This is a genomic window from Aeromonas sp. 603607 (assembly GCF_049171595.1).
In the GTDB taxonomy this organism is placed as follows: Bacteria; Pseudomonadota; Gammaproteobacteria; order Enterobacterales; family Aeromonadaceae; genus Aeromonas; species Aeromonas veronii.
In genome coordinates this window covers 56,753-145,555 of the sequence record NZ_JAAKOV010000013.1, presented here as the reverse complement: position 1 = coordinate 145,555, position 88,803 = coordinate 56,753, and the positions used below count along the sequence as shown (strand labels likewise).

General features: G+C 58.7%; 89 protein-coding genes (1 of these 89 running past the window's edge). 41 read left to right on the top strand and 48 right to left on the bottom strand.

Annotated elements, in window-relative coordinates; genetic code table 11:
• Positions 1-365: 365 nt before the first annotated feature.
• A complete protein-coding gene (locus tag G5315_RS13865) occupies positions 366-1,436 on the bottom strand; it encodes an NAD(P)H-dependent flavin oxidoreductase (protein ID WP_421333225.1) in 1,071 nt (356 codons plus the stop codon).
• Between the two features lie 72 nt (positions 1,437-1,508).
• On the bottom strand, positions 1,509-2,150 hold the full coding sequence (locus G5315_RS13860) for a ribonuclease T2 family protein (protein WP_071912918.1): 642 nt from the start codon (positions 2,148-2,150) through the stop codon (positions 1,509-1,511).
• A gap of 203 nt (positions 2,151-2,353) precedes the next feature.
• On the opposite strand from G5315_RS13860, the gene G5315_RS13855 reads away from it, so the two are divergent.
• Positions 2,354-2,914 (top strand): carbonate dehydratase, encoded by a 561-nt coding sequence (locus tag G5315_RS13855; RefSeq protein ID WP_005343397.1) that lies wholly within the window; start codon positions 2,354-2,356, stop codon positions 2,912-2,914.
• A gap of 80 nt (positions 2,915-2,994) precedes the next feature.
• Here G5315_RS13855 and G5315_RS13850 read toward each other — a convergent pair whose 3' ends face one another.
• Entirely contained in the window at positions 2,995-3,903 is a 909-nt protein-coding gene (locus tag G5315_RS13850) for an SAM hydrolase/SAM-dependent halogenase family protein (RefSeq protein WP_421333224.1), read from the bottom strand.
• 215 nt (positions 3,904-4,118) lie between these two features.
• Here G5315_RS13850 and G5315_RS13845 point away from each other — a divergent pair, with 215 nt between their 5' ends.
• Positions 4,119-4,577: a hypothetical protein gene (locus G5315_RS13845; protein WP_421333223.1), complete on the top strand. Its 459-nt coding sequence runs from the start codon at positions 4,119-4,121 to the stop codon at positions 4,575-4,577.
• A gap of 217 nt (positions 4,578-4,794) precedes the next feature.
• The gene (locus G5315_RS13840; protein WP_421258273.1) at positions 4,795-6,045 is read left to right on the top strand and encodes a DEAD/DEAH box helicase; all 1,251 of its coding nucleotides are present in this window, start codon (positions 4,795-4,797) and stop codon (positions 6,043-6,045) included.
• Between the two features lie 84 nt (positions 6,046-6,129).
• Here G5315_RS13840 and G5315_RS13835 read toward each other — a convergent pair whose 3' ends face one another.
• Together G5315_RS13835 and G5315_RS13830 are read right to left on the bottom strand one after the other, a co-directional pair.
• Positions 6,130-7,401 carry a lipopolysaccharide biosynthesis protein gene (locus G5315_RS13835; RefSeq protein ID WP_421333222.1) on the bottom strand — a complete coding sequence of 424 codons (1,272 nt, stop codon included), beginning with the start codon at positions 7,399-7,401 and terminating at the stop codon, positions 6,130-6,132.
• Between the two features lie 214 nt (positions 7,402-7,615).
• Positions 7,616-8,380, bottom strand: coding sequence for a CphA family subclass B2 metallo-beta-lactamase (locus G5315_RS13830; RefSeq protein ID WP_421333221.1), 765 nt, complete (start codon positions 8,378-8,380; stop codon positions 7,616-7,618).
• 536 nt (positions 8,381-8,916) lie between these two features.
• On the opposite strand from G5315_RS13830, the gene G5315_RS13825 reads away from it, so the two are divergent.
• Entirely contained in the window at positions 8,917-9,687 is a 771-nt protein-coding gene (locus G5315_RS13825) for a DUF4238 domain-containing protein (RefSeq protein WP_421333220.1), read from the top strand.
• Positions 9,688-9,851: 164 nt separating this feature from the next.
• Here the strand turns inward: G5315_RS13825 and G5315_RS13820 are convergent, their stop codons facing one another.
• Complete coding sequence (locus G5315_RS13820) at positions 9,852-11,555, bottom strand: amidase (protein WP_421333219.1); 1,704 nt, start codon at positions 11,553-11,555, stop codon at positions 9,852-9,854.
• 125 nt (positions 11,556-11,680) lie between these two features.
• Positions 11,681-12,778, bottom strand: coding sequence for an agmatine deiminase (gene aguA / locus G5315_RS13815; RefSeq protein WP_421231330.1), 1,098 nt, complete (start codon positions 12,776-12,778; stop codon positions 11,681-11,683).
• A gap of 156 nt (positions 12,779-12,934) precedes the next feature.
• Here aguA and G5315_RS13810 point away from each other — a divergent pair, with 156 nt between their 5' ends.
• Positions 12,935-13,888 (top strand): LysR family transcriptional regulator, encoded by a 954-nt coding sequence (locus G5315_RS13810; protein ID WP_421333218.1) that lies wholly within the window; start codon positions 12,935-12,937, stop codon positions 13,886-13,888.
• Between the two features lie 486 nt (positions 13,889-14,374).
• Positions 14,375-14,719: an endonuclease domain-containing protein gene (locus G5315_RS13805; protein WP_376889090.1), complete on the top strand. Its 345-nt coding sequence runs from the start codon at positions 14,375-14,377 to the stop codon at positions 14,717-14,719.
• Positions 14,720-14,781: 62 nt separating this feature from the next.
• Here the strand turns inward: G5315_RS13805 and G5315_RS13800 are convergent, their stop codons facing one another.
• Positions 14,782-15,348 (bottom strand): TetR/AcrR family transcriptional regulator, encoded by a 567-nt coding sequence (locus G5315_RS13800; RefSeq protein ID WP_376889092.1) that lies wholly within the window; start codon positions 15,346-15,348, stop codon positions 14,782-14,784.
• 199 nt (positions 15,349-15,547) lie between these two features.
• On the opposite strand from G5315_RS13800, the gene G5315_RS13795 reads away from it, so the two are divergent.
• Positions 15,548-16,585, top strand: a complete 1,038-nt coding sequence (locus G5315_RS13795; RefSeq protein ID WP_376889094.1) for an alkene reductase — start codon at positions 15,548-15,550, stop codon at positions 16,583-16,585.
• A gap of 113 nt (positions 16,586-16,698) precedes the next feature.
• On the opposite strand, the gene rpoS is transcribed toward G5315_RS13795, so the two are convergent.
• From rpoS to putP, 10 genes are all read right to left on the bottom strand, one after another.
• Positions 16,699-17,682 carry an RNA polymerase sigma factor RpoS gene (gene rpoS, locus G5315_RS13790; protein WP_005335504.1) on the bottom strand — a complete coding sequence of 328 codons (984 nt, stop codon included), beginning with the start codon at positions 17,680-17,682 and terminating at the stop codon, positions 16,699-16,701.
• Positions 17,683-17,727: 45 nt separating this feature from the next.
• Positions 17,728-18,798 carry a LysM peptidoglycan-binding domain-containing protein gene (locus G5315_RS13785; RefSeq protein ID WP_421333217.1) on the bottom strand — a complete coding sequence of 357 codons (1,071 nt, stop codon included), beginning with the start codon at positions 18,796-18,798 and terminating at the stop codon, positions 17,728-17,730.
• A gap of 9 nt (positions 18,799-18,807) precedes the next feature.
• Positions 18,808-19,389, bottom strand: coding sequence for a YqaA family protein (locus G5315_RS13780; protein WP_005354505.1), 582 nt, complete (start codon positions 19,387-19,389; stop codon positions 18,808-18,810).
• Positions 19,386-20,003, bottom strand: a complete 618-nt coding sequence (locus G5315_RS13775) for a protein-L-isoaspartate(D-aspartate) O-methyltransferase (RefSeq protein ID WP_005335507.1) — start codon at positions 20,001-20,003, stop codon at positions 19,386-19,388. The genes G5315_RS13780 and G5315_RS13775 overlap by 4 nt, the downstream gene beginning before the upstream one ends.
• Positions 20,004-20,010: 7 nt before the next feature.
• Entirely contained in the window at positions 20,011-20,772 is a 762-nt protein-coding gene (gene surE / locus G5315_RS13770; protein WP_040068372.1) for a 5'/3'-nucleotidase SurE, read from the bottom strand.
• Positions 20,753-21,811 (bottom strand): tRNA pseudouridine(13) synthase TruD, encoded by a 1,059-nt coding sequence (gene truD / locus G5315_RS13765; protein ID WP_005354508.1) that lies wholly within the window; start codon positions 21,809-21,811, stop codon positions 20,753-20,755. The genes surE and truD overlap by 20 nt, the downstream gene beginning before the upstream one ends.
• Positions 21,811-22,287, bottom strand: a complete 477-nt coding sequence (ispF, locus tag G5315_RS13760) for a 2-C-methyl-D-erythritol 2,4-cyclodiphosphate synthase (RefSeq protein WP_005335518.1) — start codon at positions 22,285-22,287, stop codon at positions 21,811-21,813. The genes truD and ispF overlap by 1 nt, the downstream gene beginning before the upstream one ends.
• A gap of 146 nt (positions 22,288-22,433) precedes the next feature.
• Positions 22,434-23,126, bottom strand: coding sequence for a 2-C-methyl-D-erythritol 4-phosphate cytidylyltransferase (gene ispD / locus G5315_RS13755; RefSeq protein WP_110303496.1), 693 nt, complete (start codon positions 23,124-23,126; stop codon positions 22,434-22,436).
• On the bottom strand, positions 23,119-23,436 hold the full coding sequence (ftsB, locus tag G5315_RS13750; RefSeq protein WP_005335520.1) for a cell division protein FtsB: 318 nt from the start codon (positions 23,434-23,436) through the stop codon (positions 23,119-23,121). The genes ispD and ftsB overlap by 8 nt, the downstream gene beginning before the upstream one ends.
• Positions 23,437-23,644: 208 nt before the next feature.
• Entirely contained in the window at positions 23,645-25,162 is a 1,518-nt protein-coding gene (gene putP, locus G5315_RS13745) for a sodium/proline symporter PutP (RefSeq protein WP_005354514.1), read from the bottom strand.
• Positions 25,163-25,487: 325 nt separating this feature from the next.
• Between putP and G5315_RS13740 the strand changes: the two genes are divergently transcribed.
• Entirely contained in the window at positions 25,488-26,381 is an 894-nt protein-coding gene (locus G5315_RS13740) for a VirK/YbjX family protein (protein ID WP_421333216.1), read from the top strand.
• A 69-nt stretch (positions 26,382-26,450) separates the two neighbouring features.
• On the opposite strand, the gene G5315_RS13735 is transcribed toward G5315_RS13740, so the two are convergent.
• The 8 genes from G5315_RS13735 to G5315_RS13700 form a co-directional block, all read right to left on the bottom strand.
• Entirely contained in the window at positions 26,451-27,377 is a 927-nt protein-coding gene (locus G5315_RS13735; RefSeq protein WP_005354531.1) for a L,D-transpeptidase family protein, read from the bottom strand.
• 187 nt (positions 27,378-27,564) lie between these two features.
• A complete protein-coding gene (locus tag G5315_RS13730) occupies positions 27,565-28,806 on the bottom strand; it encodes a mechanosensitive ion channel family protein (RefSeq protein WP_005335524.1) in 1,242 nt (413 codons plus the stop codon).
• Positions 28,807-28,949: 143 nt separating this feature from the next.
• Positions 28,950-30,149 carry an acetate kinase gene (locus tag G5315_RS13725; protein ID WP_005354534.1) on the bottom strand — a complete coding sequence of 400 codons (1,200 nt, stop codon included), beginning with the start codon at positions 30,147-30,149 and terminating at the stop codon, positions 28,950-28,952.
• Positions 30,150-30,423: 274 nt separating this feature from the next.
• Positions 30,424-30,894, bottom strand: coding sequence for a YhcH/YjgK/YiaL family protein (locus tag G5315_RS13720; RefSeq protein ID WP_019445320.1), 471 nt, complete (start codon positions 30,892-30,894; stop codon positions 30,424-30,426).
• A gap of 314 nt (positions 30,895-31,208) precedes the next feature.
• A complete protein-coding gene (locus G5315_RS13715) occupies positions 31,209-32,315 on the bottom strand; it encodes a 1-acyl-sn-glycerol-3-phosphate acyltransferase (protein WP_421333215.1) in 1,107 nt (368 codons plus the stop codon).
• Positions 32,316-32,445: 130 nt separating this feature from the next.
• Positions 32,446-33,144: an aspartate/glutamate racemase family protein gene (locus G5315_RS13710; protein WP_421333214.1), complete on the bottom strand. Its 699-nt coding sequence runs from the start codon at positions 33,142-33,144 to the stop codon at positions 32,446-32,448.
• A 126-nt stretch (positions 33,145-33,270) separates the two neighbouring features.
• Positions 33,271-33,861 carry a LysE family translocator gene (locus G5315_RS13705; protein ID WP_005335534.1) on the bottom strand — a complete coding sequence of 197 codons (591 nt, stop codon included), beginning with the start codon at positions 33,859-33,861 and terminating at the stop codon, positions 33,271-33,273.
• Positions 33,862-33,986: 125 nt separating this feature from the next.
• Complete coding sequence (locus G5315_RS13700; protein ID WP_005362793.1) at positions 33,987-34,583, bottom strand: LysE family translocator; 597 nt, start codon at positions 34,581-34,583, stop codon at positions 33,987-33,989.
• Between the two features lie 116 nt (positions 34,584-34,699).
• Between G5315_RS13700 and G5315_RS13695 the strand changes: the two genes are divergently transcribed.
• From G5315_RS13695 to G5315_RS13685, 3 genes are all read left to right on the top strand, one after another.
• A complete protein-coding gene (locus G5315_RS13695) occupies positions 34,700-36,076 on the top strand; it encodes a PLP-dependent aminotransferase family protein (RefSeq protein WP_267518535.1) in 1,377 nt (458 codons plus the stop codon).
• 54 nt (positions 36,077-36,130) lie between these two features.
• Positions 36,131-36,598, top strand: coding sequence for a hypothetical protein (locus tag G5315_RS13690; RefSeq protein ID WP_335863861.1), 468 nt, complete (start codon positions 36,131-36,133; stop codon positions 36,596-36,598).
• A gap of 125 nt (positions 36,599-36,723) precedes the next feature.
• Positions 36,724-38,385 carry a hypothetical protein gene (locus tag G5315_RS13685; protein ID WP_335863859.1) on the top strand — a complete coding sequence of 554 codons (1,662 nt, stop codon included), beginning with the start codon at positions 36,724-36,726 and terminating at the stop codon, positions 38,383-38,385.
• 152 nt (positions 38,386-38,537) lie between these two features.
• On the opposite strand, the gene G5315_RS13680 is transcribed toward G5315_RS13685, so the two are convergent.
• A complete protein-coding gene (locus G5315_RS13680; RefSeq protein WP_227341361.1) occupies positions 38,538-38,951 on the bottom strand; it encodes a CBS domain-containing protein in 414 nt (137 codons plus the stop codon).
• A gap of 154 nt (positions 38,952-39,105) precedes the next feature.
• On the opposite strand from G5315_RS13680, the gene G5315_RS13675 reads away from it, so the two are divergent.
• The 8 genes from G5315_RS13675 (at position 39,106) to G5315_RS13640 (ending at position 46,135) form a co-directional block, all read left to right on the top strand.
• A complete protein-coding gene (locus G5315_RS13675; protein WP_124928589.1) occupies positions 39,106-41,016 on the top strand; it encodes an ABC transporter ATP-binding protein in 1,911 nt (636 codons plus the stop codon).
• The gene (locus G5315_RS13670; protein WP_005343337.1) at positions 41,009-41,470 is read left to right on the top strand and encodes a DUF2390 domain-containing protein; all 462 of its coding nucleotides are present in this window, start codon (positions 41,009-41,011) and stop codon (positions 41,468-41,470) included. Before G5315_RS13675 ends, G5315_RS13670 begins: the two co-directional genes overlap by 8 nt.
• On the top strand, positions 41,464-42,318 hold the full coding sequence (locus G5315_RS13665; protein ID WP_421333213.1) for a 23S rRNA (adenine(2030)-N(6))-methyltransferase RlmJ: 855 nt from the start codon (positions 41,464-41,466) through the stop codon (positions 42,316-42,318). The genes G5315_RS13670 and G5315_RS13665 overlap by 7 nt, the downstream gene beginning before the upstream one ends.
• A gap of 742 nt (positions 42,319-43,060) precedes the next feature.
• Entirely contained in the window at positions 43,061-43,621 is a 561-nt protein-coding gene (locus tag G5315_RS13660; RefSeq protein ID WP_279491631.1) for a hypothetical protein, read from the top strand.
• A 155-nt stretch (positions 43,622-43,776) separates the two neighbouring features.
• The gene (locus tag G5315_RS13655; protein WP_050665232.1) at positions 43,777-44,394 is read left to right on the top strand and encodes a hypothetical protein; all 618 of its coding nucleotides are present in this window, start codon (positions 43,777-43,779) and stop codon (positions 44,392-44,394) included.
• Positions 44,395-44,561: 167 nt separating this feature from the next.
• A complete protein-coding gene (locus tag G5315_RS13650) occupies positions 44,562-44,903 on the top strand; it encodes a hypothetical protein (protein WP_057568323.1) in 342 nt (113 codons plus the stop codon).
• Positions 44,904-44,960: 57 nt separating this feature from the next.
• Positions 44,961-45,215 (top strand): hypothetical protein, encoded by a 255-nt coding sequence (locus tag G5315_RS13645; RefSeq protein WP_421333212.1) that lies wholly within the window; start codon positions 44,961-44,963, stop codon positions 45,213-45,215.
• A gap of 149 nt (positions 45,216-45,364) precedes the next feature.
• Entirely contained in the window at positions 45,365-46,135 is a 771-nt protein-coding gene (locus G5315_RS13640) for an FRG domain-containing protein (RefSeq protein ID WP_139432280.1), read from the top strand.
• Between the two features lie 436 nt (positions 46,136-46,571).
• Here G5315_RS13640 and G5315_RS13635 read toward each other — a convergent pair whose 3' ends face one another.
• Positions 46,572-46,778, bottom strand: coding sequence for a hypothetical protein (locus G5315_RS13635; RefSeq protein ID WP_021229528.1), 207 nt, complete (start codon positions 46,776-46,778; stop codon positions 46,572-46,574).
• Between the two features lie 191 nt (positions 46,779-46,969).
• Between G5315_RS13635 and G5315_RS13630 the strand changes: the two genes are divergently transcribed.
• Both G5315_RS13630 and G5315_RS13625 read left to right on the top strand, forming a co-directional pair.
• Positions 46,970-47,335: a DUF2061 domain-containing protein gene (locus tag G5315_RS13630; RefSeq protein ID WP_042084552.1), complete on the top strand. Its 366-nt coding sequence runs from the start codon at positions 46,970-46,972 to the stop codon at positions 47,333-47,335.
• A gap of 185 nt (positions 47,336-47,520) precedes the next feature.
• A complete protein-coding gene (locus G5315_RS13625; RefSeq protein WP_421333211.1) occupies positions 47,521-48,117 on the top strand; it encodes an MliC family protein in 597 nt (198 codons plus the stop codon).
• A 39-nt stretch (positions 48,118-48,156) separates the two neighbouring features.
• Here the strand turns inward: G5315_RS13625 and G5315_RS13620 are convergent, their stop codons facing one another.
• Positions 48,157-49,332: an aspartyl protease family protein gene (locus G5315_RS13620; protein WP_421333210.1), complete on the bottom strand. Its 1,176-nt coding sequence runs from the start codon at positions 49,330-49,332 to the stop codon at positions 48,157-48,159.
• A gap of 729 nt (positions 49,333-50,061) precedes the next feature.
• Here G5315_RS13620 and G5315_RS13615 point away from each other — a divergent pair.
• The 5 genes from G5315_RS13615 (at position 50,062) to G5315_RS13595 (ending at position 52,792) form a co-directional block, all read left to right on the top strand.
• Positions 50,062-50,331: a hypothetical protein gene (locus G5315_RS13615; RefSeq protein WP_421333209.1), complete on the top strand. Its 270-nt coding sequence runs from the start codon at positions 50,062-50,064 to the stop codon at positions 50,329-50,331.
• A 79-nt stretch (positions 50,332-50,410) separates the two neighbouring features.
• Positions 50,411-51,226: a hypothetical protein gene (locus G5315_RS13610; protein WP_421333208.1), complete on the top strand. Its 816-nt coding sequence runs from the start codon at positions 50,411-50,413 to the stop codon at positions 51,224-51,226.
• 144 nt (positions 51,227-51,370) lie between these two features.
• Positions 51,371-51,619 carry a hypothetical protein gene (locus G5315_RS13605; RefSeq protein WP_421333207.1) on the top strand — a complete coding sequence of 83 codons (249 nt, stop codon included), beginning with the start codon at positions 51,371-51,373 and terminating at the stop codon, positions 51,617-51,619.
• Positions 51,619-51,954, top strand: coding sequence for a hypothetical protein (locus G5315_RS13600; RefSeq protein ID WP_421333206.1), 336 nt, complete (start codon positions 51,619-51,621; stop codon positions 51,952-51,954). The genes G5315_RS13605 and G5315_RS13600 overlap by 1 nt, the downstream gene beginning before the upstream one ends.
• A gap of 352 nt (positions 51,955-52,306) precedes the next feature.
• Positions 52,307-52,792 (top strand): GNAT family N-acetyltransferase, encoded by a 486-nt coding sequence (locus G5315_RS13595; protein WP_421333205.1) that lies wholly within the window; start codon positions 52,307-52,309, stop codon positions 52,790-52,792.
• A 124-nt stretch (positions 52,793-52,916) separates the two neighbouring features.
• On the opposite strand, the gene eno is transcribed toward G5315_RS13595, so the two are convergent.
• The 5 genes from eno to rlmD form a co-directional block, all read right to left on the bottom strand.
• A complete protein-coding gene (gene eno / locus G5315_RS13590) occupies positions 52,917-54,218 on the bottom strand; it encodes a phosphopyruvate hydratase (RefSeq protein WP_005335583.1) in 1,302 nt (433 codons plus the stop codon).
• A gap of 89 nt (positions 54,219-54,307) precedes the next feature.
• Entirely contained in the window at positions 54,308-55,945 is a 1,638-nt protein-coding gene (gene pyrG, locus G5315_RS13585) for a glutamine hydrolyzing CTP synthase (RefSeq protein WP_005335584.1), read from the bottom strand.
• A 141-nt stretch (positions 55,946-56,086) separates the two neighbouring features.
• Positions 56,087-56,884, bottom strand: coding sequence for a nucleoside triphosphate pyrophosphohydrolase (gene mazG / locus G5315_RS13580; RefSeq protein WP_421333204.1), 798 nt, complete (start codon positions 56,882-56,884; stop codon positions 56,087-56,089).
• 73 nt (positions 56,885-56,957) lie between these two features.
• Complete coding sequence (gene relA / locus G5315_RS13575; protein ID WP_335873810.1) at positions 56,958-59,171, bottom strand: GTP diphosphokinase; 2,214 nt, start codon at positions 59,169-59,171, stop codon at positions 56,958-56,960.
• A 231-nt stretch (positions 59,172-59,402) separates the two neighbouring features.
• Positions 59,403-60,725: a 23S rRNA (uracil(1939)-C(5))-methyltransferase RlmD gene (rlmD, locus tag G5315_RS13570; protein WP_069528883.1), complete on the bottom strand. Its 1,323-nt coding sequence runs from the start codon at positions 60,723-60,725 to the stop codon at positions 59,403-59,405.
• Between the two features lie 153 nt (positions 60,726-60,878).
• Between rlmD and barA the strand changes: the two genes are divergently transcribed.
• The 7 genes from barA to galE all read left to right on the top strand — a co-directional run bounded on the left by barA (position 60,879) and on the right by galE (position 69,879).
• Positions 60,879-63,596, top strand: a complete 2,718-nt coding sequence (gene barA / locus G5315_RS13565; protein ID WP_421333203.1) for a two-component sensor histidine kinase BarA — start codon at positions 60,879-60,881, stop codon at positions 63,594-63,596.
• Positions 63,597-63,684: 88 nt separating this feature from the next.
• The gene (locus G5315_RS13560; RefSeq protein WP_421333202.1) at positions 63,685-64,164 is read left to right on the top strand and encodes a DUF1456 family protein; all 480 of its coding nucleotides are present in this window, start codon (positions 63,685-63,687) and stop codon (positions 64,162-64,164) included.
• Positions 64,165-64,198: 34 nt separating this feature from the next.
• Positions 64,199-65,086, top strand: coding sequence for an N-acetylmuramoyl-L-alanine amidase (locus G5315_RS13555; protein WP_421333201.1), 888 nt, complete (start codon positions 64,199-64,201; stop codon positions 65,084-65,086).
• Between the two features lie 155 nt (positions 65,087-65,241).
• Positions 65,242-65,709, top strand: coding sequence for a Dps family protein (locus tag G5315_RS13550; protein ID WP_005362843.1), 468 nt, complete (start codon positions 65,242-65,244; stop codon positions 65,707-65,709).
• 288 nt (positions 65,710-65,997) lie between these two features.
• Positions 65,998-67,647, top strand: a complete 1,650-nt coding sequence (hcp, locus tag G5315_RS13545) for a hydroxylamine reductase (protein ID WP_421333227.1) — start codon at positions 65,998-66,000, stop codon at positions 67,645-67,647.
• Between the two features lie 111 nt (positions 67,648-67,758).
• Positions 67,759-68,748: a hybrid-cluster NAD(P)-dependent oxidoreductase gene (locus tag G5315_RS13540; RefSeq protein WP_266135261.1), complete on the top strand. Its 990-nt coding sequence runs from the start codon at positions 67,759-67,761 to the stop codon at positions 68,746-68,748.
• A gap of 117 nt (positions 68,749-68,865) precedes the next feature.
• Positions 68,866-69,879 (top strand): UDP-glucose 4-epimerase GalE, encoded by a 1,014-nt coding sequence (galE, locus tag G5315_RS13535; RefSeq protein ID WP_040097369.1) that lies wholly within the window; start codon positions 68,866-68,868, stop codon positions 69,877-69,879.
• A 69-nt stretch (positions 69,880-69,948) separates the two neighbouring features.
• Here galE and G5315_RS13530 read toward each other — a convergent pair whose 3' ends face one another.
• Entirely contained in the window at positions 69,949-70,650 is a 702-nt protein-coding gene (locus G5315_RS13530; protein WP_266135260.1) for a phosphatase PAP2 family protein, read from the bottom strand.
• A gap of 258 nt (positions 70,651-70,908) precedes the next feature.
• Between G5315_RS13530 and mpl the strand changes: the two genes are divergently transcribed.
• Both mpl and G5315_RS13520 read left to right on the top strand, forming a co-directional pair.
• Positions 70,909-72,279, top strand: coding sequence for a UDP-N-acetylmuramate:L-alanyl-gamma-D-glutamyl-meso-diaminopimelate ligase (gene mpl, locus G5315_RS13525; protein ID WP_421333200.1), 1,371 nt, complete (start codon positions 70,909-70,911; stop codon positions 72,277-72,279).
• Positions 72,276-72,887, top strand: a complete 612-nt coding sequence (locus G5315_RS13520) for a flavin prenyltransferase UbiX (protein ID WP_047437825.1) — start codon at positions 72,276-72,278, stop codon at positions 72,885-72,887. The genes mpl and G5315_RS13520 overlap by 4 nt, the downstream gene beginning before the upstream one ends.
• A gap of 72 nt (positions 72,888-72,959) precedes the next feature.
• Here G5315_RS13520 and G5315_RS13515 read toward each other — a convergent pair whose 3' ends face one another.
• Complete coding sequence (locus G5315_RS13515; protein ID WP_042079938.1) at positions 72,960-73,574, bottom strand: TetR/AcrR family transcriptional regulator; 615 nt, start codon at positions 73,572-73,574, stop codon at positions 72,960-72,962.
• Between the two features lie 201 nt (positions 73,575-73,775).
• On the opposite strand from G5315_RS13515, the gene hpt reads away from it, so the two are divergent.
• The 3 genes from hpt (at position 73,776) to G5315_RS13500 (ending at position 76,105) form a co-directional block, all read left to right on the top strand.
• The gene (gene hpt / locus G5315_RS13510) at positions 73,776-74,306 is read left to right on the top strand and encodes a hypoxanthine phosphoribosyltransferase (RefSeq protein ID WP_005335618.1); all 531 of its coding nucleotides are present in this window, start codon (positions 73,776-73,778) and stop codon (positions 74,304-74,306) included.
• A 111-nt stretch (positions 74,307-74,417) separates the two neighbouring features.
• Complete coding sequence (locus G5315_RS13505; RefSeq protein WP_005354634.1) at positions 74,418-75,335, top strand: ABC transporter ATP-binding protein; 918 nt, start codon at positions 74,418-74,420, stop codon at positions 75,333-75,335.
• Entirely contained in the window at positions 75,332-76,105 is a 774-nt protein-coding gene (locus G5315_RS13500) for an ABC transporter permease (protein ID WP_005362866.1), read from the top strand. Before G5315_RS13505 ends, G5315_RS13500 begins: the two co-directional genes overlap by 4 nt.
• A 59-nt stretch (positions 76,106-76,164) precedes the next feature.
• Here the strand turns inward: G5315_RS13500 and G5315_RS13495 are convergent, their stop codons facing one another.
• Complete coding sequence (locus G5315_RS13495; RefSeq protein WP_227341378.1) at positions 76,165-76,566, bottom strand: hypothetical protein; 402 nt, start codon at positions 76,564-76,566, stop codon at positions 76,165-76,167.
• Positions 76,511-78,265 carry a hypothetical protein gene (locus G5315_RS13490; protein ID WP_227341379.1) on the bottom strand — a complete coding sequence of 585 codons (1,755 nt, stop codon included), beginning with the start codon at positions 78,263-78,265 and terminating at the stop codon, positions 76,511-76,513. Before G5315_RS13490 ends, G5315_RS13495 begins: the two co-directional genes overlap by 56 nt.
• A 244-nt stretch (positions 78,266-78,509) precedes the next feature.
• On the opposite strand from G5315_RS13490, the gene G5315_RS13485 reads away from it, so the two are divergent.
• The 3 genes from G5315_RS13485 (at position 78,510) to G5315_RS13475 (ending at position 79,988) form a co-directional block, all read left to right on the top strand.
• Positions 78,510-78,917 carry a hypothetical protein gene (locus tag G5315_RS13485; RefSeq protein ID WP_421333199.1) on the top strand — a complete coding sequence of 136 codons (408 nt, stop codon included), beginning with the start codon at positions 78,510-78,512 and terminating at the stop codon, positions 78,915-78,917.
• 119 nt (positions 78,918-79,036) lie between these two features.
• Positions 79,037-79,456 carry a MauE/DoxX family redox-associated membrane protein gene (locus G5315_RS13480; RefSeq protein ID WP_227341381.1) on the top strand — a complete coding sequence of 140 codons (420 nt, stop codon included), beginning with the start codon at positions 79,037-79,039 and terminating at the stop codon, positions 79,454-79,456.
• A gap of 4 nt (positions 79,457-79,460) precedes the next feature.
• Positions 79,461-79,988, top strand: a complete 528-nt coding sequence (locus tag G5315_RS13475; RefSeq protein ID WP_227341382.1) for a rhodanese-like domain-containing protein — start codon at positions 79,461-79,463, stop codon at positions 79,986-79,988.
• Positions 79,989-80,071: 83 nt separating this feature from the next.
• Here G5315_RS13475 and G5315_RS13470 read toward each other — a convergent pair whose 3' ends face one another.
• The 10 genes from G5315_RS13470 to thpR form a co-directional block, all read right to left on the bottom strand.
• Complete coding sequence (locus G5315_RS13470; protein ID WP_421333198.1) at positions 80,072-81,436, bottom strand: cation:dicarboxylate symporter family transporter; 1,365 nt, start codon at positions 81,434-81,436, stop codon at positions 80,072-80,074.
• 152 nt (positions 81,437-81,588) lie between these two features.
• Positions 81,589-81,939, bottom strand: coding sequence for a putative quinol monooxygenase (locus G5315_RS13465; protein ID WP_005354654.1), 351 nt, complete (start codon positions 81,937-81,939; stop codon positions 81,589-81,591).
• A 24-nt stretch (positions 81,940-81,963) separates the two neighbouring features.
• Positions 81,964-82,821 carry a pantoate--beta-alanine ligase gene (gene panC / locus G5315_RS13460; protein ID WP_005335639.1) on the bottom strand — a complete coding sequence of 286 codons (858 nt, stop codon included), beginning with the start codon at positions 82,819-82,821 and terminating at the stop codon, positions 81,964-81,966.
• A 201-nt stretch (positions 82,822-83,022) separates the two neighbouring features.
• Positions 83,023-83,817: a 3-methyl-2-oxobutanoate hydroxymethyltransferase gene (panB, locus tag G5315_RS13455; RefSeq protein ID WP_199415730.1), complete on the bottom strand. Its 795-nt coding sequence runs from the start codon at positions 83,815-83,817 to the stop codon at positions 83,023-83,025.
• The gene (gene folK, locus G5315_RS13450) at positions 83,814-84,323 is read right to left on the bottom strand and encodes a 2-amino-4-hydroxy-6-hydroxymethyldihydropteridine diphosphokinase (RefSeq protein ID WP_421333226.1); all 510 of its coding nucleotides are present in this window, start codon (positions 84,321-84,323) and stop codon (positions 83,814-83,816) included. The genes panB and folK overlap by 4 nt, the downstream gene beginning before the upstream one ends.
• An 11-nt stretch (positions 84,324-84,334) precedes the next feature.
• On the bottom strand, positions 84,335-85,801 hold the full coding sequence (gene pcnB, locus G5315_RS13445) for a polynucleotide adenylyltransferase PcnB (RefSeq protein WP_139474094.1): 1,467 nt from the start codon (positions 85,799-85,801) through the stop codon (positions 84,335-84,337).
• Between the two features lie 255 nt (positions 85,802-86,056).
• On the bottom strand, positions 86,057-86,965 hold the full coding sequence (gene gluQRS / locus G5315_RS13440) for a tRNA glutamyl-Q(34) synthetase GluQRS (RefSeq protein ID WP_421333197.1): 909 nt from the start codon (positions 86,963-86,965) through the stop codon (positions 86,057-86,059).
• A 111-nt stretch (positions 86,966-87,076) separates the two neighbouring features.
• On the bottom strand, positions 87,077-87,526 hold the full coding sequence (dksA, locus tag G5315_RS13435; protein ID WP_005335644.1) for an RNA polymerase-binding protein DksA: 450 nt from the start codon (positions 87,524-87,526) through the stop codon (positions 87,077-87,079).
• A gap of 119 nt (positions 87,527-87,645) precedes the next feature.
• The gene (gene sfsA, locus G5315_RS13430) at positions 87,646-88,389 is read right to left on the bottom strand and encodes a DNA/RNA nuclease SfsA (protein WP_421333196.1); all 744 of its coding nucleotides are present in this window, start codon (positions 88,387-88,389) and stop codon (positions 87,646-87,648) included.
• Positions 88,386-88,803, bottom strand: the 3' portion of a protein-coding gene (gene thpR / locus G5315_RS13425) for an RNA 2',3'-cyclic phosphodiesterase (RefSeq protein ID WP_421333195.1). The gene runs 125 nt beyond the window's last position; only the last 418 of its 543 coding nucleotides appear in the window; its start codon lies off the right edge, out of view — the gene reads right to left on this strand; it ends in the stop codon at positions 88,386-88,388. Before thpR ends, sfsA begins: the two co-directional genes overlap by 4 nt.

The window sequence follows — 88,803 nt, the reverse complement described above, 5'->3', positions numbered from 1 at the left end:
GACGCAGCTTTTGCTGCTGCGGGAGTGGCATTCTACTCAACCGCCTTCTCGAGTCAAGCCTTATTTGCAAAGGCTTTCTCGAGGTTATCGACCCGGTCGTTTGCGTTGCCGCTTGCCGTGTCGATGGGGCGCATTATAGAGAGATTGATCACATTGGCAAGGGCCAAAATGCAATAAAATCGCAAAAAACTGCACTTTATTGGTTATTCATATCAACCAACAAGCTTTGCACAGACTTATCCACAGAAAGGCGTAAAATCCGGATTGTTTGCGGCCATAACACAGCGCTTATCAGGTGGTTGTGCACGCAGTTCGCCAGCCATCCCCTCACCAGTCAGCTATCTTTGCCTTTTATATAGAGGCAATCACGCCAGCCCGGCCTCCTTTATCCACTCCGCCACCAGCTCGCGGAGGGGCAGCTCACGACAACCGGAGAGATCCTGCCCCGCCCAGAGCGGAGAGAACCCGCTATCGCCCCGGGACTCCGCCACTGAGCGCAGCAAAGCCAGGGCGCCACTGGCATAAGGGAAGCAAGGCGCCAGATCCGAGAGCGGGCCCAGCTCCCGCATCAACCGGTTGCGGATGCCGCGGGCGGGGCGGCCGCTGAACAGATTGGTCAGCGCCGTATGCTCGCCTCGAGATGAGTGAAGCGCCGCACGATGCAGCGGCGAGGTAGTCGCCTCATGGCAACAGAGAAAGGCGGTACCCATCTGCACGGCGCTCGCCCCCAGCGCCAGCGCGTTGGCAATCCCCTTGCCATCGACGATGCCACCGGCGGCGATCACCGGCAGGTCGATCGCGGCAAGGATCTGTGGCAGCAAGGTAAAGGTGCTCTGCTGCAGCGCGAGATCATCAGAGAGGAAATGGCCGCGATGACCGCCCGCTTCCAACCCCTGCGCAATCACCGCATCTGCACCATGGTGAGCAAGCCACTGTGCCTCGGCCACCGTGGTGGCGCTGGCCAGCACATAGGCGCCGCTCGCCTTCACGCTGGCAAGCAGCTCGGGGGCTGGCAATCCAAAATGGAAGCTGACAACCGCCGACCTGAACCCGGTCAGCAGCTCGGCATGTTGTGCGTTGAACGGTGCTCGGGTGGGCGCCCTGGCTGCGGCAGCCGTTGCTGCCGCCATGCTGATGTCAAACTCGGCATAGTAGGGAGAGAGCGCCTGTTGCCAGCGCATCTGTTGATCAGGATCTGGCTCCTCCTGCCGATGGCAGAAGAAGTTGACGTTGAAGGGGCCATCGGTCGCAGCTCGCATCGCCTGCAGCTGGGTGGATAACTGCTCGCTGCCGAGCATGGCCGCCGGCAAGGAGCCCAGCAGGCCTGCCTGACAGGCGGCGATGGCCAGCCGGTGATCCTGCACACCTGCCATGGGGGCCTGGATCAGCGGGTAACGCAGGCCGAGACGACGAGCAAAACGGGAAGGGGCATCCATGATCCAGACTCCTTTCTGCAAATGGCGGGAACAGAGCGGGCCCATCATGGGCCCGCTCACGCTAGTGACACATCAACGCACGCTGCGCAGCAGGAAATCCGGCTGACCGCAGGAGCGGCGCTCGCGCTTTTGCATCTCGGCGGAACAGGTGACCGCATCCGTCCCCTCTTTATTGACGCAGATGTAGATCTCCCGCAGGAAGCGGCCACCATCGGCGCACGCTACCGTGATGTTGTCGGGAGCCAGCCACTCGTTGGCGCTCGCCAGATCAGCCTTGAGCTGGAAGGTGCTCTTGCGCAGCGGCTCTTCCGGGGATTGATAAGCCGCCGGGATCTTCACCTTCTGGCGCAGGTCGCTTGCCAGCTGATGGAATTGGGGCTGACTCAGGCCGGAGCAGGTGCCGTGCTTCTCCCACTCATGGCGATAGAGAAAACGGCTGGGGTAGAGGCCGGCAAACTCCTGCTCCATGTTGGCGTCGAGCCGTTCGCGGGTGCAGTTGCCGGGGTAACCGCGATCGTACTGGGGCCAGAGACCGTGCAACACAAAGCCCAGCTTGCGGGAACATTGATCCTTGTCCGCAGGTTTGACGGCGCAGTGCTCGGGCGACCAGGAGAGCGCCAGGGCATAGTAATCAAAGTCACCCGCCACCCCTTTCGCCTGCACCGCAGAGGAGAGCAGCAAACCACCAGCCAACAGGGCCATCATCTTCTTCATCTTTATATCCATCCAAACCGACTCTCGGGATGGCAGCCATGCTCCCATATTCCGGCGAGCGGAAACAGTGATCGCGGCACTGCTTGCGACAAGGGTCAGACCAGTCAGGGCTTTCACCGAGGAGCGACGAGGGGTAAGCTGACCGACCGGTGGACGCCTCGTCCACCACCCAAGCACTCCTCTTGGCAACCACAGGATGTAACATGATCCGCAAAAATCCCTCCGGCCACCTGCCGGTCATCGATGAATCCGCCTATATCGACAAAACTGCCATCATCTGCGGCAAGGTGATCATCAAAGAGAATGTCTTCGTCGGCCCCTACGCGGTGATCCGCGCCGACGAGGTGGATGCCAACGGCGAGATGGAGCCCATCGTCATCGGCGCCAACTCCAACATTCAGGACGGGGTGGTGATCCACTCCAAATCCGGCGCCGCCGTCACCATCGGCGAATACACCTCCATCGCCCACCGCTCCATCGTCCACGGGCCGTGCGAAGTGGGGAACCGGGTCTTTATCGGTTTCAACAGCGTGCTGTTCAACTGCCATATCGGCGATGGTGCCGTGGTGCGTCACAACTCGGTGATCGATGGCTGCGATCTGCCGCCGGAGTTCTACGTCCCCTCCACCACCCGCATCAACCAGCAGAGCGATCTGACCCATATCCCGCGGGTTTCAGTGGATGCCGCCGAGTTCTCCGAGGATGTGGCTCACACCAATATCGATCTGGTCAAAGGATACAAGGCGCTCTCCAACGAGTTCTGATCCCTTTCTTTATTACCAGAGAACGAAACGGGCGCCGAGGCGCCCGTTGCTGTTTCTATCGCGACTTATATATGTGCGGATCAGGAGCACTTCTTCAGGCTGATATGCCAGTTGGCACCGGATTGCACCTGATGCTTGGCAGCGAAGCTGTCCATGTTCAGCGCCACCGACACCTGCAGCAGGCTGTTGAGGTAGACCAGCGGCTGCCCTTCCGGCACATCGCCAAAGCTGCTGACATAGGGGGCCTTGCCGTCATATTTCAGTGCAGAGCCTTCGCTGATCTTGATGCAGGCGGTATCCCCCTTGTTGATCCCGGTCTTGGTCAGCAGGGTATCGTCGATGTTGGTCCAGACGTTGCCGTACTGCACATCGAGGATCGGGATGGTGCCTTTGAGGGTGCCATCCTTCTCGGCTACCGCAGCCTGATAGGGGATCTTCACCACCTCGGCAGGCAGTTTCGGGCCCACCTGCTCGTAGCTGATGGCACCGGACGCGAGCCGGGCGCCGGTGTAGGCATACACATCGCGACCATGGAAGGTGTAGGACTTTTCGGAGCCCATGAGGCGGTTGGTCTTCTCGTCGATCTGGCGCACGGTGTCGATGCCGAAGTGTTCGGCTACCAGAGTCAGGGTGCCGTTATCCGGGCTGACGATGTAGTGGCCGCTCTTGGTCTTGAGCACCACCGACTTGCGATCGGTGCCGACACCCGGATCCACCACGCTGACGAACACAGTGCCCTTGGGCCAGTACTGCAGGGTCTGATAGAGGCGGTAGGAGGCTTCCCAGATGTTGTAGGCCGGGATCTCGTGGGTCAGGTCATAGAGCGGCAGGGTGCGATCCACCCCGAAGGCGACCCCCTTCATGGCCGAGACGGCGCCATCTTTGAGGCCAAAGTCGGTCTGGATCACCAGCGCCTCGTTGGCGGTGGCAACACAGCTGGCCAGCAGCAGGGCGAGCGCAATGGCGCGGGGAGCGGTACGAATATCCATATCTGAACTCCTGAAACGGTGGCAATGAGTGGTCAAAAACCTTCATTTGGCCATCCAGACTGCCACAACGAGGATTTATTGCAAGGTGTTAACACCAAAGTGAGCCGCCACTCGCAAAACAGAGGGGCTATGGCAGAAATTGTGCTCGCCAAAGCCGGTTGATGGCATTATCAAAAGAGGGTTGTCACACTCGCCCCCGACAGGAGTCCCGCACCATGAATCCCGCCCCCGATAGCACACTGTTACTGGAGATTGGTGAGCAGCGCAGTCAGGTCTGGCTTGGCCATGCCGATGCTCCCCTCGCCAGCTGGACGCTCGCCTTCGGCACCCGCGCCATCCAGCCCGGGCCATTTCGCCACGCGCCGCCCACCCCGCTCGAACTGGAGCGCGCCATCATGGTGGTGGAAGATGAGTTGATGCGCATCGCTCCCGAAATACCGCCCGGTCTGCCCCTCACTCTGCACAGCGAACCCTCGCTGGCCGAAGCGCTGGGGGACAATGAACTCAGCCGGGATCTGGTGGAGCAAGCCTTTGGCCAGCTGGCCGCGATGGCGGAAGGGGATCCCCTCGCCGCCAGCTTGCTGCCACGCGACGAGCACTTTGCCGCCGTGCTGCTGATCGTCAGGGAGTGGCTGCACCATCTGGCCAGCGAGAGCGTGCTGATCGTGGAGTAGTGTCATGGCTGATGCCCCTTGCACTGCCGACTCGCGGTAAAACAGAAGCGCGGCGACGAGGTCCTGCGCCACCGCCATGCGCGACATGCAAAACCGGGAGCTATGCGCCCTTGCTCATCATCGCCTTCTGCCGCGCCCCCAGCTTCTGTTACCATCGCGGCCACGATCACTCATTGCATCGCGGCCGCTGGCCGCGATAACCCCGACTGGTGCCCCTATGTCCACAGCCTCCTTTGCCGAACTGGCCCTCTCCCCCCGTCTGCAGCAGACCCTGACCGAGCTCGGCTATGCCGCCCCCACCCCCATTCAGGCTCGTGCCATCCCCGTCATTCTGGCAGGGCGGGATCTGATGGCGGGGGCCCAGACCGGCACCGGCAAAACCGCCGCCTTTGTGCTGCCGCTGCTGGAGCAGTTGCTGGCGCAGCCGCAAGCAGAATCCCCGCGCCCAATCCGCGCGCTGGTGCTGGTGCCGACCCGCGAGCTGGCGGTGCAGGTTGCCGAGAGTGTGGCGCACTACGGTCAGGGCACCGGTCTCACCAGCACGCTGGTCTACGGCGGGGTGAGCATCGCGGCGCAGGTCGAGGCGCTTCAAGCCGGGGTGGATCTGCTGATCGCCACCCCGGGCCGTCTGCTCGACCATCTGCGGCAGGGGGCATTGAGCCTTGATAGCCTGCGCCATCTGGTGTTTGACGAGGCCGATCGCATGCTCGACATGGGCTTTATGGACGAGATCAAGGCGCTGCTCAAACAGATCCCGGTGGATCGCCAAACCCTGCTCTTCTCCGCCACCTGCGACGACAACCTGTTTGCCCTCTGCAAGGTGCTGCTGCGCGACCCCGAGCTGATTGAAGTAGCGCCGCGCAACACCACGGCGGCCGAGGTGGAACAGCGGGTCTACACGGTGGACAGCGATCGCAAGCTGGCGCTGGTCGAACACATGCTGAAAGTGAAAGGGTGGGCACCGGCGCTGATCTTCAGCCGCACCCGTCAGGGGGCCGACAAACTGGCCCAGCAGCTTGGCAAGGCGGGCATCAATGCGCTGGCCTTCCACGGCGATCTGTCGCAAAGCGCGCGAGAAAAAGTGCTGCTGGAGTTTCGCGCCGGCACCCTGCAGGCGCTGGTTGCCACCGATGTGGCAGCCCGCGGCCTCGATATCAGCGATCTCAACTATGTGATTAACCTCGAGTTCCCGTTTGTGGCGGAGGATTACGTCCACCGTATCGGTCGCACCGGTCGCGCCGGCAACAAGGGGCTCGCCATTACCCTGTTCAGCCCGGAAGATGCGCCCCTGCTGGAGAAGGTGGAAGCGGTACTCGACACCCGCTTGCCCCAGCAGTGGTTTCCGGGCTTTGAGCCGGATCTCACCCGCTTCGAGCCCGAGCCGCGCCGCAATAGCAAGGCGGCCCAGAAGCAGCGCGCCAGAAAGCAGGCCCTCGCTGGCAACAAGGGTGGCAAGGGCAAGCGTTAAACCGCTCCTGCGCCGCCAATAAAAAAACGCCCGCACGGGCGTTTTTTGTTATCTGACCAAAGCCAGCTCTTGGCGAGTCACACCCTAACGGGTCGCCAGCACCAGTGGCAGGGATCGCAAGATCTGTCGCTCCGCCAGGGTCGAGAGGATAAACATCACCATATAGCCGAGGCCCAGCGCCACGATAATCGCCACCACGTTGGCGGTAAACTCGGCCACCAGATAGTAGGCGGCGACCAGCGCCACTATGCCCGCCAGCCGGATCAGCAAACTCTGGGTAAAATAACCGTGGGCCTTGATGTAGGCGAGCTGATAGCCATTCAGCATCATAAAGATGAAGAAGATGGAGAAGTGGAACAGCACCGGCACCGCCCCCACGTAGTCGGCGGGGAAGAACAGCAGCACCAGCGGCTTGCCCGCCAGCAACATCAAGCCAAAGAAGGCCAGACTGACGATGGCGGAGAGACGGAAGATCCAGCGCCGGATCATCCTGATCTGGCGGTGATCGCCATTGCGCAGATTGACCGCCAGCTCAGGCAGCACAAAGCGGTAGATGGGGAAGACAAACAAGGTGGTCATATAGGTGAAGATGGGGCGCACCACCACCTGAAAATCCCCCAGCTCGTCGAGGCTGAAGTGGCGGATGGTGAGCAGCACTGTGATGTAAATCATCAGGATGCTGGCCCCCGCCTCCAGAGAGGCGGTAAAGCTCTTCTTCACATAGCTCACCATCTCGGGGCCGAGCGCCACCTTGGCGAGCGGCCTGGTGGCGATGGCCCGGCGCCGCGAAACATACATATAGCTGGCGATAGCGAGCGAGGAGAAGGTCAGCCCATAGAAGAGCGAAGCGAGCGCATCCATCCCGAGCCCAAAGTAGCAGGCCATAAACAGCAGGCCGTTGGCCAGCGGCTCCAGCCAGGTGACCCGATTGGAGAGCTCATACATCCGGTACATGGCCACCAGATTGGTGAAGTAGACCTTGAGCCCCAGCCCGAAGATAACCCCCACCAGTTGCAGATACTCCACCCGGATATGGAGCCCGTGCTTGATATAGGGGATCACCGCCCCCCAGGTGAGCAGCACAATGCCGATGAGGAAGTAGCGAAAGATATTGATGATGTCCCGATCATTTTTGGTCTGGGAGTAGCTCACCACCATGGAGGAGCGAAAACCTGTCATCAGGATAAAGGAGAGGGAGATCAAATCGACCACGCTGTTGAACAGCGCCAGCTCCCCCTTGGCGACCCACTGCGCCAGCCACACCTTGAAGGCGAAGCCGATAACGATGCTGACCAGCGAGGCCCACATCCCGGTGATAAAGGCCTGCTTGAGGCGCGCGAGAGAGGCGTATTGCATAACGAAAATGGATAACTTTCAGGGAAAAGAGAGAGGGCTATCTTATGAAAGCCCACCTCCCTTGAACAGCGTTAATACCACGCACTCACAGCCACCAAAAAAGCCGCAACAGCAAAACCCCCCTTATTTCCTGAAAGCGGGCGTTTTGTGGTGTGCCGTTATGGCTGCTGATTGCAGCGATGGCTCGGCTTGCTGCCAGTCTGTCGCGCAACCCTTATGACTGCGGCACCGCCTTGATCAGCGCCTCGTAGTGATCAATCAGCTCAGGGCCGTGCAGCGGCGAGTCGTGACCGCCAATCACCGTCTTGATCGGCAGCTTCATCGCCTTGAGCCGCTCGATGGTCTGCGGATAGGCCTTCACATTGGCAAAGCTCAGGTTGCCCAGCTTCTCCTTGAGGATACAGTTGCCATAGAGCACCTGCTCGTCGGGGAAGTAGACAAAGATGCCGTCCGGCGTATGGGCCGGGCCCGCGTAGAAGGCGCGCACCTTGCCATCTTGCAGGGTGAAGTCGCCATCGTGCACCACGTTGGGCAGTACCAGCGGCAGATCCGGATACTCCGGCAGCCCCTTGCGGGTAAAGGCGACAATCTCGGCCCAGTCGCTCTTCATCAGATCCCGGGTCTGGCGCGTCGCCACCACCTTGGCCCCGATGGACTTCCAGTAGGCATTACCACCCGCCCGGTCGGTGTGGTAGTTGGTGTTGATCACCTCCAGCACCGGCTTGCTGCTGACCCGTTTAATGAGCTTATGCAGCTCGCGAGCGGTATCCGGCGTCCAGGTCGCCCCCACTACCGTCACCCCCTTGGCCCCGAAATAGACCATGGAGTTCTCTTTGACGTAGTAGTTATCCTCCACCACATAGACAGGGCCGCTCACCTGCTTGAGCTCGATCCCCGCCGCCCGCACGCTGCCGCCCCAAAAACTCGCCATCAGCACCACGGCCCCGGCCAATCCACACTTCATCCAACCTTTCATCATCTTGCTCCCTCGAACCAACCGCCCCTCGCCACCCCTGTGGCAAGCCAGGCCTTTTAAGCAGTGGGCAGAAGATACGGGGGATTTGTGAGGGGAAAATGAGGCTGTGTGAAGAGAAGGTGAAGTCGGGGGGACGTCGTCGCCAATCCCGCAAGACACGACATAGCAGGCCACCCCAAACCACGTAGGGACGATTAGCGCAGCGTAATCGTCCGCATACCGCCGCGCACCGAGTTACGGCAAGACCGACAGGAAACTCTGGATACCAGCGGCTTCTCGGCCACCTTTCGCGATCGTCCGAATACGCTGCGCTATTCAGTTTCTACGGCTCTACGAGATGAGCATATGGCGCACAACATACGAAATGTACATGAGCCGAAATGCTGGGAATCCCTGAATATCCCAAGTTACAATGAGCAGGAAAATCACCTTCAACAGCTTCACTTGGAGATATAGATGGGAAGGCAAGCTGGGCACCATTATATTCCGGCTAGCTATTTAGCTGGATTTACCATGGACAATAATAAAAGTGCACAATTTTGTGTAGTTCCCGTCGATGGAAAAAAACTTATAAAACTAGCCCTACCAATGTTTGTAAATCAAGAGATTATTACTCCCTGCCTGGATTGGCAGACAGCTTATCAATTGAAAAATTCTATGCCACAGATATTGAACCAAAAATAAAACTTACTTTAGATTTTATGGAAAATAATAAAGCTATACCATCTAAAGAAGATTTGACTGGCCTATTTTTATTAGGTGCCACTTTGTGGTTAAGAAACCCAAAGAGAAGAAACTTACTAACTGAAAATTTACTTTATATAGAGAACTTCATTGATGATGGCTTAAGTGATGGAATCAAAGTAACTAACAGACATAAACTCATGGCAACAAAAGGTAATATCATATCAGCGGAGCTAACATCGTTAAAAATAGCTATTAACTCCTTTAGTAATAAACACTTTCAACTCTTCATATCTGAGCCTTCACAAAAGTTCATTACATCTGATAACCCATGTTATATCAGCCATCGATATATGATGAAAGGAATATATTTAGGTCTCGATACACCTGAAAATGAAATCTGTTTTCCTATTAATAAAAACATGGCAGTGATAGCGAGAAATGAACCTTGTAAACAGTCAACATTTAAAGCAGATGAAAAATTTGTTTCGCTATTAAACACAAAAATAGCGGGAACTGCTCAGAGGTATTTCTTCACAGCAGAAGACTCTGTACTTTTGTTAGATAAAGACATGAAAACATATGAACATTTATTTAAGCCATCAGAAGGTTGGCATCAAAAATAACACTTTCCACACATCCATCTAACTATGAAAATTAATTCCAATCACTTGCTTATATTTACTTATTGGGTTGAGAATGGAAAATAAAAAAACCACCCACATAGTGATGGGTGGTTATATTTTCATTATCCCCAGACGAACACGGGCTATTTAGCCCCAACTACCAATCACCCCAACGACGGCGTCCGCGGCGGCACCATCCGCTTGCTGCCGGTGGACTCGAAGGCCGAGGCAAAGCGCAGCAGGTTGTTGTCGTCATAGGCGCGACCGGCGAAGGTCAGGCCCACCGGCATACCGATATCAGCCATCACCCCCATGGGGACGGTGACGGTCGGCACGCCGAGGTGGCGAATGGCGAGGTTGCCGTTGGCAACCCAGATGCCGTTGCTCCAGGCGATATCGGCGGAGGCCGGATTCACATCCGCATCAGCCGGGGCGACGTCGGCGACGGTGGGGAACAGCACGGCGTCGAGCTTGAGCCCGTCCATCCACTCCTCGAGATCCAGCTTGCGGGTCTTCTCCAGAGCGCGCAGGCCGTCCGGCACTGTGGGGATCTCGTCAAAGCGCTTGATACCGCGCTTGGCCATATTGACGTACTCGTCCATGCCCGCCGCCAGATCGCCCTCGCGGTTCGGCAGGGTGCCCGGATCGTGGGGGAAGATCTTCGGCCCATCGACATCGGCCAGCTTGTTCAACTTGGGATCGCCGTTGGCGCGCAGGAAGTCGTCGAACGCCCAGCCGGAGAGCTCCCACAGCTCGTCGTTGAGAAACTCCGGGCTCACGATGCCGCGATTGAACACAGTCGGCGCGCCGGGTCGGTCCCCTTCGCAGTTGGATACCAGCGGGAAGTCCACTTCGATGACTTCGGCGCCAGCGGCTTCCAGCGTCTTGCGCGCATCTTCCCAGAGGGCGATCACGGTCTCACGGGTATGGATGCGCTGACCGGTCGGGCCGCCGATGCCGGGGTTTTCGCTGGTGCCGGCCAGTTCATCCTTGTTGATAAACATGCGCGGCACGCCGAGGCGCTTGCCCTTGAGGGCATCGGCCTTGGCAGCCAGATCCAGATAGGAAGCCGGACGCACTTCGGAGGCCTTGGGCAGTTGCACCCAGGGCTGCATGCGCCACAGATCGCCACGGGTGTCGGCATCGTCGGCGACCACTACGTCGAGCACTTCCAGCAGATCGTTCATGGTGCGGGCATAAGGCACCACCACATCCATGGTCGGAGTCAGCGGCCAGTTGCCGCGTACCGAGATGACCCCACGGGACGGGGTGTAGGCGCACAGGCCGTTATTGGAGGCCGGGCCACGGCCGCTCGACCAGGTCTCTTCGGCCAGACCAAAGGCGGAGAAGCTGGCAGCGGTGGCGGTACCGGCGCCGTTGGAGGAGCCGGAGGCAAACGGCGCAGTCAGGTAGTCGGCGTTGTAGGGGCTCTCGGCACGGCCATAGACGCCGCGCTGCATGCCACCATTGGCCATCGGCGGCATATTGGTTTTGCCAAGGCAGATGGCACCGGCGGCGCGCAGGCGCTCAACGGTAAAGGCATCGCGCTGGGCCACCAGATCCTTGAAGGCCGGGCTGCCGGAGGCGGCGGTCAGCCCCTTGACCAGATAGCTGTCTTTGGCGGTGTAGGGGATGCCGTCGAGCGGGCTCAGGGTCTCGCCACGGGCGCGGCGGGCATCAGAAGCCTCGGCCTCTTTCAGCGCATCGGGATTGGCGACCACCACGGCGTTGAGTTTGGTGGCAGTCTCGGGGCCGTTGTAGGCCTCGATCCGGGCCAGATAGGCCTTGACCAGTTCGACCGCTGTGGTGCGGCCTGATTCGAGCGCTGCACGCAGCTCGGCAATGGAAACCTCGGTCACTTCGATCATGGGGATCTCCTGTAAAAGGGTGACTGTTTGTCATGATGATCGCCGCATCAGCGCCTGCGACCATCACACCATCAAGAGATAAAACCCCACTGAGTGGGGTTTGGAATACTCACCGGAACCGGTTCTTATTTGCCGGAAGGGATCTGCTGGGTAATGCAGTGAATATTGCCACCGCCCAGCAGGATCTCGCGGGCCGGCACGCCGACCACGGTGTGCTCCGGGAAGATCTCTTCCAGAATGCGCTGGGCTTCACCATCGGTGGCGGCATCCAGCAGCGGATAGACGATGCGATCGTTGGTGATAAGGAAGTTCACATAGGAACCGGCCAGACGGCCTTCTGCCTCGCGCGGCACACCGGTACCGCTCTCGACACCGGCAGACTCCTCTTCAGTGCAGAACAGCGGGCCCGGCTGGGGCAGCTTCCACACTTTCAGCTTGCGACCCTTGGCATCGACCGCCGCTTCCAGCACCTTGAGGGCGGCCACGGAGCGGGCGTACTGGGGATCGTTCTGATCGTCAGTCCAGTGCAGGGCCACTTCACCCGGACGCACGAAGCAGCACATGTTGTCGATGTGGCCATCGGTTTCGTCCATGTAGACGCCTTCGTCCAGCCAGATAAAGCTGGTGACGCCCAGATAGTCGCGCAGGTGCGCTTCGATCTGCTCTTTGGTCAGGTGCGGGTTGCGGTTTTCGTTGAGCAGGCACTCGGCGGTGGTCAGGCAGGTGCCTTCGCCATCGACGTGGATGGAGCCCCCTTCCAGAATCAGCGGCGCGTCGTAACGAGCCATGCCGTGCTGGGCCAGCATCTGGGCAGCGACCTCTTCATCCTGATTCCACGGGTAGTAGAGACCGCCCTTGTGACCGCCCCAGGCGTTGAAGCCCCAATCCACGCCACGGCACTCGCCTGCGGCGTTGGTAACGATGGTCGGGCCGGTATCGCGGGCCCAGCAGTCATCGCTGTTCATTTCGACCAGGGTGACGTGGGCGGGCATGATGGCGCGAGCCTGCTCCATAAACTGGGCCGGAACTCCCATAAAGACCGGGGTGGCTTGCCCAATGGCATCGGCCACCTTGGCGAAGGTCTCTTGCGCGAAGCGACCGGCTACGCGCCAGTTGTCCGGGCGAAACGGCCAGATCATCCAGACGGCCTGCTGGTGCGCCCACTCGGCGGGCATGGTGAAGCCGTCGGCGGCCGGCGTGGAGTTAATGGTCTTGATGCTCATCGCAAGGCTCCTTGCATGGATTGAGGCCCCCGTTTACGCCCGATGCGGCGCGGGAACCCGGAAAAATAACAGTGGGTCGCAGATTAAGACGTTGCGCCCCCATCCATCAAATGAATAGGATGGATTGTCCCATAAACACGGCGAATAATCCCCCCCATGAAACTGCACCAGCTCGACCTCAATCTGCTGCTCGCGTTTGACGCCCTGATGACGCAGGGCAGCGTCACCCGCGCCGCCGAAGCGCTCTTTATCAGCCAGCCCGCCATGAGCCACTCCCTTAACCGGCTGCGCACCTTTCTCGGCGACCCGCTGCTGGTGCGCACCCCGCAGGGGATGCTGCCGACCCCGCGCGCCCAGCGGCTGCATCTCGGGGTGCAGCAGGCGCTGCGGCTGCTGGAGCAGCAGCTCACCGAGGAAGAAGAGTTCGAGCCGAGCCAGTCGAAGCGGCGCTTCGTGCTCTGCACCACAGATTACGTGGAGTGCGTGCTGATCCCGCCGCTTATTCAGCGGCTCAGACGGCTAGCGCCGGGGGTCACCATCGAGATCCGCATCCTGCGCGACACCCTGCCCGAAGCCGAGCTGGCGAGCGGCGAGATCGATCTGGTGCTGGGCTTTGACGAGTACATGCAGGTGCCGGGGTATCTCGGCAAAGAGACCTGGCTCACCGAACCGCTGGCCGGACTGGTGCGCGCCGATCTGCCGATTGCCAAATCGGCCCCCGCCGGCGCCGAGGATGATCCCTCCCAGTGGATGGAACGCATCACCCTGCAGCAGCTCATCGCCATGCCCCATGTGTTCCACTCGCCGCTGGGCACCTCGGAGGCGAGCCTCGACCGCTATCTGAAGAGTCAGGGCTTTAGCCGCACCATCTCGGTCAACAGCCAGAGTTATATGTCCGCCGCCGCCATCGTCAGCCAGAGCGATCACCTGCTGGTGCTGCCCAGCATGGTAGCCGAGCTGCTCGCCACCCACTGGCCGCTGAAAAGCCTGCCGCTGCCCGAGGACGTACCCGACTACCACCTCAACTGCGTCTGGCATCCTGTGCACGCGCAGCAACCGGCGCTGGTATGGCTAAAAGATTTGATGAAAGAGATAGTGGGGCCGAGGTAAGACCGCGGCGTCTGGCATACCCCATCGACGCATACGCAACAACCGGCGCAGGTGTGGCTCAAGGATTTGATGAAGGAGCTTGTTGGCCGACCACGATGCCCAAACCGAACCGCGATCAATTCCCTCTCCCTCCGGGAGAGGGTTAGGGTGAGGGCTGCTTCTGCTCCCTCCCCCTCATCCCCAACCCTTCTCCCGCAAGGGGAGAAGGGAGCAGTTACGCTACCACTTGCAGCATCGCAGACAACCAGTTAGCCATAACACTCTCAATAAATTCAAAAACTTAAATTTATCTTCCTATTACCCAATCCAGCTTCCCCTGCTCGAATCCGGCAATGAACACAGTGATGATCAGCCCAATCCCAACCACAACTCGATCTGTTCCCTCTCCCATTGGGAGAGGGCTAGGGTGGGGGGACGCAATACCCAACCGGTAAACAGATGGGAAGCTAGCTATATCTATAAGACGATACAGAGTGGGAGCAATTAATGGAGAGCAACCGTGTTGCCAAGCGACTGAGACGAGATGCCACACAGGCAGAGCAGAAACTGTGGCAACAGTTGCGCAATCGCCGTCTGGCGGGGCTGAAATTTCGCCGCCAAATGCCCATCGGCCCCTATGTGGTGGACTTCATCTGCCTTGAACAGGGATTGGTCATCGAAGTGGATGGTTCGCAACATGGAACACTAGCGAACCAGATGCATGATGAGGCTCGGACAGCCTATCTCAATCAGCAGGGATTTCGGGTGATACGAGTGTGGAATAACGATGTACTGGGCAGGCTCAACTCCGCGCTGGATTTTATCCTGCTCTCATTACACCAATCCGATTGACCCCTTCTCCTCAATTCAAAAAGCAAAAACGGAGAAGGGGACACCCTATCCACTGACTATTTTTACGCCCGCAGGGCCCGCATCAGCTGGGCGACTACGTCGTCGAGCAGGGGACGATCGGGGCGGCACTGGGCGAAGGTGACCAGCCCTTGCAGGTTGATCAGCAGCATGGCGGTGAGGGTGTGGATATTGCTATCCGGGGCCAGTTCACCCTTGGCCTGCGCCTGTGTCAGCAACTCGGCCAGATCCTGCTCCAGCTCGCCATAGATCCCCTTGACCCGCTGGGTCAGCTCCTCATCCTGCTCGCTCAGCTCCATCATGGCGCGGGTCACCAGACAGGAGCCGCAGAGCGCCTCCCCCACAATCCGGTCGAGATAGGCAGCAAGGCCCGCCAGCGGGCTCGGGTTGTCGAGCAGGGAGCGGCGCAGGGTGCGTTTGCCCTCGACATAATGATCCACCGCCGCCAGCAGCAGGCCTCGCTTGTTACCAAAGGCGCCGTAGATGCTGCCCGGGTGCAGGCCGGTGGCAGCCACCAGCTCCTGCATGGTGGTCTTGGCATATCCCTTGGCGCGAAACGCTTCCATGGCATTTCGCAGTACCTCGTCCCGATCAAACTCGGCTATGCGCATGGTTCCTCCCGTGGGAAATGGTTCACCGGCAAGGGGCAACAGAGCCCGCCGATAAAGAGTGGCTGGAAAGGGCGGCAAGTTTACCCCAGCCGCCCGCTCGGGCCAACCTTCTTGAATGCGCATTCAAAAAAAGCTTGCGCCCGACGCAAAAAACGTCTTGAATGCACGTTCAAGAATAACCCGTTCAGGACAACCTATCATGAATACCCTGTTTCAGCCGTATCGACTCAATGACACTCTGACCCTGGCCAACCGTTTCATGATGGCCCCGCTCACCCGCTGCATGGCAGGCCCAGGTCTGGTGCCGACCGAGCAGATGGCTGCCTATTACGGCCGCCGCGCCGACATCGGCCTGATTGTCTCCGAAGCCGTCATCATCCGCCCCGATGCGCAGGGCTACCCCAATACACCGGGCCTCTTCACCCAGGCGCAGATCGATGGCTGGAAGAAAGTGACCAGTGCCGTACACGCCAAGGGCGGCAAGATCTTCGCCCAGCTGTGGCACGTCGGCCGCCTCTCCCACCCCTTCTTCCATCAGGCTGAAGTGTTGGCCCCCTCTGCCGTGGCGCACGAGGGCACTGTGCCCCGCATGCGCGAGCTGACCTATCAGGTGCCGCGCGCCCTGACCGAGGCCGAAATCGCCCAACTGGTACAGGATTACGCCCAAGCCGCAGCCAACGCCATCGAGGCGGGCTTTGACGGGGTGGAAATTCACGGTGCCAACGGCTACCTGATCGACCAGTTCCTGCACCACTCCACCAACCTGCGCACCGACAACTATGGTGGCAGCCCGGAAAAGATGAGCCGCTTCGCGCTGGAAGTGGTCGATGCCATCAGCGCCCGCATCGGCGGTGATCGGGTTGGTATTCGCCTCTCCCCGGGTGCCTATGTCCATCTGGCGGGCAGCCCGGAAGATCGCGCCGTGTTCGACTATCTGCTGGGCAAGCTGAACGATCGCCCGCTGGCCTATATCCACCTCGGCATCTTCGATGACAACCTAACCTTCGATTATCTGGGTGGCCGTGCCTCCGACTATCTGCGTGCCCACTACAAGGGCAATCTGGTCGGGGTGGGTAACTACGACGCCGAGCGCGCCGCTGCGGCCATCGAGGCTAACCGCTTCGATCTGGTGGCCATCGGTCGTCCACTTATCGCCAACCCGGACTATCTCGCCAAGGTGAAGAAGGGTGAAGCGCTGGAGCCCTACGCCGACACCATGCTGGCTGAGCTGGTATAACCACAAGCCATCGCCAGACGACAGGCAATAAAAAACGAGGGGAGCTATTGCTCCCCTCGTGCTATCTGGCTGATGCGCTGATCAGCTGGTGCGGGCTTAATTGGTACGGATGCTTAATTGGTACGAAATAGCGCCTCGATGGAGAGCCCCTGGCTCAGCAGGATCTCCCGCAGACGGCGCAGCCCCTCCACCTGGATCTGGCGTACCCGCTCGCGGGTCAGGCCAATCTCGGCTCCCACATCCTCGAGGGTGGCCGGCTCGTAGCCCAGCAGACCAAAACGACGGGCCAGCACTTCCCGCTGCTTGGGATTGAGCTCCTCCAGCCAGTGGACAATGCTGCTGCGCATATCATCTTCCTGTGACTCCAGCTCAGGCCCCATGCCGCGCTCGTCGGAGAGCACATCCAGCAGCGCCTTGTCGCGATCGCCGCCTATGGGGGTGTCCACCGAGGTGATCTTCTCGTTGAGTTTGAGCATGCGGTTCACATCATCCACCGAACGATCCAGCGCGAAGGCGATATCCTCGGCGGTCGGCTCGTGATCGAGACGGTGAGAGAGTTCGCGCGCGGTGCGCAGGTAAACGTTTAACTCTTTGACCACATGAATGGGCAGACGGATAGTGCGGGTCTGGTTCATGATGGCCCGCTCTATGGTCTGGCGGATCCACCAGGTGGCATAGGTAGAGAAACGGAAGCCCCGCTCGGGGTCGAACTTCTCGACCGCGCGGATAAGACCGAGGTTGCCCTCTTCGATAAGATCCAGCAGCACCAGGCCGCGGTTGTTGTAACGACGGGCGATTTTCACCACCAGTCGCAGGTTGGACTCGATCATGCGCTTGCGGGCGGCTTTGTCACCCCGCAAGGCACGACGGGCGTAGTAGACTTCCTCTTCGGCAGTGAGCAGCGGGGAGAAACCTATCTCCCCCAGATAGAGTTGCGTGGCATCCATCACCTTGTTCAGCTCAGGTGCCAGCAACTCATCGGAGATAGTCTCGTCCGCCTCGGCGGCTACCTCCTGCAACTCTTCTACCTCGTGAGATTCGGGTTCAGCGTCAAACTCTAACTCTGCATCCTGCATTACCAGTTGTTCTTGGCTCATGGTGTGTCTCCCTGACGTTACCAGAGTAAGACGGTCTCTCTGGGGTTAACGCTTTGGCAAATAGCTCATCGGATTGATCGACTTGCCTCTGTACCGGATCTCGAAATGCAATCGCACATCCGGCGCGTCCGTGCTACCCATGTTGGCAATGACCGAGCCCCCCTTGACGCTGTCCCCTTCCTTCACCCGCAACTCGTCGTTGTGTGCGTAAGCGGAGAGATAGTCATCATCATGCTTGAGGATAATCAGCTTGCCGTACCCCCTTAAAGCACTGCCAGCGTATACCACTTTACCGCTGCTGGCGGCGTAGACGGGTTGCCCCTTCTGGCCGGCTATGTCGATCCCCTTGTTACCCTGTTCTGCAACAGAGAACCCCTCGACAATCCGGCCTTTTGCGGGCCAGTGCCAAGCAAGTCTCGACTGGGGGTTGTTTATTTTTTGTTCTTTGGACTGAGCGTATTCCTTCGGTGCTGCCGGAGCAACGGATTTCTGAGAGATGAACGGCGTGGTCTGACCAGATCCACTCGGCTCGGCCAACGGACGCGGACCGCTGCTCGGACGGCTCACGGCCACCGGGGTCACGGTTGCCGGACGAGTCGCAGCCACCATCTGGGTCGAACCGCCGCCTGCGGTCTGGACATTGAGCACCTGACCCGGTTGCAGCGCATAGGGGGCGCTCAGGTTGTTGCTCTGGGCCAGCGCCTGCGGTGTCATGCCGAACTGGCGGCCGATGCTGCTCAGGGTATCGCCGCGGCGCACCTCATAGGTACCGGCACTGCGGCGGCTGCCAACACTGGCGCTGGAACCATCGAGTCGCAGTCGCTGCCCCGGATAGATGTTGTAGGGCGGGCTGATGTTGTTGAGGCTGGCCAGCGACGGCACATCGTTGCCGGAGTTGAAGGCGATGGAGTAGAGGGTATCGCCCCGTTTCACCACATAGCTGCCGCCCTGAATGGGGGCGCTGACCTGGGCACCGCTTTGGCGAGCCGGAATGGTCGAGACAAACTGCCCCTCATCAACACCATCTACCGGAGCTGCATTTTTACTGGAGGAGCAGGCAAGCAGCAGCCATGACAACACCACGACACTGCTTCCTTGCCAAATACGCGAACGCATAATGGATCCTTAACGACTAAACCAGAAATAGGCCACCACGGCCAGACCAATACAGAGCCAACCGAGCACATCTACGTAGTGCATCAGTTTGCGTTCCATCTTCTCGCCACCCCAGCGCATCAGGCCCGCAACCAGGAAAAAGCGCATGCCACGACCGATGAGGGAGGTGATGATGAAGGGCAGCAGAGCCATTTGCAACAACCCTGCCGTCACGGTAAACACCTTGTAGGGGATAGGGGTGAAGCTGGCAATGAAAATGACCCAGATCCCCCACTGCTCAAACCAGTTGCGAGCAATCTCGATCTTGTCCTGATAGCCCACAGACTCCACCAGTGGCAGCACGACCGGATCCCACAGCGCATAGCCAAGGGCATAGCCAAACAGGGCGCCCAGCACAGAGAAGACGGTAGCCAGCGTGGCGTAGTGCCACGCCTTGTGGGGCTTGGCGAGCGCCATCGGCGCCAGCATCACGTCCACCGGGATCGGCCAGAATACCGACTCGATGAAAGCGGTGATGGAGAGATACCAGGGGGCATGCTTGTGGCGAGCCCACTGCATAACCAGTACGTACAAACGGGAAAACAACTTCACTCAACATCTCCGTCAATCAGGGGAACAAAACGTACCGGCTCCAGAATACGGCTGGTCAGCTGGGATCCGGATCGTTCGATCAGCTGCAGGGTCTGCTGGCTGTCACCCACGGGCAACACCAGTCGGCCCCCTTCGGCCAGCTGATCGGTGAGTGCCGTCGGGATCTCGCTCGCCGCGGCCGTCACCAGAATGGCGTCATAAGGCCCCTTGTTGGGCCACCCCAGCCAGCCGTTGCCGTGCTTGGCCGAGACATTGTGCAGATCGAGCTGGCGCAGTCGGCGCCGGGCCTGGAACTGCAGCGACTTGATCCGCTCAACGGTATACACATGCTCCACCAGATGGGCGAGGATCGCCGTCTGGTAGCCCGAGCCAGTGCCAATCTCCAGCACATGGGCCGGATTGTTTTGCATCAGCAACTCGGTCATTCGCGCCACCATATAGGGCTGCGAAATGGTCTGGCCGTGGCCGATGGGCAGGGCGGTGTTGTCCCACGCCTTGTGCGCCATGGCCTCGTCCACGAACAGCTGGCGCGGCACTTTCGCGATGGTCGCCAGCACGCGAAAATCGCGAATATCCTGCGCAATGAGCTGATTTAACAGGCGCTGTACTATCACACCACCCTCATCCCTGCAGATCTAACCAGGCCCCCAGACCGGCGAGACTGTCATAGGCAGTCATATCGATGGTCAGAGGGGTAATCGAGACATAGCCCTGCTCGATGGCAGCAAAATCGGTACCGTCACCGGCATCCTGCTGGCTACCGGGGGGGCCGATCCAGTAGATGGGCTGGCCACGGGGATCCTCGGTGCAGATCACCGACTCCGCCCGGTGGCGGTTGCCAAGGCGGGTGGTCTTGATCCCCTTGATCTGCTCGAGGGGCAAGTCCGGCACGTTGACGTTGAGGATCTGATCGGCAGGCAGGGGGTGTTTCATCAGCCCCTTCACCAGCAGGGCCGCATAGTGGGCCGCCGTGGCGAAGTGGGTCTTGCCTACCAGCGAGATGGCGATGGAGGGGTAGCCAAGATGGCGCCCCTCAGTGGCCGCGGCGACCGTGCCCGAGTAGATGACATCATCCCCCAGGTTGGCGCCGTGGTTGATGCCGGCCACCACCATGTCGGGTTCAGGGCGCACCAGCTCATTGACCGCCAGATGCACGCAGTCGGTAGGCGTCCCCTTCACCGCATAGCTCTCGCACCCATTAAAGCCGTTTTCTGCAATGCGGGTAACCCGCAGCGGTACTTCCAGCGTCAGGGAGTGACTCGCGCCGCTGCGGTTGCGATCCGGCGCCACCACAATGACCTCGCCGCAGGCACGCAGCGCCTCGCTGAGGGCACGAATGCCCTCGGCATGCACACCATCATCATTACTGACCAGAATTCGCATCGGTCTGATTCCTGAAACCGTGATCGGCCTCTTCGGCCTGCATTAACTCGCGCACCACGCTGGTGGCAAACGCGCCCGCCGGCAGGAAGAAGGAGAGGGTCAGCGCCTCGCCGTCCAGCTGCCAGCTCATCTGCTCCGGCTTGAGCAGCAGGGGGCGCCTGTCCTGATCCAGCCCGGCTTTCTCCAGCCCGTCACACCAATCGCTGTAAGGGGCCAGCACGCCCTGTTCGAACTCGGCAGCGGCGCCCTGACTGGCCAGACGGCCACGGCCCCACTGGGGGGCGGTGAGCTGCACGTCGCCGGAGGCAAGACGCGCTTCCAGCTCGGGGGTCACGCTCTCTTCGCTGAAGATGGAGTGGCTGCCCTTGAGCATCACGCAATCACCGGCCAGCAGCTGATGAGCCAGCCCCTGCTCGATACGGGCGCTGACAATGGCGTTGAACAGCATGCTGCGGGCGGCAGAGAGGTAGAGGGAACGTTTGTTGCGATCCTTGATCCGCTTGCCGGCAAACATCGCCTTGGCAGCTTCCAGGTTGTTGCCATCGCGGCCAAAACGCTGTTCACCATAGTAATTGGGTACGCCCTGAGTGGCGATGGCCTGCAGGCGCGCTTCCAGCCCGTCGGCCTGTTCCAGACCGGTGAGACGCAGGGTGAAGTGGTTGCCCTTGAGGTAGCCAACCCGCAATTTGCGGTTGTGACGCCTGGCTTGCAGGATCTGGATGCTGTCGCTCTCGATAACCGACAAGTCCGGTTCGGCCTTGCCTGGCAGGTGAATACCAAACCACTGCTCGGTCACCGCGTGACGATCTTTCAGGCCCGCCCAGGTCACCGCATTGCGGTTGACCCCGGCCGCATCGGCCAGCAGACCCGCCACCCAGGCGGTGTTCTCGCCGGTTTTGCGCACCCGGACGAAGATGTGTTCCCCTTCACCGCAAGGCTCAAACCCGAGATCTTCATTGACCACGAAGTCGGCGGCCTCGGCCTTGAGGATACCGCGGGCAGTGGGCGCCCCGTGCAGATAGGCAAGTTGTTCCAGCATTATTGTTTCACCAGTAGGACGACGGCTTCGGTGGCGATCCCTTCCTTGCGCCCCGTAAACCCAAGCTGTTCGGTGGTGGTCGCCTTGACGTTCACCCGGTTCAAATCACATTGCAGATCGGCGGCCAGCACGGCGCACATGGCGTCGATATGGGGCGCCATTTTGGGGGCCTGGGCGATGATGGTCACATCCAGGTTGCCGATGGCATAACCCGCCTTCTGTACCCGGGCAAAGACATCCCGCAGCAGGATGCGACTGTCGATCCCCTTGAACTCGGCAGCGGTATCGGGGAAGTGGCGACCGATGTCACCGGCACCGATGGCCCCCAGCAGGGCATCGCTCACCGCGTGCAGCACCACATCGCCGTCAGAGTGGGCAACCAGCCCCTGCTCGTAGGGAACCGGCACGCCACCCAGCATGCAGGGGCCAACACCACCAAATTTATGGACATCAAAACCATGACCAATGCGCATCATCAGCGGCAACCTCCCAACATGCTGAAACCAACCCCATCAATTTTGTGTACGTCCACACCATGTCCAATCCGGATCATGCTAACTCCTTGTTCGGGCCTGTTTGTTCGAGACACTCTGCTCTGAACGGTCTGTTCTGACTGAGGGGCTTATGCCTGCTGGCTTAAAAACAGCCCCGCCAGCGACAAATCTTCCGGCCGGGTCACTTTGATATTGTCGGCGCGCCCCTCCACCATCCGCACCGTGAATCCGGCCCGCTCCATGGCGGAGGCCTCGTCGGTGATGGTGGCGCCCAGCAGCAACCCCTCTTCGAGCGCCCGTTTCAGGGCACGGGTCGGGAACATCTGCGGCGTCAGGGCATGCCAGAGCTGCTCGCGCTCGACGGTAGCGATGATATTGCCCTCCCCATCGGAGCGTTTCATGGTATCGCGCACCCGACTGCCGAGAATGGCGCCGCCACAGCCCATGGCCGCGACAATCAGCGCATCGAGATCGCCGTGAGTCAGGCAGGGGCGGGCCGCATCGTGCACCAGCACCCACTCCCCTTGTGCCACATGGAGGCCATTGAGGACGGAGAAGGCGCGCTCGGCGCCTCCCTCGACCCGCACAATCCGCGGGTCGGCCGCCACGGGCAGGGCCTCGAACCAGCGGTCGTGGGGCGCCAGCGCCACGATCACCTGGGCGATGGCCGGGTGGGAGAGCAGCCGCTCCAGGGTATGTTCGAGAATGGTTTTACCCGCCAGTTGCAGGTACTGCTTGGGGCAATCAGCCCCCATTCGGCTGCCGATACCGGCGGCAGGGACGATCGCCGTCAGGCCGGATACCCGGCTGGCATCAGTCATCGTAGGGCTCATCGTCCGGCGCTGTCTCTTTGTCTTTCTCTTTGGGGATGATCCGGTAGAAGGTCTCCCCCTGCTTGATGTAACCCAGATCGTTGCGTGACAACTCCTCGATGGCCTCAAGGCCAGAGGTGAGATCATCTATCTCGCGGTAAATGAGGTCGTTACGATCCTTGAGAGTCTGGTTGTCCCGCTGTTGCTGCGAGATGGCCTCCGACAGGTTCTGATAATCGGATAGCCCGTTCTTCCCCAGCCAGAGGTCATATTGCAGTCCCCCCAGCAGGAGGATAAGGATCAGGGTGAATAGCCGCATGCACTAGGTCTCCTTCAGGCGGCCTAGTGTCCCATATTCGGTGCCAAGACAAAAGAAAGCGAGCACCCGGGAGCCACCGGCCGAACATAAAAAAGTGCCCAAGAGTGAATCAGATAGCACAAAGCCCCGCCAAACCGGTGCAAGGATGGCCAACCAGGGCGCTCCTTGTCCGGGGGCGGGGCTCTCAATCAGAAAGCGGTAAGGGGGATCAGTTCACCGCGACCGGCTCTCCCGCGCTCTCGGCCGGAGTGTTGTACTCCTCCTCGGCATCGCGGAAACGCTCCAGCATCGCTTTTGAGGGCGCTTCGCCCAGCAGACTGCCCACCACGATGGCCAGCAGTGCAAACAGGAAGCCCGGGATGATCTCATACAGCCCCAGCCAGCCGAACTGCTTCCAGACGATGACGGTGATGGCACCGACCAGCATGCCGGCCAGCGCGCCGTTGCGGGTCATCCGCGGCCACAGCACGGAGAGCAGCACCACGGGGCCAAAGGCGGCACCGAAACCGGCCCAGGCGTAGCTCACCAGCCCCAGCACCCGGTTTTCCGGATTCATGGCGACGGCGATGGCAATCACCGCGATCAGCAGCACCATCAGGCGACCCACCCACACCAGCTCACGCTGAGAGGCGTTCTTGCGCAGGAAGGGCTTGTAGAGATCCTCGGTGATGGCGCTGGAGCAGACCAGTAATTGACAACTTAGAGTGCTCATCACCGCCGCCAGAATGGCGGAGAGCAGTACACCGGCGATCCAGGGGTTGAACAGGATCTTGGAGAGCTCGATAAAGACCCGCTCCGGGTTGCCGGTCACCCCAGCCGCCACTTCTGGGAAGCGGGCGAAGTAGGCCAGCCCGAAGAAGCCGATGGCCACCGCGCCTGCGAGGCAGAACACCATCCAGGTCATGCTGATGCGACGGGCATTGGCCATGGAGTGGTGGGAATCCGCCGCCATGAAGCGGGCCAGAATGTGGGGCTGGCCGAAGTAACCAAGGCCCCAGGCCATCAGCGAGACAATGGCGATCACATCCAGATTCTTGAACATGTCGAGGTTGGTGGCGCTCTTGGCGGCCACCTCGATCATGGCGCTGTCCACCCCGCCGACGGCGATGATGACGAAGACCGGGGTCAGGATCAGGGCGAAGATCATCAGGGTCGCCTGCACCGTATCGGTCCAGCTCACCGCGAGGAAGCCGCCGAAGAAGGTGTAGGTGATGGTGGCGGCGGCACCGACCCAGAGGGCGGTGTTGTAATCCATGCCGAAGGTGCTCTCGAACAGACGAGCACCGGCCACCACGCCGGAGGCGCAATAGATGGTGAAGAACAGCAGGATCACCAGCGCCGAGAGAATGCGCAGCACCTTGCTGTGATCTTCAAAGCGATAAGTGAAGTAGTCCGGCAGGGTCAGTGCGTTGCGGTTCTTCTCGGTATGTACCCGCAGGCGGCCCGCTACCCAGCGCCAGTTGAGGTAGGCACCGATGACCAGACCGATGGCGATCCAGCTCTCGGAGATGCCGCTGACGAAGACGGCGCCGGGCAGCCCCATCAGTAACCAGCCGCTCATGTCGGAGGCGCCGGCAGAGAGAGCGGTAACCCAGCTCCCCATCCGGCGACCGCCCAGAATGTAGTCATCAAAGTTGCGGGTGGCGCGATAGGCGACGAAGCCGATCAACACCATTCCGAGGATATACACCAGGAAGGTGATTAACATGGGTGTGCTAGCTGTCATGCAAAACTCCGTTTTGTGTCATTTTCTGCCCGCTCTGGTGACGGGCTCATCCCTAAAAAACCGGCCTAGCTTAATCAGCCGTTCGCGCCAGCTCAACCACTTTTAACAAACACAAAACACAATAAAAACCTTTGCGCATCAAATCATCTGCCGCATCAAGAGGATGGCGCAAGATTTCCTGCCGTGGCCGTGGCAGCCATATCGCCGCAACGGCGGCTATTGAGCGTTATGTTTTCACATTTTGTTACTATCCATTTTTTACAAGCCGGCGCCCCGCTCCTACACTCCCCGCCCTGTCTCATCACACCAGTCAGAGGTCGGCACCATGTCATCTCATCTGTCACACCTGCGAACCCTCGCCCGCCGCCTTCATCCGGTGGAGGAGTCGGGTCATCTCATCCGACGGGCCAAGTATGTGGGGCGTCTCTGGCTCAATTCCGGCGCCCGCGCCCTCTATCGCCAGCAGCAGGAGCAACCGCTGCTGGCGCAGGCGATCAGCCGCTTCCCCGATATTCTGGAAAAGCCGATCCACCCCTATCGCCACAAGGGGCTCCGCAAGCGCCTGCGAGCCGGGCTTATCAGCGGCCACTACCAGCAGCTGGCACGTCAGCTGCCCAAGGCGCAACAGCTGGCAATCTACAGCGGGCGCGGCCTGCTGCTGGCCCAGTGGCAGAGCGACAAGCTGACGGCCCCCCTCACCCTGCAACTGGATTACCAAACCCACATGGGCAAAGAGGGGGAGATGAGCCTGACCCTCAAGCTGGGTGACGCGGCGCTCTATTACATGGCCCTCAATCTGCGCCCCGCGCCGAACCCGACCCTCGAGATCTGTTCGCTGCAGGGCGGCAAGGGGCAGAGCGAGGAGATCAAGCTGGTCACCAAGGCGTGCGGCGGGCTGCGCCCCATGTCCCTGCTGGTCTATATGGCCGCCGAGCTGGCCCGGGGGCTGGCGTGCAAGAGCCTGCTCGGGATCCGCACCCAAAGCCACGTCTATCAGAGCAGCAAGCGCACCGCCGATCGGGTCAAGTTCGATCTCGACGGCTTGTGGCAGGAGCATCAGGGCAGCGTGCAGGATGAACTCTGGATGAGCCTGCCGCTGGAGGTGCCCCGCAAGACGCTGGAGGAGATCCCCTCCCGCAAGCGGGCCAGCTACAAGGCGCGCTACCAGCTGCTCGATCAGCTCGGCAGCGAGCTGCAGGCAAATCTGCTACGAAGCTGAGTCAGCACAGCAGAAACAAAAAGGGCGAACAGCATGCTGTTCGCCCTTTGTCATGACGGGGATTTGTCCTTAGCGGTTGATCGCCATCGGCATGCCGTTGCGCTGCTCCAGCGCCTGCTTCACCAGTTGGGAGTCGCTGTCGGCGTGGGCAATGAAGCGGGTCACCGCCGGGGTCATCGGCAGCGGTGCCGGCAGCTTGGAGTTGAACTCCTCTTCGCTGCGCGACAGCGGCTGGTGCACTTCCAGATAGCGGACGCCGTTGGGCTCGAGAGAGGCCTTGATCGGCTGGTTGACGAACTGGACGCGGGTACCGACCGGTACCTGCTTGAACAGGTAGGCGATGTCGTCGTTGCGCAGACGCACGCAACCGTGGCTCACCCGCAGGCCGATGCCGAAGTTAGCGTTGGTGCCGTGGATGGCGTACATCTTGCCGATGTAGAGGGCAAACAGACCCATGGGGTTGTCTGGGCCGGCCGGCCATACCGCAGGCAGGCTCTCGCCACGGGCGGCGTATTCGGCATGCATCTTGGCGGTCGGGGTCCAGGTCGGGCCCGCTTTCTTGCGCTGCACGCTGGTCACCCAGTTTTCCGGAGTATCGGTGCCGAGCTGGCCGATGCCAATGGGCAGCACTTCCACCACTTTTTTACCCTTGGGGTAGTAGTAGAGGCGCATCTCGGCCACGTTCAGCACGATCCCTTCACGGGGTGCATCCGGCAGGATCAGTTGCTGGGGGATCACCAGCTTCTCGCCGGTCTGTACCAGCAGGGGATCCGCATCGGGGTTGGCTTCGGTCATGTTGGTGAGCCCCAGCTGGAATTTGGCCGCAATGGCCTCCAGCGGCTGGCCGTTCTCTTCGGCCGGAACCACATATTCCAGATTCTCCCCTACCAGACGGCTGTTGGCCGCAGGCAGAGCATATTCAACAGCGAAAACCGGCGCAGCGGTCAGCAGCAGGCTGTAGCAGAGTGTTGCCACACTATTGCGAAGGAGCTTCATAACTTTCCCATGATGATGACTTGAAGTGACGTCTCTGGGCTGGCAGCTGATCAAGAGGGGATCAGGGGCGCGAAGAGAAGGCCGCCATTTTTCTCCTCTGCACGGCAAATTTCAACTGACAAGTGGCGACGGGTCGATGATTAATATGCGGTTTTTTCCGCGTCCCCGACCCGCCCGGTTTCCCTGTTTATCCCCGTTGCCAGGCACGCATATCGTAACCTGTGGGAGATTGGTGCAACCGCAGATGAAATTGCTCAATGATGGCGAAGATATGGTCGAAAATATCGGCCTGGATCCCTTCGTAATCGGCCCATGCGGTGGTCGCGGTAAAGCAGTAAATTTCCAGCGGCAGACCGTCTGACGTGGGTGCCAGCTGGCGCACCATCAGGGTCATATCCTTGCGAATGCCGGGGTGGGCGCGCAGGTAGGCATCCAGATAGGCGCGCAGGGTGCCGAGGTTGGTGAGGTGACGACCGTTGATGGGGCAGCTCAGGGCATCGCTCAGCTGCTGGTTGTAAGCGCTCAGCTCCTGCTCCTTGCGGCTCAGATAGGGTGCCAGCAGCTGCGCCTGCTTGAGCTGCAACTGCTCCTCGGCCGTCAGAAAGCGCACACTGGTCATGTCGATATTGACGCTACGCTTGATGCGGCGGCCCCCCGACTCGGTCATCCCCTGCCAGTTCTTGAAAGAATCGGAGATCAGGGCATAGGTGGGAATGGTGGTGATGGTCTTGTCCCAGTTCGACACCTTGACCGTGGTGAGGCCGATGTCGGTCACCTCACCATCGGCGCCGTACTTGTCCATCTGCAGCCAGTCACCGACGCTCAGCATCCGGTTGGCGGAGAGCTGGATCCCCGCCACCAGCCCGAGGATAGGGTCCTTGAACACCAGCATCAGCACTGCGGTCATGGCACCCAGACCGCTGAACAGGAACAGCGGCGACTTGCCAAGCAGCAGGGCGATCATCAGGATCCCCACCAGAATGCTGCCTACCAGCTTGGCCCCCTGGAAGATGCCACGCAGGGGCAAATCCCGACCAAGGCGGGTGTAACGGCTCACCGACAACAGGCAGTCGAGCAGCGCGAAGAAGGCCAGCAGCAGGAACAGCAAGATCCAGAGCTGGGCCACCATCTCGATAAGTTTGAGGCTATCCGATTGACGGGGCAGCCAGATCTCCGCCTGACCGAGCAGCACGGCCCCCTGCAGCACGAAGGCGAGCCGGTTGAAGAGGCGCTGTTGCAGCTGGGGCGGCAGCCATACCTGCTTGGCCTTGCCGAGGATCCCCACCAGCCTGACCAGCAACACCCGGTGCAGCGCCATATGCAGCAGCAGCGAGGTGATGACGATAAAGCCCAGCGCGATCACCAGCGCCATCAGGCTGGTCACTTCCACCCCAAGGCCCGACAACCAGTTAAAAAACGCCTCTTTCATTGCTTTCTCCCGAACCGGGCAGCCCGCTGGCTGCAAAAACAGTGGTGGTCAGGGTACCGCTCCCCTCCCCCATGTCAAATCGGCGTACGCCAGAAATGACAACGCCCGGCACAGGCCGGGCGTTGTTTCAAGGCGAGGTTGACTTAGCAGACCAGGCTCAGGGCATCGCGAGCGATGACCAGCTCTTCGTTGGTCGGGATCACCATGGCGCAACGGCTGTCGGCGGTGGTGATGCGACCTTCGCCACCCAGTACCGCGGCGTTGTTGGCCTCTTTGTCCACCTTGAAGCCGAACAGGGCCAGACGGTTCAGCACCATCTCGCGCACCATGGCGGCGTTCTCACCGATACCGCCGGTGAAGACCACGGCGTCCAGACGACCGTCCATCGCAGCGGCGTAGGCACCGACATACTTGGCCACACGGTAGGTGAAGACATCCAGCGCGCGCTTGGCACCGGCGTCGGTGGCGTAGTTGGTGGTGACGTAGCGGCAATCGCTGCTCGCTTCGGTCATCCCCAACAGACCGGACTCACGGGTCAGGGTGTGGTTGATCTGCTCCACGCTGTAACCGAGCTGGTCGTGCATGAAGAAGACCACGGCCGGATCGATATCACCGGAGCGGGTACCCATCGCCAGACCTTCCAGCGGAGTCAGACCCATGGAGGTGTCTACGGATTCGCCGTTCTTGATGGCGCAGACAGAGGCACCGTTACCCAGGTGGCAGTTGATGATGTTCAGCTCGTTCAACGGCTTGCCCAGCTCTTTCGCGGCTTCTTCCGCGATGTAGCGGTGAGAAGTACCGTGGGCACCGTAACGACGGATGCCGTGTTCGCGGTAGAGCTTGTGCGGCAGCGCATAGAGGTAGGCCTCTTGCGGCAGGGTCTGGTGGAAGGCGGTGTCGAACACAGCCACGTTCTTCTCGGACAGCTGCGGGAACACTTTCAGCGCGGCGCGAATACCGATGAGGTGGGCCGGGTTGTGCAGCGGGGCGAACGGAATGGCGGCTTCGATACCGGCGATCACGCCGTCATCGATACGCACGGAGCGGGAGAACTGCTCGCCACCGTGTACGATTCGGTGACCGATGGCCACCAGTTGCTCGGCAAGAGTCGGATCCTGCGGCAGGATGTGACCCACGATATGGTCGAGGGCCTCCTGGTGAGCGGCACCCGCTCCCAGCATGGCTTCGCCCTTGACCCCGTGGAGTTTCCATTTGATACGTGCATCATCCAGATTGAAGCATTCGGCCAGGCCGGACAGCATGTCCTCACCTGTTTCGGCGTCCATTACGGCAAATTTCAGGGAAGAGCTACCGCAGTTAAGGATCAATACCAACTTGCTCATTTTCTACATCTTCCTGTGCTTCGGCTTTATGCCGACAGTGTCGTGTCATCCAAAAGAGGATGGGATTCCCCTGCCGGGGGCTTATGGTCGCAGGAGGGTGCGTCCAATTTTTCAATTCTTGCTCTTGAAAGAGTCATCGCAACCTGTGGTGCGTATCACTGGTTTCAATTCTTGCTCTTGAAAGAGTCATCGCAACTTGTAGTGCGTATCACTGGTTTCAATGCTTGCGAGTCTCAACGCATCAGCTGCGCAGGGCTCGCCTCAATGGGAGTGCTCAGGCGATAGCCAGCAGATCCTTGTGTACCTTGACCACCAGCTTCTTCACCTTGGCGGGCTGGTTGAAGGTACAGAGCGGGCGGTGCAGCTCGCCCGGCCAGAAGATGGCGAAATCACCCGGTTGCAGCGCCAGATAGCTGGTCTGCTCGTCATCGACAAACCAGAGGTCGGGATGGGGATGGTCGGCGCCGTCGCTCACGTAGTCGTGGGGGCCCACACCTATCCACTCTTCACCGCGCAGCAGCAACTGGATATCGAGATACTGCTGATGGAATTCGCCACGGCGATCCGCGGCTGGCTCGGTCAGATCCTCGCTCACCAGACAGAACAGGTTGAGGCCATCAATCTCGGTCTTGCCGAGCGGAGCGTCACCCCAGTGAGCCACGCTCTTCACCACCTCGGCCATAATGCGGGCCAGCGGGGCGGGCAGCGGCGTCCGCTGCAGGGTGTTCAGGCTACCGGTGATCATGGCGTCTGTTTCCTGTTAGGTATATCTGGGCGGCATCTTTGCCAGCCAATGAAAAAGGACCTGTGACAGGTCCTTCAATAATGCCGTCTGCAATCCGTGCAAACCGGTTTAGATCTTTTGCTCATGTTCAGCTATATGGGCACTGTTACACACTCGTCAGCACCTTGCCAAGAGACATAATCCCATTTTCATAGTGATCGTACCAGCTGAAACCATATTATTCACCACCCTTTCCCCCTCGACTTTGACCAGACGCAAAAACGGGCGCATCAGCGCCCGTTTTTTTCGCAAAACCGTTTAACAACCGGTTTCATTCAAGCCTTTTTGGCGTTTTCCACCGGTTTGGCGTACATGGCACGCCAGATCGCCTTGTGCTCTTCCGGCACCTCTGACTGACGAGTCAGGAAGGCCGCCTGTTCGATGGTATTGGCCTTGCCGGAGACATCGGCAGCCAGATAGTTGCTGGGGAAGAGGTGGTAGCTGCTCCAGATCGCCTTGTCGATCAGCGCGGCCAGTTCGTCCGGATCGCTGAAGCCCTCGGTAATCGGCGCGCCGAAGGAGACGTGTACCCGCCCCTTCATACCGACGATACCGGCGACGATACTCTCGATATCCTCGAACTCGCCCTTCTCGTAGCTGCCGTTGACCGACTTCTCGTAGAGCTCGCGCGCCTTCGCCTTGTCGGTCGGGTCCAGCTCGTAGCTGATGCTGACCGGTACGATATTGAGGCTACGCATGTAGTCGACGAAGTCGATCTTCTGCTTCTTGCCGTCGACGTAGAACATCTTGAGGATGGCGGGATCTGTCTTGTCATCGCCATTCTTGGCGCGCCCTTCCTTCTGGGCGATCCAGATGGAGTGGCCTTCGTGCACCGACTGGCCGATGTAGGCGGAGAGCTCGCCGAGCGCCTTCATCATCTCCCGCGGCCCCTTGGCGGAGCGCTTGACGATAAAGCTCTTGTTGAGCTTCATCAGCTCGGTGGCGCAGGGTTTGCGCAGCAGGTTGTCACCGATGGCGATGCGCACGGTATCGAAACCGTGGGTGTGCAGCCCCCAGTTGACGAACGCCGGGTCCATGGCGATGTCTCTGTGGTTGGAGACAAACAGATAGCCCTGCTCTTTCTTCAGATGCTCGATCCCGGAGAAGGTCACCCCCTTGGTGGAGGTGGCGATCATGCGGGACATGTACCGGGTGACCCCCATCTGGACCTGATGCACAGTGGTCACTTTTGACCATTTGCGGCGCAGGAACAGGCGGATCATCGGGCGGATGGCCCAACCCAGCCAGCTCATCAGGGAACCGAAACGATACTTGGCGATGGCGCCGATAAATTCATCATCCTGGATCAGCCGTTCGATGGCTGCCGGCACTTCTTCATCGCGGTAAGGGCGAATATCCGCGAATCTATCTACTTCAGTCACAATGTCAGCCTTGCATGCTAGGAAACCGCAGCCAACCCGCGTTGGCCGGGGAAAATTCAGGGCGCAATTTTACACGCTTTTATGGCAAGGGGTATGAGACAAGCATGAATAGTGAGATCTGACCAGTTTATTAATCGGATGCCAGTGCCAGCGCGACCGCCGCTTCGGCATGGATGGCGGTGGTGTCGTAGAGCGGCACTGCCGCCCGGGCATCCCCCAGCAGCAGGGCAATCTCGGTGCAGCCAAGGATCACCGCCTCGGCACCCGCGGCCGCCAGCGCCTCGATAATGGCCAGATACTCGGCCCTCGACGATGCACGGATCTCCCCCAGACAGAGCTCGTCATAGATGATCCTGTGTACCCGCTCCCGCCCGGCCTCATAGGGTACCAGCACCGCCAACCCGAAGCGCTCCTGCAAGCGCCCTTTGTAAAAATCCTGCTCCATGGTGAAGCGGGTGCCGAGCAGGCCGACCCGGGTTATCCCGTCCGCCCGCAATTTGGCCGCGGTGGCATCGGCGATATGGAGCAGCGGGATATCGATGGCCGCCTCAATCTCGGGGGCGACCTTGTGCATGGTGTTGGTGCCGATCAGCAAGAAATCGGCGCCGCCATCCTGCAACTTGCGCGCCTCCGCCGCCAGCAGGCGGGCGGTAGCGGGCCAGTCACCGGCATGCTGCAGCCGCTCGATACCGGCAAAGTCGACGCTATTGAGCAGCACCCGCGCCGAGTGCAAACCACCGAGCTGTGCCCGCACCCCGCGGTTGAGCGCCTGATAGTAACTGACGGTGGACTCCCAGCTCATGCCACCTAACAGACCGATACATTTCATAGGAACTCCTTTCATCCCAAGGGAGGGCAGAACCACGCCACCTTGCAGGCAAGGCCACGCGGACGAGATAAAAAAGGCCCCGCAGGGCCAACAAGACAGCCGGTAAAGGCCCGGGTCAACCCCGGGCTAAATCCAGATCATCCCGACACAGGCGGCCGTCGCCAGCCCCATGCCGAGATTGAAACGGCGCCAACCCCGGGCGGTGCGAATGATTTGCCGCACCTGGGCACCAAAAAGCACCCAGAACGCCCCGGTGTAGAGGCCGGTAATAAAGAAGATCACCAACACCCAGAGCGCAGAGGGCCAGTAAGCCTCCCCCGCTAGAGTGAAACCGCTGATGGCGGAGAGCGCCATCATCCACGCCTTGGGGTTGAGCAGTTGCAGCATGGCCCCCTGATGGGCGGGAATGAGCGGCCGGTTGCCCTCGGCCGGGCCACTGGCCGTAGCCACCTTCCACGCCAGCCAGAGCAGATAGGCCGAACCGATAAGCTTGAGGCCATCGTGCAGCAGCGGCACCTTCTCGAACACCACGCCAAGCCCCAGCGCGGTGGCGAGGATCATCAGATTGATCCCCCCGACCACCCCCACCAGCAGGGGAATCGTGCGGCGAAAACCCTGCGCCGCCCCGGCGCTGGTGAGCAACATATTGTTGGGCCCCGGCGTGCCGCAGGTAACCAGAGCAAACCCCGCCAGGGGCAGTAACCAGTTCAGATCCATCTCAACCTCTTGTCGATGCAACGCCCCCGTTATGGGGAAAGCCTTCTAATATGCAGAGCCAACCCCTTGGCGACAAGTCAGAAATGCCTCTTTCCAGGCCACCTCCCCCTCCAGCGCAACACGGCTCAATACCAGAGCATCACCACGCAGAGCGCCGTCAGCAGACCGAGGGAGCCGTTGAGTCGCCGCCAGCCCCGATCCGAGCTGATCCAGTTGCTCAGCTGATGGCCGAACAGTACCCAGACAAAGCAGACCGGCAGGGCCACCAGCACAAACATGACCATCACCGCCAGCTGACTCGACCAGTAACTGGCGCCGGGCAGGCTGAACAGACTGATGGCGGAGATCCCCATCATCCACGCCTTGGGGTTGAGAAACTGAAAGCCCAGCCCCTCCAGCATGGTTAGCGGACGGGCACGTCGGGCCGGATCACTGGGCGCACCGGCCACCGCGATACGCCACGCCAGCCACAGCAGATAGAGGCTGCCGAAGATCTGCAAACCGAGGCGCAGCAAGGGCCAACGCTCGAACAGGGGATAGAGCCCCAGCGCCAGCACCAGTTGTAGCACCGGCTGCCCCAGCCCCACCCCGAGCAGATGTGGCAGGGTGCGGCGCACCCCGAAGTTGGCGCCGGAGGCCGTCAGCATCAGGTTGTTGGGCCCCGGCGTACCGCAGGTGAGTACGGCAAAACCGAACAGGGTGACATACCACTCCATCGTCATATTGTGACTCCTTGCTCGCCACATTGTATCGATACAATGTGTGCTATTTGGTTGTTATCAGGTTGAAATTCACGCTATATTGACAACAAATTTTGATCAATGGATTTATTGTCACCATGACAATCTGGACGCCCGACCTTGCTGCCTTCGATGGCCCCCTCTACCTCAAGCTGGTCAAAGCGATCGAACAGGGGATCGCGAATGGCGAGCTGCCAACGCAGACCCGATTGCCTACCCACCGATCCCTGGCGGATCGTCTGGGTGTCACCGTCGGCACCGTCACCCGCGCCTACAGCGAGGCGGAGCGGCGCGGCCTGCTGGCCGCCCGGGTGGGCCACGGCACCTGGGTCAAGGGAGCGAACACGGATCCCGCCAATGAGTGGGTGATCCGCCAGGAGGAGGGGCACCGCATCGAGCTGTGGCAGAACCTGCCGGTGCAGCTGGATCGGGCGGCCATCATTCGCCCCATGCTGGGGGAAGTGGCGGACGGGGATCTCAACGCCCTGCTCGGCTACGACAAGGAGGCGGGACGGCCGGATCAGCGCCAGCAGTTCGTCAACTGGTTGGCGGAGCAAGGAGTGGCCTGCAGTGAGGATCGCCTGCTGTTCAGCCACGGCGCCCAGCACGGCATCATGCTGGCGCTGCTGGCGACCGGCTGCGTGGGGGAGACCATCCTGTGCGAGGGGCTGAGCTACCCCGGCATGCTGGGCAACGCTCGCCAACTGAAGAATCAGGTGGTGGGACTGGCGATGGACGAGGAGGGGCTGCTGCCCGAGGCGCTGGACGCCGCCTGCCGTACCCGCCGGGCCAAGCTGCTCTACCTCACCCCGACCCTGCAAAACCCCACCACCGCCATCATGAGTCTGGCGCGGCGGGAGGCCATCGTCGCCATCGCCCGTCGCCACGATCTGCTGATCATCGAGGATGACGTCAACGGTCTGCTGCCCCAGCAACCTGTGATCCCTCTGGTCAATCTGGCGCCGGAGCGGGTCATCTATCTGGGCAGTCTGGCCAAGATCGCCTGCGGCGGCCTGCGGGTGGGCTTCGTGCTGACGCCCCCCGCCCTGCGCAGCGCCTTCGCCCAGACCATGCGGCTGTCGAGCTGGATGGTGAGCCCGCTGCTGATCGAGCTCGCCTGCAAAATGGTCAGTCAGCGCCAGATCATGCCGCTGGTCGAGCAGCAGCGGGAGATCCTCAAGCGCCGTGGCGAACTGCTGCGCCACCTGCTGCCCGCCGCCCGCTGGCAGCCGGGCAGCATGCACGCCTGGCTGCCGCTGCCGGAGCCCTGGCGCAGCCAGCAGTTTGCCGCTGCCGCCGATGCCCTTGACGTTGGCGTGGCGAGTGGGGAACACTTCGCCGCCGGTCAGTTTGCCGCTCCGCAGGGGGTGCGCCTGAGCCTGAGCCAACCCGCCACCGACGCCCGGGTCGGCGAGGGGCTGGCCCGTCTGGCCCAACTGCTGCAGGGGACGCCCCCCAGCAATCCCCTGCTATAGTCAGGGCCAACCGACCTGACCTTCACGCTTCATCGTCATAGCCAAGGAGATGCCGTGCCCCCCATCAGAGCCGCCCTGCTGCTTGCCACCCTGTTGCTGGGTGGCTGTGCCTCGTCAACGACCCACCAGCAGCTGGGGGCCGCGCTCAATGGACTGGAAGGGGAGTTGCAACGGCTGGAAGAGGAGCTGGCGGCGATGAACGGCCTGCACTATCAAAAGGCGATCGATGCGCCGCTCAGTTTGCGCCGCGCACTCGGGGCGCCGCAGCCCACCCCAGAGGGGCTGGTGCCGGTGGCCAGCAAGCTGGAAGATGGGCCACTCCTGCGCTATCAATACCGACTGCCAGCGGGGATGGCGAGCCTGCCTCAGGACAACCTCTGCCAGCGCTACGAGTTCGAGCTGCGCCATCTGGGCCGCCTCGGCAAGCTCGAAGTCAGCTGGCAAGGGAAACTAGGGAGTGGTTCACTCCTGATCCGTCAAACAGAGTGTGTCTTTCTCACCGGGGTACATGGCTCCCGGTAACCACCTATAGTGCCCTCTCCCTTCCCGCGCTGACTACTGTCACTTTTCCTCCCTCCGCAGAGTTGTCGCTATGTTCCTCTTGGGTCTACTCTGATCTACTCGTGGAGTATTGAAAGGACGCGTGCATGACGATACTGCTGCTCGAAGAGGATCCCCTGCTCCGTAGCGCCATCACCAGAGAACTGACCGAACAGGGTATTCCTGCTGAACGGATCCACCACCACAGCCATCCGGGTCAGGAACGCAGCGGTCTGCTCACCCTGCTGCAACAACAGCCATTCGATGCCATTGTCTGCCAGCAAAATAGAAAACTGGGCCATGACGGCGCCCGCCTGCTGCATGAGGCACACTACCTCGGCCTGCTGCAACCCGCCTGCGTCCTGTTGTTGCTGGATGCGGACCAGAACGAGCAGGATTTTCTCCCCTCGGACCTCTACTTCTCCCTCCATCTGCCACTCCCCTTCATTGCAGGAGAGCTCACGACTGTGCTCAAGCAGTTGGCACAACTGAGCAAAATGACCCACACCCTCGCCCCTCCGGCCCTGCTGCGGGAGTGGAAACTGGCGACCGCACTCTGTGAAGACCTGCTCTATCAACGGGACAACCGCCCCCTTGCCCCCTGGCTGGATCGGTTCAAGGGCTACCTGCTGCTGCAATCCAGCGAACAGCTCACTGCCGCTCAGCATTATGCCCTCTGCGCCAACGAGTATCGGGCAAGCTGGCCAAGGGTCGGACTGTTTTACGCCATGTTGGGATTGGGCAAACTGCAGAGTGCCGAAACTGACTTGCAGCGTCATCAGGCCATATTGCCGACCGCCACCCGACTGGAGCTGCAACTCGCCAGCCAGCTGCACCAACATCAGTGGCAGGCAGCCTGGGAGACCATGGTGCAGCTGCAGCAAGTCCGCCCTCATCAACCACGCTGGCATCAGCTGGCCATGATTCTGGGACTGCTACAGCAAGACGAGAGGAAGGTACTGGAACAAGCCAGCACCCTGAATCTTCACTATTTCAGTGAGCTGCGCGTCCGGTTGGCCATCGACCACTTCATGATCAATGCCATGCTGGCGGTACTGTGGCATGCACCGTCCAGCAACCGGATCCGCTCCCTGAAACAGGAGTGGACCCACCTGCAGCGAACAGTGAACCTGCCTCCCCAGGAGTACGAGCTGCTGCAAGCACTGATGCAGGGACTGGATTACTGCTTCGACGAGGCGTTGATCCTGATCGCCCACCATCAACCCAACCAGGCGAGCGAGAACCATCTCACCCTGTTGTTGGGCTTTGCCGTCTGTCAGTTTTGTGGCCTGCCCCATCATGCCCAGCGTTATCTCGCCCAACTGGCACACTACCGTGACCGTGTCGCGCCCCACCCACTGACCCGTAAACTGTTTCACCATCTGCTAACGGAACTGGGCCAACGGTTGACGACGCGGGAGCAGCGCCTGACCAGCTTGCGCCAGACCCGCCATCAGGGGATACAAAAAGGTGATTATCAACTGGCTCTGCAGGCCGGCTTGCAGTTGCTGGAGGAGTTCCCTGCCCTGCCCGGCGATGCCTGGCAATTGCTGGAACTGCTGCAACACAGCTGGCCGACGGGCATGGCTGCCCCCAAGGTAGCGCTGCTGGTCGATACCCTGGAGCGGCGCCTCAAGCACAGCCCTGCGTTTCTGGATCAACATGCCCAGCAGTACCAGCGTACTCTGCAGGAGATCCGCACCCACTTGCAGCCGCACCTCTCCGGCAGTGGCCCATCCAGCCTGGCCAAGGGGCCCCCGGAGTCATGATGAAGCAGCAGGGGGTGCACTTACCTGCGCCACCAGCCACCACATAGAGAGAGGGGAGCCTTGGCTCCCCTCTATTCATTTCGTGTACCCTTATGGCCCTCAAGGACGGGCACAAGCAGCTACGGTGACAGATGACTGTTATGTACCCGGGCTCAGCCCAGTGCATCACTCTCCAGCGCCGCCTTGAGAAAATCCTTCCAGCTGATGATGCCGACCAGGGCGCCATTCTCCAGCACTGGCAGGCAGGAGACCCCCTTCTCCAGCATCAGCTTGACGCCGTCGCGCACGGTGAGATGGGGAGCGATGGTGACGAGCTGACGACTCATGATCTGGTGGGCCCGCTTGTTGAGGGTTTCGGTATCGCGGCTCATCTCGGCTTCGGAGTCGAGATAGGGGCTGATGGCGCGGAACAGATCCCGATCCGAGATGACCCCCACCAGCTCCTCCTCCTCCAGCACCAGCAGGTGGCGAAAGTGTGCCTGCTCGAAGATATCCCTGATGACTCGGAGTCGATCATCCATTGAAACGGTGGCGACCCGGGTCGTCATAATATCCCTGATATGCATGCTAACCTCCCGTAACCAAACTGGTTTCTCTGTTATGGCATGTTTTTGCAGCGCCAGCCAGTGGCCAGCCCTTCGCTACAGTGCAAATCAGCGTCATTTCACGTAAGATCCGCGCCAGTTTTTCTCCTCCATTTTGAGCAAGCAGATCCCACCCATGATAGTTGCCAGTCAAATCGAACTGATCCGCGGCGGCCGCAAGCTGCTGGACAACGCCTCCGCCACCATTCACCCCGGCCACAAAGTGGGTCTGGTGGGCAAAAATGGCTGTGGCAAGTCCACCTTTTTTGCACTGGTACGGGGCGAGCTGGCCATCGACAGCGGCACCTTCAGCCTGCCCGCTGGCTGGCAGATCGCAGGCGTCGCGCAGGAGACCCCGGCGCTCGACTGCTCGGCGCTCGAGTATGTGATCGACGGCGACAAGGAGTTCCGCTCGCTGGAAGCCCAGCTGGTACAAGCCGAGCAGGATGACAACGGTCTGCTGGTAGCCGAGCTGCACGGTCGCCTCGATACCATCGGCGCCTACAGCATTCGCGCCCGCGCAGCCGAGCTGCTGCACGGCCTCGGTTTCAGCGACGAGCAGCTGAGCTCGCCGGTACGCAGCTTCTCCGGTGGCTGGCGCATGCGCTTAAACCTCGCCCAGGCGCTGCTCTGCCGCTCCGATCTGCTGCTGCTCGATGAACCGACCAACCACCTGGATCTCGATGCGGTGATCTGGCTGGAGAAGTGGCTCAAGGGCTATCAGGGCACGCTGGTGCTCATCTCTCACGACCGCGATTTCCTTGATTCGGTCATCAGCCGCATCATCCATATCGAGAACGGCAAGCTCAACGAATACACCGGCGGCTACTCCGACTTCGAACTGCAGCGCGCCGAACATCTGGCCCAGCAGCAGTCGATGTACGAGAAGCAGCAGCGGGAAATGTCCCACATGCAGGCGTATGTGGACCGCTTCCGCTACAAGGCCTCCAAGGCCCGCCAGGCCCAGAGCCGCCTGAAAGCGATGGAGCGGATGGAGAAGATCCTGCCCGCCCACGCCGACTCGGAGTTCAGCTTCGAGTTTCGCGAGCCGTCGGCCCTGCCGACCCCGCTCATCGCCATGGAGAACCTCTCTGCCGGTTACGGCGACAAGGTGATCCTGGAGAAGATCAAACTCAATCTGGTACCGGGTTCGCGCATCGGTCTGCTCGGTCGTAACGGCGCCGGCAAGTCCACCTTTATCAAGATGCTGTCCGGCTCCAACCCGCCGCTCTCCGGCAAGCTCGAAGTGAGCGCCGGGGTGAGCATCGGTTACTTCGCCCAGCATCAGCTGGAGACCCTGCGTCTCGATGATTCCCCGCTCGATCATCTGGCCCGCCTCGCGCCGGACAAGACCGAGCAGGAGCTGCGCAACTATCTGGGCAGCTTCGGTTTTCACGGAGACAAGGCGCTCGACAAGGTGGCCCCCTTCTCTGGCGGCGAAAAAGCGCGGCTGGTGCTGGCGCTGATCACCTGGCAAAAGCCCAACCTGCTGCTGCTCGATGAACCGACCAACCACCTGGATCTGGAGATGCGCCACGCCCTGACCATGGCGCTGCAAGGCTTCGAAGGGGCCATGGTGGTGGTCTCCCACGACCGTCACCTGCTGCGTACCACCACAGATGACTTCTATCTGGTGCACGGTGGCCGGGTCGAACCGTTCGACGGCGATCTGGACGACTACCACAAGTGGCTCGGCGAGCAGGAGAAAGAGGCCAACGCCAAACCGGCCGATGGCCCTGTCTCCGCCAACTCGGCGGTGGCGCGCAAGGATCAGAAGCGGCGCGAGGCGGAGTTCCGCCAGCAAACCCGTCCGCTGCGCCAGAAGCTGGAAAAGCTCGAAGCGAGCATGGAGAAGCTGCAAGGTAAGCTCGGCGACATCGAGAGCCAGCTGGCCGACCCCGCCATCTACGAAGAGAGCGCTAAAACCAAGCTCTCCGAGCTGCTCAAATCCCAGGGCCCCCTCAAGGAGCAGCTGGAAGAGGTGGAGCTGGAGTGGATGAGCCTCTCAGAAGAGCTGGAAACCATGGAGCAAGCCTTCTTTGCGTGACGAACAGCTGATGGCCAGCGAGCGGGTCGCGGTCCACGAATTGCCGACGCCGATCGGCTTCTGGCACTGGAGCGGCAAGGTCTACGGTGAGCGCAGCCAGGATTGGCTCACCGTGCAGGAGCAGGGGGGCAACGTCAATCTGGCGCTGCTGCTGCACCGGCTCGATCAACTCGGCATCGTGGTCGATCTGACCGACCTGCAACCGGCGCTGGTGCAGACCGAGGCGGTGCTGACCCCGTGGCGCGCCCTGCGCCAGAGCGCCAAGACGCGACTCGACGAGCAGCAGTATCAGTCGATGCTGGCCCACGAGCTGGAGCTGGAGCGGCTGCAACAGGGCGTCCTGTTGCAGACCCTGCGCAGCCTCTCCCTGTTTCGCGGCAACAGCCGCAATTTGTTGAACTATCTATCGTTACTGGGTGCCCAGCAGGGCCCCCTCAGAGATCTAATATGCTGAGCTATCGCCACGCCTTTCACGCCGGCAACCATGCCGACGTGCTGAAACACGCCGTTCAGGCCCTGATCATCGAGTCCCTCAAGAAGAAGGAGAAACCCTTCATCGTGCTGGACACCCATGCCGGTGGCGGTCTCTACGACCTGCGCGGCGACTGGTCCCAGAAGAAGGCCGAGTATGCCGACGGCATCGGCCGCCTGTGGGACGAGCGGACCCAGTGGTCTGCCATGGCCACCTATCTGGGCGTTATCGAGGAGATAAATCAGAACGGCGAGCTGCACTACTACCCCGGCTCGCCGGAGCTCTCCCGCCGCCTCACCCGCGAGCAGGACAAGCTGGCGCTGATGGAGCTGCACAACAACGAGGTCGAAGATCTGCGCGCCAACATGGGCTATGACCCCCGCGTCGCCGTGCACCACCGTGACGGCTTCGAGGGGCTGATCGCCCTGCTGCCGCCGACTCCGCGCCGCGGGCTGGTGCTGATCGATCCGCCCTATGAGCTCAAAGAAGATTACTTCGCCGTGGTCGACACCCTGAAAAAGGCGCAAAAGCGCTGGGCGACCGGCATCTACGCCCTCTGGTATCCCATCCTCGGGCAGGAGGCGGACAAATCCCGCGACATGCTGCGCGCCATCAAGCGCGAGAACTTCGGTAACGTCCTGGTGGCCGAGCTGGAAGTGGCCGGTCAGACTGCCGACTGGGGCATGAACGGCTCAGGCATGCTGATCATCAGCCCCCCCTGGATGCTGGACGAGCAGATTGAAGCCTTCCTCAAACCGCTGTGCGCCAAGCTGGCACAGGGCACCGGTGCCCAGTACAAGGTGGAGTGGCTCAACAAGGCCGCAGAGTAGGCCCGCACCAGCCCGCTCTGGCGCCCGGTCAACGCGCCAGCAAGTCGCTCACCCAAGCCGTTCACAGTGGCTATGCCGCCAAAGAGAAGCCCCGTTCAGGGGCTTCTTGTTTTTTATACGCTACCGCTTTAGCCACTCACTCTTTCCCCACTAACTGTTTACCTTACCAATGGCAGCACCCGCCCCATCTGCATACCAGATCAGTCGTTATTGACTAATTAGTCGATCTAGCTCAGAAATCGGCCATCTGGTCCTTTCCCTCCGCCTGCCCGCCGCTAATATACCCGATTGGCAACAAAGCCTCGTAGGAGTCACCCCATGAGCCATGCCAACCCCATCCCGTTGGTTAAACGCAGCAGACTGGAGGCTGAAATTCAGGGGCGGTAGCCATGCCAGATGGAATGGATAAGCGAGAGTTGCCTACGACCCACTCCACATGGTGACGACCCCATTTTTATTTCTGACCTGCTAATGCTGGCGTGATCCGGCGGCGCTTTCCAAGACTGCGCTGAGCACTGTTTTTTTACATAGTAGTAACGGTGGCGCAGAAAGAGGAAGTCAAGCGAGTACGCCCAACACGAGAGGCAAACGGGTACATTATGATTTAATGATTGTTTTTACTTGGCGGCAGTGAAAATGTTACGGAGTTATATGGAATGCTCTGCTAACGGATTAATGCCGCCTTCCATCTAATCACTGTTATGAGCATTCTGTCTATTTTCAATATTAAAGGAACAATCATTTGAGTTATAAAAGTAGGTTTGAGGCAGCAGTAACAAAAACCAGAGAAATTGGTCTACGGCTGAAAGAAGAACCATATCCATTTAAGCAACCTTTGAGTTTTGAAGAAAAACGTCAAGCATTGCAGTTGTGTGTTGATGTTTTATTTGCTCATGGTTATAAAACATCATCAGATCTCGCCGGACATTGCACTCCGGTCCATCTAATGGCTCAGTATTTCTTGAAAGAAAATTTGGGTATAGAAAGTTATATCACTGTTGGAGATAGGTACTGGAATGACTATATTTATTGTGAGATGTCATACGACAGTATCCGATATGAACTGATGAATCCAGATATAACGAAGCCTATAAAAGCACATGTATGGCTAACTCTTTCTGATGGAACAATAATAGATTGTACAGCGGAAGCGCATGCGGACTTACTTTTTGAAAGAGGCGACTTCCCAGTACACCAGTGTTTGATGATAGTAGACCCTGAAAGGGTAGAGGATGATGTAACGGGTTACCATCGCCCATATTTAGTTGGCACTGACTTTTTGTCAAAAGCTGGAATGTGCTAGCGGGTGACATGCTCATAACAAAGCATTTAAGAGTGATTCCCAACGCATGGTATTTTTCACTCTATTATTGGGTTCAGTGTTTACGGTAGTATGGTCAAGTTTCGTGGTAGCGTTGGTCACACCTTAATGCGGCGTTATAAGGCAGGAATGAGGTCATGAATAAAGGTTCAGTAATAATAAATTTAGATGAACGTTGGAGTCTTGAGGATTTCTCGGTCTTTTCTAATCAATATATTCAGGTTTATGGTTTCTTCTTTGCTTTGAGAACGCTGTCGGAAACCGACTCAACAATGGAATTTGAGCGCATGCCTTGGCTAGGTGGAGCTAGTGTTGTCCATTTTTTCACTGGTATGAAAAATCATATTCACCCAGACTTATTGCCCAATGTTCAGAAAATACAATATGCGTCTCCGGGATTTATGGAGTTATCAGTACTTATTGAAGTTGCTGATGACATAAAAAATCTGGTTTTCGCTATTTGTTCTACTGTGGGTACGATTGCGACGACTTATCATGTGATTCATTCTCAGTATCGTTCGAGACAACTAGCGCAAAAGAAAATGCGAGAGTTAGAAAATCAGGAAGATAAGAACTTTGTAAGAAACTCTGTTCTTGAGTTACATGAGCAGTTAAATTTATCTCCCCAACAAGTAGTGAGCCTTTCCAAAATATCAAAAGGTGATCAATTAGTGGAACTAAAAATGCTGATGGCAATGTATCGGAGAGCTAAGCCAATTGCTGATTTGCAGACTCAGAATAAGGCGCAACTGTAAGCCTTATAACAAAGTGTTTAAGCGGGATTTGGCACGCGTGGCATTTTCAATTTGCGTTGGGTTCAGTGGTTACGGCACTGTGCGGTAGCTTTCGTATTGCGTGCCTGCCCCCCTTAACGCGGCGTTATAAAACTAATCGGCTATGTGGGCATAATAAGAGAAATAATATGACGATTGTAAAAGATAATGGTACGTGGGTCGCTGACCCGAGTGGCCTTACTTCCGGAGATCTTAAAGCTTGGCGCGAACGCATGTATTCAGAATGCCCAAACCCAGAAGTCGGCGATATCGTTGTTGTTGTCAATGAAAGTAATGGCAAAAAAATCGGATATAAAGCGCTAACTTCTGATGGTTATGATACTCGTTGGCAAAGGGTGTCTTCTGAGGAGGTTGAAAAGCATCTACGCTTACTGGACGTAAAGGATGGCGGAGACCAATTAACAAATCCTGATGACTATGTATATCTATCCGATGGTGTGTATGTGCATAAAGATGATTGTTGGTTTTAGTGTGTAAATGGAATTAAGGTAGAAGTTAATGAATACAAAAAAGTAACTCATCGTGTTATGGCTGGCGGTGTACCCGTCATGGCGGGTGGCGAGCAAGTGGTGGTGACTTTAGAGCAAGCTCTTACTACCGCTGACAAAATAGAGCAAATACCAGCCGATGCGAAAAGAGCAGTTAAGGATTTCTTCAAAGAGAATTGGGCTGGAATCCAAGATTTGTTAACTGATATTGATATTCCTCTAGACTTACTCCAAAAATTTGAGAATTTTGCGGATTACGTGGAGTTAGTCCTGCGAGCACTAGGGTTGGTATAAATAGTTTTATAACAAACAATTTAAGAGGGATTCCCCACGCTTGGCATTTTTGGTTTTGGTCACGTTCAGTGTTTACGGCCTCCAAATTTGGTGTCGTGGTAGCGTGGCTCACCCCTTAATTGGGCGTTAGCAATATAAATGGAGGTAATATGGCAAAAGGTCCATATGTAGAGCATAGATATGAAAGTTGGCAAGATTTCTTAAATGATAATTACTATTTTGCTGATCAGATGGACTTTGTTTTTAGAGGGCATGGATGCTCTAGTTGGAAGTTGGAAACTACATTAGATCGACTAATTCATAGGCTTAAACCTAATGTTGACTTAGATTCTACATATGATTTTGTTCTAAAGGAGTTTGTGAAGTCATTACGGGGTAGATCGAGTGTTGCTAAGGATGTTCAAACCAACAGCGAAGAGTTGTGGGCTTTAGGCCAGCATTACGGGCTAGCTACCCCTTTGTTGGACTGGACACATTCAATTTATGTAGCCTTGTTTTTTGCGTTTGAAGATCATACCCCTTCTAGCACTGGGTATAGGACAATATGGGCTTTAAGCTCTAGTCGATGGGTTGTTGACGCTATGGCTTCTCACAATGCGAAAAAAAATGAGAAACATTGGTTTAATTTTTTAGAGCCGCTGTCAGATAATAATCCTAGGCTTATTACACAAACAGGTCTATTTACAAAGCAACCTATCCAATTTGATATTATTTCTTGGGCTAAGGAAAATTTGCCAAATGATGCTCCTTATTTAATTAAGATCGACGTCCCAGACTCTGAACGTTTGAAAATTTTACGCCACTTGCGCTTAATGAATATCCATCCAGCTACGCTTTTCCCGGAGACAGATGGCGCTGCTAAGTATTGCAATCAAACACTAGAACTACTTAGTGATAAAAGTAGAGGCCCTCGACAGTAATATTGCTAACAAAGCATTTAAGAGTGATTCCCAACGCTTGGCATTTTTCATTCCCTCGTTGGGTTTCGTGATTACGGTGGTATGGTTAAGTTTCGTGGTAGCGTTGCTCACACCTTAATGCGGCGTTATGTACCCCGGTAAATTTGACAATCCAGAGTCCAAAAATGATAAGAAAATACAATTTAATCGACTTAGATTCAGTTCTTGAAATCTGGCTTGAAGCTTCCGTTAAAGCTCACGATTTCGTCTCTGCTGACTTCTGGGAATCTCAAACAAATCTGGGACACCCACCTTTTTGAGCAAGGCGTAGCAGAGCCCGAACCCAAAAGATGGGTGTCTAAGGTCTTCTGCTCACCGAGTTCAAACGCAAAAGCCCCATCACGGGGCTTTTTCTATTGGTGCGGCCGGTGTGTGCGGCAGCCTGAACCAGCGCGCCCTATGAACGGACGGGCAGATCCTGTTTCAGCGCAACCAGCAACAGGGCCAACAGGCCAAAGGGCGGAAACAGACAGAGCAAGGAGCAGATAAGGGTGATCAGCGCCGGATGCTCGCTCTTACGGCGCGCCAGTCGCCAGGCGATAACGCCGACGATGACCATCAACAACGCAATGAACTGGCCAAGCAGGGTGGCATTGATATTCATGAAAGATCCTTTTTCATGGGCAAGTGTGAAGAACCTGTACTTTATCGCCTTGGTTGCGATTGGCAACCGCTGAACCGCACCGGCAACTCGCCCGTTGATAGGTTCTCTCTATTCTGGCAATAGATGAGAATAGTTTTCATTTAATCTCGTTTCGGCGGATACTCTCATCATCAACAGAGGGAGCCGCCATCATGAAAAAGACCATCAGCTTTGCCATCCTGCACTTCGGTGTTGCCTTTACCGTGGCCTACCTGCTGACCGGTGAGCTGCTGACCGCCAGCCTGATCGCCCTGATCGAGCCCGCCGTCAACACGGTCGCTTTCTACTTTCATGACCTTGGCTGGCACAAGCTCAAACCAAATCACAGCCTGCAGGCCAAGACCAGCAGCTTCGCGGTGGTACACTTCTCGGTGGCCTTCGGGGTGGCCTTCCTGCTGAGCGGCGAGCTACTCACCGGCGGCGTGATGGCGATGATCGAACCGGCCATCAATACCGTGGTGTTCTTCTTCCACGAGCGGCTGTGGCGTGCCCGCAGTCAGCAACTGGCGCTGGCCTGATCAACCGGCAACCCGCCTCCCCCTCTATCGCGGCCACAAAAAACCCGACATTCCGGCCAGGAGTGTCGGGTTTTTCCGTTTGGCAGCCATTCAGCAGTGCAAGTGGGCTCGGCTCCCCTGCTGCATTGCCCTGTAGAGTGTGCTGTAGTAGGCAGATATACCCTCTTCATTGCTGGAATCTATCGATGAACAAGACCTTGCTTGCCACCCTGCTGTTTGCCCCTCTGCTGGCCAGTGCCGCAACCCCCTCCTTTGACTGCACCAAAGCCTCCGGGTCGGTCGAAACCCTGATCTGCAAGGATGCCGGACTGGCCACCCTTGATAACGAACTGGCGGCCCTCTACCCCAAGGCGATTGCTGCACTCTCTCCCGAACAGCTCAAGACTGAGCGCGCCATGCAGCGCGGCTGGATCAAGGGTCGCAACGACTGCTGGAAGGGGCAGGATCTGCGCCAGTGTGTGGAGGATAACTACCTGCTGCGGATCACCGAACTGCAGATCAGCGGCGGCCAGCTGATGGTGCCGGCACCGGTCAACTACAAGTGCGGCAAGAACGTAATGCTCTCTACCTACTTCTATAACGATGCCAAGCTGCCCGCAGCGGTAATCAACCTGAGCGAGGGTGACAAGCAGCAACAAGTGCTCGCCTATGAAGCCCCCAGCGCCAGCGGCGCCCGTTATGAAGGGCAAAACCTCACCTTCTTCACCAAGGGGGACGACGCCACGCTGGAGCGTTACGGCCAGCCAACCCTCACCTGTATGGAAAATCCAACCAAGGGCTGAGGCTCATAGGGGCGGCTCGTCTTGCCGCCCCCACCTTGACTAGATGGCGATATTCAGCGGTTTTCCTTCCCGCACAATTCGCAACTTGAGCGACCCCGGCTTGCTGGTGCTGAGCAACTCACGCACCTTGTCGATCTCGAGGGGACGATAAGCCACCCCGTTGATCTGTTCCAGAATGTCGCCGTTGGCCAGACCATAGGGGGCAAGATCCCGTTCGTCACTGTAGTAGACCTGCAGATGCTCGCCATCAAAACGCACCCCGATATTGCGCAGGATTGGGGGCACTTTGCGCGCCAGGCTGTCGGCGTCGTAGCAGATCATCATCCGCCCGGGGATGATCGCAAAGCGATTGAAGCGGTTAACAAAATCCAGCCCCAGACCATACTGCTCATTGCTGTTTTCCGACACGCGCAGCTCACCGAGCTGGCGCTCATCAAAGTGCAGGCCGGTGAGGATATGGTCACGCCCCTCCACCATACCGCTGGCGTCCACCCCTTTGCGTGGCGTGGCATCTTCGCCAGAGATCGCCTTCTGACTGGCCATAAAGTCGATAAAGGCATGGTCGGCATAGCTCTGATCGGCCCCGGTATCCAGATACATGCGCACGCTGCTCTCGCCGTGGGTCAGATACACGGCCGGGGAGCGGTTGTAGCTATCTTCATAGCCGATGCAACGCTCGAACGTGGCTGCCGACGGTGCCGTCAGCGAAGCCGTGAGCTGATGCCTGTCGCGATCAAACACCCAGTTGAAACGGCGGATGGTGTCGATCCCGAGGATGCCATCGATACGGCTGCCAAGAGACTGGGAGAAAAGATCGAAATCAACGGTAGCCCACAGGTCGCTGTCATCAATGGTGACCGACCCCACCGAGAAGGGCTGCGGCTCAACAAAACCAAGCTGCTCGCGGCCCAATTGGCTCGAAACGCTGTTCACAGTGGCAAAATCAGCCTGATAGGCCCTGGGCAATTCGCTTAAGGTCAGCGCCTTGAAGCGGCTGGCCAGACGACGATCGATAAAGGTGATACTGGCCCCGGTATCGAGCAAAAACTGGTACTGCTCACCGGCGATGGTGACGGGGATCAGGGGGGCACTTTCGTAATGCACTGTCAGCACAGGGCCGGGTGTATTGCGCTTGGTGGATGAATCCGGGGCTGTGCAGCCTTGGACGACGAACAGGGCCAACATGGCCAGCGCCACTTTGAACTGCGACTTCATAACTCTCCTTCCCGATAGCAGATGCCCCCGCGACGCCACCACATAATGCTATCTTGTTGATTTATAGATAAATAAGCTATTTCGGCGGGGGATGCGGACAATAACAAAGAGTTTTATGCTGGTTCAAGCCAGATATGACCATGAATATTCTATGGTGATAGCTCAAGAAGGGTTGTTCACGCTATCTCGGCGCGTCATCAATCGTGGGTGATATTTGATTAATTTATTGATCTTGCACAGAAAATCTCAATATTGAGCTTTCTCTCCACAGCGCCATGGTTAATATTGCCATTTGGCAACACTTGCCTCGTCGGAGTCTCCCATGAGCCATGCCAACCCCATCCCGTTGGTAAAACGCAGCAGACTGGAGGCTGAAATTCAGGGGCGGTAGCCTTACCTGATGGAATTGATAAGCGAGAGTTACCTTCGACCCACTCAAAATGGTGACGACCTCATTTTTATTTCTGACCTGCTCACACAGGCGTGCTTTGGCGGCGCTTTCCAAGACTGCGCTGAGCACTGATTTTTCACACAGTAGTAATGGTGGCGCAAAAAGAGGAAGTCAAGCGAATACGCCCAACATGAGAAGAAAGCTGATAGCGTTATGATTTAATGATAATCTTTACTTTTCGGCGGTAAAAATGTTACGGGGTTATATGGAATTCTCTGCTAACGGATTAATGCCGCCTTCCATCTAAGCACTGTTAGGCTACACAAATGGAGGTCACCATGAATGACAACGCGTTTTATCAGTGCAAATCTTTTCTCGAACAGAGAATGCAAGAGCTTCCAGAAAATACGGAACTTGTAAAAGCCTACGTTGCACTTATCGAACAGAAAACCAAATTTGATATTGCATATTTTTCGCAAACATCAGACGTCCAAAAGAACTGGAACGATAATCAAGCCAAGATGAATGCGGCCTGGCATGAAAGCCACGCCAAAGTTGCAACTAAGCAGATTGAGGTTGGCGGAAGAACAATCAATCACAGCATATAGCCTAACAAATCTATCAAGCGGACCAGCTAAAGCGGTCCGCTTATGTCCAACGTTAGGCATATCTAGTAAGGAGTAAAGCTTGTTTATTTTAAGTTTAGTAGTTTTGATTTTATCTTTTGGTTGGCTTTGCTTCCAACCTGATTGGGAGCCAGTAATTGTTTTCCTTGGTTCACTGGGAGCTGTTGTGAAGGTTGATAGCCCTATTAAACTGAAGGTCAAAGCAAAATATCTAGATTCACGCTCTAAGAAGTTAAGGATTGAGAATGGTAAGATCATTGATAGTGATATTGTGATATTAGATATTCTGAAAAAACTATGTACTGGGGAGGAGGTTTTATTCAAATGTATAAGCTTAGATGCTAAAGGGTATTATAAAAAATATAACAATGGCTCTGAACCCGAAGATGTAAAATTATATAACAAGGCAAAATCAGACGTCTTGGAAGCTAAAGCTCGCCAACTTGAAGAAGCAACAAAAATATTGGCATATCTGTACAAGGAACGTTATTTAACTGTAGAAATATCAAAGCTCCCAGAGATGCTGCGCAACTATGTATTAATTTCCCATCCAACACAAAGTGGTAAACCGAGTTACTGTGAAAGTATTGATAGTAAGGCATTTGATATTTACTCTGACAATATTAGTGGAAAATCAATGACATTTATAGCTGACTTACCGAGCGTAGCTGTGAGTGAATTGTTAGATAAATACAATGCGGAAGATATTCAGACTTTCGCAATTCCTTATCAATATTCCTTGCTTGAGCTTCCAAAAAGCACGTATTACAACTATGTGGTACCTGCTCAGTTACATGCTTCGTTAACTAAATATAGTGCTTTCCGTAAAAATGGAGAGTTCTGGGCTGCACATAATTGGGCGTTTGGACCACATTAAATATGCCTAACAAACTGTTTAAGAGTGATTCGCAACGCGTGGCATTTTTACTATGCGTTGTGTTTAGTGTTTAAGGTTGTATGCGGGAGCTTCAGTATTGCGTTGCTCACACTTTAACAGGGCATTAGCTTGCAAGGAGATAGAATGAAGTACAAATGTAAGCATTGTGGACAAGTGTCGGAAATTCCAGATGGCAGTTCTCCAGCGAGTTATCGTTGCGGAAATTGCAGTAATTCGTTTAAAGATACAGAAAAGGTGACTGGTGAAACATCCGCGGCAGTTGGCCTTATTGGTGGAGCTGCATTAGGAGCTTCCATTGGAGGGCCAGTTGGTGCAATTGTCGGCGGGATACTAGGAGCAATCCTAGGTAAAGAGTCAAAAGGGGTTGGCTAATGTCTTTTGATGGTACGGCTTTTGGTATATTGGTATCGGTGTGTTTTAGTTTTGCCTTTGCCTGTTTAGAATTCTATAAACGCAGAGATTTTAAGGTCAATAACGTGGCTTTAGTTTTCCTTGCTGTTTATGCAATTTCATCAGGCGGTGAACTCATATTGGCAGCTCTCCATGGTGATCCTAATAATTTGCCGTCGAGTTGGCGCGAGTATATTGGTGTTGCGGGTATGGTGGGTATTGGTTTATCTCTCAATTATGTAATTAATGCAGTTAAGGAAGTGCTGGCATCAAGGCCTGCTAGTAATTCAGATAATGCAACTAGAGATGAAGGCTAACAAACAGTTTAAGAGGGATTCAGCACGCGCGGCATCTTTGGTATGCGGTGGTTTTGGTGTTGAAGTGCTATGCGGTAGCTTAGTCATTGAGTACTTCCCCCCTTAGCTGGGCGTTAGGCGAAAGGAGCAGTTTTGATATCGCACAGAGAAACATACATAAAATACAGATGGGCTGGAGCGTCAATTGCTGAAGGCGCCCCCCCTGCAGTCCGTAGGTTCGATTAGCGAAGCGTAATCGGACGTTCGCGGTCACAATATTTCGTGATAGCACCAATTGCCTTTAGAGACCGACTTTCACGCAGTCTCGTTTTTCACCTTAGCTTTGCTGGCATAAACCCCACCAAGGAGATAAATGAAGCCTGACTTAACCGGCACACGGATTGTACTGCGCACCATTGGCCCGCAGGATGCTGCCGATCTGTTCGAGATTTATGGCAATCCACTGACCATGGAGTTTGCCTCTGATCCCTGCTTTACCTCCCCCACCATGGTGGCGCAGATGATGGCGAGCGTAGTGCGGCTGGAGCAAATGGGGGAGTCGCTGGAGTGGGCGATTGTCGAGCGGGAAGGCAACAAGGTAATCGGCACCTGCGGCCTGCACAGTTTCAGCGAGGCGGGTCGCTGCTGTGAGGTAGGTTGCCTGCTCAATGCGGCCTATTGGCGCAGAGGGTTTATGTCGGAGGCGCTGGGATTGCTGTTCGCCCACGCCAGCACACTGGGGGTCACCTGCCTCACCGCAGATATCGATACAGATAACGTCCGCTCTATCGCCCTGTTTGAAAAGCTGGGCTTCAAGGCGCATGCAGGGCGCTATCAGCGCATGCTGCCTTTTGTCTGACCCGACACCAGAGGTACAACCCCCTCACCTCTCAGGGCGTTACAGCAAGGAGCAGGCATAAAAAAAACCGGAACCCAAGGGTTCCGGTTTTTTTCATTCCAGTCGAAGCTGGCAAACCAGCAAATTAAGCCTGGTTTTTAACTTCTTTCAGACCGCGGAAAGGAGCTTTGGCACCCAGAGCTTCTTCGATACGGATCAGCTGGTTGTACTTGGCAACACGGTCAGAACGGCTCATGGAACCGGTCTTGATCTGGCCAGCAGCGGTACCAACAGCCAGGTCGGCGATGGTCGCGTCTTCGGTCTCACCGGAGCGGTGGGAGATGACGGCAGTGTAGCCAGCGTCTTTGGCCATCTTGATGGCAGCCAGAGTTTCGGTCAGGGAACCGATCTGGTTGAACTTGATCAGGATGGAGTTGGCGATGCCGTTGTCGATACCGCGCTTCAGGATCTTGGTGTTGGTTACGAACAGGTCGTCACCCACGATCTGGATTTTCTTGCCCAGTTCAGCAGTCTGGTAGGCGAAACCTTCCCAGTCAGATTCGTCCAGGCCATCTTCGATGGAGACGATCGGGAACTTGGTGGTCAGGTCAGCCAGGAAGTCGGAGAAACCGTTGGAGGTGAAGACACGACCTTCGCCTTTCAGGTTGTACTCTTTCTTCTCTGCGTCGTAGAACTCGGAAGCAGCGCAGTCCATAGCCAGGGTGATGTCGGTGCCCAGTTTGTAACCGGCAGCGGCAACGGCTTCAGCGATAACTTCCAGCGCTTCGGCGTTGGATTTCAGGTTCGGAGCGAAACCACCTTCGTCACCAACTGCAGTGTTGTAGCCCTTGGACTTCAGCACTTTGGCCAGGTTGTGGAACACTTCTGCGCCCATGCGAACGGCTTCTTTCAGGGTCTTGGCGCCAACCGGCTGGATCATGAACTCCTGGATGTCGACGTTGTTGTCGGCGTGCTCACCACCGTTGATGATGTTCATCATCGGCAGCGGCATGGAGTAAACACCCGGGGTGCCGTTCAGCTCGGCGATGTGGGCGTACAGCGGCATGCCTTTGGCAGCAGCGGCAGCTTTGGCGTTAGCCAGGGAAACAGCCAGGATGGCGTTGGCGCCGAACTTGGATTTGTTCTCGGTACCGTCGAGGTCGATCATGATCTGGTCAACGGTGGCCTGGTCCTTGGCATCTTTACCCAGCAGAGCTTGAGCGATCGGGCCGTTTACGGCTTCGATGGCTTTCAGCACGCCTTTACCCAGGAAACGGCTCTTGTCGCCGTCACGCAGTTCCAGCGCTTCGCGGGAACCGGTGGACGCGCCAGACGGAGCGGCTGCCATACCAACAAAACCACCTTCCAGGTGAACTTCGGCCTCAACGGTCGGGTTACCACGGGAGTCGATGATTTCACGACCGATCACTTTAACGATCTTGGACATGTGTATTTCCTCAGGTTTCGTAAAAAAACAACAAAAATATGCCAAAAAAAGCGGCTGTGGCACAGTGCCCCAACCGCATTTATTTTCAATTACTTCAAATTACGCTTCTGATACTCGCCTGCCGCCTTCACAAAACCGGCGAACAGAGCGTGGCCATCACGAGGAGTAGAGGTGAACTCCGGGTGGAACTGCGCAGCCACGAACCAGGGGTGATCCGGGATCTCGATGATTTCCACCAACTTCTTGTCGGCAGAGAGACCGGTCACTTTCAGACCTGCCGCTTCAATCTGCGGCAGCAGCTTGTTGTTGACTTCGTAACGGTGACGGTGACGCTCGTAAATGGTCGGGCTGCCGTACATCTGACGCACTTTGGAATCTTCGACCAGGTGGCAGAGCTGGGAACCCAGACGCATGGTACCGCCCAGATCGGACTTCTCGGTACGGGTCTCGACGTTGCCCTCTTCATCCACCCACTCGGTGATGAGGCCGACGACCGGATACGCGCAATCTTTCTTGAATTCGGAGGAGTGAGCCCCTTCCATGCCCGCCACGTTGCGAGCGAATTCGATCATGGCAACCTGCATGCCGAGGCAGATACCCAGGTAGGGGATCTTGTTCTCGCGGGCATACTGGGCAGCCAGAATTTTGCCTTCCACACCGCGCTCACCGAAGCCACCCGGCACCAGGATCGCGTCCAGACCTTCCAGCAGCTCGGCGCCACGGGTCTCGATATCCTGAGAGTCGATGTACTTGATGTTGACGGAGTGACGGGTCTTGAGACCACCGTGCTTGAGCGCCTCGTTGACGGACTTGTAAGCGTCCGGCAGGGAGACGTACTTGCCGACCATACCGATGGTCACTTCACCAGTCGGGTTGGCCTCTTCGTAAATAACCTGTTCCCACTCGGACAAATCAGCTTCTTTGCACTCCAGACCGAAACGCTCGGTGAAGTAGGAGTCCAGATTCTGAGATTTCAGCAGTGCCGGGATCTTGTAGATGGAGTCGACGTCTTTCATGGAGATGACGGCGCGCTCCGGCACGTTGCAGAACAGGGCAATTTTGGCGCGCTCGTTGGCCGGAATGGCACGGTCAGAGCGGCAGATCAGCACATCCGGCTGGATACCGATGGAGAGCAGCTCTTTAACGGAGTGCTGGGTCGGCTTGGTCTTCACTTCACCGGCAGCGGCCAGGTAAGGAACCAGCGTCAGGTGCATGAACATGGCGTTGTTGCGACCCACTTCGGCAGCCAGCTGACGAATGGCTTCGAGGAACGGCAGGGACTCGATGTCACCCACGGTACCGCCCACTTCGACGATGGCAACCTGATGGCCTTCGGCACCGGCAATCACCCGCTCCTTGATGGCGTTGGTGATGTGCGGGATAACCTGAATGGTGGCGCCCAGATAGTCACCACGACGCTCTTTACGCAGTACGTCGGCGTAGATACGGCCGGTGGTAAAGTTGTTGCGACGGGTCATCTTGGTGCGGATGAAACGCTCGTAGTGGCCCAAATCCAGATCGGTTTCGGCCCCGTCCTCGGTTACGAACACTTCACCATGCTGGGTCGGGCTCATGGTGCCCGGATCCACGTTGATGTACGGGTCCAGTTTCATGATGGTCACATCCAGACCACGGGCTTCCAGAATGGCTGCCAGAGAAGCTGCGGCAATGCCTTTGCCGAGGGATGAAACAACGCCACCAGTAACAAAAATATATTTGGTCGTCATGCTGAACCTGAAAGAAGTTTAGGGAATTTTAAGGGGTGCTTCGGGGATGAAGCAGGACGGGGAAACAGTATACCAAAAACCCCTCTCCCAAACAATGAGCAAAAATCTATCAGGCTCACCGCCCCCCCATCTTGCGCCAAATCAACTTTGCTCGGTTTCCTTCGCCTTATCCCAGGCAGCATCGAGCTTTTCGAGGGTGCAATCGGTCATTTTCAAGCCTTCTGCGGCGATTATCTGCTCAACCTGACGAAAACGACGTTCGAACTTGGCGTTGGCGCCTCGCAGCACCTGCTCCGGATCCTTGCCCAGATGACGCACCAGATTGACGGTGGCAAACAGCAGGTCACCGAGCTCATCGCTCACCCGCGCCTCGTCCACATCGGCCATCAGCGCCTCTTCCATCACCTCGTCGATCTCTTCGTGGATCTTGTCCACCACAGGCCCCAGCGTCTTCCAGTCAAAACCGACGGTGGCGCAGCGTTTCTGAATTTTGGCGGCGCGAGTCAAGGCAGGCAGCAAGAGCGGGATGTCGTCCAGCACGCTCTCTTTGTCGAGGGCCGCCCGCTCTTTGGCCTTTTCCGCTTCCCAGTTCGCTTTTACCGCTTTCTCGTCGCCAAGGTCTGCATCGGAAAAAACGTGGGGGTGACGGCGAATGAGCTTTTCACTCACCGTATCGACGATATCGGCGAAGTCGAACAAGCCCCGCTCTTTACCCAGCTGGGCGTAAAACACCACCTGAAACAGCAGGTCACCCAGCTCCCCTTTCAGCCCCTGCCAATCTTCGGTCTCGATGGCATCGGCCACTTCGTAGGCCTCTTCCAGGGTGTGCGGCACTATGCTCTGGAAGTCCTGTTTCAGATCCCAGGGGCAGCCGTTTTGCGGATCGCGCAGGCGAGCCATGAAGTCGAGCAGTTGGGAGAGGTCATAACGTTGGGACATGGGATATTCGCTTTCAATTCGTTCAAAAAGGGTCGGAAATGCAGACCGGCCACTGGGGCCGGTCGGTTCGATATCAAAGCCGCTTGGCGCTGATCACGTCGTTAAGCTGACTGAGCTTGGCCAACGCCCGGTTGAAGGCGTTGATGTTGTAAATCTCCAGCTCCATATCGATCTCGGCGGTCTGCTCGCGCACGTTGGAACGTGAGCGCACCCCCATCACATTGATCTTCTCGTTGGCCAGCACTGTGGTGATATCGCGCAGCAGGCCGGAGCGATCGTTGGAGATGATCCGGATGGTGAGGCCGTAGCCGCCGGAGTAGTTCTCCCCCCACACCGCATCGATCAGCCGCTCAGGGTTGCGCCGTGACAACTCTTTCAACTGCTCGCAATCTTCCCGGTGGATCGAAACGCCACGCCCCATGGTGATGAAGCCCTGAATGGAGTCCCCCGGAATGGGTTGGCAGCAGCGGGCAATATGGGTCATCAGGTTGCCGACCCCTTCCACCACTATGTGATCCTTGGGCTTGTGGCGCATCGGCGCATTGGCCTTCTGCTCCAGCTTCTCCAGCAGGCGGCGATCTTCCTCTTCCGCCGTCGGCTTGTTGTAACAGGTGTCGAGATAGTTGAGCACCTGGTTGATGCGGATATCGCCGCTGCCGATACCGGCCAGCAGATCGTCGGAGCTCTCCAGATTGAAGCGGCGCAGCATGTTGCCCTTGTCGATCTTGGACATGCTGAGGTTGTGGCGATCCAGCTCCTTCTCAAACAGCTCGCGACCGGCCACGATATTCTTGTCCCGATCCAGTTTTCTGAACCAGGTCGCCACCTTGGCCCGCGCCCGGCTGGAGCGCAGGAAGCCGGCGTTGGGGTTCATCCAGTCGCGGCTCGGGTTGGGCTCTTTCTGGGTGATCACCTCCACCTGATCGCCGGTCTGCAGCGCGTAGGTGAACGGCACGATGCGGCCATCAATCTTGGCGCCGATGCAGCGGTGGCCGATCATGCTGTGGACGTGATAGGCAAAATCGAGCGGGGTGGCGCCTGCCGGCAGGTCGATGACATCCCCTTTCGGGGTGAAGACGTAGACCCGGTCCTCGAACACCTGACTGCGCAGATCTTCCAGCAGGGAGCCGCTCTCGGAGAGATCTTCCTGCCAGGCGAGCAGCTTGCGCAGCCACTCGATCTTGTCTTCGAAGGTGTTGGCCTTGCCGCCAGCTTGCGCCCCTTCCTTGTAGCGCCAGTGCGCCGCGACGCCGAGCTCGGCGTCCTGATGCATCTGGTCGGTACGGATCTGGATCTCCACCGTCTTGCCTTCAGGCCCCACCACTACGGTGTGAATTGACTGGTAGCCGTTGGGTTTGGGGTTGGCGACATAGTCGTCAAACTCGCGGGGAATGTGGTGGAACTGGGTATGGACGATACCGAGCGCCGCATAGCAATCCTGCAACCGCTTGGTCACTACCCGCACCGCGCGCACGTCGAATAACTCGTTGAATTCGAGGTGCTTCTTCTGCATCTTGCGCCAGATGCTGTAGATGTGTTTCGGCCGACCGTACACCTCGGCGTCAACTCCCGCCTCTTTCAACCCATTACGCAGGGATTGCACAAACTCGCGGATGTAGCGCTCGCGATCGAGCCGCTTCTCGTCGAGCTGCTTGGCGATCTGTTTGTAGGTATCCGGGTGCAGGTAACGGAAGGCGAGATCTTCCAGCTCCCACTTGAGCTGGCCGATGCCCAGACGGTTGGCGAGCGGCGCATAGATGTTGGTGATCTCCTGGGCCATCAGCACCCGGGTCTCTTCATCTGCCGTCTTCGCTTCCCGCAGGCAGGCGATCCGCTCTGCCAGCTTGATCACCACGGCGCGCACATCCTCGACCATGGCAAGCAACATGCGACGCACGTTGTCGACCTGCTCCGGCGAGGTTTCGCTGCGATGGAGGGTTTGCAGGGAGCGGATGGCCTCCATCTCCAGCACCCCTTCCACCAGCTTGGCGATCTTGGAGCCAAAGTCCTCGTCCATCCGCTCCTGGCTGATGAGACCGGCTTCGACGAAGGGGTAGATGATGGCCGCTTTGAGAGTGCCGATATCCATGCTGAGCATCTGCAGGATGCCCACCATTTCGATGCCGCGCACCAGCAGCTTGCTGGTCAGCGCCTCGTCACCGAGCGTCAGACAATACTGATAGACGGTTCGCAGCTGATCCTTTTCACTGTCACTCAAGGAGAGCGAGCTGACCCACTCTTCCAGGGTGAAGTTGTCTTTCAAATGAATATCGCGAACCGCAACCATGGTATCAATCCTTTAAATTATCGGGCCGAAAGCTGTCACTTTCCCCCCTCATGAGATTGCCTCAAATGGGGATATCCAGCGCACTTTTCAAGGCATATTGTCCAGAAAGACAATAGAGCGCACCAACAGGCCCTGCCGAACAACGAGGGTCTAGATTACCCCAATCACATCAGCTCAAACAGCCGCAGACATGCCAGATTACATATCCGCATCGCCGTACTGATGAGTCATTTACTCCCGTTCAAACAGCGCCATGGACTCCAGATGACCAGTGTGAGGGAACATGTCGAGCATGCCGAGGCGCACCAGACGGTAACCCCCTTTCACCAGCACCTGACTGTCCCGCGCCAGGGTGACCGGGTTACAGGAGACGTAGACCACCCGCTTGGGTGAAAGTTTCACGACGTGTCCCATCACTTCCAGCGCGCCGGGGCGAGCCGGATCCAGCAGCACCAGATCGAACCCTTCCCGCGCCCAGGACATGCCGACGATGTCATCGCTCAGGTCGGCCTTGTAGAAACGGGCATTGGTGATGCCGTTGCGACGGGCGTTCTCTTCGGCCCGCTGCACCATGGCCAGTTCACCTTCGACACCCACCACTTCGCGAGCCTGACGGGCCAGCGGCAGGGTGAAGTTGCCGATGCCGCAGAAGAGATCGAGCACCTTGTCATCCTTGCTCGCCCCGAGCCATGTCAGCGCCTGCTCAACCATGCTCTGGTTGATGGGGCCGTTGACCTGAATGAAATCACCGGGTGCAAATGCAAGAGACAGGCCATCCAGCGAGTAGGATGGGGAAAATTGTTGCTGCAGCGCTTCGATGCGATCATCGGCCGCCTGCAGATAGAGGTCGATCCCCTGTGCTTTTGCAAACTCCACCAGCAGGGCGCGATCCGCCTCATTGGGGCGGCCGGTGTGACGCAGCAGCATCATGATCCCCTGCTCGGCCTGGATAAGCTCCGCATGGCCCAGCTCGCGCTGGCTCTTGAGGCGATTGAGGCACTCACGCAGCGGGGCAATCAGCGCAGAGAGCGGCTCGGCCAGCACAGGGCACCCTTCGATTTCCACCAGATCGTTGCTGTTGCGACGGCGGAAACCGACCCGGGTGCAGCGACCGTTCTTGTCAAATTTGATGGCCAGACGACAGACCCGGCGATAGGCACGATCTTCACCGGTCAGTACCGGCTCCAGCGCAGGCGCCTTGATGTTGCCCAACCGCTCGAACAGGCTGACCAGTCCGGCCGCCTTGGCGGCTTGCTGATCGGCAACCGACATGTGCTGGGCACTGCAACCGCCGCACTCGCGATAGTGGCTGCAGAAGGGGGCGATACGATTGGCCGCCGGGGTCACAACCTGTTGCAAGGCGGCGTGACCATACTGCTTTTTTTCTTCGGTGATGCGTGCCTTGACGGTCTCGCCGGGCAGCGCCCCTTCGACGAAGATCGCCTTGCCCTGATGGCGACCGATACCGACGCAGTGGTGATCGAGGGTGTCTATCGTAAATTCAATGCGTTGGAGCTGGGTGGACTTCTTTTGGGGCTTGAAAAACTGGGCCATAAAACTTGGTGCCTATAGGTGGCTATGTCATGATTGTGGAATCTGCTGCCGGGTATTGTCCCACAAGAATAATAGTATGACCAAATACGGCCACAGAGCCCGTGTATTGCCATCAACCCTATCGCCAACCCTGTTCACTGGTGGCCTGTTCGTATGACCAAATATGGCCTGAGAGCACGCGTTCTCGCCTTCACCATCCTGCCAACCCTGATCATCGGTGGCCTGATGGCCGGTTACTTCACCTTCCACCGCTACCAGCAGCTGGAAAACAACCTTATTGATCAGGGGATCAACATTATCGAACCGCTGGCGATCGCCAGTGAATACGGGATGACCCAGCACAGCCGAGAGTCCCTCAAGCGGCTGATTGGTCTGACCCATCGCAAGAACTCCCCCTTCATCAAGTCCATCGCGGTCTTCACCCAGGACAACCAGCTGTTCGTTACCTCGAACTATCACAGGGATTTCACCCGACTCAGACTGCCCGATGGCGAGCCTATTCCGGATCTGACCAGCGTGACGTTTCAGGGGGATGACATCATTTTGCGCACCCCGATCCAGGCTGAAACCAGTCTGGATGGCTTCCCGCTACCCAGCGATGTAGAGCCGCCGATGATCGGCTACATCTCGATGCAGATGGCGACCGACAGGGCCATGTTGCTGCAATACCGTGACACCTTCTTTGCGGTGATCATGGTGCTCATCGGGGTCGCCTTCAGTACCCTGTTTGGTTTCCGCTTGGTCAAGAGCGTGACCCAGCCCATCACCAACATGGTGCAGGCGGTGCACAAGATCAGGGAGGGGCGGCTCGATACCCGGGTCAGCGGGCAACTCACCGGCGAGCTGGATATGCTGAAAAACGGCATCAACGCCATGGCAAAGGCGCTCTCCGAATATCACGAAGAGATGCAGCAGAATATCGATCAGGCCACCTCTGACCTGCGCGAAACCCTGGAGCAGATCGAGATCCAGAACGTCGAGCTCGACATGGCCAAGAAACGGGCGCAGGAGGCGGCGCGGGTCAAGTCGGAGTTTTTGGCCAACATGTCCCACGAATTGCGTACCCCGCTCAACGGGGTCATCGGTTTTACCCGCCAGTTGCTGAAAACCAGCCTGACCCCGAGCCAGACCGACTACATGCAGACCATCGAGAAATCGGCGCGCAACCTGCTTGGCATCATCAACGACATCCTCGACTTCTCTAAGCTGGAAGCGGGCAAGCTGCAGCTGGAGCATATCCCGTTCAGCCTGCGCGACACCCTCAACGAGACCATGCACCTGCTCGGCCCCAGCGCCCACGACAAACAACTGGAGCTCTCCCTGCGGGTGGATGCCGATGTGCCGGACTACCTCACCGGCGACCCCATGCGTCTGCAACAGGTGCTGACCAACCTCACCGGCAACGCCATCAAATTCACCGAACAGGGCAACGTGGATGTCCATATCGAGCAGACCGGCAGTGGCAACCACAAGGTGAGGCTCAACGTCCAGATCCGCGATACCGGCATCGGTATCTCCCAAGAGCAGCAACATCAGCTGTTCCAGGCCTTCAATCAGGCCGACTCCTCCATCTCCCGCCGTTATGGCGGCACGGGTTTAGGCCTTGTCATTACCCAGAAGCTGGTGCAGCAGATGGGCGGCCAGATCCGCTTTGAATCGGAGCTCGGCAAGGGCTCCATCTTCTCGTTCAGTCTGGATGTAGAGGTCTCCCCCCTGCCCCAGACCGATCAATTGCCGCTGGATCGGATCCGTGGCAAACGGCTCTGGCTGCTGGAACCGGATCCCTTCGCGCAAGCCTCTCTGCTCGCCCTGCTGGCGGAGTGGCGCCTCGATGTGCACCCACTGACCAGCGATGACCCCTGGCCCGAGATGAGCGAGCAGGAGATGGTGATCATCGGCAGCAGCACCCTGCATACGCCGCAGCAGGTGCTCGGCCGTCTCGACAAACTGAACGGCCAGCAGCAGAACACCATAGTGCTGCTCAGCAGCCACGAGCCGGCGCTCTATGAAGCGATGCTGGCCCATGGCGCCCAGCACTGTCTCTCCAAACCGGTCAACCACCGCAAGCTGCTGCACGCCCTGCTCTCGCCGGAATCGAGCCGCCAGAAGCTGCCAGCGCAACCTGCGCCGCGCCAGTTGCAGCCAATCAAGGTGCTGGCGGTGGATGACAACGCCGCCAACCTCAAGCTGATCGCCGCCATGCTCAAGGAGATGGTGAGTCAGGTGGTGGTGTGCAAAAACGGCAAGGAAGCGGTCAAGCAGGCCCAGAGCCAGCCGTTCGACATCATCTTCATGGATATCCAGATGCCGATCATGGATGGCATCAGCGCCACCCAGGCGATCCGCAACCAGTCCCTCAACACCACCACCCCGATCGTGGCGGTGACCGCCCACGCCATCCCCGGCGAACGGGAGCGGCTGATCCGGCAGGGGATGGACGACTACCTGGCCAAGCCCATCGACGAGAGCATGCTGGCCCAGCTCATCACCGACTTTGCCCATCGCCGTCACCAGAATAATGGTGCCCAACAGATCGACTGGGCACTGGCGGTGCGGCAGGCGGCGGGGAAAGAGCATCTCGCCAGAGAGATGCTGACCATGCTGCTGGCCAGTTTCGACGAGGTGGAACCTGTGCTGGATAGCGCGCTGGCTGGCGAAATTGAAGATAGCGAGGTGCTGGCACAGCTCCATCGCCTCAACGGCGGCTGTGCCTATTCCGGGGTGCCGGGACTGCAACGGCTGCTCTCCCAGCTGGAGCAACAGCTGCGTGACGGCGTGCCGGTCAGCGAGCTGGAACCCGAGCTGCTGGAGCTGCAAGATGCGCTGGAACTGGTGCGCCAGGAGGCGCCCCGCTATCTCGGCAAAGCTTGATGAGCTTGATCTGAACTGTAGCGGCCCCGCTTTTTCTGACGCGAGGGCCGCCAGATGGTAAAGTTGCGCCGTTTACACAGGAGTCAGCATGACCAACAACGATATTCTGCGCCGTCTGCGCTACGCCCTCACCATCAGCAACGACCAGATGGTCGAGATGTTTGCCAAGGGCAACCTGACGGTCACTCACGCCCAGCTGCACAGCTGGTTGATGAAAGAGGCTGCGGAAGGTGAAGAGCAAGAGGCAGGCTATGTCGCCTGTCCCGACTCGGCCCTGAGCCAGTTCCTCGACGGCTTCATTATCGCCCGCCGCGGCGTGCGGGAAGATGCACCGGCCCAGGTGATCCCGAACCGGATCAACAACAACATGATCCTGCGCAAGCTGCGTATCGGTCTCAACTTCCAGGAAGAGGACATGCTCGGCACCCTCAAGCTCGCCGACTTCAACCTCTCCAAGTCCGAGCTCAGTGCCCTGTTCCGCTCCAAGGATCACAAGCACTATCAGGATTGCGGGGATCAGATCCTGCGCAACTTCCTGATCGGTCTCACGGCCAAATACCGCGGCTAACCAGCCGCGCGACTGACCAGACAGAGCCTTCGACATGTGCCAGCGACTCACTCCTCCCACGTTCAGCAGACTGGCTGTGGCAGGGGGATGGCGCTGGCGCTGTCTTCTTCCCCTCTTCTTTCTGCCACTGGTTCTGCTGCTGGGCGCCTGCACACCATCCGAGTACCAGCTATCTACCCGCTATCAGAGCGCCAACCAGAACGAGCGGATCGCCTTTCTGATCCTCCACTACACCGATGAAGACGATGCCAACTCCTTGCGCCTGCTGACCGAGCCGGAGCACAAGGTGAGCGCCCACTACCTGATCCCCCGCGACAGCCACGAGACCCCGCTACCGGTCCATCAGCTGGTGCCGGACAGCGCGCGCGCCTGGCATGCCGGACGCAGCCGTTGGCACCAATATGCCGGGCTCAATGCCAGCTCCCTTGGCATCGAGATCGTCAACCTCGGCTATCCAGCAGAAGATGAGCCGCTGGCCCCCGATGCCCGCCGCTGGCAACCCTATACCCCGCAGCAGATTGCCGCCGTCGGCGCCCTCAGCAGGGAGCTGGCCGCCCGCTACCAGATTCCACCGACCCAGGTGCTGGGCCACAGCGATGTCGCCCCCGAGCGCAAGCAGGATCCCGGCCCTCACTTCCCCTGGCGCCAGCTCTATCTGACGTACGGAGTCGGCGCCTGGCCAGATGAAGGTCGGGTGGCCGAGTTACTGGCCAGCCCCTTGCCCGACTGGGATGCAGCCATGTGGCAACAGCAACTGGCCCGCTATGGCTATGGCCTGCCCCGGAGCGGCCAGTGGGATGAGCAGAGCCGCGCCGTCATGGGCGCCTTTCAGCTCCACTTTCGCGCCAGCAGGGTCGATAGCAAACCGGACCGCGAGTGTCAGGCCATCCTGATGGCGCTGCTCGAAAAATACTTCCCCTAATACTCATCCATTGCCCCTGTTGCTGCGTACTGTTTGATAGCCTTTAGCTATCAAACAGTTAGGCACAAGCAATTGTCCCTGCATTTTGCAAGGCGTTACTCTGACTGCGTTCCGAAAGAGAATTTAAAACCGATTTCCAAATCTGGAGGTGAATGATGAAAAGCCCGATTGGTCTTGATACTGCTCAATCACAAGCCCTGGCAGCCGAGTTGAACAAATTGCTGGCCAGCTACCAGATCCTCTACATGAACGTACGCGGCTTCCACTGGAATATCCGTGGCAACCAGTTCTTCGAACTGCACCTGAAATTTGAAGAGATTTACAACGACCTGCTGCTGAAAGTCGATGCACTGGCCGAGCGGATCCTGACCCTGGATGGCGTGCCAATGCACAGCTTCAGTGACTACCTGAAAGTCTCTGCCATCCCGGAGCAAAAAGGGCTGCACGATGGCCGCGCCTGTGTCGAATCCTTGCTGGATAGCTTCCGCGAACTGTTGGTCGCCCAGCGCCGTATTCTGGGTCAGGCCGCCGAAGCCGGTGATGAGGGCACTGCCTCCATCCTCTCCGACTATGTGCAGCAACAAGAAAAACTGGTCTGGATGCTGCGCGCTTATCTGGCCTGATAGTGAACCAAGCTGACTGCAGCGTACGTATGATTGCTTGAGTAAGTACCGGGCCGAAAGCTCCTGACCAGACCACGGCCCAATCCGTCTGATTGTTATGTTCTGTTGCAAACCTGAGTTGTCTCTCCTTTTATCCACCCGCTTGCCGCCCTGTTTGGGCGGCTTTTTTTGTTTTTGATCTGCATCAAGGGAAACTTAATTGGCAAATTGAATGCCTATTAAGTTTTTCGCGAGAGGAATAGAATCGCCAAAAACAGACAACTGAAATGTCCAATTAGGAGAGGCATGATGTTTTGTGTGCAATGTGAACAGACAATTCGTACCCCGGCTGGCAACGGCTGTGCCTACGCACAAGGTATGTGCGGCAAGACGGCTGAAACCTCGGATCTGCAGGATGTGCTGATCTACACCCTGCAGGGGCTCAGCGCCTGGGCTCTGGCCGCCCGCGAGCAGGGCATCATAGATCGCGAGATCGATGCCTTCGTACCCAAGGCCTTCTTCGCTACCCTCACCAACGTCAACTTCGATTCCGCCCGTATCGTGGCGTACGTCAATCAGGCCATCGCCTATCGCCAGCAGTTGGCCGATCGTCTGACCGCCATGGCGGTGCAGGTCAACGACTTACCACACTCCGCTTACTTCGAACCCGGTGCCGAGCTGCTGGAACAACTTGCCCATGCCGCGCCAGCCGCCCCCAATCGGGGCAAGAACGAAGTGAACGAAGACATCATGGGGCTGCGTCTGCTCTGCCTCTACGGCCTCAAGGGCGCCGCCGCCTACATGGAGCACGCCCGGGTGCTGGATCAGCAGAGTGATGAGGTGGCCGCCGAATTCCACCGCATCATGAGCTGGCTCAGCACAGATCCGAGCGAAATGGGTCGGCTGTTCAACTGCGCCATGGAGATCGGTCAACTCAACTTCAAAATCATGGAGATGCTGGATCTCGGTGAAACCAGCGCCTTCGGCCATCCGGAGCCGACCCGGGTCAGGGTCACGCCGATCCCCGGCAAGTGCATTCTGGTCTCCGGCCACGACATGATGGATCTCAAACTCATTCTGGAACAGACCAAGGGGACCGGCATTCATGTCTACACCCACGGCGAGATGCTGCCCGCGCTGGCCTATCCCTTCTTCAAGCAGTACCCCCATCTGGTGGGCAACTACGGCTCCGCCTGGCAAAACCAGCAGAAAGAGTTTGCCAACTTCCCGGGCGCGGTGGTGATGACCTCCAACTGCATCATCGACCCGAACGTGGGCAACTACTCGGACCGCATCTTCACCCGCTCCATCGTCGGCTGGCCGGGCGTAACCCATCTTGAGGGGGATGATTTCTCCGCCGTGATCGCCAAGGCCCAAGCGCTGGAAGGCTTCAAACACACCGAACTCGAACACTTCATCACCATCGGCTTTGCCCGCAACGCTCTGATGCAGGCAGCACCCGCGGTGATCGAGAAGGTCAAGGCCGGGGAGATCAGCCACTTCTTCCTGGTGGGTGGCTGTGACGGCGACAAGGCCGAGCGCGCCTACTTCACCGAGTTTGCCAAGGCGGCACCGCGCGACAGCCTGCTGCTCACCCTGGGCTGCGGCAAATACAAGTTCAACAAGCTCGACTTTGGCGACATCGGCGGCATTCCGCGTCTGCTGGACGTGGGTCAGTGCAACGATGCCTACTCCGCCATTCAGTTGGCGCTGGCACTCTCCGAGGCGTTCGAGTGCGGTGTCAACGATCTGCCGCTGACGCTGGTGCTCTCCTGGTTCGAGCAAAAAGCCATCGTTATTCTGCTCACCCTGCTCTCCCTCGGGGTGAAGGACATTCGTACCGGCCCGACCGCACCCGCCTTCCTCACCCCGGCGCTGCTCAAGGTGCTGGAGGAGCAATTTGGCCTGAAAGGGACCACCACGGCCGAGGCTGACCTGGCCGAGATCCTGGCGGCCTGATCGGTACCTCATGTTGTAAGCGTTTGGCGAGCCGCCCGGCTCGCCTTTTTTCTGGATCCGGCTTTTTCATCAGACGTTTTTCAAACCGTTTCAAACCTAAGGAGCCTTGTGATGACCTCTCTCACGCTCACCTGCATTGGCCGCCAACAGAACACCCACGACGTAGTGAGCTGGCAGCTGGTGCCGCTTTCCGGCAGCCTCCCTCCCGTACTGGCTGGCCAGTGCATCACCCTGCACACCGAGATCGACGGCCAGCCGGAGTGCCGCGCCTACACCCTCTCCTCAAGCCCGCAGGATGCGTGCTGGCAGGTCACCATCAAGGATGTGGGGCTAGTCTCCCACCATCTGCACCAGACCCTGCAAGTGGGAGACAAGATCCGGGCTGATGGCCCGTTCGGCGATTTCAACCTGACCGCCCTGCCCTGCGAGCGGCCGCTGCTCTTGAGCGCTGGTTCCGGCATCACCCCCATGTGGGCCATGTTGCGGGACGAGCTAGCCAAACGGCCGGATGCCGATATCCGCTTTATCCATAGCGCCCGCTCGCCAGCAGATGTGATCTTCGCAGATGACTTGGCTGCATTGGCCGAAGCCCATCCCGGTGTACGGCATGCCCTGATACTGGAAGAGGCGCCAACGGCTCATCCCTGGGTGGGCCGACTCACCCCCGCCATGCTGGCCGAGCTGGCCCCGGATCTGCGCGAACGCCATGTCTATCTCTGCGGCCCAGCCCCCTATATGGCGGCGGTCAAAACCATGCTGACAGAGCTGGGACTGCCGCCGGAGCAGCTGCATCAGGAGTCTTTTGGCCTTCCTCCAGCAGAGCCTGCCACCACCACCAGCGACCACTTCTGGCTGACCCTGAAAAAGAGCGGCAAAAAGGTGAAGATCCTGCCGGGTCAGACCCTGCTGGCGGCGCTGGAAGCGGCGGGCGAAACCATGATGGCTGCTTGTCGCGCCGGGGTATGTGGCAGCTGTCGTTGCACCACCACAGGTGACATCGAGCGCCAGAGCGTGATGACCTTGAGTGCGCAGGATCTGGAGAGCGGCGTTGCTCTGGCCTGTTCCTGCACTGCGAAAGGGGATATCAGTCTCGATTATTGAGGCGTGGTGCAGGCTTTTGTGAGGTGCGGTGAAGGCGTCATCGGTATCCCAACCTTTTCCCAAGTAGACAGGGGCGCTAGACTCTGCCCCAGTTTCACCAGAACACGGGATAAAAAAATGACAATACTGGTCACAGGCGGCGCTGGCTATATCGGCTCCCACACCCTGGTTGAGCTGCTGGGCGCGGGGCAGCAGGTCGTGGTACTCGACAACCTCTCCAACTCCTCACCGGAGTCACTCAAGCGGGTCGAGCAGATCACCGGCAAGCCGGTCACCTTCGTCGAAGGGGATGTGCTGGACAGAGCCTGCCTGCAGCAGCTGTTCGCCAACCACCAGATCGAATCGGTCATCCACTTCGCCGGTCTCAAGGCGGTCGGGGAGTCGAGCCAGATCCCACTCACCTACTACCAGAACAACATCAGCGGCACTCTGGTGCTGTGCGAAGAGATGGCCAGGGCTGGCGTTTTCCGGCTGGTATTCAGCTCCTCGGCCACCGTCTATGGCGATCCCGCTTCGGTACCGCTGCGGGAAGATTTCCCCACCAGCGCCACCAACCCCTATGGTCGCTCCAAGCTGATGGTGGAGGAGATCCTCCGTGATCTCGCCAAATCCGATCCCCGCTGGGCTATCGTACTGCTGCGTTACTTCAACCCGGTCGGCGCCCACGAGAGCGGCCTGATTGGTGAAGATCCCAACGGCATCCCCAACAACCTGCTGCCCTATATCAGCCAGGTGGGTGTCGGCAAGCTCAAGGAGCTGGGGGTATTTGGCAACGACTACCCGACCCCGGATGGCACCGGCGTACGTGACTACATCCATGTGGTGGATCTCGCCATCGGCCACCTGAAAGCACTGGCGCGCATCAAGAGCGACACCGGTGTCTTCACCTACAACCTGGGCACAGGTCAGGGCTACTCGGTACTGGAGATGGTCAAGGCGTTTGAAGCTGCCAGCGGCCGACCCATTCCCTACCAGATCAAACCCCGTCGCCCGGGCGACATCGCCGAGTGCTGGGCAGAGCCGACGCTGGCCCGTGCCGAGCTGGGCTGGCAGGCAGAACGCGGTCTGGAGCAGATGATGGTCGATACCTGGCGCTGGCAAAGCAACAACCCGAACGGTTATCAAGGCTGATGATCTAGCGGGTGGATAACAAACGCCCCGACATTTTCATGTCGGGGCGTTTTATTTTGCGACGTTCAATCAGTGGGTCTGACTGCGCAGCAGCGGCACACGGGCCAATCGGGGGGAAATGCGCTCTATCAGCCGATCCGCCAGCGGGGTCAACAGCAGCCAGGGCAGACAGAGGGTCGCCAGCCCCAGTGCGCCGACGTAGACATCGGTAAACCAGTGGGCGCCAGCCAGAATGCGCGGAGTGGAAAAGATCGGCACCATCAGCAATGCGGTGACTCCCGCCCAGCGCGGCAGATAACGCAAGGCGTAGCCGGCGAAGATCATCAGAAACAGGGCGTGATCCCCGGGGAAGCTGTCACCGGAAGAGTCCTTGGTCGGAATAGCACTGATCTGGGTCACCCGCAGCGCATCGGCCACCATCAGGGTCGGGCTGGGTCGCTCCACCGGCAATCGGTGGCCAAGCTGGTTGATCACCAGTGCACTCAGCAGCATCACTATCCCCATCGCCACCAGTTGGCGACGACCTGCCAGATCCCGTGCAAAGAAACATCGGGCCAGGATCAGCCCCATACAGGCCAACACCGCCAAATCGAACAGCCGGTTATTGGTGATAGCCACCAGATCGGCCCACAGAGCCGACTGCCCGAGCCAGCCGTTAACGGTGTGAAAAATCGTGAGGTCCCACTGATCCCAGGGACCATGAGCGGGCAGCGCAGCCCAACTGATGGCCACCAGACCACCGACCAGATAGCAAAGCAGGAACTTGCCCATGGGGACTCTCCTTTGGAAAAGGGCGATATCGTAAAACTGTAGCGTGCGTCACAAAACCGAAGAATTGTAAGAAAGTGCGACACAACATCAAGTCTCAAATAAAGCCTTTCAGCCCATTCCAATCTCGCATATCCCAACAGCGCCAAGATTTCTGCCTCCAGTGCTGCATCTGTAGGCCTCTCACCATGAGTGCGGCTTGTGCCACCACCGCAACACACCCTAGAATGCGCACTTCCCTTTACTGCGAAAGGAAGCGGTATGCATATTCACATTCTCGGGATCTGCGGCACCTTTATGGGTGGTCTGGCGGTGTTGGCAAAACAGCTTGGCTATCGCGTTACCGGCTCCGATGCCAACGTCTATCCCCCCATGAGCACCCAGCTCGAGCAGCAAGGCATCGAACTGACCGAAGGCTATGACCCCTCCCAACTCGATCCGGCGCCGGATCTGGTGGTGATCGGCAACGCCATGAGCCGCGGCAACCCCTGTGTTGAATATGTGCTGGACCGCAATTTGCCCTACATCTCCGGCCCCCAGTGGCTGCTGGAGCACGTGCTGCTGGATCGCTGGGTGCTGGCCGTTGCCGGCACCCACGGCAAGACCACCACCGCCAGCATGCTGGCCTGGGTGCTGGAGTACGCCAAACTGGAGCCCGGTTTCCTTATTGGCGGCGTGCCGGGCAACTTCCCGGTCTCCGCCCGTCTCGGCTCCGCCCCCTTCTTTGTCATCGAAGCGGACGAGTATGACTGCGCCTTCTTCGACAAACGCTCCAAGTTCGTCCACTACCATCCGCGCACCCTGGTGATGAACAATCTGGAGTTTGACCACGCGGATATCTTCCCGGATCTCGCCGCGATCCAGCGCCAGTTCCACCACCTGATGCGCACCGTACCGAGCAACGGCCGGGTGCTGTTCCCGCAAGCCGATGACAACCTCACCGCCGTGCGCAAGATGGGCTGCTGGAGCGAAGTGGAGCTGGTGGGTCAGAACGACGCCAAGTGGAAGGCGGTCAAGCTGGCCGATGACGGCTCCGCCTTCGAGGTGTGGCTGGATGGCGAAAAACAGGGCGAGGTGCACTGGGAGTGTATCGGCGAGCACAACGTCAACAACGGTCTGATGGCCATCGCTGCCGCCCGCCACGCTGGCGTGATGGTGGATCATGGCATCGCCGCCCTCTGCCAGTTCAAATCCCCCAAACGGCGGATGGAGCTCAAGGGCGAAGTGGCGGGCATCAGCGTCTATGACGACTTCGCCCACCACCCCACCGCCATCGAGACCACCCTCGGCGGCCTGCGCGCCAAGGTAGGCGGCTCACGTATTCTGGCGGTGCTGGAGCCACGCTCCAACACCATGAAGTTGGGGGTTCACAAGGAGGAGCTGGCTGGCTGTTTCGATGGTGCCGACGAGGTGTTCTTCTTCCAGCCCCCCAACATCGGCTGGGATCTCGGCGAGGTGACGGCCCATATGACCCGACCGGCCAAGGTATTCAACGATCTGGAGACCTTGATCAACCGGTTGGTAGCCGAGAGCCGCGATGGCGACCATATTCTGATCATGAGCAACGGCGGCTTCGGCGGTATTCATGACAAGCTGATCGCCCGCCTCAAGGATTACCACGGCGAACTATGAACAAAGCAATCACCCTGGCGCTGACCGGTGCCTCCGGCGCCCCCTACGCCCTGCGCCTGCTCCAGTGTCTGGTGCAGGCGGACTATAGGGTCTATCTGCTCGCCTCATCGGCGGCTCGTGTGGTACTCAAGACTGAGCAGCAGCAGGATTGGCCCGGCTCGCCGAAAGAACTGTCGGCGTACCTCTGCCGCCAATATGGCGCCAAGGAGGGGCAGATTGTCGCCTGCGGCAAGGAGGAGTGGTTCTCGCCGGTCGCCTCCGGTTCGGCCGCCCCCAAACAGATGGTGGTCTGCCCCTGCTCCATGGGCACCGTCTCGGCCATTGCCAACGGCACCTCCGACAACCTGCTGGAACGAGCGGCGGATGTGGTGATCAAGGAGCGCGGCCAGCTGATCCTGGTGCCCCGCGAAACCCCCTTCTCGGCGATCCATCTGGAGAACATGCTGAAACTGGCACGGCTCGGGGTGACCATCATGCCTGCAGCGCCCGGTTTCTATCATGAGCCGAAAAGTATCGAGGATCTGGTGGACTTTATGGTGGCCCGCATCCTCGATCATCTGGGTGTCGAGCATGAGCTGACCCACCGCTGGGGCTATGGCCACCATTGAGGTGACCGCCACATTCGGCCATAAAAAAACGGCGCCACTCAATGAGTGACGCCGTTTTTTCGTTAAGTCGTGTTAGCGAGCCTGAATTGGCGCCGTCACGTACTTGAACAGGAAATCAGTCACCTCTTGGCGCGCCGGGCGCTGAGGTTGATTGATCATCTGCATCATCACATAGCCAAAACCGGTCAAAGAGCGGGCCAGATCCTGTGCTGACAGCACGCTGGTGATCTCCCCTGCATCCATGGCGGTTTGCAGCTCGCTGGCGATCAGCTCAAGGCAGTGATCGAGCAGCCGGGTATAGCGGGGCCATACCTCTTCCCGAACCGATGAGCTCCACTCCAGCCAGATACCGGCATAATCCGGTTGATCGTAGGCGGCATCGACAGAGAGGCGTACATGACGCTGGATCTTGTCGAAAATGGAGCCCTGGTCACCGTATGCCTGCGACAGCATCTGGTTCACAAAGCGTTCGATCTCGGCCAGCACCTCATCTACCAACTCCTCGCGGGTGTTGAAATAGTTGAAGACGGTAGCCACAGAGACCTTGGCCTGTTCGGCTATCTCGGCGTGACCTGCACGGCCAATGCCGCGACGGGAGAACACCTCGATGGCACATTCCATCAATTGGGAGCGACGAGCTTCCGGCGACAGCCGGGTACGACGTCTTATTTCTGCGCGTGGTTCCATAGTTTTTATCATCTAATAGTTATTGATTATGGTGTTTATAGTATTTTAACTAATCATGCCTGAGTGCCTGCTAACTCTATCAATTAAAATAAGCCGATAAAAGCACCACGTATCTCTAGCACCCTTCAACATGAGTGGTAGAATCATCGGTTTTGATATTCATGAACGGCCAAATCCCCTTTGGCCTTATGGGAGTAAGTGATGAAACACACCGTCGAGGTGATGATCTCCGAGGCTGAAGTAGCCGCCCGGATCGCCAAATTGGGTGAAGAGATCACCGCCCGCTATCAGGGTTCTGACGAAGTCGTGATGATTGCGCTGCTGCGCGGTTCCTGCATCTTCCTGGCCGATCTCTGCCGCCAGTGCCAGCTGCCCATCACCCTGGACTTCATGACCGCCTCCAGCTACGGCTCCGGCATGCACAGCACCCGTGACGTCCGCATCCTCAAAGACCTGGACGACGACATCAAGGGCAAGGATGTGGTGATCGTGGAAGACATCATCGACACCGGTTACACCCTCAACAAGGTGCGCGAGATCCTCTCCCTGCGCGAGCCAAAATCCCTGGCCATCTGCACTCTGCTGGACAAACCCTCCCGCCGCGAAGTGCAGGTGCCGGTCGACTGGATTGGCTTCGCCATTCCGGACGAATTCGTGGTCGGCTGTGGCATCGACTACGCCCAGAAGTACCGCAACCTGCCGTTTATCGGCAAAGTGGTACCCCAGGAGTAAGCCAGGTTCAGGAATATCACGGGTGAAGCGGCCTTGCGCCCTTTACTCTGTGCAGGCGGCCTTGGCCGCCTTTTCTGTATCGAGCCGGATTCAACCATCACAGAGGTTGCAATGAACGCACTGGAAATCAGCGGCCTGAAAAAGACCTATCAGGGGGGCGTCGAAGCCCTTAAAGGCATCGATCTTACCGTCAGGCAGGGGGATTTCTTCGCCCTGCTCGGCCCGAACGGCGCGGGCAAGTCCACCACCATCGGCGTCATCAGCTCGCTGGTGAACAAGAGCGCCGGGAAGGTGAAGGTGTTTGGCTACGACATCGACAGCGATCTCGAACAGGCCAAGGCCCAGCTCGGACTGGTGCCGCAGGAGTTCAACTTCAGCCAGTTCGAGAAGGTGATCCAGATTGTCACCCATCAGGCCGGTTTCTACGGCGTGCCCAAGGCGGAAGCCAAGATCCGCGCCGAGAAGTACCTGCGCCAGCTCGATCTGTGGGAGAAGCGCGACATGCCTGCCCGCACCCTCTCAGGCGGCATGAAGCGCCGTCTGATGATCGCCCGCGCCCTGATGCACGAACCCAAACTGCTGATCCTCGATGAACCGACCGCCGGGGTCGATATCGAGATTCGCCGCTCCATGTGGACCTTCCTCAAGGATCTCAACGAGCAGGGCGTCACTATTATTCTCACCACCCACTATCTGGAAGAGGCGGAGATGCTCTGCCGCAACATCGGCATCATCGACAAGGGTCGTCTGATCGAGAACACCAGCATGAAGAATCTGCTGGGCAAGCTGGGTCGCGAGACCTTCCTGCTCGACCTTGCGCCAGGTTCTGCCGTACCCGAGGTGCCAGAGTTCAACGGCCGTATGCCGGATGAGCGCACTCTTGAGGTGGATCTCGACAAGAGCCAGTCACTCAACAGCTTGTTCGAGCAGTTGTCGAACCAGCAGGTGCAGGTCGTGAGCATGCGAAACAAAGCCAACCGGCTGGAAGAGCTGTTCGTCAATCTGGTCGAAGAGGGGAGAAAAGCATGAATCTGGCCATCTATTACATCGCCTTCAAGAGCATTCTGGCCAAGGAGGTGAGCCGCTTTACCCGGATCTGGATCCAGACCCTGGTACCACCGGCCATCACCATGAGCCTCTACTTCGTCATCTTCGGCAACCTGATCGGTTCGCGCATCGGTGACATGGGTGGCTTCACCTACATGGAGTTCATCGTGCCCGGCCTCATCATGATGTCGGTGATCACCAACTCCTACTCCAACGTCGCCTCCTCCTTCTTCAGCGCCAAGTTCCAGCGCAATATCGAGGAGATGCTGGTCGCGCCGGTGCCCAACTACGTCATCATCGCCGGTTACGTGGGCGGTGGCGTGGCGCGCGGCCTCTGTGTCGGCCTCATTGTCACCCTGGTGTCGCTGTTCTTCGTGCCGCTGCAGATCCACCATCTGTTCAGCGTCTGCGTGACCGTGCTGCTGACCGCCATCCTCTTCTCGCTTGGGGGCCTTATCAACGCGGTGTTTGCCAAGACCTTCGACGACATCAGCATCATACCCACCTTCGTGCTGACGCCGCTCACCTATCTGGGCGGGGTGTTCTACTCCATCAGCCTGCTGCCCCCCTTCTGGCAGGGAGTCTCCCAGGTGAACCCCATCATCTACATGGTGAACGCGTTCCGTTACGGCTTCCTCGGCATCTCCGACGTGCCGCTCGGCACCGCCTACCTCATCATCATCGGCTTTATCGTGGCCCTCTACGGTATCGCCTGGTGGCTCATCTCCCGCGGCACCGGCCTGCGCCACTGATGACCAGAACGGGCACCTCGCGGTGCCCGTTTTCATTGTCCGGCCCACCTCGGGATGACTTAGACCCGGATAGCGTGATCCTTTAGCAGCCGGGCGGTGAGCTCAAGCTTTTCGTTGCGCTCGGCGGCCCGCTCGGGAACCGTGACGCCACCCTGCTCATCGACCCGCTCCTGACCGAAGGCATCGTCGATAGCCTGCGCCATGGCGGTGCGACCAGCCGCGAGATCGGGATCGATCAGGCTCTCCTGCATCCGGATCCGGTTCTCGCTGGCCGCCAGCTGCAGTTCATCCAACTGGGTGGCGAGAGTGACAATCCGGTTATCGACCCGCTGGGCCAGTTCGAAGAGACGGTTTTCATTCCCTGCCGCCATCGCCAGTCCATCTAGTTGCTCCCCTTTGCGCTGATCAAAGTTGCTTACCGCACGAGCGGCCAGCTCCAGTGCATACGCCTTGGTTGCCATGGCGTTGACTCCGCCCTCCCAACCGACATCGGCCCCCCCCCAGTGTCACGCCAAGGGTAGTATGAAACTTGGCTCCCTGTGGCCCGAAAGCCGCAGTGGCACCGGCCGATGCACCGACACCCAGATTGGCGGAGGCGCGTACCTTGGCCGAAAGGCTATAGGCATCCGCATACTGACTCTTGAGCAGATTGAGCTGGGCACTCCCCTCAGCTTTCATACCAGCAAAGGCCGAGGCGTTGGCCGTCACGCTGACCACTGGCCCATTTGGGGTCATGATAGCCGCAGCACCGGCCTCCAGCTTGGCATTGGCGACCACCTCGGCAGAGCCTGCCAGCTTGGCGTTAAGCAGGTTGCCGATAGTCCAGCTCCCCTCCACCGACAGCCCCAGCCTGCTCACCAGCTCGGCACTGGCCCCGATGCGCAGCAGACTAAGGTCATGGGGCCCCGGTGTGTAACGCGATCCGTCGGTATCATTGACGATCTTGTTCACCGGATTGAACACCAATGAGCCCTCCGCCTTGCCAATCACCAGCTCGGCCTTGGCACTCGCCTTGTTCTCCTGGGTCAGAGCCACCTTGCCGGCAAACTCTCCTACCGGCGTGTCACGACGCCCCTCCCACTTGCCAATTTCGATCTTGGCGAAAGCCTCCACCAGCGCACTGGCACTGACCAGTCCGAGCCCGCCAAAGGCCTTGTGGCTCACGGGCTCACCCGGTTTCAGCTCCTTGCTGGCCGCAGAGAGAGGGCTCTTGAGCTCGGCCCGTACACCACTCTGATAGTGCTTGCCTGATGCGGCCTCTCCCTGCCAGAGCGCCTTCTCCTGCGCCTCGCGCTCAAGCCAGGGCTCATCCAGTCCATCCACCAGCGCGGTCAGCAGCTCGGTCCTGAGCAGGCCAATCTCCCCCTGCTTGCTCACCTGCTGCTGAATGCTGAGATCCAGAACCTCCTTGAGGTGGCCGAGCTCCAGCAACTGACTGTGGGTCAACAGGATATCGCGACCATTCTCCTCGGCAGTGGCTTGCGGCTTGAGCTCACCCAGTGCGGGCAGAGCCTGACGCAAGGTCCCGCAAAACAGCTGCCACTCGTGGCTTGCTGCGACCTCTTCACGGGTCGGCGCCCGCTCCAGCCGTCGCGCCATCATCCCCTCACTCACCCCGAACATCAGGTCTAGTCCCCCTTGCAGCTCCTGCTTGAACAGGTCGTTGGCCCCCTCCTGTTGCAGGCGAGCCAACTCGCTGCACCACTGGCGGATCTGCTGGTTACTCTCGATAGGCTGATTGACCCTCCCCTGCTCGTTGCAGACCCACGCCAGCTGAAATGAGGGAGGCTTGCCACCCTGTGCCAACGCCTGACGGCGGACAGCGATGTCATCGACCAGTTTTTGCAACACGGGATCCTGCTGACGGGAGCGGTTCTTGCCCGAGTCGATCCAGAACTGCAGCGCCTGTTCGATCTTCGCCAACCCGGCAAGTGAAGGCGTTGACTGGGCCTGATAGTGCCGCACGGCCTGCTTGACCGCCTTAAGTTCCGGGCTCTGCCGATGGCCAATACCACGGCGGATCGCCCTATCGAACTCACGGCTACCGGCATCCAGCAGCCGTAATCTGGCGTTGCCAAGGCGGGCAGTAGCTGATGGTGTGGCATCAGGAGTTGTCTGCTGATGACGGCTTACATCGATATCCGGGGAGGCAATTTTCATGACAAGAAACCTGCGTTGATGAGAGAGAGGATCCTCAGCGTACGCCCCCCCCCTTGTCACCCTGTCAGCGATGGTCCCGCTTTTTTAGGATTCGGACTGACCCGTAAAAGATGTCTGTCAGCTCACAATTTCGGCACAACCACTCGCCCCGCCGACCAAAAACGCTAAAAAAATGACGACAAGTGATAAGCAGCCACCGATCAGCCGCATAGGGTGTCACTCTCCCCCTGCCCGAGGTTTGGCCATGTATCACGCTCTCATTACCGCCCTGTACACACAACTTGGATTTCCGCTTCCGGTGGCCGGACAGACAGCCACCACCCTCGCCATCAACGACGAGCTGGTGCTGACGCTGGCAGAGGATGAGGGCCATCTGGTGATCTATCTGCTGCTACCGGGCCACGCCATGCCCAACACGCCCCTGCTAAACCACCTTGGCGACGAGCCGGTGTTTCTGCTGGATCAGACCGAGCAGGGAGAGACCCTAATCTGGGCCCGCGAGTGGCTCGATCATCTGACGGTCGACAGCCTGCTGCTACTGCTCGAGCGGGCCATCGAGCTGGCTGCCGAACTGCTGACCCACCAGCACAACAGGGAGCAATCGACACAGCCACAACAACCCGCCTCCACAACCGCCACCATCAGGGTCTAGCGCCCCCATTCTGGTCACTGTCTCGCAAAATCGAGATTTATCTTGTTTGGCATGGGTTTAGTCATTGCGGCTCAATCGGGAATTGTTAGAATTTACCCCTCTCTATAAAGAGGTAGGAAATGCCTGCGTTGTTGCGCATGCTGGCCAATCTGGCGCTGGGGGGATTCTTCCTCGCCTCTGCCGGGTTCAAGCTGGCCTCCCCCGCCCTGTTCATCGAGCAGATCGGCGCCTTTGGCCTGCTCTGGCCACCGCTGATCCCGTTCGCCGCCTGGGGGCTGATTGCCCTTGAGCTCTGCGCAGGCCTCGCGGTGATCGCCAACCGGCGCTGGGGGCTCTGGCTGGTGATCGGGCTGCTCGCCCTGTTTATTCCGGTGTTGGGCTATGGCGTTGCCATCGGGCTCGACATCTCTTGCGGCTGTCTGGGCAGGGCTGATCTCAGCTCGTTGCCGGAGGCCATTGTGCGGGATCTGCTGCTACTGACGCTTGCGGGCGCCCTGCTGCGAACTTCCCGCCCCGTTTTTCCCGTTCCAAAGGAGTAGTGACATGATGACATTGCGATCCCGCACTCTGCTGGCCTCGCTGATCGCCGCCAGCTTTGCCCTCGCGGGCTGTGGCGACAACCAGTTCGAGCAGGAGGTGAAGCTGGAACAATCGGCTGTACAGCTGGCACAGGAAGCGCAGCAGGGGGGCTATCAGCTGCTGACCGTGGCCGAGCTGAAAACCCGGATGGACAAGGGCGAGGAGCTGGTGATCATCGACACCATGCCCTATGAGGACTCCTACAAGAAGGAGCACATCCCGGGCGCCAAGAACTTTGCCTTTGTGAAAGAGGCCAAGGCTGGTGACAACTGGAGCGAGATCGTCGAGGGAAGCGGCACGGCGGAACAGTTCCAGGCACTGCTGGGTGAAGACAAGTCCCGCCCGGTGGTGATCTACTGCGGCTTCGTCAAGTGCGGCCGCAGCCACAATGCCGCCGCCTGGGCGGTGACTCAGGGCTATCAGCAGGTCTATCGGGTGCCGGGCGGCATCTTCGCCTGGAAAGGGGCCGGTTACCCCGTCTCTGCCGAGTAAGCGCGTCTGCTCATAAGGTAATACAGTCGACATAAAAGAAGCCCGCAACTGCGGGCTTCTTTCATATTGGACAACTCTCGGGGTTAGCTGGCGGCCTGCGTCTGCATCGTCTCCACGTTGGCCAGCTGCTGCTTGCCCAGCAACCGCTTGGTGATCATCGCCGCCATGATGGAGCCGTTGACGTTGAGAGCGGTACGGCCCATATCCACCAGCGGCTCGATGGCGATCATCACCCCCACCAGCGCGATGGGGAAGTTGAGGGTGGAGAGCACGATCAGCGCGGCGAAGGTGCCGCCACCGCCGACGCCGGCCACCCCGATGGAGCCCAGCGCAATGACCGGCAGCAGGGTGAGCAGGAACAGGGGATCAAACGGGTTGATGCCGAGCATGGGGGCAATCATCGCCACCATCATGGCCGGATAGATGCCAGCACAACCGTTCTGCCCCAAATTGGCACCGAACGAGGCGGCAAAGTTGGCGATGCTGGCGGGCACCCCAAGGCGCTGCTGGGTCTCGATGCTGAGGGGGATGGAGGCGGCGCTGCTGCGGGAGACAAAAGCGAAGGTGAGCACACCCCACACTTCCCGCAGATAGTGCAGCGGGTTCTGGCCGATCAGCAGCAGGATCACCATGTGTACCGCAAACATCGCCAGAATGGCGACGTAGCAGACCAGAATAAAGCCGAGCAGGCTGAGGATCTCGCTCAGGGGATAGTGGGCCACCACCCGGGCGATCAGCGCCATCACGCCATAAGGGGTGAGCGCAATCACCACCCGCACCATCTTCATCACCCACAACTGCAGGGTGTCGATGGCCACGGCGGCGCGAGCACCCGCCTCCGGGTGCTCCGCCTTCATCTGGAGCAGAGCAACCCCGGCCAACACGGTGAAGATCACCACCCCGATCACCGAGAGGCTACGGCTACCCGCCATATCGGCGGCAAAGTTGGTGGGCACCAGCGAGAGCAGCAGGGCAGGCAGAGTCTGGGCACTGTCGATGGTGCTCATGCTCTGTTGCAGGGTGGCGCTGTCGCTACCGTGACTCAACAACCCGGCTGCGGTGAGACCGCTCAGGTGGGTAATGGTCATCCCCACCACACCGGCGATCATCACCAACGTCAGCATGGAGCCGATCAGCACGGCGCTGATCTTGCCAAGGGACTGGGCCTGCTCCAGCTTGTTGATGGCGGAGAGGATGGAAGTGAACACCAGCGGCATCATCACCACCTTGAGCAGACTGACATAGCCACCGCCGATGATATTGACCCACTCCAGGGTCTGCTGGACGCCGGCATCATCGGCGCCCCACCCCAATTGCAGCGCCAGCCCGAACAGGGCGCCAAGCAGCAGACCCGCAAGTACCTTGCGCGAGAGCGGCACAGTAGAGGGAATCCGGGTCAGGGCAAAACAGAGCAGACAGAAAACAAGCGATGCAATCAGGACAAACATCATGAGTACCTGTAGTGGCCATCAGGCCGAAAGTGGATAGAAACGAAGGGAAATGCGGGCTGGGCCGCAGAACAAAACGCCGGAATGCAGGAGAGTGCTGGCGTGAAAAAGCAGCGGACGCCCGAGGGGGCGTCCGCTGGCAATCGGGGGAATTACTTCTTTACGGGGGCGTCGTACTGTTCGGGTTCGTCGCTATAGACGCAGACATTCCACTTGGCGGCCAAACCATCTTCCGCCAGACAGTAACGCTCGAAGAAAGCCTTGATCTCCGCGCGCTGGCAGTGGGCTTCAAAGGCTGCCATATCTTGCCAAATCTCGTTGAACACGATGGGGAAGCTCTCCCCCTCGGCAAACGGGCTCGCGATGTGGCGGGTCACCCGATATTGCAGGCAGCCATCCTCACGCAGGGTGTTGGGCTCGAGCGCCTGCAGCACCTGAAACAGGGCCTGCTCCTGACCGGGTTTGGGCAGGAATTGGGCAATGCAGTAAACCTTCTTGGACATGGGGTCCTCCTGGTTGTGGCGGGCTCAGGCTTGCTGCAGCGTGACCACTTGATTGTCGATAAGGCGGGCCTTGCCAAGATAAGCGGCCATCAGGATCACCAGCTGCGCGCTCTCGTCTGTGGCGGATTCGAGGGTGGCGGCATCGACGATGTCGATGGCATCGGTACGAAAACCGGCGTTGTCGAGGCGTTGGCTGGCCTGGGCCACCAGGGAGGGCAGGTGGTGGTCACCCGCTTCGATCTGCTCGGCGATCCAGTTCATGGTGCGCGCCAGCTCGGGGGCAATGGCCCGCTCGGCGGCAGTCAGGTAGCCGTTGCGCGAAGAGAGTGCCAGCCCGTCTTCGGCCCGTACGGTCGGCACACCGACGATCTCGATGGGCATCGCCATGTCGGCCACCATCTTGCGAATGAGCGCCAGCTGCTGGTAATCCTTCTGGCCAAAGCAGGCCACATCCGGCTGTACCAGATTGAACAGCTTGGTAACGACGGTGCTGACCCCACGGAAGTGACCCGGACGCAGCGCCCCCTCCAGCAGATTGGAGAGACCCGGCACCTCGACGAAGGTCTGGCTCGCCAGCCCCTGCGGATACATGATCTCCGGGGTCGGGGTGAACACCATATCGACCCCGGCCGCTTCCAGCGCAGCGCAATCCTGCTCCAGAGTGCGCGGGTAGTTGGCAAGATCCTCGGCCTTGTCGAACTGCATCGGGTTGACGAAGATGCTGACCACCACCTTCTCGGCGTGGCTGTGCGCCTCTTTCACCAGCGTCAGGTGGCCCTGATGCAGGTTGCCCATGGTGGGCACGAATGCGATGGCACGCCCTTCACGGCGCCATTGGCTGATCTGCTCACGCAGAACGACGGGATTATTTACGACCAACATCAGCAGTTCACCTTCCGATAAATCAAAAAGAGAGACGGGTTGCATCTACCGGTAGCACTCGGGCGGGATGAAGCACGAAAATGGCTATCAGCAGTTCACCTTTAGATGAATCAATAAGAGACGGATTAGCTATACGGGTTAACTGTGCGAGGCTGAGAAGCAGAGACGGGGGCCGCAGCCCCCATCATGCAACTGCCAGGGTCAGTTGAAGCTGTGCTCCGGGCCGGGGAAACTCCCCTCGCTCACCTGCTGGACATAGAGGCGGATGGCGGCACGCACATCGCCGGTCTCGGCCAGGAAGTTCTTGGTGAACTTGGGCACATAGCCAGAGGTGACGCCAAAGGCATCGTGCATCACCAAAATCTGACCGTCGGTCGCGGGGCCGGCACCAATGCCAATCACCGGGATGCGAAGCGCCTTGGTGATGCGCTCGGCAAGCGCAGTGGGCACACACTCGAGCACCAGCAGCTGGATACCGGCCGCTTGCAGTTCGAGGGCCTGGCGGTAGATCTCCTGCGCCTGAAACTCGTCACGCCCCTGCACCTTGAAGCCGCCAAAGACATGAACGGATTGCGGGGTGAGACCGAGGTGACCACACACCGGCACCCCGTTGCGGGTGAGGTGGCGGATGGAGTCACAGAGCCAGTCGCCCCCTTCCATCTTCACCATGCGGGCACCGGCCGCCATCAGGCGGGCAGCGTTCTGGTAAGTCTGCTCGGGGGTGGCATAGCTCATGAACGGCATGTCGGCGACCACCAGTGCCTTGCTGGCACCGCGCGCCACACAGCGGGTGTGATAGACCATCTCATCCATGTTGACCGCCAGGGTATCCTGACCCCCTTGCAGCACCATGCCCAGCGAATCGCCGATGAGCAGCACGTGGGCACCCTCGTCGTCGAACAGCTTGGCAAAGGTGGCATCATAGGCGGTGATGGCGGTGAACTTTTGACCATCCTGCTTCATCTTCAACAGGCTGGCGGTGGTGATCTTGCTCATAGAGGCTCCTGTACGTCTGCACGCGGGGCAATGATGGCCAAATCATTGTGCGGGCAGCGGGCAACCAGTCGGGCGAGCGGGGTGCCGCAGGGCAGCACCAGAGCAGGCGCAATTTCGGCAAGGGGCAGCAGCACGAACTCCCGCTCCTTCATGCCGTAGTGGGGTACGATCAGGCTCTCATGGTTGATCACCTGATCCCCATAGAGCAGCAGGTCGAGATCCAGAGTTCTCGGCCCCCACCGCTCATCTTTGCGCACACGTCCCTGTTCCAGCTCGATTTTTTGTAATTGATCCAGCAGCGCAAGGGGCGCGAGCCGGGTATTGAGCCGGGCCACGGCATTGACGTAGTCCGGTTGGTCAGCAGGCCCCATGGGGCGGCTGCTGTAAAACGACGAGGCCTCCACCAGCACAGATTCCGGCAACCTTGCCAGGGCGGCAACGGCACGACGAGCCTGACCCAGCGGATCAGACAGGTTGGAACCAATGGCGATGAAGACCTCGGTCATCACGTCTGTGGTCACTCGGCCACTTTCGGTTTGCGGCGACGGGGGCGACGACGATTGCGGCTGTTGTTGCTGCGCTTCTCGCCATCGTGGCTACGGGCCTCGCCGCGCTCACCGCTGGCCGGGCGACGGGTCGCTTCACGCTGCAGTTGCGGGCGCACATCCGGATTGGAGGCAACATAACGCTCCCACCAGCTGGCCAGCTCACCGAGACCGCGCTCGACCCGGTTGCGCAGCAACAGGAAGTCGAATGCCGCGCGGAACTTGGGATGCTCCATGGCGCGCTCGGGGTGCTTGCCCTGACGACGGGTCAGACGCTGTTGCAGTGCCCAGATGTCGCGGACATCTGTGGTGAAACGGCGGGGAACGGCGATGATCCGCACCTGATTGTCCAGCACCTCGTTGATCGCCAGCATGAAGGCGTCATACCAGGGCAGGCCGCTCTCGTTCTCCAGCACCCGACCACGGGCCTCGACGCAGCCCCACAGCAGGGTGGCGTAGAGGAAGGCGGGAGTGACGCGCTTGTCTTCACGAACGCGGGTGTCGGTATCGATCAGCGCCTGCTCGATAAACTGCTCGTAGGGCGAGTTGCCGTGCGGGGTAAACAGCGCCGCCACTTGCGGGAAGAGCTGCTGGAACAGACCATACTCGCGCAGCAATTTGTAGGTCGCTAGGCCATCGCCAGCCAGGAACAGCTTGAGGGTCTCCTCAAACAGGCGGGCAGCCGGGATGTCTTGCAGCAGTGGCGCCAGCTCCTTGATAGGGGCGGCGGTACGCGGACTGATGGTCATATCCAGCTTGGCGGCAAAGCGCACGGCGCGCAGCATCCGCACCGGATCTTCACGATAACGGGTCTCGGGATCGCCGATCAGCTCAAGCTTGCGCTCGGCCAGATCTTCCAGACCCCCTTCGAAATCGTGCAGGGTGAAATCTTTGGCGCTGTAGTAGAGGGCGTTGACGGTAAAGTCGCGGCGCTCGGCATCCTCTTCGATGGTGCCGTAGACGTTGTCGCGCAGCAGCATGCCTTCATCAGACTGGGCCGACACATGTTTGCTGGTATTGACCTGATGGTGGTGACCCCGGAAGGTGGCCACTTCGATCACGTCACGACCAAAGACAATGTGGGCCAGGCGGAAACGACGGCCAATCAGGCGGCAGTTGCTGAACAGCGCCTTGATCTGCTCCGGCGTCGCATCGGTTGCGATGTCGAAATCCTTGGGCGTCTTCCCGAGCAGCAGATCCCGGACTCCGCCGCCGACTAGGTAGGCCTCATAGCCCCCTTTGTTCAGGCGATAGAGCACCTTGAGTGCATTCTCGCTGATCTCTTTGCGCGAAATAGGGTGCTGATCACGGCTTAAGGTACGACGTTGACCGGCGACACGGGCTGGAATGGGGGATTCCACCGACTGCTCGCCGTCTTCCTTGCCGAGCACCTTGCGGCAAAAGTTTGCGATCTGGGAAAAAATGGTACACCTCTTCATGACTTCTAAATTGACGGGAGGCCAAAAAATAGCGGCCTATCATAGCTCACGCCTAACCAAATGAAAAACCGTGCTGACAATTGATCCCGCATGAAACCGTCCGCCAGCGAAAATAGCGGTCAATCTGCACATAGCTCACGCCTGACCAAATGAAAAACCGTGCTGACAATTGATCCCGCATGAAACCGTCTGCCAGCGAAAATAGCGGTCTATCAGCGCCCAGCTCACGCCTTATTACACGAAAACCGGCTCTTTTTACTCAAGATCCAGCGGGATCTTCTCGCTGGCTGGCACCCGTTCGAGCTGCCAGTTGGCGATGCCCCATTCGATGATCTCGTCGATCCGGCTTGCCATCAGCTCGGGCGGCGGGCACTGGCCGAGGAAGTGCAGCGCCTGCCACAGGGCCGGTCGCACCTCATCGAGCGCCAGGGCCGGCGCATGGTTCTGCTTGGAGAGCTTGTTGCCATCTGCCAGCACCGCCAGCGGTAGATGCACCCAGTCGGGCACAGGTGCACCCAGGGTCTGGTAGAGGGCAATCTGGCGCACCGTGGGCTCCAGCAGATCGGCACCGCGCACTATCTCGGTGATGCCGCTGTCCATATCATCCACCACTACTGCCAGGTTGTAGGCGTAGAGCCCGTCGCGTCGACGGATAATGAAATCCTCCTCGGCGAGCGCTGCAGGGACCGCGATATGGCCCTGCAAGCGATCGTCGAAGTGATAGACCGGATGGTGCTGGCGCAGCCGGGCGGCGCAACCTTCGGCCGCAAGCCCCAGCGTGCGGCAGTGGCCGCTGTAGAGACCGCCCGCGGCCATGATTTCGCGCCGGGTGCAACGGCACCAGTAGAGGTCCCCCGCCCGATAGAGCTGGTCGATGATCTCGTCATAACGGCCGTGGCGCGCGCTCTGGAACATCACCTCCCCATCCCACTCGAGGCCATATGCCTCAAGGGTCTTGAGGATCAGGGCCGCAGCCCCCGCCATCTCCCGCGGCGGATCGATATCTTCGATGCGTACCAACCAACGTCCCTGCTGCGCTCTGGCCTGCAAAAAGCTGCCGAGGGCGGCGATCAGCGAACCGAAATGAAGCGGGCCTGAGGGTGAGGGAGCAAAGCGGCCGACATAGGGGCGCGCAAGGGGTGAGGACGGGGGATTCACTGGCATGACTGTTCGGGTAAGCGATTCATTGAGGCTGCATTCTGGGGCGCGACCGCCAAAAGCTCAATAAAAAAGGGAGCCCGCGAGCTCCCTTTTTTATATACCAGAGGGTCGGGATCAACCGGCCATCTGTTTTTCCTTGATCTCGGCCAGCGTCTTGCAATCGACACAGAGGTCGGCAGTCGGACGGGCTTCCAGACGACGGATACCGATCTCGATACCGCAGTGTTCGCAGTAACCGAAATCATCGTCTTCAAGCAGCTGCAAGGTCTTCTCGATCTTCTTGATCAGCTTGCGTTCACGGTCGCGGGTACGCAGTTCAAGAGCGAACTCTTCTTCTTGCGCGGCACGATCCACGGGATCCGGGAAGTTGGCTGCCTCGTCTTTCATATGGTCGACGGTACGATCAACTTCCTGCATAAGTTGGTTGCGCCAGGCACCCAGGATCTTGCGAAAATGCGCCTTTTGTTGGTCATTCATGTACTCCTCACCCGGCTTTTCCTGGTAAGGCGCGACACCCGCAATGGCCAGGGGGCCCAGAGATTTCCTGTTTTCGCCTGTTGGCATGCCCTGTCTCCTAATTCAGCACGCTACCCGTGCCATCCATAAATTGAGGGCGACATCTATAGCAGAAGGGTAACGGGTAAGCAAACGAGCCGTACCAATAATGTTACCCACTCCAATATTTATGCACTCCCCTCGGGTAACAGGTGACCAGATTCAAACGGGATAAACCCTTGAGCCACCATGCCTTGCACCCCAACATGGGGCCGATAGCATAAAATTTCAACCCCCGCCGCGATTGCCTGCTCAATTAGCAGACTATAGTGCGGATCTATATGGGTTGCAGGGCGCATCCGGCTTATTCCGGAGTGCAACACCATAAAGAGCAGCACGGCCCTGTGGCCCGCCGCTTTCATCGCCATCAACTCGCGCAAGTGCTTGGCACCACGGGCGGTGACCGCATCAGGGAAGCAGCCCATGCCAGCCTCCTCCCGCTCATCGAGCAGGGTGACCGATTTTACCTCGATGTAACAATTGCCCTTCTCGTCATCTTCCAGCAACAGATCGATGCGACTGTTCTCTTCGCCATACTTCACCTCGGTGCGCAACCGGCTGTAACCCGCCAGCGGGGCGATAGCCTCCTGCTCGATCAGCTCCCGGGCGATCTGGTTGGCACGCGCCGTGTTGACGCAGATAAAGTGGCCCGCCGGGCTCTCGGCGATCTCCCAGCTGTTGGGCAGCTTGCGCTTGGGGTTATCGGAGGTGGAGTACCAGACCCGGGTGCCAGGATCGGCACAACCGGTCATGGCACCGGTATTGGCGCAGTGGATGGTGATGACCTCGCCGTTATCGAGTTGCACATCGGTCAGAAAGCGCTTGTAGCGGGCCACCAGCTGGCCCGATTCCAGGGGGGGATCAAAAATCACGGGTTAGCCCTCCGCGCATCTTCTTTTACCCGGGCACGCAACGGCCAGCAGGCAAGCGGCTCATAGCGCACCCCGTCCGAAGTCGAGATGGATTGATAGAGGCAGAACTCATCGGCTTGCAGCAGAAAATTTGGGGCTGGCAGGATGGCAGGCGCCTCGCCCGCCTTGCGCGACAGGGTGACATGGGGGCGATAACCCTGCTCGCCATTGCCAAGACGCAGCTTCTCGCCGTGGCGGCGCAGCGCCTTCGCCAGCACGGTCAGCTCGTTGGGCCACTCCTTCGGGCCAATCCAGGCCGCCTTGGCCCGGCTGAACCAGCCGGTCTCATCCAGCCTGATGGTGAGCGGCGGACAGTGCTGACGCTCCACGGCGGCGATCAGGCGGCGGGTGGCCAACTCGTCAGCCTCACCCAGA

What these genes read in the sequence shown, in the direction of transcription:
- G5315_RS13625 (WP_421333211.1), top strand. Translation starts at nt 47,521, where the DNA reads ATGAACAAGACCTTGCTTGCCACCCTGCTGTTTGCCCCTCTGCTGGCC.
- relA (WP_335873810.1), bottom strand. Translation starts at nt 59,171, where the DNA reads ATGGTTGCGGTTCGCGATATTCATTTGAAAGACAACTTCACCCTGGAA.
- G5315_RS13720 (WP_019445320.1), bottom strand. Translation starts at nt 30,894, where the DNA reads ATGATCACCGGTAGCCTGAACACCCTGCAGCGGACGCCGCTGCCCGCC.
- G5315_RS13645 (WP_421333212.1), top strand. Translation starts at nt 44,961, where the DNA reads ATGGCTGGCGGTGTACCCGTCATGGCGGGTGGCGAGCAAGTGGTGGTG.
- rlmD (WP_069528883.1), bottom strand. Translation starts at nt 60,725, where the DNA reads ATGGCCCAGTTTTTCAAGCCCCAAAAGAAGTCCACCCAGCTCCAACGC.
- galE (WP_040097369.1), top strand. Translation starts at nt 68,866, where the DNA reads ATGACAATACTGGTCACAGGCGGCGCTGGCTATATCGGCTCCCACACC.
- barA (WP_421333203.1), top strand. Translation starts at nt 60,879, where the DNA reads ATGACCAAATATGGCCTGAGAGCACGCGTTCTCGCCTTCACCATCCTG.
- G5315_RS13515 (WP_042079938.1), bottom strand. Translation starts at nt 73,574, where the DNA reads ATGGAACCACGCGCAGAAATAAGACGTCGTACCCGGCTGTCGCCGGAA.
- G5315_RS13865 (WP_421333225.1), bottom strand. Translation starts at nt 1,436, where the DNA reads ATGGATGCCCCTTCCCGTTTTGCTCGTCGTCTCGGCCTGCGTTACCCG.
- G5315_RS13500 (WP_005362866.1), top strand. Translation starts at nt 75,332, where the DNA reads ATGAATCTGGCCATCTATTACATCGCCTTCAAGAGCATTCTGGCCAAG.
- G5315_RS13490 (WP_227341379.1), bottom strand. Translation starts at nt 78,265, where the DNA reads ATGAAAATTGCCTCCCCGGATATCGATGTAAGCCGTCATCAGCAGACA.
- surE (WP_040068372.1), bottom strand. Translation starts at nt 20,772, where the DNA reads ATGCGAATTCTGGTCAGTAATGATGATGGTGTGCATGCCGAGGGCATT.
- mpl (WP_421333200.1), top strand. Translation starts at nt 70,909, where the DNA reads ATGCATATTCACATTCTCGGGATCTGCGGCACCTTTATGGGTGGTCTG.
- G5315_RS13705 (WP_005335534.1), bottom strand. Translation starts at nt 33,861, where the DNA reads ATGGATCTGAACTGGTTACTGCCCCTGGCGGGGTTTGCTCTGGTTACC.
- G5315_RS13560 (WP_421333202.1), top strand. Translation starts at nt 63,685, where the DNA reads ATGACCAACAACGATATTCTGCGCCGTCTGCGCTACGCCCTCACCATC.
- G5315_RS13860 (WP_071912918.1), bottom strand. Translation starts at nt 2,150, where the DNA reads ATGAAGAAGATGATGGCCCTGTTGGCTGGTGGTTTGCTGCTCTCCTCT.
- ispD (WP_110303496.1), bottom strand. Translation starts at nt 23,126, where the DNA reads ATGACTGATGCCAGCCGGGTATCCGGCCTGACGGCGATCGTCCCTGCC.
- G5315_RS13470 (WP_421333198.1), bottom strand. Translation starts at nt 81,436, where the DNA reads ATGTTTGTCCTGATTGCATCGCTTGTTTTCTGTCTGCTCTGTTTTGCC.
- hpt (WP_005335618.1), top strand. Translation starts at nt 73,776, where the DNA reads ATGAAACACACCGTCGAGGTGATGATCTCCGAGGCTGAAGTAGCCGCC.
- eno (WP_005335583.1), bottom strand. Translation starts at nt 54,218, where the DNA reads ATGTCCAAGATCGTTAAAGTGATCGGTCGTGAAATCATCGACTCCCGT.
- G5315_RS13850 (WP_421333224.1), bottom strand. Translation starts at nt 3,903, where the DNA reads ATGGATATTCGTACCGCTCCCCGCGCCATTGCGCTCGCCCTGCTGCTG.
- dksA (WP_005335644.1), bottom strand. Translation starts at nt 87,526, where the DNA reads ATGCCAACAGGCGAAAACAGGAAATCTCTGGGCCCCCTGGCCATTGCG.
- mazG (WP_421333204.1), bottom strand. Translation starts at nt 56,884, where the DNA reads ATGTCCCAACGTTATGACCTCTCCCAACTGCTCGACTTCATGGCTCGC.
- G5315_RS13680 (WP_227341361.1), bottom strand. Translation starts at nt 38,951, where the DNA reads ATGCATATCAGGGATATTATGACGACCCGGGTCGCCACCGTTTCAATG.
- G5315_RS13820 (WP_421333219.1), bottom strand. Translation starts at nt 11,555, where the DNA reads ATGATCGAAGTGACCGAGGTTTCCATTGCCGAGCTGCGTGCAGCGCTC.
- G5315_RS13615 (WP_421333209.1), top strand. Translation starts at nt 50,062, where the DNA reads ATGAATGACAACGCGTTTTATCAGTGCAAATCTTTTCTCGAACAGAGA.
- G5315_RS13730 (WP_005335524.1), bottom strand. Translation starts at nt 28,806, where the DNA reads ATGAAAGAGGCGTTTTTTAACTGGTTGTCGGGCCTTGGGGTGGAAGTG.
- ispF (WP_005335518.1), bottom strand. Translation starts at nt 22,287, where the DNA reads ATGATGCGCATTGGTCATGGTTTTGATGTCCATAAATTTGGTGGTGTT.
- aguA (WP_421231330.1), bottom strand. Translation starts at nt 12,778, where the DNA reads ATGAGCATCAAGACCATTAACTCCACGCCGGCCGCCGACGGCTTCACC.
- G5315_RS13495 (WP_227341378.1), bottom strand. Translation starts at nt 76,566, where the DNA reads ATGGCAACCAAGGCGTATGCACTGGAGCTGGCCGCTCGTGCGGTAAGC.
- G5315_RS13800 (WP_376889092.1), bottom strand. Translation starts at nt 15,348, where the DNA reads ATGCGCATAGCCGAGTTTGATCGGGACGAGGTACTGCGAAATGCCATG.
- G5315_RS13630 (WP_042084552.1), top strand. Translation starts at nt 46,970, where the DNA reads ATGAAAAAGACCATCAGCTTTGCCATCCTGCACTTCGGTGTTGCCTTT.
- G5315_RS13835 (WP_421333222.1), bottom strand. Translation starts at nt 7,401, where the DNA reads ATGCAATACGCCTCTCTCGCGCGCCTCAAGCAGGCCTTTATCACCGGG.
- G5315_RS13600 (WP_421333206.1), top strand. Translation starts at nt 51,619, where the DNA reads ATGTCTTTTGATGGTACGGCTTTTGGTATATTGGTATCGGTGTGTTTT.
- G5315_RS13520 (WP_047437825.1), top strand. Translation starts at nt 72,276, where the DNA reads ATGAACAAAGCAATCACCCTGGCGCTGACCGGTGCCTCCGGCGCCCCC.
- G5315_RS13805 (WP_376889090.1), top strand. Translation starts at nt 14,375, where the DNA reads ATGGAGAGCAACCGTGTTGCCAAGCGACTGAGACGAGATGCCACACAG.
- G5315_RS13475 (WP_227341382.1), top strand. Translation starts at nt 79,461, where the DNA reads ATGATGACATTGCGATCCCGCACTCTGCTGGCCTCGCTGATCGCCGCC.
- ftsB (WP_005335520.1), bottom strand. Translation starts at nt 23,436, where the DNA reads ATGCGGCTATTCACCCTGATCCTTATCCTCCTGCTGGGGGGACTGCAA.
- G5315_RS13810 (WP_421333218.1), top strand. Translation starts at nt 12,935, where the DNA reads ATGAAACTGCACCAGCTCGACCTCAATCTGCTGCTCGCGTTTGACGCC.
- G5315_RS13650 (WP_057568323.1), top strand. Translation starts at nt 44,562, where the DNA reads ATGACGATTGTAAAAGATAATGGTACGTGGGTCGCTGACCCGAGTGGC.
- G5315_RS13700 (WP_005362793.1), bottom strand. Translation starts at nt 34,583, where the DNA reads ATGACGATGGAGTGGTATGTCACCCTGTTCGGTTTTGCCGTACTCACC.
- G5315_RS13640 (WP_139432280.1), top strand. Translation starts at nt 45,365, where the DNA reads ATGGCAAAAGGTCCATATGTAGAGCATAGATATGAAAGTTGGCAAGAT.
- hcp (WP_421333227.1), top strand. Translation starts at nt 65,998, where the DNA reads ATGTTTTGTGTGCAATGTGAACAGACAATTCGTACCCCGGCTGGCAAC.
- G5315_RS13465 (WP_005354654.1), bottom strand. Translation starts at nt 81,939, where the DNA reads ATGTCCAAGAAGGTTTACTGCATTGCCCAATTCCTGCCCAAACCCGGT.
- G5315_RS13635 (WP_021229528.1), bottom strand. Translation starts at nt 46,778, where the DNA reads ATGAATATCAATGCCACCCTGCTTGGCCAGTTCATTGCGTTGTTGATG.
- G5315_RS13505 (WP_005354634.1), top strand. Translation starts at nt 74,418, where the DNA reads ATGAACGCACTGGAAATCAGCGGCCTGAAAAAGACCTATCAGGGGGGC.
- G5315_RS13685 (WP_335863859.1), top strand. Translation starts at nt 36,724, where the DNA reads ATGACGATACTGCTGCTCGAAGAGGATCCCCTGCTCCGTAGCGCCATC.
- pcnB (WP_139474094.1), bottom strand. Translation starts at nt 85,801, where the DNA reads ATGAAGAGGTGTACCATTTTTTCCCAGATCGCAAACTTTTGCCGCAAG.
- G5315_RS13550 (WP_005362843.1), top strand. Translation starts at nt 65,242, where the DNA reads ATGAAAAGCCCGATTGGTCTTGATACTGCTCAATCACAAGCCCTGGCA.
- rpoS (WP_005335504.1), bottom strand. Translation starts at nt 17,682, where the DNA reads ATGAGCCAAGAACAACTGGTAATGCAGGATGCAGAGTTAGAGTTTGAC.
- folK (WP_421333226.1), bottom strand. Translation starts at nt 84,323, where the DNA reads ATGACCGAGGTCTTCATCGCCATTGGTTCCAACCTGTCTGATCCGCTG.
- G5315_RS13485 (WP_421333199.1), top strand. Translation starts at nt 78,510, where the DNA reads ATGTATCACGCTCTCATTACCGCCCTGTACACACAACTTGGATTTCCG.
- G5315_RS13840 (WP_421258273.1), top strand. Translation starts at nt 4,795, where the DNA reads ATGTCCACAGCCTCCTTTGCCGAACTGGCCCTCTCCCCCCGTCTGCAG.
- G5315_RS13795 (WP_376889094.1), top strand. Translation starts at nt 15,548, where the DNA reads ATGAATACCCTGTTTCAGCCGTATCGACTCAATGACACTCTGACCCTG.
- truD (WP_005354508.1), bottom strand. Translation starts at nt 21,811, where the DNA reads ATGCTGGAACAACTTGCCTATCTGCACGGGGCGCCCACTGCCCGCGGT.
- pyrG (WP_005335584.1), bottom strand. Translation starts at nt 55,945, where the DNA reads ATGACGACCAAATATATTTTTGTTACTGGTGGCGTTGTTTCATCCCTC.
- G5315_RS13555 (WP_421333201.1), top strand. Translation starts at nt 64,199, where the DNA reads ATGTGCCAGCGACTCACTCCTCCCACGTTCAGCAGACTGGCTGTGGCA.
- G5315_RS13620 (WP_421333210.1), bottom strand. Translation starts at nt 49,332, where the DNA reads ATGAAGTCGCAGTTCAAAGTGGCGCTGGCCATGTTGGCCCTGTTCGTC.
- putP (WP_005354514.1), bottom strand. Translation starts at nt 25,162, where the DNA reads ATGACAGCTAGCACACCCATGTTAATCACCTTCCTGGTGTATATCCTC.
- G5315_RS13710 (WP_421333214.1), bottom strand. Translation starts at nt 33,144, where the DNA reads ATGAAATGTATCGGTCTGTTAGGTGGCATGAGCTGGGAGTCCACCGTC.
- G5315_RS13605 (WP_421333207.1), top strand. Translation starts at nt 51,371, where the DNA reads ATGAAGTACAAATGTAAGCATTGTGGACAAGTGTCGGAAATTCCAGAT.
- G5315_RS13830 (WP_421333221.1), bottom strand. Translation starts at nt 8,380, where the DNA reads ATGATGAAAGGTTGGATGAAGTGTGGATTGGCCGGGGCCGTGGTGCTG.
- gluQRS (WP_421333197.1), bottom strand. Translation starts at nt 86,965, where the DNA reads ATGCCAGTGAATCCCCCGTCCTCACCCCTTGCGCGCCCCTATGTCGGC.
- G5315_RS13655 (WP_050665232.1), top strand. Translation starts at nt 43,777, where the DNA reads ATGAATAAAGGTTCAGTAATAATAAATTTAGATGAACGTTGGAGTCTT.
- G5315_RS13695 (WP_267518535.1), top strand. Translation starts at nt 34,700, where the DNA reads ATGACAATCTGGACGCCCGACCTTGCTGCCTTCGATGGCCCCCTCTAC.
- G5315_RS13740 (WP_421333216.1), top strand. Translation starts at nt 25,488, where the DNA reads ATGTCATCTCATCTGTCACACCTGCGAACCCTCGCCCGCCGCCTTCAT.
- G5315_RS13480 (WP_227341381.1), top strand. Translation starts at nt 79,037, where the DNA reads ATGCCTGCGTTGTTGCGCATGCTGGCCAATCTGGCGCTGGGGGGATTC.
- G5315_RS13675 (WP_124928589.1), top strand. Translation starts at nt 39,106, where the DNA reads ATGATAGTTGCCAGTCAAATCGAACTGATCCGCGGCGGCCGCAAGCTG.
- G5315_RS13665 (WP_421333213.1), top strand. Translation starts at nt 41,464, where the DNA reads ATGCTGAGCTATCGCCACGCCTTTCACGCCGGCAACCATGCCGACGTG.
- G5315_RS13785 (WP_421333217.1), bottom strand. Translation starts at nt 18,798, where the DNA reads ATGCGTTCGCGTATTTGGCAAGGAAGCAGTGTCGTGGTGTTGTCATGG.
- panC (WP_005335639.1), bottom strand. Translation starts at nt 82,821, where the DNA reads ATGTTGGTCGTAAATAATCCCGTCGTTCTGCGTGAGCAGATCAGCCAA.
- G5315_RS13540 (WP_266135261.1), top strand. Translation starts at nt 67,759, where the DNA reads ATGACCTCTCTCACGCTCACCTGCATTGGCCGCCAACAGAACACCCAC.
- G5315_RS13855 (WP_005343397.1), top strand. Translation starts at nt 2,354, where the DNA reads ATGATCCGCAAAAATCCCTCCGGCCACCTGCCGGTCATCGATGAATCC.
- G5315_RS13735 (WP_005354531.1), bottom strand. Translation starts at nt 27,377, where the DNA reads ATGAAGCTCCTTCGCAATAGTGTGGCAACACTCTGCTACAGCCTGCTG.
- G5315_RS13725 (WP_005354534.1), bottom strand. Translation starts at nt 30,149, where the DNA reads ATGAGCAAGTTGGTATTGATCCTTAACTGCGGTAGCTCTTCCCTGAAA.
- G5315_RS13595 (WP_421333205.1), top strand. Translation starts at nt 52,307, where the DNA reads ATGAAGCCTGACTTAACCGGCACACGGATTGTACTGCGCACCATTGGC.
- G5315_RS13845 (WP_421333223.1), top strand. Translation starts at nt 4,119, where the DNA reads ATGAATCCCGCCCCCGATAGCACACTGTTACTGGAGATTGGTGAGCAG.
- G5315_RS13530 (WP_266135260.1), bottom strand. Translation starts at nt 70,650, where the DNA reads ATGGGCAAGTTCCTGCTTTGCTATCTGGTCGGTGGTCTGGTGGCCATC.
- panB (WP_199415730.1), bottom strand. Translation starts at nt 83,817, where the DNA reads ATGAGCAAGATCACCACCGCCAGCCTGTTGAAGATGAAGCAGGATGGT.